We start from the raw sequence: 115,343 nt of genomic DNA on the forward strand, positions 1-115,343 counted from the left end.
GTGCGCCCCATGGGAGCCGGTCTCGAACTCCACGGCCTGCGCAAGGACGGCACCGAGTTCCCCGTCGAGATCAGCCTCAGCCCCCTGGAGACCACCGACGGCCTCCTCGTCTCCGCCGCCGTCCGCGACGTCAGCGACCGCAAGGCAGCCGAGGACCGGTTCCGGGGATTGCTGGAGGCGGCGCCGGACGCCATGGTGATCGTGGACGACACCGGGACGATCAGACTCGTCAACGCCCAGACCGAAGCGCTCTTCGGCTACGGCCGCGAGGAACTCCTCGGCCGAACCGTGGACTTGCTCGTACCCGACCGCTTCCGAACCCACCACACCAAGCACCGCAGCGGCTACACCCACAACCGCCAGGTGCGCCCCATGGGAGCCGGTCTCGAACTCCACGGCCTGCGCAAGGACGGCACCGAGTTCCCCGTCGAGATCAGCCTCAGCCCCCTGGAGACCACCGACGGCCTCCTCGTCTCCGCCGCCGTCCGCGACGTCAGCGACCGCAAGGCAGCCGAGGAACGCATCAACGAGCTGGCCGCGCTCGTCGAGTCCTCCCAGGACGCGATCCTCGCCAAGACCCTCGACGGGCACATCACCTACTGGAACGCCGCCGCCCAGCGCCTCTACGGGTACACACGCGCCCAGGTCATGGGCCGCCATGTGTCCCTGCTGGCCCCGCCCGACCACGGCCACGAGATCGACCTCCTGATGGACCGGTTGCGCAACGGGGAGAGGGTCGAGCACTTCGAGACACTGCGGGTCACCCGTCACGGCGATCTCCTCGACGTCGACATCACCCTGTGGCCGACCCGATCCGCCGACGGCGAGGTCATCGGCGCCTGTGCCATCGTCCGCGACATCAGCGATCGCAAGCGGGCCGAAGCCGAGCTGACCGTCCTGTACGAACAACAGCGGCACATCGCCCTGACGCTGCAGCGCAGTCTGATGGGCACTCCGCCCGCCATCCCCGGTCTCACGACCGCCAGCCGCTACCGGCCCGCCACCCAGGGGGCCGGGGTGGGCGGCGACTGGTTCGACCTGGTCCCGCTGGGCGCCGGCCGCGTCGGCGTCCTGATCGGCGACGTGATGGGACGCGGGCTGGAAGCCGCCGCCGTCATGGGCCAGTTGCGTTCCGCCGCACACGCCCTGGCCAAGACCGGTATGCAGCCCCGCCAACTCATGCAGGCCCTCGACGCGGCCGTCGCCGACCTCGACGTCCCGGACCAACTGGTCACCTGCTGCTACCTGGTGATCGCGGCCGACGCGGGCGCGGTGACGATCTGCTCCGCCGGACATCTGCCCACCCTGGTGGCCACCCCGGGCGAGGGCGCCCGTGCGCTGCCCGCGCCCGTCAACGCGCCCCTCGGCGTGGGTGATGTCCTCTACCAGCAGTGCAGCGCGGTCATCCCGCCCGGCGCCACCCTCGTGCTCTACACCGACGGACTGATCGAAACCCCCGGCAGCGACATCGAGGACCAGCTCTCCCGGCTCACCAGCACGCTGAGCGACCTGTTCGCCTCCGCCCCCGACCTGGAGGTGGCCGCCGACCACGTCCTGACCACCTTGCTGCCCGACGCCGAGGGCCACAACGACGATGTCACCCTGCTGCTGACCCGGCTGCCCGACGCACCGCTCGCCGCCGTCTCCCTCGACCTCCCGGCCGTCCCCGACTCCGTCCCCGAGGGCCGAGCCTTCCTCAGCAAGGCCCTCACGTCGTGGGGCTGCGCCACAAAGGCCGACGACGCGCGGCTGTTGCTCTCAGAGGTCCTCACCAACGCCGTTCAGCACGCCCAGGGCCCCATCGGACTGCACCTGTGCCGGACCGACTTGGACCTGACGGTCGAAGTCGGCGACCACAGCCCGCAGTTGCCCCAACCCCGCTTCGCAGCCGAGGACGACGAATCCGGGCGCGGACTGGTCCTCGTCCGCGCGCTCGCCGACGACTGGGGCGTACGCCCCACCGACGACGGCAAGACCACCTGGTTCACCCTCCACCTGTGAGTGGTCCCGCCGTCATCGTGCTACCTGGTGACCTCGTGCCGCCCGGCGTCGCCTCGTCCGGCGCTCACTGGCCCGAGGCGGCGGTGCCGGTGCCCGAGCCGCTGGACGGGCCCTGACCGCTCAGGACGAGTTCCTTCGCCCTGCGGAACTCCTCGTCCGTGATGTCGCCACGGGCGCGGATCTCGGACAGCTTGGCGAGTTCGTCGACGCTGCTGGTTCCGGTGCCGCCGCCCGCCGCCTGCCGGATGTAGGAGTCGAAGGCCTCCTGCTGCGCGCGGGCCTGATTCACCTCTCGGCGACCCATGTTCTTGCCGCGGGCGATCACGTAGACGAGGACACCCAGGAACGGCAGGAGGATGACGAACAGGAGCCAGCCTGCCTTGGCCCAACCACCCAGTTCGTCGTCACGGAAGATGTCGATGATGATCCGGAAGAGCAGGATGAACCACATGATCCACAGGAAGAACCAGAGCATGCTCCAGAAGACGCTCAGCAGCGGGTAGTCGTACGCGAGGTACATCTGTGTGCTCATGTCGCTCCTCCATCCCGGGCGTTCGCCCGGCGGTCGTCCCTCCCGATTCAGCATGCGCACGGCAAGGTCGTCCGGCCTCACCCGGGACGGGTGAACGTCCCCGCGGAGTCTCAGGGCGACGGGGCGGAGCCGTACGGGTCCGCGGCGCGTGCGCGGCGCAGCGCGGCCCGCCAGGCGAAGGCGAGGACGAGTTCGATCAGGCCGAGCAGGACGAGCCACAGGCCGAGCAGCCGGGTCAGGGCGCGGGCGGACTCGGTCGGCAGGGCGAGCACCACGACTCCCGCGACGATGCCGAGCGCCGCGGCGCAGAAGACGACGCCACGGTGCGGGAGTGCCTTCATGGCGATGGCCGTGTAGGCGGTCAGCATGCCGGACGCGAGCCAGACGACGCCGACGATCAGCGAGAGCGCGGCGATGGTCTGCAGCGGGTTCCTCAGGCACAGCACCCCGGCCAGGACGAACAGTATCGAGAGCAAGAGCCCGGGAATCCGCTCGCCGTGCTCCTCGCGGCCGAAGACCGCCACGAAGCGGAACCCCCCGGTCACGACCAGATAGAGACCGATGAGTACCGCCAGGATGTGCAGGGTCTCGTCCGGCCACACCAGCACCAGGATGCCCGGCACCAGCGTCGTGATCGCCGAACCCAGGATCCAGGTCCATGAGCGGCCGAGGCCCGCCAGCAGTTCCTCGGCGTCGTCGGGTGGCGGGGCGGCCGCCGCTTCGGGCCTGGGCCCGGGCTCGGTACGTGGTGCCGGACCACGCGATTCGGTCATGGCTCCTCCTCACGCGGTCGAGTCCTGACGCGGTCGAGCGGGTCGTCGCCGGACCGCCGACGGGACGGTGTGCGGGGACTTCACCGGGTCAGCGTCCCGCGCGCCGCCCGCTGCCGGTTCACCCCCGGCGGGTGATCGTCCCTGCCCTCGGGGACGGCGTACGCCCCGGTCACTCCGGCAGTCGGCGCATCTCTATGACGTGCAGTCCCAGCGACTGGCAGCGGGCCAGCAGCCCGTACAGGTGCGCCTCGTCGACGACGGGGCCGAACAGGACGGTCTGCCCGGACATCACCACGTGGTCCATCTCCGGAAACGCCTTGGTCAGCGTCTCCGTCATGTGTCCCTCGACACGGATCTCGTAGCGCATGGGCTCAGAACGACCTTTCAATGCGTCAGGACGAGCTTGAACGAGATGATCAGCAGGCCGAGCAGCAGATTGATCGAGGCGGTGACGGCCGTGAGGCGCCAGGAGGCACCCGCGCGGCGTGCCGCTGCCGCCGACCAGCCCACCTGCCCGGCCACGGCGACGGCGAGCGCCAGCCAGAAGGTGCCTTGGAGGCCGAGGCCCAGGAGCGGGCTGACGGCCACGGCCACGGTCGGCGGGACGGCGGCCTTCACGATCGGCCACTCCGCACGGCACACCTCGACGACGGTCCTCCAGTCCAGGGCCTGCCGGGCCAGACGCGCCCCGAACAGCTGGGCGTGCACGTGCGCGATCCAGAACGCCAAGCCGGTGCCCAAGAGCAGCACCGCCAGCTCCACGTGGGGGAACGAGCCCAGCGTGCCGGTGCCGATCACCACTGATGCGGCGAGCATGGACCCGTACACACCACCGGTGTAGTCGGCTTGCGCCTGGTGGTCGGCGTCGGCCGCTGAGGTTACGGCGGGTTCGGTCCGTGACATCAAGGCCTTCTCTCCGATTCGGCGCACCGGAACGAGGGACATCGGCCACATCGCCGGATTCGCGATGCTCCGGGCGTCCCACCCGGTCGGGAGGTACGTGGTGCCGCCACTCCCATCGCATCCGAACGGCTCGTCCCGCGCCTCACCCGTGACGGGCGAGGGTGGTCACCGGTACGGGTTCACAGCAGCCGCAGCTCGCGCGCCCGGCGCACCGCTTCGTTGCGCCGGTTCACCGCCAGTTTTCGGTAGACGCTCTTGAGGTGGGTCTTGACCGTGTTCACCGACACGCAGAGGTCGGCCGCGATCTCTTCCGTCGACATCGTCTGGGCCAGTCGCCGCAGAACGTCGCGTTCGCGTTCGCTCAGCTCCTGCACGACGAGCGGTGCGGGCGTTTCGAGCCGCGGCGCGTCGCCGGTCGTCAACCAGCCCGCGGCCAGTGGCTGCAGTGGCGCCGTGCCCAGGAGGCGTCGGATCCACGGTCCAGCCTCCAGGAAAGGCCGCCGCAGCCGCTCGCGCCGGGCCTCCAGGAGCGCCTGGCCCACGAGCTTGCGCGCGGCGGCCGAGTCACCCGCCTCGAGTGCGGCCTGCGCCCGGGTCAGCGTGGCCCGCACGGTCACCGCCGGACCGGCCGGACCCTCGGCGCGCAGGCGGTCGAGCAGGTCGAGCGCGGCGGCGGGGCGGCCCGCCGCCAGCTGGGCCCGCGCGGCCTCCACCACACAGGCCGGCTGGTCGTCCGGCACCTGTTGCAGTACCTCGGCGGCCGCGTCCGGTCGGCCCTCGGCCAGGTGGGCGGCGGAGGCGACCAGAGCGGCGTGAGCCCGTGCCCAGGGTGATGCCACATCCGTGGAGACCGCCGGGTCCGCCGCCGCCAGGGCGGCTCGGGTCTTGCCTCGGGCCAGCAGCAGACGTGCCGTCACGAGGGACCGGCCCGTGGCGGACACCGGGTCCCGTGTCGCCAGGCGTGAGCCGACCGCCTCGTCGAGGAGGGCTTGGGCGTGATCCAGTTCGTTCCGGTCGACGGCCACGGCGGCCAGAACCATCCGCCCGATGTCCGAGCCGGACGACCCGCACAGCCCGAAGCGCTCCGAGTCGGTCGTCGCCGCGAGTGCCTTGCGCTCCGCCCTGCCGAGCCAGCCGTTCAGGTAGTCGATCAGCGCCAGGTGCCCCAAGGACTCCTCTCGCGGAAGTGCCGTCGAGGCCCCGCCGGGACAGCCCGCCGCCGCGGACAGCACGGTGCGGGCGTCCTCGAAGCGCCCGGCCCACAGACGCGTCGAGCCCAGATGGGTCAGCAGCAGAGCGATGAGTTCGGGATGCTGCCCCAAGAGGTGGGCGGGAACCGCCCGCCGCAGTTCCTCGGCCGCCTCCGCGGCCCTCTCCGCCTGGAGCGGGGCCCCGGCCAGACGGGCCCCCAGAGCCTCCAGCAGCGCGCAGCTCAGCCGTGCCGCCGCCGGGCGGGGCACGTCGGTGGCCGCGTCGGGCACGTCCGCGGCCAGGCCCGCCTCGGCCTGGTGCAGGCGGGCCAGACCGCGGTCGAGGTCGCACTGGGACAGGTCCCGGGCCGCTCGGACGACGTCCGTCGCGGGGCTCGTGGCCTCGGGTCCCATCCGGGAGAACAGCTCGGCCAGCTCGTCACGGCGCAGACCGGTGAAGAGCTGTCCGATCGCCAGGCCGTCGACGAAGGCGCCGGCGGTGAAGTCCCAGTCGCCCGCGGCGGCGCCGTGGGCGATCGTCTCGGGGAGGAATCCGGAACGCAGCAGCCACCGGGCGGCCCGCTGGTGGAGTTCGGGCTCCAGTCCAGGACAGCGCTCCCGCAGGTGCGCCCGGAGGATCTCCCGGAACAGCGGGTGGAGCCGGTACCACGAGTGTCCGAGATCCTCGACGAACGCGTTCTCGCGGTGCAGCTCGGCCAGAATGGGCTCGGCGTCGGTGCGCCGCGTCAGCGCGTTGGCCAGATCGGGGCAGAGGCGCTCCAGGATGCTGACCCGCAGCAGGAGGTCCTGGGTCTCGGCGGTTCGCCGCTTGAGCACCTCGGCCAGGAGGTAGTCGGCGACCGTACTCCGCCCTGCCTCGAATTCCTTCAGGTATCTCTCCGGATCCGGGCTCTCCCGCGCGGCCAGGGCGCACAGCCGCAGGCCGGCCGCCCATCCGCCGGTGCGGTCCACGAGCGCCCCCACCGCGTGCGCGGGCAGGCGCAGGCCGTGCCGCTCCAGGAGTACGGCCGCCTCCTCGGGTGTGAAGGCCAGTTCCGCGTTCCGGATCTCCGTCAGCTCACCGGCTGCCCGGTATCGGTGCACCGGCAGCAGCGGCTCGGTGCGGGTGACGAGGACGAGGCGCATTCCCGGTCCGGCATGGTGCAGGACGAATTCCAGCTGCTCCGCGATCTCCGGCGCGGTCACGCGGTCGTATTCGTCGAGCACGACGATCGCGGGCCGGTCGCGTCCGCTCAGCTCGGCGGCGAGCCGTGCCAGCAGTGTGCGGTCCACCCTGCTCGCGTCCGCGGGACAGCGAATGTTGCCAGGGACCGGCACGCCCGAGGACCGCAGGGCCTGGAGCACGTACGCCCAGAACATCCCGGGCTGCTGATCCGCCGTGTCGGCGGTGAACCAGGCGACCGGCTGCGCCAGCCCAGTGACCCACTCGGCGACCAGCAGGGTCTTCCCCGCCCCGGCCGCTCCGTTGACGACCGTCAGCGGAGTCAGCAGCGCCTGGTCCAGGTGTTCGACCAGCCGCTCCCGCCGCAGGAAGGTGACGGGCCTCGCCGGAGGGACGAACCGCGTGCGCAGAAACGGGTCTCCCATGGGATCGACCCATGCGACGGTCGACCCCTGGCCGCTCTCCTCGATCCCAGCCATGGTGCTCGCCATTATCCCGTCAGATCACGGGCGGCGCTCTTCTCACTCCTGTCGCGGCCTTCTCACTCGAGCAGTGGCCCGAGCGCACAGCCCTCACGAATGAACTCACCCACCCGTACGGCCTGGGCCCCGTACGGCCCGGGCGGCGTACGGCCTGGGCGGCGTACGGCCTGGGCGGCGCGACCGCACTCGGGGCCGCCGGCCGCGTCTTCCAGACGACCGCGGTCACGGCTGGGCCACCCCGGTCCCCTTCTCCCCCTCAACCGTTGCCCAGCCACCGGAACTCGCCCCTGTCGACATCACGTTGACACCGCCGGTTGCCCGGCGTTGACTGACAGCACGGTGCGGAGCGCGGCCCCGCCCAGGGCGACGAAACCGACGCGGCCGGTACGACGTACAGGAAAGTGGCACTCGATGATGTACGACCAGTCACGCGCCCAGCAGCCCCCGGACAAACAGCCCGGTTCGGTCGGGCGTCGTACGCCTGGCCCCGAGCCGCTGATCCCGTCGGACGAACGGGACAAGCTCGCCCAGCACCTCCAACACGCCCTCAACACCTTCGCCGACAGCCCACGTGAGGCGTTGGAAGAGGCCGAGACCGCATTCGACGAGGTCACCGCCCAGCTCATGAGCACCCTCGCGGAACGGCGGCGCGTGCTGCACGAGACCTGGCAGGACCAGGACCCCGGGACACAGCCGGAAGAACTCCGGCACGCGATGAGGCAGTACCGGGAGATCACACAGCGGATGCTGCGCATGTAGACACGCACATTGAATCCTCCCCCTCGTAAACGAGGGGGATTCCTAGCTCACGCTGCCTGCCGCCCCGGCGGGGTGTCAGGTCTTCCACGATCAGCACTAGCCGGGTTGAGACCAGCCCGGACGAGCATCACGCGGGCGGAGTTCTTGTCCCTGGGGGATGAGATTCCGCACGCGGTACAGGTGTAGGTGCGTTCCGACAGTGGCAGTGCGTGCTTGGCTCTCGCTCCGCAGTGCGCGCAGTCCATGGTGGTGTGCGCGGGGCGCACGAGCCGGAGGTCCCGATCGTGCTTACGCGCCATGTTGATCAGCTCCGCCTTGGTGGCGGAGATCGCCGCGTCGGCCGCCTTGCGGGCCATGGTGGACTTGGCAAGAAACTTCGGGCGGAAGTCTTCGACGGCGATGGTGTCATGATCGCGGACGACCTGCTTGGCCCATTTTCGGCCGGTGTCCTGGCGCTGCCGGGCGACCTTCTTGTACAGCTTCGCCGTCAGCTTCTTCGCTGTCCGGTAGCCCTTGGACGCGGCCTGCCCGGCCTTGGGCTTACGCCGGGCCATCATCCGCTGATACCCGGTGAGTTTCGCGGCGGCCTTCCGCCCGTGCTCGACGTGAGGAAGGTCGTGGGTGTCGCTGGTGGTGGTCGCGGTCTGCTTCACCCCCCAGTCGATACCCAGCACGTTGCCGGTCTCCGGCAGCGGCTGGACTTCGGTTGCCACGACGAACGAGGCGTACCAGTGGCCGAGGCTGTCGCGGTGGACACGCACGGACGACGGGTCGGCAGGAAGGTCTCGCGACCACACCACCGTCACGCCGATGCCGCCCGCGAGGTGCAGGCGCCCGTGCTTGAGCCGGAAACCGTTGCGGTTGTAGTTCAGGCTCGGGTCGGCCAGGGACTTCTTCTTGTACTTCGGCATCCCCGCCCGCTGCCGCATCGGCAGCCGGTCCTTGATGTCCTTCAACGCCTTGGCGCGGGACTTGCCGAAGTCCCGGATGATCTGCTGCTGCGGAACACTGCTGCCCTCACGCAGCCACGCATTGTGGGTGCGGGCCTCGGTCAGCATCTTGTCCAGCCGCGCCGGACCGCACTTCTCCTCGTCCCGGTGGGCCTTCTTGGACCGGGCGCAGCATTCGTTCCAGATCCACCGGCACCGGTCCCACTCGCCCAGCAGCGCCGTGAGCGCTGTGGATGACACCCGAAGCCGGTAGGTGTACCGGGCGTGCCCGGCCTCCCCGACTTCCAGTGGTGTCGTCATGGTGCCAGCGTAGCGACCATGGACGACGGGGTACGCACAACTGCCAGGATCCCCACTGCACTTCATGCCCGCTGGGCTGCCCACGCCAAGCGCGAGCGGCGGTCACTCAATGCTGATCTCATCTACCTCCTGGAGGGCGTCCTCGGCACTCCCGCAGGGGTAGCCGAATCGCCCGTCGGCGATTCGGCTACCCCTGCCCCGCTACGCGGGAAGCCGGATTCCTCCCCGGCGTAAAGGCCGGGGCATCCTCCGGTTATCCGGTGACACGGTTGGGGTGCGTGCCGGTGCGCGGTCGCGCGGGAGCGTGCGGTCGGGGACGAACGCGCCACCGTCGGCGGCGGCCCGCCCACGTCGGTGCGCAACGCGTTCACGGGCATCGTCACGGCGCTGACGGTCGACGACGTCGTGGCGCAGGTGAAGATCCAGGCAGGGGCCGGTGAAGTCGACGAGCGTGCACGTGGATCGCTCGTAGCCGAAGGCGTAAGGCACAGCAGAGCAGCCCGGAGATCGAGGCGGTCGTAGAGGCGCCCGCGGCGCGGTCGAGACGGCCGCCTTCCGCCGCTACCGCCTTCCTCAGTACGCCTACATCCCGCGCACGGAGGTCCACTTCATGGAGACCGCCGACGCCGTCGGTCCCCTCGGCGCCAACTCGACCCTGCGGGGGTGGCCGGCCCATGAGCCTGCGGACCGGGCCCCTACGATCAGCCCAGTGCGGCGAGAACCTCGGCGCAGATGGCCAAGGCCGTCTCCGCCGGGGTGCGGGCGCCGATGTCGAGTCCGATCGGGCCGTGAATGCGGCGCAGTTGCTCCTCGGTGAGCCCCGCCTCTGTGAGGGCTTCGGCGCGGCGGGCCTGGGTACGGCGTGAACCTAGTGCGCCGACGTAGGGGATGCCGGCCGTCAACGCGGTGTGCAGGACGGGGATGTCGACGTCGGGCTCGTGACTGAGCACGATCAGGCAGGCCGCGGCCGGACGGTCGGCCAGTAGGCTGCGGGCATCCCCGGCGGCGTACGCGACCGTGGCCTGCCAGCCCAGCACCTGCGCCTGGGTGGTGAGGAGTTCGGCGAGTTCGCCGCCGCCGACGATGACCAGGTGAGGGACGGCCGGGCAGGCCTCGATGAGGACGAGTCCGGCAGCGGCGCGGCGGGTCTCGCGTCCGGCACGGTGGCGGGCGAGCAGTTGCCTCGCCTGCTCGGCGGCCTGTACGACGGCCGTCGGATCATCACCCTGCAGTCCCGGAGTGACGACGTCGCTGACAGCCTGGGTCCGCTCCTCGTCGATCCGGGTGATCAGCGCGGCGTCGGCGCCCTCGCTCAGCAGGTCCCACCAGCGGGCGGGGACGGTGTGCAGCGGCTGGAGCAGGATCTCGGCCTGGCCGCCGCAGGTCAGCCGTGCCTCTTTGACCTCGTCGTCGTGTACGGCCACCTCGCACACGCGCGCGGTGTGCCCGGGCGGGAGGGCCGCGGCCTCTGCGGCCAGGTGGTCGTCGAACGCACCGCGGTACAAGGTGCCCTGACGGTTCCCGTCCTCGTCGATGAGAAGCGCGTCGGCGGGGTGCCGGGGCCCGAAGCCCTGCTCGGTGATCGGCCGAGCCAATACGGCCGGGCGCCCCTGAGCCGCCCATCGCCGTGCCGTGTCCGCCAGCTCACGCATGATCGCGGCCCTCCTCGTTCCTGGCTGTCGGCACCGGTGACCCATCGGGTCGCCGGGAGACCACCTGGTCAGCGCGGCACTGTCATCGCCATTCTAGGGAGCCCTGCCCCGGACACCCAGGCTGCACAGTGAACTGGCCGGCCGGAGGCCGGAGACCAGGAGTGGTTCGGGATCGTCACCACGACGGTCCTGGACCTGGCACCCACCACAAGAGTGAGCTCCTCACCGCCGAGCACGGCTTCCCTCTGCGTCTCGTCGTCCCACACCTCTACGGCTACAAGAGCCCCAAGTGGCTGCGTGGTGATCGCCGCCGGCCGACTCCTGCTCCACCCTCATCAAGGCCTTCGCTGTCGTGGGTGCTGGCGGCGGAGACGCCGACGACGAGGGGCAGCCCGTTCGCGTCGACGGGAACATCAGGAGGCGGTATGGCGAGCTCGCGCTGTTCCAGCAGTCCGACATCCGACGGCATCCGACCTCACGGGAAGTGACGACCCGGCAGTCCACCACTCCCACGGAACGGTGATAACCCAGGCAGCAGGGACTCCATCAATTCAGAGCAGCTTCAGTGCGGTGCGGCGCTTCCTTGTCAAGTAATCGTTTGAGTTGTTTGGATTCCGGTGGCCTTTGGCCCGGTCAGCGGCCGACGGCGGCGTCTCCGCGGAACGCCCCGGCCACCACGGGGACCAACTGCCGCTCGATCTGCTCGGCGGACATGGCGGCCAACTCGGCGCCGATGGGTGCCAGCGCGAGCCAGTTCAGCAGACCGGCTGCGCAGCGCGTACGGAAGATCAGTTCCTGCTCGTCGACTTCGGGAAGGTTCGCCGTCAGCACTCGGAGGGCTTCCCGACGACTCTGGTCGAACTTGCCGTTCAGCCGCTCCCACCCCTGGGGCGGATCGATGCCGACGCGCGCCACCGTCCGCATCACGGCCAGATCTTGCCCACCGGCCGCCAGTGCGCGCACCATCGGCCGCGCGAAGGCTGCCGCCAACTCCTGGAGTGTCGAAGTGGAGCCAAGGGGATCGAGCGCTTGGATCTGCGCGTCCAGATACCGTTCCAACGCGTGCTCTATCGCCGAGTCGCACAGCGCCTTGAGCGACCCGAAGTGGTAACTCACCGCGGCGACGTTGGCTCCGGCGCGATCTGTGATCTCGCGGAGTGTCACGCCCTCCTGGCCTCGTTGCGCGAGCAACTCCAGGGCGGCCGTCTGCAGGCCGTCCCGCGTGCGCTGACCAGCCTCTCGGCGCAGGTCCGTCTTTTTCGCCCCTATCACAGCATGAACTCAAGCAGCTGCTTGAGTTCATTGTCAAACAGCCGCCTCGCGGATCGAGGCGGCACTCGAGCGGATCCGGTCCCGACGTGAGCGCGACGCCAAGCACAGCGACACCGGCGCCAAGGCGCACGAGAAGGCGAAGGCCGCCCACGTACGCGCCGAGTGCGCGGTGATCGACCACCTCACCTCGAAGCAGCGGTTGAGGACCTCGAAGAACGGACGACCGGCTGCCGACCGCGCCAAGATCAAGGCGGAGGAACGGTTGGCCGGCAAGCGCCTGCCGACCGCCCCCGAGTAGATCGCGGTCGGCCGCAAGGCACTCCTGGAAGCCGAGCGTGGATTTCGCGATCTGGCCAACGGTGCTGGAACTGCGGTTGGACTCCCACCGCCTCGAACACCGCATCCGCGCCCACGCGCTGCCGCGCCGACCGGCCCTGCTCCGATCCGCGACGCCGGACAGATCCCCGGCCGCGCGACCACACAATTCAAACAAGTGCTTGACAGCCTGCACCGCCGTCCATAATCTCAAGCGAGCGTTTGATTTACTAAGAACGCGAAAGACCGTTGCGACGGATCTCGGATCTTGAGAAACAAACCTGGAGGAACACGACATGAAGCTGCTCAGCCGGAAGTCGATCACCGCCACGGCCGCGATAGCGATCCTGGGTGGGCTTTCCATCGCCGCTGCGCCGACACAGGCCGCAAGCCCCGCCCACAGCAGTGCGGCGGTCCACAGCAGTACGGCGGCCCACGCGGACCTGACTCCTGGCGACCTGGCGAAGCTGCCGCTCACGAACCGGCACCTGACCAGGCACGAGAGGGCCAACCTCGCAGTCGTCCTGCGCGACTACCACGTGGCCGAAGGCAACAGCCTGGACGTCGACACGTTCGTCAACAGCTTCGCCAAGGACGGCGTCTTCAACGACATGGTCCCCGGCCAGGCTTACCGGGGCAAGGCGCTCGGTGACGTTCTGCCCTACATGGCCAACCTCTTCCCCGACGTTCACCGTGAACTCAAGCGCATCACCGTGAACGGCGACGTGATCAGCATCGAACTGTCGATCCAGGGCACGTTCGAGGGACCGCTGCAGTCACCGGCGGGCACCGTCAAGCCGAACGGCGCGAAGATCGACGTGCCGACTGCCGACTTCTGGTACCTGCACAACGGCAAGGTCGAGAAGTTCAACTGCTTCGTCGGGTACTCGACCATGTACTCCCAGATGGGCGTGGACTTCGACTGGGCCTCGGCGGTCAACAAGCACTGAGTCGTTCCCCGGCGGGTGATGGTCGGCGCTACCGGCCGCGCATCACCCGCCGGGGCTTGGTTGTTGGCACTCCGGCGCACGCCGGGCTGTCCGGGCCGATGGTGGCTACACCGGCAGTCGTCGAGTACTGCTTGGCCGCGCCTGTCCTGGCGCCTGTGATCATCAATCGCAACGACGACGTCAAGGGGTTCGTGGTAGTGCCCAAGGGGTGGATCGTCCGCGACCTTCCGGGAAGTGACAACCCAACAGGCCAGCACTCCGACTGGACCGCCGCTCCTATCCAGGAGGTCGTTCTGCGTTGTCGGACTATGGCTGCCGGAATGCGATCTCGGGGTGAGAGGTTGTGGCGCCGCGCAGCACCAACCGGCTGCTGATCGACCTGGGGGCCGAGCTGTTCGCGAGCTGTCTCTATCTGCGTCAAGGAGTGGCTGGGGGATGCCGCGAAGGTGAAGGTCGAAGAAGGCTGCCCCGCGGTCGAGGATGGCGGTGACAGCACACTCGGCGGCAAACCGCGCCGCCAGAGCGGAGGGCAGGTCGCAGCCCCTCGCCACTGGAGGTTCGCGCTGCTGAATGACGACGATCTCCCACCGCCAGACGACGGATGGCGTCCCCGGTCTGCACCGGGTAGCGGCCCCACCTGCCTGGAGGTCGTGTGACGATCTCGTCGCCGGCGGTGCACGTATCGTCGGGTCGTCTTCGATCAGCAGCAGGCGCACCACAGCAGGCACGCTGTCCGAGTAGGCGGGCGGGCCGACCGCGTTAACCGTCCCTTGGGGGCCCCGGTTGTGTCGTTAAGGAGGTGCTCTCCACTTCGGACGGGACAGTCATCGCCGAGTGCGACGGCGCGGTGGTGCGGCTGGTGTCGTGGGTCCCCGCCCAGGGTTTCGGCGTCGAACGCGCCGACGCGGGCCCCGACGAACACGCCGAAGTGAGGTTCGAGGGCACCGGAGGCAAGGCCGCCCTGCCTACCGGCCGACGGCGCACAGCGCGTGGTCGATCAGGGTGCCGGTGGCCCGGTTGAGCGTAGGCAGGTCCGGCATCCCGGAGGTGGTGGTGACGGAGATGGTGACCGCGCGCCGCCCGTCCGAGCTGACTGCGGGGCGGGTGTAGGTGCCGAACCCGTCGCCCTCATGCATGTAGTAGTCGCCGCCGCAGGACAGCGGGATCTCGCGCAGGCCCAGGCCGTAGGTACCCTCGGGCAGCTCCGTGACATCGTCCGGGTCGTCGGTGCGGTGCACGGTCTGCCGCATCTCCCGCCACTGCTCGGCCGGCAGCAGGCGGCCGTCGGCCAGCGAACGGAAGAAGGTGTTGAGGTCCGCGGTGGTACTCACCACTCCAGAGTCGGCGGTGTGCAGGTAGCTGTTCGTGGCGACATCGAGCCTGGTGCCGTCCGTGCCGGTCAGATAGGTGCGCACGTACGGCGTGGGCAGGAACGGGTCGAGACCGGGCACCGAGGTCTGGCGCAGGCCCAATCCTGCGATGATGCGGTGCTCGACCAACTCCCTCCAACCGGTGCCGCTTGCCTTCTCGGCGATCATCCCGGCCAGCAGGTAGTTGGTGTTGGAGTATGCCCAGCGGGTGCGACCGGCCTGCGGCACGAACAGCGGCTCGTGGGCCACGGCCGTCACCACCAGGTCGTGAGTGGAGGTGTCGTTGTAACGGTTCTCGTCGAAGTGCTCGCGGAGCTTGAGCTGGATGTCCGGGTCGTCCATGTAGTCGAACAGCCCGCTGGTCTGGCGGAGCAAGTCGCGCACGGTGATCCGGGAGCCGTCGTTGCCGTTGCCGGAGACCACGCCGGGCAGCCAGTGCTCGACGGTGTCGTCCAGTGAAAGCTGCTTCTCGGCGGCGAGTTGCAGCACCACGGTGGCGACGAACGCCTTGGTGGTGGAGGCCGTCCGGAAGTGCGAGCCCCACGGCACGGGGGCACGGGAACCGGCCGACACAGTACCGAGGCGGGCCTGTACCCGTCCTCCGGGCAGGCCGTCGACCCTGGCCAGCACGTTCACGTCCCCGCCGCCCGCCTTGCGTACGGCGGCCACGTCGTGGCGGAGCTCGGCCTGGGTGTATTCGGCGCGTGCGGCGCGGTGCCCGGAGGTCGCGGAGGCCGCCTCCGGCAGCAGGACGGTGGCGATCAGCGCGGCTGCCGCGAGGGCGGCTGCTGGCGCCTTCTTCTTGCCGGCCTTGGTTGTTGTGCGCTTCGTACCGGCCTCAAGAGCACGCATGGTTCGAACCTCCGGTTCGGGCTGGTGGACCACCGCCTGCTGACGCCAACCAGCCAACCGGATCCCGAACCCGTGCCCCATGGCCCTACCACCTCCACCATGGGTGGTGCCCGGCCCCGCCCATGGTGGGGAAAACCCGAAGCCGGGCCCTCGACCCCGTTGTCACATGCGTGGGTCCGGCGGTGTCTTCATGACGAACGGCCCAACAAACACACGTACAAGGAGGACACCATGACGCTGCGCGTCCCGAAGGCCGAGCTCCCCGTGGAACTCCGCGAAATCATGATCAAGCAGCTCGGTACCGTGCCCGAGCCCGTCGAAGTGCTGTGGAACAACCCCGAACTCGCCGAGGCCAACCAGGAGTTCTCGGCCAAGGTGGCCACGTGGGACGCGGCCGACGCGAGCCTCAAGACGTTCGCGCACATGGCCGTCGCGGCACAGGTCGGCTGCAGCTGGTGCCTCGACGTCAACTACTTCCACGCGCTGAACCAGAACCTGGACCTGACCAAGGCGAGCCAGGTGCCGCGCTGGCGGCAGTCGGAGGTGTTCACGCCGCTGGAGCGGGACGTGATGGAGTACGCCGAGGCCATGACGAACACACCGACGACCGTCACCGACGAGTTGTCCGCGCGGCTGCTCGACGAGCTCGGCCCGGCCGCGATGGTCGAACTCACCGTGTTCATCGGATTCGCCAACTTTGCCACCAGGTGCAACACGGCGCACGGGATCACGTCGCAGGGCTACTCCGATGCCTGCGAGATTCCGTTGGCCGCGCGTCCGCAGAACTTCGGCGTAGCGTCGACGGCATGACCGAGGACCCGTTCGTCGTCCATCGCAGCCTGCTGTTCACGGTCGCCTACGAGATGCTCGGCTCGTCGGCCGACGCCGAGGACGTGCTGCAGGAGTCCTGGCTCCGGTGGGCCGACGTCGACCGCACACAGGTGCGTGACCCGCGGGCCTACCTCGTACGAACCGTCACCCGGCAGGCGCTCAACCGTCTGCGGACCTTGTCGCGCAGCCGCGAGGAGTACGTCGGCGAGTGGCTGCCGGAGCCACTGCTGACCAGCCCCGACGTCGCCGAGGACATCGAGCTCGCGGAGAGCGTCTCGATCGCGATGCTGACCGTGCTCGAAACGCTCGGGCCGACGGAACGCGCGGTGTTCGTGCTCCGCGAGGTCTTCGAGGTGCCGTACGGCGAGATCGCCGAGGCCGTCGGGAAGTCCGCGGCAGCGGTGCGGCAGATCGCGCGGCGGGCACGCGAACACGTGGCGGCCCGGCGGCCGCGGGTGCCGGTGAGCCGGTCGGAGCAGCAGGCCGTGGTGGAGCGGTTCCTGGCCGCGCTGCGCACCGGCCAGTTGCAGGAACTGCTGGACGTCATGGCACCGGACGTGGTTCTGATCGCCGACGGCGGCGGGCTTGCGGGCGCCGCTCCGGCTCCGGTCCACGGGGCCGCGCTGGTGGCGAGCATGCTCGCCGTCCCGGACCGGATGGTGTCGGCCGTGTGGCTCAACGGCGCGCCTGCGGGCCGGATCGAGATCGACGGCCGAGTGGCCGCGGTGAGCCTCGTGGTGGAAGACGGGAAAGTCACCCGGATCCACGCGATCGCGAACCCGCGGAAACTGACACGGCTCGATGAACCGGCCGAACTCGCCAGGTAGGCCCTCCCGCCGCTGCCTCTGGCGACGTGTGTGTTCCGGACGGACCGAACCGTCCGGAACACACACGCCCGCGCAGTGGTCAGACGTCGAGCCACGTCGACGTGCGTCGACGCACGTCCGTCGTGCTTGGTATGAGGTGGGTATGAGCTCGGTGTGACCGCGGGCGAGTCCGGCGCGTGCGCGACCGGGGCCGGTCGTGCGCGGCATAGAGTGCCTCGGCAGATCTGGCATGCCGTGGAGGTAGAACGCGATGGGGAATCCACCACAGCTCACCGTGGGGCGACTCCTCACCTCATGGCAACTGGACGTGCCCGCGCTGCTGGTGGTCGTCATCCTGGGCGCGTTGTACGGCTGGGGTGTGCTGCGTCTGAAGCGCCGGGGCGAGCACTGGCCCCTGCCGCGCGTCGGTGCCTTCGCGCTGCTCGGCCTGGGCACTCTCGTCGTCGCCACGATGTCCGCGCTGGCCGTGTACGACCACGTGCTGTTCTGGCCGGCCGCCGTCCAGAACGTCCTGCTCGACCTGATCGCACCGCTCGGGCTGGCCCTGGGCGATCCGCTGCGGCTGGCCCTCCGTTCCCTGCCCGAGCGTGCCGCCGGGCGTGTGCAGCGGACGCTGGCCGGACGGCTGGTACGCCTGCTCACCTTCCCGCTGGTCAGCACGGCTCTGGTGCTCGCGACGGAGCTGACGGTGTACTTCACGCCGTACTTCGAGACCGCCCTGCGCGACGACTGGCTGCACGAGGTGATGTATCTGCACCTGCTGCTCGCCGGCAGCCTGTTCGTCATGCCGATGCTCACCCGCGAGGCGGCGCTGCCGGGGTGGTGTACCCATCCGGTCCGGGCGGCGCTGGTGTTCCTCGACGGGATCATCGACGCCGTACCGGGCATCGTCGTGATGACCCACGGCACGCTCATCGCCGGTGCCTGGTATCTGCGTCACGCGCCGTCCTGGGCGCCGGATGTGCTCCATGACCAGCAGCTGGGCGGTGGCGCGATGATCAGCATCGCCGAGTTGGTGGCACTGCCCTTCCTCCTCGCGATCCTGGTGCAGTGGGCCCGTACCGAACGCGCCGAGACCGTCGTACTGGACCGCCGCCTGGAGGCGGAGTTGGTTCCGGCGACGCCCGCGCCGGGAGCGGCACAGTCATCGGAACTCGTACGTCCCTGGTGGGAGACCGAGAACAGCGAAGTCGCCCAGCGCATCAGGCACCAACGGCCGGGACGTTGACACACGCAGGCTGGTCGTCTCCCAGGAGCGCCGTGCGGCAGGATGGGGCCATGAGCGTAGTCAAGATCAACGTACTGACCGTCCCGGCCGAGCAGCGGGAGACGCTGGAGAAGCGCTTCGCCTCGCGTGCCCATGCCGTGGAGAACTCCGACGGATTCGAATGGTTCGAGCTCCTCCGCCCCGTCGAAGGCACCGACAGCTACCTCGTCTACACGCGGTGGCGTGACGAGGAGTCCTTCCAGGCCTGGATGGAGGGCCCCATGAAGGCGGCCCACCAGGGCGGTGACGCGGCGAGCGGGGAGCGCCCCAAGCCGGCGGCCAGCGGGTCCACGCTGTGGTCCTTCGAGGTCGTGCAGCAGGCGGCGCCCACCAGCGCATAACTGGTACGCCGGGCAGGCCGTCGGCGGGCCGGTCGTGGCCGGGCAGGCCGTGGCCTGGCGTCGCCCCCACCGTGCGGCGAGTTCGGGGTTACGGGGCGAGAAGTTCACGGCGTGGGCACGCGGCGGCATCCGGCCGGTGCGTGTCCGCGGGGGGGGGCCGTACATGGCCGCCGGTGCCGCTGTCGCCCCGCAGGCCCGTGCCCCGCGGTGAGGAGCCCCTCTGCCGTCCGCCCCTTGCGGCGGCCGCTCCGCGGGTCAGATGCCGCCGACTCCGTCGGTGTGGGTTCGTTCGTAGTGGCGGGCGACCCGTGCGCGGTTGCCGCAGATGTTGCTGGTACACCACTTGCGCCGCTTGTTCTCGGCGAGGAAGAGCATCGAGCAGGTCGGGTTGGAGCAACGGCGCAGGAGCCCGAGCCGCTCGTTGTCGGCGAGGAGCCCGATGGCCTCCGCGGCGATGGCGGCCAACGCGGCGTTCCCACCGTGTTCGGTGTGCCAGCGTTCCTCGCCCCTGATGCCGTCGGCCGTCACGACCAGACGAGGACTCACGGGAGCCGCTGCCGCGGCGGCGTTGATGTCGTCCAGCGACGTGGGCCGCGCCGAGCGGCCCTCCAGGTGACTGTCCAGGACGTCGCGAACCGCCGCACGCAGCCGACGCACGGCCGCGGCGTCGGGCACAGGCCCGGGCGGCAGGCTTCCGGACTGCAGTGCCCACCAGGCCGCCGAGGCCTCCGGGGTCCCGATGAGGTCCATGGCCGGTTCGGTCACCGTCATCAACGTGTCGGCCAGGTCCAGTGCGACGAGCGGTTCACCACCCATGGGGAACCCCGCCGCCTGAAGCCCATCTATACCCACTCGAATGCCCACAACTCCATGTTACCCATTAGCCGTGTCGATGGATAGCGAGAGTCGACCGGAAGGGATCAAGGTTTGACTCGAGCCAGCACGCCCACTTACGGAAGCTACCTAATGGTTCTAGGCTCACTTGATTCATTAATCTCAGAAGGGAACCTGCCATGGGACGACCATGGCAGCAAGGGCCGCTCTCCTCCACAGCACTCGGAAGGTTCCTCAACCCTGAGCCGGGAGGTTCGGCGGGGAATGGATCGCGGACAGCGAGGACGTCGTACTGCTGCACGAGCCGGGGCGCTACCCCGTCGCCCATCCGGTGGTGCTCTACGAGTCCGGTTTCGCACCGCGGTGGTACGTACCGCCTACTACGCTCCCCGAGCTTCGCCCCACGGTGAAGGTCACCCCCTCACCGTGAGGCGTGATGTGCCGACGGGACGGACAGGCTCATTCCTCGCGTTCGTACTCCGCCCGGGCACGTTCGGCGTCGAGATCTTCCTGTGCGGCACGGTAGATGTCACCGGCCAGCTTGCGGGCGGCCTGAGGATCGGAAGTCGAGGAGACCGTCCGGATCCGGTCAGCCCATTTGTCCATGTCTTGCGGGGTTTCAGGATTCTTACTCACACTACTTTTGTACCTTTTTATAGGCTTCTTCGCCTCCCGCGCCGGAGGAAAACATGCGCATGACCCGCGAAGCCGGGTTCCGATCGGCCGGATCACTGAGCAGCCTGCCGAGGCGACCGACTTCGCCGTGCGGCGGCGCACCGGGAGGACGAGACGGCGACTCTGCCATCAGTCGACGTGGGACGGCCGAAGGACGTGCGCCGGCGCGACAGGACGGCACACAGGAGAGCGCGTAAGCATCCCGTCGATGGCCCCCGGAGGTGCGACGCCTCAATATCGACGGTGACGGGGGACGACGAGGTGTGCGTCGGCGACCGGTGCCGCATCGGCGAAGCCGAGTTCGAGGTCATCCAGCCACGCGTGACCTGTTACCGCGTCGGCATGCGCCTGAACGAACCGCGCATGGCCTGCGTGCCGCCTTGACCATCGAGGCGCTCAGCCCGGGTGGCAGCAGTCCTTCCAGGAGATGAGCCACCGACTCGACCAGCCGCCCGCCCCCGCGCCCGGCTGGAAGGGCTTCAAGCAGCTGCGCCTGACCCAGGTCGTACCCGAGACCCCCACGGTGTCCTCGTTCCTCCTGCGACCCACCGACTCGCAGGCGCTGCCCCGGCCGCGCCCGGCCAGTATCCGACCGTGCGGATCCCCGAAGAGGGCAGGCCCGGCCTGGAGCGTTCGTATTCACCGTCCTCCGCCCCCGGTGCCGCCGAGTACCGGATCAGCGTCAAACGCGAACACCGCGGCAAGGTCAGCATCTACTACACCGCCCCGGATCTCGAGATCGCCGGGGAGTCGGGTATCACGCACGGGCGCGGACTGTTCGCCTACGCCGAGAACCTGACGCCCGAGAACGAAGCCCCCCTCCGTGGGGCCCTGACCCTCGAACTGACCCGCTGGCATTACCTGAACGGGGTCGCGGATCCGAGCCTCGTCAGCCCGAACGGAGCCCGCGCCTTCCCACGCGACCTGCCCGGCGCCTGCGCGACTTCCTCGCCCGCGTCACCTCCTGAGGCGCACGGCTCGCGTGTCCCCGCCGTCGGTAACGGCCCTTCGCCGTACGGCACGTTGCGGAGCTCGGCGCACGGAACGCGGAGCCGGAGGCCACCGGGGCGAAGTGGCCGCGGGGCACCGCCCTCGTGGGGCGGCGATTGGGGCTGCTTCACCCCGGTGTGGGCGAGCGGTATCGGGACGAAAACGGGCGGTGTGGCGTCGGGGCTGGCAGGGGGACGACGGTCCCGTCTTCGAGTCGTGTGTTGCGGTTGGGCCACTTCGGCAACCCCCTTCACAGGGGCCACACATGCCGTGCGAGGATGCGGCTCCCGGTATCGAGTACCGGCGTAGAGGGGAACATCATTGAGATCAAGGAAACTGAGCCGTAAGCGGCGACGGGCGACCATAGTCACGGCAGCGGCCGCCTCGGTCGTCGCCGGCGCCGCGCTACTGCCCAACTGGAGCGCGGGCGCGTCGACTGTCGCCGATCCCGCCGTGGATCCGTCGACCAAAGCCACCTTCCAACGGCTGGCGGACGCGGTCTTCACCGACCGTACGGACGCCCTGGTGGACGGCGGCAAGACCAGTCGGAACACGTCACTGTCGTCGCGGTTCTCCGGCGATGTGCGGGTGTCCTCCACGCTGTCGCGCGAGGAGAAGTCCGCACTGTCGCAGCTGCGGGGCCGCAAGTCGCGTCTGGAGTCGCTCGGCGAGAAGTACAGCTCGGCCAACACGAGCGTCTCGCTGGACCGTACGCGACTGAAGGGCCGTCACGCCACGGTCAACGTCACCGAGACGACGACGTTGACCTACGAGAAGGTCAAGGGCAACGAGCCGAAGACCACCGGCTTCCAGGCGCACCACGAGCTGACGTTCAAGGCCGACCGCAAAGGCGACTGGCAGCTGACCGGCATCCGTGACACCGACGACGGCGTCGCGGTCAACCAGGTCGCCGCCACCACGTTCGTCGCCGCGCCGAAGACGGCCGCCGACGACGCCCCGCCCTCGGCGACCCGCTCCGTCACCACGTTGCCCGCGCCGGCCAAGCCGAAGAACTTCTCGGCCTCCGGCTACGACTACAAGGCCATGGCGGCGTACGCGGCCAAGTACTGGAACAACTACAACTCGGCCTACCCGAACTTCAACGGGCAGGGTGCCGGCGGCGACTGCACCAACTTCGTCAGCCAGTCCCTGAAAGCAGGCGGCTGGAAGCACGTCCCCGGCTACACGGACGACTTCCACAAGTGGTTCGGCAACTCCGACATCCAGTCGGACTCGTTCGTCGGCGTCAACGAGTTCTCGTGGTTCGCCCTGTCCTCCAAGCGGGTCACCAGCCTCGCCAACGTCTACCAGTTGGACGTGGGTGACGTCCTGCAGATGGACTTCAACAAGGACGGGTCCAAGGACCACAGCATGATCGTCACCTACCGCAGCCCGCAGGGCGTGCCGTACGTGACGTACCACTCCACCAACACCTACAACAGGTCGGTGGCGAGCATCATCGCGTCGTACCCGAACGCGGCGTACTACGCCTACCGCACCTGAGCGGTCCCCGTCCGGGGCGGGAGCCGGTCCGAGTGTCCGGCTCCCGCCCCGTCCGGGTCTCCCTTGTGACGGTGACTTTCGGCTGCTCCCGATCACTCACGGGAACAGTGCGATCCCGACGAGGATCAGCAGGATGATGCCGGCGACGAGCGCAACGGTCGCCCACGTCCCACGCCGCTTCAGCGGCGTCGAGGGCGCTCCTCCACGGGGCCGGTCCTCCGGCAGTGCGGCGTCGGCCGGGCGCCCGCTCCTGTAGAACTCTTCGTCGGTCGGATAGACGTTGCGCGGATCATCGAGAGCGCGCGGATCGATCTCGTGTGGACTGGTCATGAGCACTCCTTGCGCGGCGCTCATCAGGACCGGGGTTCCCGGCGGACGCCAGGGCCTGCGCCAGGGGCGATGGCTCCCATTTCCCAGGCGCGCGGCCCTTCAGGAAGACGCCGCACGGGCAATCCGCCCTGCTCACCGCGCACCATCTGATCGTATACCCGAGCAGCGCCGTCCATGAGGTCCAGCGGGGGCATGCGGTCCGGGCCGCGCACCTCACAGGTCGAGGACCGCCCGGAGTGCGTTGTCGATGAGCGCCTGCTGCTCGGGCCCGATGTTGCCGAGCGGGGTGGCGGTCTCGAAACGCGACGCGGAGAGCTGGAGCAGGTTGACGGCGACGACCGAGGCGTCGACCGGGGTGGTCAGGCGCACGCTCATCGCCGTATCAGGGTGCACGGCCGGGGCGTGCAGCACCAGGGCGACCACGGCGCCGTACGCATCGGCCAGTCCGTCAAGGCTGACGACGAGGACCGTGCGGTTTCCCTTGCCGGTGTCGACGTCCCAGACGTCGCCCTTCTGGATCGTCACAGGGCGTCGCCCTCGCCGCCCAGATCGAGGGGCTCGATCCGGGCGAGCCGACGGGCGGCGTCCAGCGTCATCTGCCGACGCACGGCTCGGAGGATGTAGTCGTTCAGGGAGGGGGCGCCGGCTGCGGCGTCGCGCAGCGCCTTGTCCATGGCGTCGGGGATCCGCAGGGTGATGGCAGTCATGACACCAAATGTAGTGGCATCGCTGCCGTCGTGCGACGACGAATCGGGACAGCGGGCTTTTCGATACGGCGGGACTTCCCGGGCACGGTGGGACACCGCCGGGCCAGGAGGAGCGACTTGCGTCATCCCGGTGACGCGGCGCCGACCGCTTCGGCTCACGGAGCGCCGTCGACCACTTCTATGGCGTTGCCATCGGGATCTTGGAGGACGGCGACGCGGACTCCGGGACCCACATCCACGGGACCGTGCCGCACGCGTCCGCCGCGGGCCACGCCGCGTTCGATGATCCCGTCGAGATCATCGACGTACATGGTCAGATAGCGCACGCCGGTCAAGTGAGAGAAGGGCTCGGCCGGTTCGGCGGAGGCGGGCCGCCGCGAAGGAACCATCACCTTGATCTGCGTGCCGGGTGCCTCGAGCCGGTGCACGACTCCAGAGCCCGACCTGACCGCCGGGAGCCGCTCCAGTTCGAACACGGCGGCGAAGAACTCCACCAAGGCTTCGTCGGCGCTGACCAGCCCGACTTCGACCCGCTGCAAGGTCACGGCACCCCCGGGTAGCTGCCCACATCGATCGTTCTGCACCTGGCCCTACAGATGCGAGAATGCTATTCTACTATACGAGAGTGACATTACCGTCGCGAGTGCGGTGACGTCGCCTCGTCACCGAGAACGGCCCCGGCCATGTCTTGGCCGTGTCGGTCCACCGAAAGCGGGCGAGAGGGATGGAAAGGCTGGGGATCGAGCTTCTCAGCGTCTTCGGAATGCCTCCGGTCATGTTCGTGTCCCTGGCCGCGGACCTGGGTTGCCGATACATCTCGACCGCCCTGACATCGAATCCGTACAACCCGTCGATCTATCCGCCCTTCTCCCTTCGGGATGATCCAACGCTGCGGCGCGAGATGATCGCCGCGATGCGTGATCGCGACGTGTCGATCTCGCTCGGGGAAGGCATGGTGGTCCGCGAGGGAGCCGACATCCAGGACAGAGTCGGCGATCTCGAGATCATGGCGGAGCTCGGTGTCCGGCGGATCAACACGGTCTCTCTCGATCCGGACCTCGCCCGCAGCATCGACCAGTTCGGCATCCTCGCCGAGACCGCCGCTTCACTCGGGATGGAGACGACGGTGGAAGCCAGTCCGGGCCTGACGGTCCCGGATCTGCCCAGTGCACTCGACGTCATTCGTCAGGTCGGGCGGCCGGACTTCCGCCTCCTGGTCGACACGATGCACATCGTGCGGTCCGGTTCCGGGCCGGACGACCTCGCGCGGCTTGATCCTGGTGTCATCGGCTACATCCAGCTGAGCGACGCCCCGTTGGTGCCCTCCATCCCCCACTACATGGAAGAGGCGATGTTCGAGCGGATGGTGCCGGGGACGGGCGGACTGCCCTTGCTCGACCTGCTGGAGGTACTGCCGCGCGACCTTGTCATCGGCCTCGAGATACCGCTCCGCGCGGAGGCGATGGCGGGCGTCGGCCCGCACGAGCGGGTCGGTCGGTGCGTCGATGCCGCCCGCGGTCTCCTGGCTCGACTGGCCGACCCGCCCCCTCAGGCCTGAACCCGCCGCGTGCGAGGATCAGGTCCTGGCTAGAACGGGCGAGCGTAGGGGTGGTTGCTCACGCGGTCGTAGATCCTGCGCAGCCACGGCCGGCGGACGGCGGGCAGTCGTGCCAGCGTGTGGAGGAACGCTCTCGCGTCAGGCCGGAACGCCCCCCATGGATGCATCGGCAGCGGGTCGTCGCGGAAGACACCCGCGGGCATTCCGCCTGTCGCGGGGACGGGCAACCGGTCGTGCTGGAAGGCCAGATGCATCCACACGTCGGCAGCCAACGGCACGGTGTCCCCCGTGGCTGACGGCTGCCACGACGTCCCCGTCTGCGGGTGTCGCGGTACCAGGGCTATGTCGGAGGCGGCGCAGTCGGGATCAGACAGCCCTGGGCCGGCCAGGACCACGTTCCTCACCGGCGGTCCCGGCGGGAGCAGCGCGTCGAGCGCGCGGCCGAACGTGTCGGCGAGGAGGCCGTGCGGGACGGCCACGGGCCTACCCGCCGAGGCCGCCAACAGGTGGGCCAGCGCAGCCCCGACCGCCGCCTCCCACCGTGGGCTCCACACGCCGGGCGGCTCGATCGGCGGCGCGTCCTGCCGCTCGTCGACCAACGTCTCCCAGTCGACCGTCCGGTGCACGGGGCCTTCAGCGGGAAGGCGACGCACTGCCTGCGGGTCGAACCACACCGCCTGCCAAAGGGAGCAGTCGTCGATGCGGGTTGCCACGGCCTGCCCGCATTGCGCGCAGGCCAGGTTGGGACCGTCCCTCCCGTCCAGCCCCAGGCAATAGCCGTCGCAACGCTCGGGGATCAGGACGGTGCCGCGGGTGTCACCCGGTGCGACGACGATCGCTCCCGGCGCACCGAAGGACAGTGCGGGAACCGGCGCGAACACGCCCCGGGCTTCCGTTTCGTCCACCCCGATCTCACTCCACCGCCGCCATGGCGGCCCGGAGGGTTCCGGGTCCACTGCGTATGTGCCCGATTCCATGAGCGCGGGCAGCAGTTCGTGCCCGTACTTGTGGTGGGCGTGGACGGGAAGCGCCACCTGCGACAAGCGGGCGGTCAGCGCGGCGCCGCACGACACACACACGAACACGGCCATACGTCCTCCCCCGCCCCTCACCCCGGATTGTCCCGGCTCGGCGATCGAGAGCCAACACCCTTTTGTCCACCGCCGCGATCACCAGTAGCGATTCACTTCGGTTCACCGCGATTCACCGTCGGAGTCGCACCCCTCTCAGGGATTCCCAGTGCAGTACGGTCGGCCCCCGACACTCTCGGGGGCTGGCTCATTTGGGGAGGTGCCGCATGGACGGCGGACCAGCGACGATCGGCCTGACGTCGATGAATGTCTGCTGCGGGTTCTCGTCGACGTTGCCTCCACCGAAGGAACGTGCGGTCGAGTTCTGCCGGAGAATCGAGGAATCGGGCGTCGACGTGGTCAGCTTCCAGGAGGTCTGGACGGCCGCGCTGTTCAGAACCATCCGCACGCACCTGCCCTCGTATCCCTTCGTCGCCCGCGCCACCGGAGTGGCCGGTCAGCCGGCCGGGGGCCTGGCCTCCTTTTCGCGACTGCCGTTGCGGTCGATGTCGTACGAGTCGTTCCGTGGTTCCCGGCCTGAGGAATCCGGCCCGCTGTTCCGCGGATCCAGGGCCCTGTGGGGGCGTCTGCAGGGCGTACTGACCTTCGAGTTGGCGGGACGCCGCACGCTGGTGGGCAACGTGCACCTGACCGCGAACAAGGACGGCGACTGGTCGGTGGACAACCGCCATCATCACTTCCAGCGGCGGCAGTTGGCCATGTTCCGCCAGGCCCTTCAGAGGGCTCGCCGGGACGACACGGAACTGGTGATCGCCGGCGGTGATCTCAACATCCCGGACAGCAGCCCCCTTTACCCACTGGTGGTGGACCGGGGAGCCTGGCGGGACCCGTTCCGCGCGGTCGGTCGCCCCACGTTCCACACCGAGCTGCTGCCACCGGGCGCCTCGGCGCACCGCGTCGACTATCTACTGGTCGCGGGCGATGCCGAGCGGTACCCGGTGACCGAACCCCGCCTGCTGTTCACGGACCCGGTACAACTCGGCGGCCGGAAGAGGTCGTTCCTCTCCGACCATGTGGCACTGACCGCACGCATCGCCCTCCCGACCGCATCGTCGGTGTCTTGATGCCGCGTACGGGGATCTGTGCGGTCGTGTTGCGGCCCCGAACGTGGCCAGCGGCGTTCCGCCCGGGCTGACGGCGGATCGGACGAGCCGCCCACGGCCCAGGCCGAGTTGAGAGCGGTCAGAGTGAGCGTTCCGTACGCGGTGGGGGCGCCGAGCGTCGTGGCTAGGGGCCGCGTGGACCCGCATTCTCCGCCTGCTACCGGTCGAACGCGTCGCGGGCGTCGGGGACGAAGGTCGTGTCGTGCATCGCAGCGCGCAGCTCAACCGGGGTGAGCCAGGCGTGCCAGGCAATTTCCGAGGCATCCGGTACAACCGGCTAGTTGAGGACCGCCTCGTGCAGGCCCATCCGGTACGGACTGATGACACCCCGGCACAGGTACTTGAAGAGGAACCGCGTCGGGGTGTGGACCCCGAGTTCTTCGGCGAGTTCGCGACAGGCGGCTGCCGGGTAGGTCTCGCCCACGCCCACGGCACCCCCGACCAGCCAGTTGTACTGGCCGGGGAAGCGGGAAACTTGACATCCTCCCCTCCGTGAAGGGAGGGGATTCATGGCTCAGGCTGCCTCCGGGAGCAGCGCCCCCAGAGGTCTTGCGCCCTCAACACCAGCCGGGATGAGACCAGCCCGGACCAGCATCACGCGCGCGGAGTTCTTGTCCCTGGGGGACACGGCTGCGCACGCGGTGCAGGTGTAGGTAGGTTCTGAAAGAGGAAGTGCGTGCTTGGTTCTCGCTCCGCACGATGCGCAGTCCATGGTGGTGTGCGCGGGGTGCACGAGGCGGATGTCCCGCCCGTGCTTGCGGCCCATCTCGATCAGGGCCTGCTTGGTGGCGCCGATCGCGGCGTCAGCCGCCTTGCGGGCACCTTTCCTTGCCCTGCTCCGCAGGGGCCCGATTCCTCCCCGGCCTGAAGGCCGGGGAGGAATCGGAGGTACCAGGTGATCGGGCCGCCGGTGGACGAGGATCCGACCGTCAGGGTCGCGGCAGACGGTGGTGGCAACCCGGTGCAGCCAGCTTCGACGGATGGCCGCGCCGCGATCCACCACGCCCACTGTGCGGTCCTGCTCGTCCACTCGCTCCACCATCTCCCCCACGGCGGACACGCTGCCACAGAACCGCTGGGCTGACGACATGCTCAGCGCAACGGCCGACTTGGCGTGGTGGATCAAGCCCCGAGATCACCTCCTCAGACGCCGATCGCCCCGTCAATACGTTCACGGAGGAGGTCGGCGTGTCCGTTGTGGCGGGCGTATTCCTCGATCATGTGGATGAGCACCCAGCGCAGCGACACCGTCCCACGCCATGCGTCCTTGCCCGCGATGTCGAGGTGGGGCGCGTCCCCGGTGAAGGCGTCGGCGAACGCGACCTCGGCGCGCCATGCCTGCCACGCTTCGGTCACAAGGTCGGGATCGGGAACCGCGCCGTCGAAGTCGCCGTCTGGTTCCACCGCCGACGAGAAGCGTGGTGGCGCGTCCTGACCGGCCAGCACCTGACGGAACCATCGGCGCTCCACGTCGGCGAGATGGCGTACGAGTCCGAGCAGCGAGAGCGTGGAGGGCTCCACGGAACGACGGGCCAACTCCCCTTCCAGGCCCGCGCACTTCAGCTCCAGCGTTGCCCGCTGGGCACTGAGGAGTCCGATGAGCATGGCTCGCTCCTCGCCGGTCGAGGGAGCACCGAGCCGGGGATCGTCGTCGTCTCCGACGAACATGGCGGCCCGCCTCCGCGGATTGGTCGTACTCATGCTGTCTCTCCTTCGGGGTTCGTCGCTGGGAGGGAGCACGCGTTACTCCGTGCGAGTGGTGCATCCCCCGACAGCGTCGTAGCGTCGATAGAGGAGCCGACCGCCGCAAGAAGGGGCGGATCAGGCGCCGGGCCTGCTGGTCGAAAGAGATTGCGACTGGGAGCGAACATGCCAAGACGCACAGTGAGGACAGCGGTGACGTTCTGTGCCGCTGTGTCGCTCGCAGCAATCATGGGAACAGCTTCCTCCACCCCTGCTCCGTCACCGCCGTCCACGCCCACGCCCACCGTGCAGCGCCAGGCGGGACAGCCCGTGATGGTCGACTGCTTCTGGCGCGCGCAGGTGCGCCCCACCGATTTCATTCTCGCGTGCGGTGACGGCAACAGCCGCCTCACCTCGCTCCGCTGGTCTCAGTGGCACCGGGACTCCGCGGTGGCCGAGGGCTTCAACGTCGTGAACGACTGCAAGCCGTACTGCGCCGCGGGCAAGTTCCACTCGTACCCGGTGATCGTGCGGCTCAACGCCCCACAGCCTTGGAAGAAGCACCCTGAGCTGTCGCAGTACACGCAGCTGAGCCTCGTCTACACCAAGGGGAAGCCGGACGGATTCGGGCAATGGGTCGACCTTCCCCTGTGGAACTGACCTCCGAGATCGAGGCGTTCCGGCTCAGTGGGCGGCGTCAGTCGCGGCCGGCTTCCCGCGCCACGCGCTCCAGTCGGCTTCGATGGCTGTCGCACGACGACCGATCGCCCGACGGCATGGCGTCGTTCCCTTCCCACATCCCGGCAGCCCCGTCGATGGACTCCCGGAGAATGTCGGCGTGGCCCGCGTGCCGGTGGGTGTCGGCGATCACGCGCACCAGGACCTGGTGCAGCGTCACCTCTCTTCGGTCCTCGGGCCACCACGCCACACGACCGATCGCGTCAAGCGCGAAGGTCTCGATGGTGGTGTCCGAGTGCTTCCACGTCTGGCGGTAGAGTCCGACGATCTGTTCGCGGGACTCATCGGCGTCGGCCCACATGTCCGCGTTGGGTTCGGCGTCGGCCGTGAACCAGAGCGGCGGCTCTTCGAAGAACGGCCGCCCGAAGGTGTCGCCGAAGTACCCCAGTTCCACTCCGGTGACGTGTTTGACCAGTCCCAGCAGATTCGTTCCGGTCGGCGTCAGCGGACGGCGGACGTCATACCCCGACAGCCCGTCGAGCTTCCACAGCAGGGCGTCGCGTGCGGCTTGCAGGGAGCGGAGAAGATCCGCCTTCGCATTCGACTCGATCATGTCCAACAGTCTCGCAGCCACCACTGACAGTCCCACGGGCCCGGAACCCGGTGACGGGACCGTCGTCATGGCAATGACGGCGGTCCCGTCGGTGGAGCGTGGGGGTGGCGTCAGCGCACCGGCAGGGTCGCCGTGTGCTCGACGCGTACGGCGTCCAGGGCCCGGGGGTTGAGGCCGAGCAGTCGCAGGATCGTCGGGGCGATCTGCGTGGTCTCCACCGGGCCGCTGACGCGCACGCCGTGCGGGGCGACGGCGCCAGAGACGACGAGCGGGACGTCGAGGTCGTCGGCGTGGGCGCCGCCGTGCTCGGCTATCTTGCTCTTGCCGCCCGTGTAGACGACGCCGTATTGGGCGATGCCGAACAGGTCCGGCACGCGCGAGTCGCCCGGCTCGACGTGGAAGTACCGGGCGGCCGCCGCACCGGCGTACAGGGTCTTCAGGCCGCTCGCGGTGAAGGGCTTGGCCTTGCCGCCGATGTCGTTACCGGTGCCGGACTGGGCGAGCAGGTACGCCTTGGCGAAGGCGGTGGCGGCCTGCGAGCGGTCGTTGAGCCAGATGAGCATGGCGTCGTCGTCCACGGAGTGGGCGACCAGGTCACCGGCGCCCGGGTGGGCCTTCTTCCACGTGGCGTTGAGGCCGTCGAGCAGAGGGCCGTCGTCGATACGGGTCAGGGCCTTGAGGTCGGTCGGTGACTGGCCGTGCTTGGAGGAGAGGATGACGGTCGTGCTGCCGTCCAGGTGCTGCTTGCGCAGTTCGGTGAGGAACGCTCCGACCTCCTGGTCCACGAAGGCGAGGTTCTTGGCCAGCAGCGGACCGGGGACGCCCTTCGCCGCGTAGCCGCCCGTCAGCCCCTCGGAGGCGGGCAGCTTCTGGGCGGTCGAGACGGACTGGAAGTTCATTCCGAAGACCGCCGGGGTGCCGGTCTTTTGGGTGCGGCCGTGGTCGTATCCGTCGATCTCGTTGAGGACGGCCTTCACCTTGTATCCGTCGTACTGCTCCGTCGCCGCGTTGTCCTTCGTCCAGTCCGTGCCTGCCGGGTAGCCGATCGCCTGGCTGTTGATCTCGGGGGCGAAAAGGTCTTGGACGCCGTTGCCGGAGGGGCCGTTGAGGATCTCGTACGCGACGTGCTTGTCGGACCAGGCGGTCCGCAGTCCGGCCTTTCTGACCACGTTGAAGACCGTGTTCACCTTCAGATACGAGTGCGGGTACACGGGCTTGCAGGTCTTGGGGTCGACCGGCAGCTTCGACGGGTCGATGAGGCCGCGGGCGGCACCGGTCATCTTGAGGATGCTGCCGGGCAAGCCGGTGAGCCCCTGGCCGGCGTCGATGGAGTCCTTGTCGCGGTCGAGGTCCTCGGTGAAGTCGACCTCGGCGCCGGGCTCGGCGCCCGCGCAGTGGGTCGTTCCGGCCGGGAGGAGTGCGGAGCTGTAGCCGTCGTCGTAGTAGATGCCCGTGGTGCCCGGGTTCCCGCCGGTGAGCTGGCCGACCAGGCCGGGGAACGAGTCGGAGGGGTCGGTGGTCCTCGCGTGGGTGTACTCGACCCCACCGGTGGCGAGCCGCTCGAGCGCGGACCTCGGGTGACGCGCGACGTACCAGGCCAGGTCGGACTGGTGCAGGCCGTCGATCGACAGCAGCAGGACGTGACGCGCGACGTGCGCGGGCGAGTGCGCGGAGGTGGATGTGGCAGCGGTGGGTGTGGCGGCGGTCGCGGTGGCGGTGAGGCCGCCGACGGCTGCGAGCGCGGCGGCAGCCGCGGTGACGGGACGGGCGGGACGTCGGAACACGGGTCGTTCTCCTCTGGCTGTGCGGAGCATGTGAAACCTGCGAACCATGCACCGCCATAGGAGACGCGCAACATGTACGGAGGAGGACCCGCGTGTCCCGTAATGCCCAAGAAACGCAACTGCGCACGCAAAGGCTGCCTGGCACCCGAGTTCCCGTGGGATCCCGCGAGTTCCGCTCAGGCGCCGGCGTCGGCTCCCAGGGCGCGCTCCACCCCTCGTCGGCAGAAGCACCTTGACCTGACGGCGGACAACGACAATCTCGCGTTGATCAGTATGACGCCGACATCACACGACCACGGTCGGCCACCCCACGGTCCGTTGGAGCCCTGCACATCCTTCAGGCGCCCGCGCCGGTCGCGATGTCCAGCGCCGCGATGTAGCCGAAGGTCATCGCAGGGCCGATCGTCGAACCCGCGCCCGCGTAGCTGTGGCCCATGACGGCCGCGCTGGCGTTTCCGGCGGCGTACAGGCCCGGGATGACGGATCCGTCCGGCCGCAGTACCCGCGCCCGGGCGTCCGTGCGCAGGCCGCCCTTCGTGCCCAGATCACCTGGAACGATCTTGAAGGCGTAGAAGGGGGCGAGCCACAGGGGCGCCAGGCAGGAGTTGGGGAGGATCGCGGGGTCGGTGTAGTAGTGGTCGTAGGCGCTGTCGCCGCGGTGGAAGTCGGTGTCGTTGCCGTGCAGGGCAAGGCTGTTGAAGCGGTTGACGCTGGTGCGGAGCGCGGCGGCGGGCATGCCGATCTGCCCGGCGAGGGCGTCGAGGGTCCACGCCTTGTGGGCGGCGCCGGACGTGTACCACGTATCGGGGAACGTGAAGGTAGGCAGCACGTCCTTGAAGAGGTAGCGGTTACGGTAGTTCTGGTCGACGATCAGCCACGCCGGGATGTCGGGCGCGCCGCTGTCTCGGTCGTACATGATGTGCACGACATCGCTGTAGGGGGCAGCTTCGTTGACGAAGCGCGCACCCGCGGCGTTGACGAGGAGCCCGCCGGGCAGGGTGCGTTCGGCGAGGCAGAAGTACGGCTGGTCGGGCAGCGGGATCGCCGGGCCCCACCACGCGTCGTCCATCAGGTCGAGCGCCGCGCCGGCCCGCTGACCCGCCTGGATGCCGTCGCCGGTGTTCTCCTTGGCGCCGACGGTCCACTCGGTGCCGATGGGCTGTCGCTGGTACTGGTCGCGCATGGCCGCGTTGTGCTCGAAGCCGCCGGATCCGACGATCACCCCGTGCCGGGCTCTGATGAGGCCCGCGGTGCCGTTCCTGGTGACCACGGCTCCCGTGGCGGTTCCGTTCTCCAGGTACAGGTCGGAGAGCGGGGTGTTCAGCCACACCGGAACCTGGGCCGCGAGCAGTCCGGCACGCAGACCGGCCGCCAGCGACTGACCCATGGTGAGGGGCTTCTGGCCGAGCAGGGCCGCCTGGGTGCCGCGGGCCAGGCAGGTGGCGGCGACGGCGGCACCCTTCACGCTGACCGCGGCGAGCGTGAGCCACTTGTAGTCGGAGCTGAAGACGACCATGCCGGTCGGTACGGTCATGTACGACGGGTTCAGATGGGCGAGTTCGGCACAGAGGATGTTGCCGTCGAGCTGGTCGGGTTCGATGGAGCGGCCGCCGGGCAGTCCGCCGGGGAGCTCGGGGTAGTAGTCGCTGTACCCCTCCATCCAGCGGAAGCGGAGCGGGCTGTTCGCCATGACGAAGGAGATCATGGCGGGGCCGCTGCCGAGGAAGGCCTGCTGGCGTGCGGCGGAGACGTCGGGGCCGACCACCGCCGCGAGGTAGGTGGCGGCCTTCGCCGGGGTGTCCGGCACCCCCGCGGCGAGGATCACCTGGTTGTTCGGGATCCAGACGCCCGCGCCGGAACGCGCCGCCGATCCTCCGAACGTGGGCGCCTTCTCGACGACGACGCAGCTCAGCCCCTGTTTCGCAGCCGTCAGAGCGGCGGTCATCCCCGCCGCTCCGGAGCCGATCACCACCACGTCGTACGTGCCGAGCAGAGGCAGGTCGGCCGCGTCCGCGGCACCTGGCAGACCGGCCGCGAGCGCGAGCCCGGCTCCCGTCGCCGCGCCGAGCACCCGGCGACGCGACGGGCCGGGTGCGGAGGTGGAAGCGGTGGAGTGAGCAGAGGAGGCTTCGGTATGTCTCACTGGGTCCGCGTTCGTGGACATGGCAGGGCGCTCCAGCCGGGCGAAGGAATGGGCGAGCGTGCTGTGCCCCGGGAAGCGACGGGTCTTCTGCGTCCCGGTTCTGATGCGGAGTCAGGAATGTCGCGCGGTGGTCTTGTGAAGTCAAGGGCTACGCCGGGCGGTCGGCGGCCTTTCGTCGGTCACGGCGCGTGGGCGAGCGCGACCCCTTGTCCGCCGTCCGGTCATGCGTGTGGGGGCGGCACATGAGATGCCGCCCCCACACAAGTACGTTCTTCGACGGATGGCTCAGCGGATCGACTACGGGCTCTCGTCAGAACTCGTCCGGGCTCTCGTCAGAACTCGTCAGAAATCGACGAGCTTTCCGCCTTCGACCCGACACTGCCATTCGTGCTCGTACACCTCTCCCGTGTAGAACCCGCTTCCGCCCACCTCGTTGACATCCGTCAACGTGGTCCCATTGATGGTGAGAATCAGCTTCGCCCTCCACGCCCAGCCGCCCGAGTTAATCACCTGCAGGCGGAAGTTGTACGAACCGTCAGGCATTTCCCGCTGGAAGCGCCGAACCTCACCCAGCCTGGTCTGAACAATCAGACGGCCGTTCAGGAACAGATACGCGTCATCGTCGCAAGGTCCGATGTCGACGAGGAGATCCGCTGCCGCAGTCACCTTGTTCACCCCCTATTTCAAGGAAGCCCCACTCCCATACGCCGGAAGTGGAATCTCCCCATTCCGTTCTGGCGTGGCCGTTTCGCTGCAGTCTCTCCTAGTCGAATAGGGACCGGAATACGAAAATAGGCGTATCACGGAAGGTGTAATCGATGCGCGCGCTCACGGGGGGGATCTGAAGCTCCTCCGGAGGAATTCAAGCAACCGACCGGCTGTCCGCCACGTTGTGGGGTGACCCGCCATACTGAGGGGCGGCGGGGAAGGAGAGGACAGATGGATCCGTGATCCCACAGCACGCAGTAGACAACCAGAACGGCGACCAGGACCACGACCCCTACAGCGCATACGACCAGTACGGGAAATACGACGTCCTGGTGATCGGCGGCAGCGGCGTGGACACCATCGTCCGCGTCGACTCCCTGCCGGTCCCGCTCGCCGACTCCGTCCATGTCGGCCCGATCGAGGAGTGGCCCGGTCACACCGGAGGTAACGTCGCCCTCGGCGCACGGGCGCTGGGTCTCAAGGTCGGATTGCTCGACTGCATCGGTGACGACTGGATCGGCGCACAGGTGCGCGAGCGGATGGCCAAGGGCGGTGTCGAGTTCCTCCCGCTGATCTCCCCCGCCGGAACGCGGCGCGCGGTCAACCTGGTGGACGCGTCCGGCCGTCGGATGTCCTTCTACGACGGCCGCGACCCGGCGGATCTGCGGATGCCCCGGGACTTCTACCTACCGAGACTGCGGCGCGCCCGCCACGTCCACCTCTCCATCATGAATTTCGTGCGCTTCCTCTACGACGACATCGAGGACCTCGGCGTCCCCGTCTCCACCGATCTGCACGACTGGGACGGTCTCGCGGACCACCATCGGGAGTTCGCCCTCCGCTCCGATCTCGTCTTCTTCAGCGCGGCGGGCGTGGGCGACGAAGCCCCCGCGCTGATGCGGGAGATCCTCCGCGCCGGGCGGGCACACACCGTGGTCGCCATGGCGGGCGTGAACGGCTCCTACGTCCTCACCAGAGGCGGCTGCCCCGATCCACAACACATTCCGACGGTCGTCCCGTCCGCTCCTGTGGTGGACTCCAACGGCGCGGGCGACGCGTACGTGTGCGGCTTCCTGTACGGCAGGCTGGCCGGCCGGGACGTGCGGGAGTGCGCCCGGCTCGGGGCGATCGCGGGTGCCCACGCCTGTACGGCACCGGGCTCGACCGCCCTCATCTCCCGGGAGACGCTCCTGAACCGCGCATGACCTCAAGCCGTCCCTGCTCGATGGGTCGCGGACCAGTGGTGGGCGGTCGTCCAGGTGATCCGGTGCAAGCACCGTCGCGACGGGGAGCGCTCGGTGGCCCGCCTCCCGGGCGGATCGCAGCTGCTGTCGGGGCTGCTGCGGGCCTTGCCATCGACGCGGAGCCGTCCTGACCGGTCCCTGATACGACCGTAACCGCATCGGTAGACGAACTGCTGCCTGAATCCGACACAGTCGTGGTCGGTCTGGGCTAGATTCGTGAATCCTCGGCACCGGAGCCTCTCGGTGGGGTCATGCCGGGGAGAATTCTGGAGCGGCGATGCACGCGATCGAAAATCCTTCACCGGCTGCGACAGTGATGCAGGGTGGGCTCGCCGACAGTCTCTTCGAAACGGCTCGCCGCGAGCCGGACCTGCCACAGGTCGCACGCCGTCTCGACGACGGTTCCGGCATCTGGACGACGGTGGCCGCGGCCGAGCTGTGGGACGAAGTGGTCGATCTGGCCCGGGGGTTGGTCGTGTCCGGCCTCCGCCCGGGGAACCGGGTGGCCGTCATGGCACGTACACGCTACGAGTGGACCGTCCTCAGCTACGCGCTGTGGGCTGTCGGCGCCGAGGTCGTGCCGATCTACCCGACCTCGTCGCACGAGCAGGTCGCGTGGATCCTCCAGGACGCGGGCTGTGTCGCCGTGGTCGTCGAGGACGAGCAGGGGATCATGACGGTCGGCTCGGCATGCGCGTCGCTCCCGTCGCTGCGCCACGTCTGGCAGTTGGACACCGGAGCCCTGGCACAGCTGGTCGAACGGGGCCGGGCGATCCCGACGACGACGGTGGACTCGCTGCGCCGCATCGTGCTGCCCGACTCGACCGCGGTCATCGCTTACACCTCCGGGACGACGGGGCACCCCAAGGGCTGTGCCCTCACCCACCGTAACCTTGCCAGCCCCTGCGACACCCTCCTCGCGGGCTGGAGACACACGGCTGCTCCCCCTGGTGAGCAGCCCGCCGTCCTCGCCTTCCTGCCCTTCTCGCACGTGTACGGCCTCATGGTCCAAGGGCTCTGTCTGCGGGGCGGCATCCTGCTGGGACACGAGCCCGACCTCGGTGAGGAGGCGCTCTCCGCGGCGCTTCTCTCCTTCCGCCCGACTTATCTCTACGCCGTTCCGTTCGTCTTCGAGAAGATCTACAAGAACTTCCTGCGTACGGCCCAACGGACGGGCCGCGGAGCCCTTTTCGAGCGTGCCGTCCAGACGGCGAAGGACTTCGCCGCGGCCACCGAACGCCAACGACTGGGCACGGGCTCCGGCCCCGGCTTCGACCTGCGCCTGCAGCACGCCCTCTACGAGAAGACCGTCTACCGGAAGCTGCGGGCCTCCCTGGGGGGACGAGTGTGCGGCGCGGTGTCGGGCGGCTCCCCCCTCAACCGTGAACTCGCCCTCTTCTACGCGGGCATCGGGATCGTCATCCACGACGGGTACGGGCTCACCGAGACGAGCGGCGGCATCACGGCCCAGCCCGTGGGGCGCGAGAAGTTCGGAACGGTCGGCCGCGCCCTGCCCGGTACGGACATCCGGGTGGCCGAGGACGGGGAGATCCTGGTGTGGGGGCCCTCGGTGTTCCAGGGCTACGTCAACGATCCCCCGTCCACGTACGCCGCGTTCCAGGACGGCTGGCTGGCGACGGGCGACCTCGGGCACCTCGACGCCGAGGGGTATCTGGCCATCACCGGCCGCAAGAAGGACGTCATCATCACGAGCGGCGGCAAGAGCGTGGCTCCCGCGGCCCTCGAAGAGCGGTTGCGCGTCCACCCGTTGATCCATCAGGCGGTTGTCGTGGGCGACAACCGGCCGTGTGTGGGTGCCCTCATCACCCTTGATCCCGACTTCCTCGCGCACTGGCGCGGGGCCTGGTCCAAGGGGGGCGCGTCGGCACGGGACGCACGGGAGGAGAACGAGCTGCGGGAGGAGGTCAGACGCGCCGTGGCCGCGGCCAACAGCACCGTGTCCCGCTCGGAGTCCATCCGGGTGTTCCGTGTTCTCCCCGAACCCTTCGATCAGACCAACGGCCTGCTGACCCCGTCGATGAAGCTGCGCCGGGACGCCATCTCACGGCGTTTCGCCGCCGAGATCGACGCGATGTACCAGACCTCGTCGAGGGTCCCGCGGGAGTACACGCCGAGCGAGCCCTCGATCTGGGACGATTCCGACAACGTGTTCCGGTGAGGAACTCCGCATTGGCCACTTCCCGCGATCGGGAAGTGGCCAATTTCCGTCGACCTCGTCCACGACGTCATCGGCGCCCAGGTCATCAGCCTGATCCGCCGGACAGGCGCTAGTGAAGAACTTCGCCTCGGACGCCGGCACGGAGCCGTACGCGACCTGCACCGTCGACGCCCCGGCACTCCCCGCCGACGGCACCTGGAGGCTCCGCGTCATGGACGACACCCCCGGCATCTTCACCGTCGACCCCAACTGCCTGGACGGCTGGAACCCGACTTTCCGACCCTCGTGACCTCTCTGCGCCTCTTCCACTTCCTCCGCGGCGCGGGACATAGGTGCGTCCCGCGAGCGACCGCAGGGGCGTGACACGAATTCTGGCCCCCGGCATCCTGGTGGTGTTCATGTGACCACAGTGCTCCCAGGACGCCGGGGCAACCAGATCCCTCCTGAACGGGGGAACGCGGATCCTGGTACCGCCACCACCACCCTGCGCAGGTCAGCGGAGCTCGTCCGCGTCGACCGGAGGGTCGGTGGCGGGCAGCCTCAGGGTGAAGACCGAACCGGCGCCGAGTTCACTCGCCACCGCGACGGTACCCCCGTGGACGGCCACGAGCTGGCGGACGATGGAGAGGCCGAGCCCACTGCCGCCGGTGCGCCGACTGCGGGACTTCTCGGCCCGCCAGAACCGGTCGAAGACGCTGGGCAGATCCTCCGCGGCGATACCACTGCCGGTGTCGGCCACCTCGATGACGACCTGGTCCTCCTCCTCCCGGGCGGAGAGGGTGATCGTGCCGCCGTCCGGTGTGTGCCGGATCGCGTTGGACACCAGATTGCCGAGTGCCTGTCGCATCCGGACCGGATCCGCGTCGATCCACGCAGTCCCGCTCCCCGTCGGCGCGGACGTCCCGTCCGTCCCCGTCCGCAGCCCGATGCCCGCGGCCTCCGCTCCCACCCGGTGCGCCGCCGCGACCTGTGCGAGCAGCTCGTCGGCGCGGACGGCCTCGCGGTGCAGCGCGAGGGTGCCCGCGTCGGCCGCCGCGAGGTCCTGGAGGTCGTCGATGACCCGCTGGAGCAGTACCGCCTCCTCGTGCAGGGAAGCGAGCAGTTCCGGGTCGGGGTCGACGATGCCGTCGCGGGTCACCTCCAGCCAGCCGCGGATGTTGGTGAGCGGGGTGCGCAGTTCATGCGCGATGTCGCTGACCATCGCCCTGCGCTGGGCCTCCATCCGTTCCCGGCGCTCGGTCAGCTCGTTGAAGGCGAGCGCCAGGATGCCCGTCTCGTCGCGGGTGGTGACGGGCACCCGTACATGTTGTTCCAACGGCTGCTGGGCGGCCTGCGTGAGCGCGCGCAGCGGGCGTACGAGGCGGGTGGCGACCAGCGCGGTCACGGCCACGGTGAGAGCCAGGACGAGACCGGTGACTCCGATGATCTTGGCCTGGTTGGCGTTCGACATGTCGAAGTGCGGGAGGGCGCTGTCCCCCGTGCCCAGGAACAGCTCGGCGACGGGCGCGACATCGGGGTCGAGCTGCTCACGACGCGCTTCGGCGACGCACTCGTTCCCCCTCGCCCCGATCGCCGTGGGATGCCCGCCCACGCCCTTCCTCCCCAGGGCGAACAGCGGCTGCGGGGCCTGGCTGGAGAACTCCAGCGAGAGGAACCCCTGCGCGGGCACAGCGACGTTCTCGCGCCGCAGGCACGCCTCAACGAGGGTCGTCAGCCTGACCAACGCCGTCTCCTCGGTGTGTGTCAGGGTGTTGAGCTGTCCGTCCGCGCACACGTCGGGCACGGTCGAGTTCGGGAGGATCCCGTTCTCGTCCGACAGGACGGGCCTACCGCTCGGCGTCCAGGTGATCGTGGTGTCGACGCCGTTGCGCGCGGCGCAATTCTGCCGCAGAGTCGCCAGCTTGCCCAGCCGTGCCCGCTCCAGGGGCGTCAGCCGGTAGGGCCCCACCGCGCGCGGGTCGACGCCGCTGAGCTGGGCCCCTGGTTCCGAGTAGGTGTCGGTGTGCAGGGGGTCGACGGTGGCGGCGGCCCCGGGCGGCAGGGCGGTACGGGACTTGGCGGAGTCGGCGATCGGCGTACGGTCCGCCGTCGTCAGCGCGATCCTTCGCCCCGTGGCGGCCGACAGCCGGCGCACGGTGTCCTGGACGCCCGCCCAGCTCGGGTGGGTGGCGGCGTATCCGCTGAGCTGCCGGAGGATGTCCGTGTCGTCGGCGAGGACCTGCCCCTGCTCCTCCTGGATGGCGCGGGTCGTCGTCTGCACCGCCAGCCACGCCGTCGCCGCCACCGAGCAGAGGGCGATGAGGACCGAGGTGATCATCAGCCGTACGAGCAGCCTCTTGCGCAGCGGTATGCCGGAGCTCACCCGCGCCCACCGCTGAGCTTGTAGCCGACGCCGAACACGGTCAGCAGCCGCACCGGCCGGCGAGGGTCGGGCTCGATCTTCTTGCGCAGGTTCATGATGTGCACGTCGATGGCCCGTTCGGTGGAGGCCCGGTCGATACCGCGGGTGCACTGGAGCAACTGCCGCCGGGAGAAGACCCGTTCGGGTTCCGCGGTCATGGCGCGCAGGATCTCGTACTCGCCGGGGGTGCACTCCACGCGCGCGCCGTCGCAGTGCACTTCGTGCCGGACCGGGTCGACGGTGATTCCGGCGGCCCGTACGGCCCGGTCCTGCTCATCGGCCGGGCGCCCGCTGCGCCGCAGGACCGTGCGGATACGGGCCATCAGCTCGCGCGGGCTGTACGGCTTGGTCATGTAGTCGTCGGCGCCGAGTTCGAGGCCGAGCAGGACGTCTTCCTCGGCGGAGCGGGCGGTGAGCATGAGGACGGGGATGTCGTCGTCCCGGCGCAGTACCCGGCATACGCCGAAGCCGTCGACCACGGGCAGCATCAGGTCGAGGACGACGAGGTCGGGCTTGCGCCTCCGCACCTCGTCGAGCGCGGCCCCGCCGTCGTGGACCACGGTCGCGGTGTGTCCCTCCTGAAGCAGTGAGCGGCGTATCAGCTCCGCCTGTTTCTCGTCGTCCCCCGCGACCAGCACATGTGCGCACACCTGGCCGATAGTAAGCGCCTGCGCTCGGGAAAAGGCGAGGCGAGAGGGTCTTCCCACACCCTGACAACTTCCTGATGTCCGCCTGCGAAACTCACGCACGCCACCTGACGCGACGGTGGTCGAAGGTGTGCACGGATCTTGACGCTCTCCGATCCGGGGCCGTAGCTTCCCGGAGGATTTAAACGATTCAAAACGTGGGCCCCGAAGGGGTCCTGTTTGCGCTGCCCTCCGAGAGAGTGGACGAGATCCATGAGCAACGTCACCCCGGCCCGCCGCTCGGGACTTCCCCGCCGCGCTCTCCTCGGGGCCGCCGTCGCCACGGCCGCGGCCGGTGCGTTCGACTGGAGCCTGCCCGCGGTGGCGAGGGCCTCGACCGCCGTCGGTCCGCCCTTCGCGACGCCCGGGCGCGCCGTGCGGCCGAAGTTCCGCTGGTGGTGGCCCGACGGTCTCGTGCGGCCCGATGAGATCAGACGCGAGATCGACCAGATCGCCGACGCCGGTTTCGGCGGGGCCGAGATAGCCGCGGTCCATCACAGCGTCACGGACTCCTCGGTCCTGGACACCGCACGGCACGGCTGGGGCAGCGCCACGTGGGTGGCGGGAGTGGAGGCGGCACTCGGCCAGGCGGCCCGGCGCGCCCTCACCGTCGATCTGACCATCGGCCCCAGCTGGCCGGCGGCGGTCCCCGGCATCACGCCGGACAGCGAGGCTGCGGTCAAGGAACTCGCCTACGGAACAGCCACGTTGACGGCGGGATCCGCCTACTCCGGTCCGGTGCCGCCCCCGGTCTACGCCGCCGCCTCGGGCGTGACCCGGCAGCAGTTGCTCCTGGTCCAGGCCGCCCGGGTGAACACCGCGAACTCCACCCGCAAGGAGACGGGGCTCGACCTGGACTCGGTCCGGGACCTCACCGGCGCCGTCACCGACGGCGCGCTCACCTGGACCGCACCCGACGACGGCAGTTGGGTGATCGTGTCCTACTGGGTTCGCGGTTCCGGACAGACTCCGGAGGGCGGCCCGCACACCGCCCCGGCCGCGTACGTGGTCGACCACTTCAGCGCGGCCGGCACACGCGCGGTGACCGACTTCTGGGAGGCCCACCTCCTCTCCCCCACCGTCCGGCGCCTGCTCAGGGTCTCGGGCGGGGCACTCTTCGAGGACTCCATCGAGCTGGAGACCGACGGCCTCCAGTGGACACCCGGCCTCCCGGACGCGTTCCTCGCCCACACCGGCCGCTCCCTGCTGCCGCTGCTGCCCGCCGTGGTCCTCAACCACGGCAGCCAGGTCTTCGCGTTCGAAGCCGCCGTCACCCGGCAGATCCGGCACGACTTCTGGGAAACGGTGTCCGTCCTCTTCAACCGGCACCATGTGACGGCCCTACGGACCTGGGCTCATTCCCTCGGCCTCGAACTGCGTTCCCAGCCCTACGGTCTGCAGACCGACGCGATCGCCTCGGCCGCGCTCCTGGACATCCCCGAGGGCGAGTCCCTCGGCTTCAAGAACCTCGACGACTACCGCTGTCTGGCGGGCGGCCGAGACATGGCGGGGCGCACCGTGCTGTCCTGCGAGGCGGGCGCCTACGCCGGCGGCGCGTACAACACCACCTGGCAGAAGTTCCTGCGCACCATGGGCGGCGCCTACGCGGCAGGGGTCAACCAGACGGTCGTCCACGGCTTCTCCTACGCCGAGCTGCCGGGCGTGAACTGGCCCGGATACGCCGCCTTCACCCCGTACAAGGGGACGGTCGGCTATGGAGAGTCCTGGGGCCCGCGGCATCCGACCTGGCGGCACGTCGCGGACGTGTCGGGGTACCTGGGCCGGGTTCACCAGGTGCTGCAGAGCGGCCGCCCGCGCGTCGACGTCGCGGTGTTCCGGCAGACCGGGTACACCGCCACCGGCATCGGTGCCTCCTGGTTCACCGCGACGGGCGTCCCCCTGGGCTGGACCCACCAGTTCCTCAGCGGGCCGCTGCTCGACCTGCCCGCCGCAATCGTGCGCCACGGACACCTCGCACCCGAAGGCCCTGCGTACAAGGCCCTGTTCGTCGAGGGCGACTTCTTCTACGGCTCCACGGTCACCCTGGCGCCGTCCGACGCCCGCGCCCTGCTGCGCCTCGCCCGCGCCGGACTGCCCGTCGTGCTGCTCGGCGCCTGGGACACCGTCGTGCCACCCGGCGTCCCGGACAGCGGCGAGAGCGACGAACTGCGTTCCGTGGTCGCCGAGTTGCTGGCCCAGCCGCTGGTCCGCCAGGTCACCGACAAGTCGGCCGTCCCCACCGCTCTCGCCGACCTCGGGGTGGCACCCGACGTCCGGTACGCGACCTCCTCCACCCTGCTCAACGCCCACCGCGTGGCCGACGGCGTCGACTACTACTACCTCTGCAACGGCAAGCACGCCGAGACCGTCAAACCGCCGGTGGCCGCGATCGACCACGAGGTCACCCTGCACCGCACGACCGCGGGCGCCGTGCCCTACCTCCTCGACCCGTGGACCGGGAAGTCCGAGCGCCTCGCCCGCTACACCGAGGACGGCGACACCGTCACCGCCCGCGTCACCCTCCACCCCGCCGAGACCCTGATCCTGGCCCTCGGCCGCCCCGGGCTCTTCGGCGACCGCGCCGGCCGCCGTCCGCACGCGGTCAGCAGCGAGGCGGACGAGGTGCGCCTCACCGACGCCGGACTCACCGTCCGGGCGACCACGGCAGGCACGTACAGCACCGTCCTGTCCTCCGGCCGCACCGTGCGGACGACACTCAAGGCCGTCCCCGCGCCGATGGATCTCGCATCCTGGCAGCTGCACGTCCAGGACTGGCGGCCCGGCGACACGCCCTACCGCACCACCGTCGTCGAGCAGGACCTCACCCTCGACGCGCTGCTGCCCTGGTCGCAGATCACCGAGCTCGCGGACGTCTCCGGAATCGGCCGCTACCGCACCACGGTCACCCTCGACGACGGGTGGACCGGCGGCCACGGTGCCCGCCTGGAACTGGGCACCGTGACGGACACCTGCCGGGTCACCGTGAACGGCCACCGCCTCGACCCCGTGGACCAGATCCATCCGGTCGTGGACCTGGGCGACATGCTCGGGCCCGGGGTCAATGTCATCGAGGTCGAGGTCGCCACCCCGCTCTCCAACCGGCTGCGGGTCAGCGACCCCGCGGTCTACGGCGGTACGGCGCGGCAGGCGTACGGGCTGCTCGGGCCGGTGCGGCTGGTGCCGTACGGCGAGGCACGGATCGACTGACCGGGCCGTGTGCCGGTCAGTCCCAGTCAGCCGAGGGTCGGCCGACCGGGCCGCCGGTGTGCGCGGACCGGACGTAACCCTCGGGTGGCGGGGGAAGTGCGGCCACGCACTGCGCCGAACACGCGTTGACCAGCAGGGGCAGCACGTCCGTGGCCACCCGCAGGGAGATCCAGACCGGGTGGAGCCCGCCGAGCTCGACGGCTCGGTCGCAGACGCTGCATGAGGAGATGGCTGTCGTGCCCCAGCGGCGTGGGTCCAGGTCGCCGGTATCGAGTCCGGCGACCGAACTCTCGGCAGGCTGAAGCCGCGGAAAGGGGGGCCGCAGCTTGTAGTTGCCGAACAGGGTGCGCGTACTCACCGTGCTCCTGGTGAGCCTCGTGCATCTGGTGATCTCGTACGGGAACCAGTGCAGTCGGTAGGAGGTGTACGGGGTGAACTCCTCCAGGCTGGTCATCGCCCCGATCTCGGGCGGGATGCGGACGAGGTTGCTGCTGTAGAGCATGAGGTGCTTGACCGCCGTCAGCTTGGCGATGGTCGGCGGCAGAGTGACGATCTGCCGCCGTTCCTGGGGGGTGAGCTCGACGAGCGGACGGAACTCCTCCCGGCCGTCGGCGGCCGCCTCGTCGATGAGCGCGAGCAGATGCCGCCAGCCGGGGGCCGAGGTGTCCTGCCGTTCGGCGTGGAAGCCGACGCGAGCGCGCGGCTGGGAGCGGATTTGGTCGAAGCAGCGGCAGATGTCCTGATAGGACTCACGTCCAACGGGGTTCGGATTCGGCTCCGGGCTCGATGTATCGCTCCGACGGTTCACGAAGACCTCCCGCTCCGCCTCTTTCGTGATGGCGCCAACATACGGGCGCTTCCCTGGACTTACCCAGCGAATTTGACGGTCGGCAGCTCAAATCCCCAGCTGAGCTCGGGCTTTGCCTTCTGCCCGGGTGGCGGCGGCAGCTGTTACCGTCGCCGCTCTACACAGGCCCCGTCTACTCCGTCGACGACCTCGCCGACCGGCTCTGCCCATGGTGCATCGCGGACGGAACGACTGCCGGCCGCTACGAGGCCACCTTTACGGGAGGCGCTGTCGGCGGCGACGTACCGATCGAGGTCTTCGTGGCGGTGGCCGGCCGTACGCCGGGTTTTCCCGGATGGCAGGAACCTCAGTGGTATTCCACTGCGGTGACGGCGCGGCGTTCAGCTCAGCCCCTTTCAGGGTGTGGCGCAGTCGCCCCAGCCGAAGGTGGCAACGTAAGCCCGTCGAACCGCTTCTCCGCCGCGTCCGCCCCCGATGTGAATGACGGTCAGGACAAGGACGAACCAGGCGGTGAAACAGGATGAGAGTCCCCCGTCGAAGATCGCGCCGTTCCGCGTCCCGGCAGACTACGGGCTCCGACGCTAGGCCCAGTTCGCCCAGCCGAAGGTGAAGAGATAGGCCCGGCGCCCCGCGTCCAGACCTCGCGGGCCCCGAAGGAGCAGGACCACCAGCACGACGAGGAACAGGGCGGCAAAAGCGCCAGCCACGAGCACCCCGGCGACGGGTCCCGCAAGCGACTCCACGATCACACTCGCGACGACGACCAGCCCCAACCCGAAGTGCGCGGCGGGCAGGTCAGCCCTGACCGTCTCCCGTAACGCTTTGCGCGAGGCCCGCATGTCGGAGTCGTAGCGCTCCCGGGCCGCCTCCGGATCCGCGGCGGGACCCTCGGGCCATCGGTCCACCATCGTCCCCCTGTTCGAGCCGACGGGCATGTGTCGGGACGCCGCGGGAGCTTGCCGAATACGAGCGAGTGACTCGGGCCGTTTCGCGGTCTTCCAGCAGCGCACACGATCCACGTGCTCGTCTCCTGGGGCAAGGACGCCACGCCCTTCCGGGCGGACTGGGCCTCATCGCCGTACGCCTGGCCCTGGAGCGCGAGGAGCGTCTGACCGGCGACGAACACGTGGTTCTGAGGACGAAATTGGTCGTCCGGCAATCCGTGCGTTCGCTATCTTGACCGGTGCGGCGACCGCCGTCGGGCAATCCTGTGTTTCTGCGAAGGGTGGCGGATGGCCGTGGTCGCCGGCTGGGAGTGGGACGACACGTTGTTCTCGGGGACCGCCCCCTACTACCAACGGGGAAGGCTCCCGTACGCACCCGGTCTCGCGGATGTGCTCGCCGAGGTTCTGCAACTCGACGGTCGCGGGCGCCTGATCGACGTGGAATGCGGACCGGGCACCCTGGCACTGAGTCTGGCGCACCTGTTCGGTGAGATCGTCGGTGTGGACCCGGACAGTGGGATGCTCTCCGAAGCGCGACGGGGAGCCGCCGAGGCGGGGGTGAGCGGAAAGTCGCGGTGGGTGCGGGTCCGGGCCGAGGACCTGCCCGCAGACCTTGGGACGTTCACCGTGGCGACGTTCGCCCAGTCCTTCCACTGGATGGATCGGGATCTGGTGGCGGCGACCATCAGGGACATGCTCGTGCCCGGCGGGGCGTTCGTGCACATCTCGGATCTGAAGACGGAGCGTGGATCCGTCGACGGTCTTCCGTATCCGGCGGTGCCCTGTGCGGCGATGGACGAGTTGGTCAGGCACTACCTCGGACCGGTACGACGCGCCGGGCGCGGGGTGCTACCGCAGGGCACGCCCGGCGGCGAGGCGGCGGTGCTCACGCGCGCGGGATTCTCCGGTCCTCGGCGTCATGTCGTTCCCGGCGGGCAGGCGCTTGAGCGCACGTGCGACGACGTCGTCGCGGGGGTGTTCTCGATGTCGTTCTCGGCTCCGCACCTGTTCGGCGCGCGCCGCACCGCCTTCGAGTCGGACGTGCGTCTCCTACTGCGGGAGGTGTCCCCTTCGGGCCGATTCTCCGAACGCCTTCCGAGCACCGAGGTCTTCGTCTGGGGAAAGAACCGGTGATGGTGCGGGTGGGAAGCCGCAAGGCGTGCCGATCCCACTCGGCCCGTTCAGCCGGCGTCAGCAGGTGGCGTGCCCCGACAACGAAACGTGGCTGTCGGCCCGCAGCGGGATGCGGGCCCGGGCGTACCGTGATCCACTGAAAGAGCAGACATGACGACGTCCGTGCGCGGGCGGGGACGAAACAGCCGATCCGCAGGGCTCGGAAGGGGCGTCCACATGAAGGTTGTCGTGGATCTCACCCGGTGCCAGGGATACGCACAGTGCGCTTTCGCCGCGCCGGATGTGTTTGTCATGCAAGGGGACGAGGCGCTGCTGTACGACACCGATCCGGACGACGCGCAGCGGGAGAAGATCGTGCGGGCCGCGGCGGCCTGCCCGGTCCAGGCCATCTTCCTCGACCGAGACGACACCCGTGACGACACCCGGATCCGGGAGCCCACGCCCGAGATGCACATGGCCGCCCCCGGCCCTGGGGAGGCGTTCAAGCGTACGGGGCGCATCGTCATCGTCGGGGCGTCCCTGGCCGGCCTGCGGGCTGCTCGGACGCTGCGCCAGGAGGGCTTCACCGGCTCGCTGACCGTGATCGGGGACGAGCCTCACGCACCCTATGACCGGCCGCCGTTGTCCAAGCAGGTCCTCATGGGCCAGGTTCCCGCGCGGCGGACCGGACTACCCCGCCGCGACGAACTCGACGCGCACTGGCGGTTCGGAGTCGCGGCCACGGGGCTCGACCTGAGCGGCAAGCAGGTGCTGCTGGCCGATGGCGCGAAGGTGGGATTCGACCGGTTGCTCATCGCCACCGGGGTACGGGCGCGCCCGTGGCCGAACGAGGCGGAGGCCGCGCTCGACGGACTGTTCGCGCTGCACACGCCGGAAGACGCGGAGGGGTTGCGGCAACGGCTGGCGGCCGGGCCCGCCGGGTGCTGGTCATCGGCGCCGGGTTCACCGGCTGTGAAGTCGCCTCCGCCTGCCGCGAGTTGGATCTGCAGGTGACCGTGCTCGATCGCGGCCCGGCCCCGCTGGCCGGGGCGCTGGGCGCGGTGATCGGCGGGGTCGCGGCGCAGATGCAGCGCGACAACGGCGTCGACCTGCGGTGCGGCGTCAGAGTCGACTCACTGGAAGGCGATGGGAGTGGGAGGCTGCGGCGCGCCCGTCTGTCCGACGGCAGCACCCTGGATGTCGAAGTGGCGGTGGCCGCTCTCGGCAGCATCCGCAACGTGGGGTGGTTGGAAGGCTCGGGGCTTGCGGCAGGGGCCTGGGGCGTGGCGTGCGATACGGGGTGCCGCGCTGTCGACGTCAACGGCCTCGTGACCGACGATGTGTTCGTCGCAGGCGACGTGGCCCGCTGCCCGCACCCGGTCTACGACTACCAGTACCTCGCCCTGGAGCACTGGGGCAACGCCGTCGCCCAGGCGGGGATCGCCGCGCACAACATGATCAGCACCCAGAGCGAGCGCTGGCCGCACCTGGCGCTGCCGGAGTTCTGGTCCACCCAGTTCGGCACCGAGATCAAGTCCGTCGGTGTCCCGACCCACGCCGACCACGTCGTCATCGCCCAGGGATCGGTGGCCGAGCGCCGCTTCGTCGCCGTCTACGGCTACCGCGGGCGAATCACCGCGGCGGTCGCCTTCGACCAGGCCAAGTGGCTGGACTTCTATGCAGGTTTGATCGACCGGGCGGCGCCGTTCCCGCCGTCCTTCCGCACCGTCGACCAGTCCACCGACGGGCGCCCGGTCGCGGCCGAGGTCCCGGAACGGCCCACCCCGCAGGCCACGGTCGTGGTGACCGGTCACGGACCCAGTGAACGGCGGGCCACGTTGGTCCGCAGAACGTATCTGTGACCCCTGCCCAGGCCACCGCCCGTCCCTGATCCCCGAGTTGCGGGAGATGCTCTCCATGACCCGGACCAGCACCTGGCAGCAGATCCTCGATCCCTCCCACCGCGCCGACCCGTACCCGCTCTACACCGAGCTGCGCAAGACGCCCGTGGTGCGGGCGAAGGACGGGACCTACGTCGTGAGCGCCTACCGGGAGATCGTGTCTCTGCTCCACGACCCACGGCTCAGCTCGGATGCGCGCAACCTCCCCGAGGTCGGCGCCGATGTCGCGGCGCAGTACGAAGAGGGCCTTCCCGGGCTGCCGCCGAACTTCATCCGGACCGACCCGCCCGAGCACGACCGCCTTCGGCGCCTGCTGACGCGGAACTTCGGCCCACCCCACCGCCCGGGACGTATCGACGGCATGATGTCCGACCTGCTCGGGATCGTGACGAGACTGATCGACGACTTCACCGGCGAGGACGGGTCCGGCACGGTCCGGGTCGACATCGTCGACGACTTCGCCTATCCCTTCCCGGTCACGGTGATCTGCGAGCTGCTGGGAGTACCCCGCGAGGACGAACCGCGATTCCAGGTGATGTCCGGCGCGGTCATCGAAACCGCCGATCCGACCACCGGCGGGATCGTGGAGCGGCAGCGCCGACGCGCGAAGGCCGTCGCCGACCTCGGCCAGTACTTCGCCCAGCTCCTCGACGCCCGCCACGGCCGACGGGGCGACGACCTGCTCTCCGGACTGCTCAGCGGTGACAGCGACGAGGCGCCGATGTCACGCGAAGAGATACTGAGCAACGCGGCCCTGCTGCTCGTCGCCGGCCATGAGACGACCGTCAACCTCGTCACCAACGGCATGCTCACCCTCCTGCGCCACCCCGAGGTGCTCGAGCGGCTTCGTCGCGGTGACGAACCCGATCTGGCCGCCCGGGTGGTCGAGGAACTCCTGCGCTACGAGCCACCGGTGCAGTTTCTGTCCAGCGGCCGGAACACCCTCGACGACATCGAGATCGCAGGTACCACCATCCCCAAGGGATCACCGGTCGCCCTCGTGCTCGCCTCCGGCAGCCGCGACCCCGGCTTCGTCACGGACCCCGACCGCTTCGATCCCGATCGCGAGCACAACGAGCACCTCGGCTTCGGCGGCGGCATCCACTACTGCTTCGGTGCCCCGTTGGCCCGTCCCGAGACACAGATCGCTCTCACCCAGCTGGCACACCGGCTGAAGAACCCCCGACTCGTCGCCGACCCACCGCCCTACCGCGCGAGCCCCAGCCTGCGCGGCCCCCGCCACCTCCTGGTCGAGATCGACGGCGTCAACCCCGCGTGAGGATCTCCGCGATTCCCCGACGCGGCTCGGTCGATCCCCCAGAATCGCTCTTGTTTCCCATGGCGAAGGGACGGCAAGTATGGCGAACCGCGCGCTCCTCGTGATGGACGTCCAACGGGACATCGTGGGCATCGCCGACGACGGCTCTGGATATCTGCCGCGCCTGCGTTGGGCGATCGACGGTGCCCGCGCGGCGGGCATCCCCGTGATCTACGTGGTCATCGCGTTACGGCCGGACCATCCGGAGGTCAGCCCCCGCAACAGGGTGCTCACCGCCGCCGTGCGGGCCGGCCTGTTCACCGAGGGTGACCCCGGCACCGAGATCCACCACGACGTCGCGCCCGAGGTCCACCCTGTGCCGCGCCATCGACCTGGACTTCGACCTCACCGTCCTGGCGGATGCCTGCCTCGACACCGACCCCGAGATGCACCGGATCCTCACTGAGAAGCTGTTCCCGCAATGGGCGGATGTCGTCACCGTAGAGGACTGGCTCAAAGCCCTCACACCGCGATAGCGAGAGGCTGAAGCGGCCACGGAATTCCTGCCGCTCAGTGTCGCTCGGCTCTCGACTCTCGGCTCTCGGCTCCCGGCACGGGAACCTCACGCATCTGGAACCTCACGCGTCCCCGGCCGGCGGAGCCGTGCTCCCCCGCACCACCAGCTTCGTGGGGACGAGCGTGGTGCCGTGTTCGGGTCCGCCGTGGCGCATCCGCCGTAGGACACCTTCGACGCACAGGCGTCCCACCTCGGCGAAGTCCTGGTGGACCGTGGTCAGCGGCGGCAGGAAGGAGCCGGCCTCGGGGATGTCGTCGAAGCCGATGACGCTGACGTCGTCGGGGATCTTCCGGCCGCGTTCGTGCAGGGCCCGCAGGAGGCCCAGTGCCATCTGGTCGTTGGCGGCGAACACCGCCGTACAGTCGCGCTCGTCGGCGAGCCGCAGGCCCGCGCGGTAGCCGGACTCCGCCGACCAGTCGCCGCGTACGAGGGGCGGCGGGACGCGGCCCGCCTCGGTCAGGGCGGCGTGCCAGGCATCGGTGCGGCGCTGTGCCGCGAAGGACTCCTCGGGGCCGGCCAGGTGCCAGACCGTGCTGTGGCCGAGGTCCAGCAGGTGGCGCACGGCGGCCCGGGCTCCCCCGGCCTGGTCGGTGTCGACCACCGCGTAGCGGTCGCCCGCGTCCGAGTCGGCGACGACGACCTGCACGTGCGGGGGCAGGGAGATGGTCGCCGCGTCGAGCAGGTGCACCTCCATGATGGCGATGACGGCGTCGACGGCGAGTTCCCCGAGCCGCGAGAAGGCGCCGCGCACCTCGTCCTGGGTGGGCACGGCGACCGGCAGCAGCGTGACGGCGTAGCCCTCCTGCGCCGCGGAGGTGGCGATCGCCTCCAGGGTGCGCATGTTGCCCGTGGTGGAGAGGTTGAAGGTGATGACGCCGATGGTGCGGAACTCACCGCGCTTGAGGGCCCGGGCGGCGCTGTTGGGCCGGTAGCCCAGTTCCTTCATCGCCGCCAGCACCTGTTCACGGGTCTCCTCGTTCACACCCGCGTAACCATTGGACACGCGGGAAACCGTCTGCGAGGAGACCCCGGCCAGGCGTGCGACATCCGCCATGGACGCGGTCTGCGTGCGACGCACCGCCCGTTTTCCCTTGCGCCCGCGGGACCGTTCCATCCCCGTCGAGGCGCTGTCCGCAGTGTCCACCCGTCTCCTTTGTTACCCGGGTCGCCGTTTCGTCAGACGACCCTTGACCACCGACATTGGCGCAGTGTAGACATGCCGCCATCAGATGTTTACGTAAACATAACAGCCCTCGACGCCAAGGGGGACGGCATGTTTACGTAAACATCGCGACGGCGTGAGACGCCGGTTCCGAGATGGACGAGCGAGGAACGACATGACGACGCTTCAACCCCCTGCGGGCGTGGCACGGCGCCCGGACCGGCCTCCGAAAAGGGACCGCCGCTCCTGGACAGGATGGGGGTTCATCGGCCCCTTCGCGGTGGTCTTCGCCTTCGTCTTCCTGGCTCCGATCGCCTATTCGATCTACCTCAGCCTGTTCCGCGACAAGCTCATCGGGGGCACGTCCTTCGTCGGCCTGGACAACTACAAGCAGGCTCTCCAGGACGACCAGTTCTGGTCCTCCTTGGAGCGGGTCTCGCTCTTCCTGCTGATCCAGGTGCCGATCATGCTGGGGATCGCCCTGCTCGTCGCACTCGCGCTGGACAGTGGCCGTCTGTACGGCAGGAACTTCTTCCGGATCTCGATCTTCCTGCCGTACGCGGTGCCCGCCGTGGTCGCCACCCTGATGTGGGGCTTCATGTACGGCACCCGGTTCGGTCTGGTGGGTGACATCAACAGCGCCTTCGACGTCACCCTGCCCGACCCGCTCTCCGCGGACCTGGTCCTGGCGTCGATCGGCAACATCGTCACCTGGGAGTTCGTGGGCTACAACATGCTGATCTTCTACTCCGCGCTGCGGGTCATCCCGAACTCGCTGTACGAGGCCGCGGAGATCGACGGCGCCGGGCAGATCCGCATCATCTCGGCCATCAAGCTCCCCGCCATCCGCGGCGCCCTGGTCATCGCGACGATCTTCTCGATCATCGGCAGCTTCCAGCTCTTCAACGAGCCGAGCATCCTGCGGCCGCTGGCGCGCAACGCCATCACAACGGACTACACCCCGAACTACTACACGTACTCACTGTCCTTCAACGGACAGCAGCACAACTACTCCGCGGCGGTCGCCATCATCATGGGGCTGATCACCATGGTCATCGCCTATGTCGTGCAGCTCCGCGGCATGCGCAAGGGAGCGTGACCCGATGAGCAGCACGAGCAGCCCCGTCACCACCGCCTCCCAGCCCCCGTCCGCCCAGTCCGGTGAGTCCGGCGGTTCCAAGAACACGCCCCGACTGCGCACGCGGCGCAAGCACACTCCCGGACGCCCCAAGCGCAGCGTCCTGCTGACCGTGCTCACCGGCCTGATCATGCTCTACACCGTGGTGCCCCTGGTGTGGCTGGTCATCAGCGCCACCAAGACCCAGGACGGGCTCGCCAACTCGTCCGGCCTGTGGTTCAGTCACGACTTCGCCCTCTGGGACAACATCAGCAAGACGTTCACGTACCACGACGGCATCTTCGTCCGCTGGCTGCTGAACACCCTGCTGTACGTCGTGCTCGGCGCCGGCGGCGCGACCCTCCTGGCGATCCTGGGCGGCTACGCGCTGGCGAAGTTCTCCTTCCCCGGGAAGCGCGCCGTCTTCGCCGTGGTCATCGGTGCCGTCGCCGTCCCGGGCACCGCCCTGGCGGTGCCCACCTTCCTGATGTTCAGCAAGATGGGGCTGACGGACACACCGTGGGCGGTGATCATCCCTTCACTCGTCTCGCCCTTCGGCCTGTACCTGATGTGGGTCTTCGCCACCGAGGCCATCCCCACCGAACTGATGGAGGCCGCCCGCATCGACGGAGCGGGCGAGATCCGCACCTTCTTCCAGGTCGCCATGCCGCTGCTCGCTCCTGGCACCGTGACCGTCCTGCTGTTCACCACGGTCGCGACCTGGAACAACTACTTCCTGCCGCTGATCATGCTCAAGGACCCCAACTGGTACCCCCTGACCCTGGGCCTGGACTCCTGGAACTCCCAGGCCCAGACGATCGGTGGCGACGTGATCTTCAACCTGGTGATCACCGGATCGCTGCTCACCATCGTGCCGCTGATCGCCGCGTTCCTGCTGCTGCAGAAGTACTGGCAGTCCGGACTCGCCGCCGGAAGCGTCAAGGAATAGCCCGCCCTCAGGCCCCCACCCCCCGCAGCCTCACCTCTTTCACCCTCACCCTGTCCCACCCATGAAGAAGTCCCACCCACGAAGAAGTGGAAGCACCTCCATGCGCAGAACCACCGGCCGCCTGCTGCGCGGCTTCGCTCTCCTCTCCGTCCTCGCCCTGGGGGCCACCGCCTGCGGCGGCTCCGACGACGACAGCTCGGGCCAGAAGGCGGTCTCCGCCGCGGACATCCAGGCGGCCCTCAAGAAGGGCGGCACGGTCAACGTCTGGGCCTGGGAGCCCACGCTGAAGACGGTCGCCGCCGACTTCCAGAAGAAGTACCCCAAGGTCAAGATCAACCTCGTCAGCGAGCGGTCCGGCGACAAGCACTACACCGCCCTGTCGAACGCCATCTCGGCCGGGAAGGGCGTCCCCGACGTCGCGCAGGTCGAGTACTTCGCGCTGAGCCAGTACTCCCTCACCAAGGGCCTCAGCGACCTGGCCCCCTACGGCGCCGACAAGCTCGCCGCCAAGTACACCCCGGGTCCGTGGAACGCCGTGAGCGAGGGTGACAAGGTCTACGGCCTGCCGATGGACTCCGGCCCCATGGCGATGTTCTACAACAAGAAGGTCTTCGACAAGTACAAGATCGCGGTCCCGACCACCTGGGACGAGTACGTCGACGCGGCCCGCAAGCTGCACAAGGCCGACCCCAAGGTCTACATCGCCAACGACGCCGGCGACGCGGGCTTCACCACCAGCATGCTGTGGCAGGCCGGTTCGCGTCCCTACAAGGTCGACGGCACCAAGGTGACGGTCAACTTCGAGGACGCGGGCGCCAAGAAGTACACCGACACCTGGCAGAAGCTCATCGACGAGAAGCTCGTCTCGCCCATCAACGGCTGGACCGACGACTGGTACAAGGGCCTGGGCGACGGCACCATCGCCACCCTGACCACCGGCGCCTGGATGCCCGCCAACTTCGTCTCCGGCGTTCCGAACGCCTCCGGTGACTGGCGAGCGGCCCCGATGCCGCAGTGGGCCAAGGGCGAGAAGGCGAGCGCGGAGAACGGCGGCAGCTCGCTCGCCCTGCCCGCGCTGGGCAAGAACAAGGAACTCGCCTACGCGTTCGTCGAGTACGCCAACTCCGGTGACGGCGTGCAGACCCGCATCAAGCAGGGCGCCTTCCCGGCGACCAAGGCCGAACTCCAGTCCACCGAGTTCCAGAACACCAAGTTCGACTACTTCGGCGGCCAGGAAGCCAACAAGATCTTCGCCGAGTCCGCCGCCAACGTCGCCAGCGACTGGTCGTACCTGCCCTTCCAGCAGTACGCCAACTCGATCTTCAACGACACCGTCGGCAAGGCCTACATCTCCGGCACCAAGCTGGCCGCCGGTCTGAAGAGCTGGCAGGACGCCTCCATCAAGTACGGCAACGAGCAGGGCTTCACCGTCTCGAAGTAACCGGCATACCCCTCGGGAGCCGCCGCTGAGCAGCAGGCGCTCAGCGGCGGCCGCCCGGAAGCAACCACGTACCTCGCGCCACCCGTGCAGTAACCGGAAGGACCACCATGATCTCCACCCTCCTGTCCCAGTTGCGGCACGGGCCGGACGGTGATCCCACCCCCCGCCTCGCCTACGGCGCCGACTACAACCCGGAGCAGTGGCCACGCGAGGTGTGGGAGGAGGACATCCGGCTCATGCGGGAGGCGGGCGTCAACATCGTCTCCGTGGCGATCTTCTCCTGGGCCCGCATCCAGCCCGCCGAGAACGAGTGGGACTTCGGCTGGCTCGACGAGATCATGGACCTGCTGCACGCGGGAGGCATCGGGGTCGACCTGGCCACCGCCACCGCCTCCCCGCCGCCCTGGCTCAGCACGGCGCACCCGGAGATCCTTCCGGTCACCGCCTCCGGCGAGACGCTGTGGCCCGGGGCGCGCCAGCACTGGCGTCCCACCTCCCCCGTCTTCCGCGAGCACGCGCTGCGCCTGGTGCGCAAGATGGCCGAGCGGTACGCGAACCACCCCGCGCTGGTCGCCTGGCACGTCTCCAACGAGCTGGGCTGCCACAACGTCTACGACTACTCCGACGACGCCGCCCGCGCCTTCCGCGACTGGCTGCGCGCCCGCTACACGACGCTCGACGCCCTCAACCACGCCTGGGGCACGGCGTTCTGGTCCCAGCGCTACAGCGACTGGGAGCAGATCCTGCCGCCCCGGCTGGCCGCCTCCCACCCGAACCCCACCCAGCAGCTGGACTTCAAGCGTTTCTCCTCCGACGTGCTGAAGGACCATCTGCGCGCGGAGCGGGACGTCCTGCGCGAGCTCACGCCCGGTGTTCCGGTCACCACCAACTTCATGGTGATGGGCAACACCAAGGGAATGAACTACGCGGACTGGGCCGCCGAGATCGACTTCGTCTCCAACGACCACTACGTGGTGCCCGGCCCGCAGGACCGCGACGAGCTGTCCTTCTCCGCCAACCTCGTCAGCGGCATCGCCGGCGGCCGTCCGTGGTTCCTCATGGAGCACTCCACCAGCGCCGTCAACTGGCAGCCGATCAACGTGGCCAAGCGGCCGGGCGACCTCGCCCGTGACTCGCTGGTGCACGTCGCCCACGGCGCCGACGCGGTGTGCTTCTTCCAGTGGCGCCAGTCGGCGGCAGGCGCAGAGAAGTACCACTCGGCGATGGTCCCGCACGCCGGAGCCGACAGTGAGCTCTTCCGCGCGGTGGCCGACCTCGGACAGACCCTCAAGACCCTCGCTCCGGTCGCCGGGACCGAGCGTGAGCCGGCCCGGGTCGGCATCGTCTTCGACTGGGACTCGTGGTGGGCGAGCGAGCAGGACTCCCACCCCACCGCCCAGCTCAGCTACCGGCAGGAGGCGCTGGACTGGTACTCCGCGCTCCTCGCCCTCGGCATCAGGGCCGACGTCGTCACCACACAGACCGAACTCGAGCGCTACCAGGTCCTGATCACGCCGGTGCTGCACGTCATGCCGGCCCCGCTCGCCAAGGAGCTCACCCGGTACGCCGAGAACGGCGGCCACCTGATCACCACGTACTTCTCCGGTGTCGTCGACGAGAACGACCACATCTGGCTCGGCGGCTACCCGGGCGCCCTGCGCGAGCTGCTCGGCATCCGCATCGAGGAGTTCGGCCCGCTGCTCGACGGCGAGACGGCCGACGTCGACCTGGACGGCGTGGACGGCGCCGCCACGGGCACCTTGTGGACCGACCGGATCAGCGTCACCGACCCGGCGGTGGAGGTGCTGGCGCATTACCGCGGCGGCACGTACGCCGACCGCCCCGCCGTCACCCGGCGCCCGACGGGCCAGGGCTCGGCCGCGTACGTCTCCACCCGGCTCGGCACGGACGGTCTCACCGCGCTGCTGCCGAAGCTGCTCGCCCCGGCCGGTGTGCACAGTGAACTGCCGGACGGCGCGCGGGGAAGCGTCGAGCTGATCGTGCGCCGGAGCGCGGACAGCCGCTATCTGTTCCTGGTCAACCGGACCGACGAGACGGTGCCGCTGACCGGAGTCTCCGGAGACCTGCTGGTCGGCCGGACGGACGACGACACCGTCGTCCTCGCCCCCCGGGACGTCGCCGTACTGCGGCAGCCCGCCCTTTGACAGCCCTCGAACAGCGAGCACGGCCCCCGTTCGAGGGTTAGCCGGCGTGCCCCCGGGCGGGGGCACGCCGGTCCATCGCAGCGACCACACACGAGTTGGGAGCACACGTTGGCACGCCGTACCCGCACAAGACGGCTTCTGGGAACCATCGCAGGCACCGCACTGGCCACCGGGGCAGCCCTGGTCACCGCCCCGCCGACGAGCGCGGAGACCGCGCCGACGGCCGCCGCGTCCGTGACCGTCCGGCCGGATCCCTCGTACAAGGAGCAGAGCTTCGAGGGCTGGGGCACCAGCCTGGTCTGGTTCGCCAACGCCACCGGCGACTACCCGGCGCCGATCCGCGAGAAGCTCGCCAAGCTCCTGTTCGGCGACGACGGCCTCAATCTGAACATCGCCCGCTACAACATCGGCGGTGGCAACGCCCCCGACGTCAAGAACTACCTGCGGGCCGGCGGAGCGGTCGAGGGCTGGTGGAAGGCCCCGGACGGCACCACCCATACGGACACCGACTGGTGGAGCGCCGACGACGCGGCCGACTGGAACCCGAACGCCGACGCCACCCAGCGCTGGTGGGTGGACCGGATCAAGAAGGACATCACCCACTGGGAGACGTTCAGCAACTCGCCGCCCTGGTTCATGACCAACAGCGGCTATGTCTCCGGCGGCTTCAACTCCTCCGCCGACCAGCTCAAGGCCGACTCCGTCGACGACTTCGCCGCCTATCTGGCGGGCGCGACCAAGCGGCTGGAGAAGGCACACGGCATCAAGGTCGACACCCTCGACCCGTTCAACGAGCCGAACACGAACTACTGGGGCACGCGCCTGGGCGCGGACGGGCAGCCGGTCGGCGGCCGCCAGGAGGGGGCGCACATCGGCCCCGAGCTCCAGCAGCAGGTGATCCGCGCGCTGGCCCCCGCCCTCGAGAAGGCGAAGACCGGCACGAAGATCTCCGCGATGGACGAGACCAACCCCAGCATCTTCACACAGAACTGGAACACCTACCCGCAGGACGTCCGGGACCTCGTCGGCCAGTTGAACGTCCACACCTACGGCACCGGCGGCCGTAGCAGCGTGCGCGACCTGGCCAAGGCGGCGGACAAACCGCTGTGGATGAGCGAGGTCGAGGGCGACTGGGGCGACGGCCAGAGCTTCACGGACATGCGGCCGGGCCTGGGCCTGGCCCAGCAGATGGTCGACGACCTGCGCGAACTCGAGCCCAAGGCCTGGGTGTTCTGGCAGCCGGTCGAGGACTACGACAACATGAAGCCGGGCGGTGAGTCCGCCAAGGGCGGCAACTGGGGCAGCATCCAGCTCCCGTTCAGCTGCACCTCCGCGGACACCCTCGCGACCTGCCCGATCCACACGAACACGAAGTTCGACACCGCTCGGAACTTCACCCACTACATCAAGCCGGGCGACCGGCTGATCATGACCGACGACACGTTCAGCGCGGCCGCGGTCTCCAAGAGCGGCAACGGGGCGACCGTCGTCCACGTCAACAGCACCACCAGCGCGCGTACGGTCACCATCGACCTGTCCAAGTTCGGCCACATCGCGCGGGGCGCGACGGTGACTCCCGTGGTGACCAGCGCCGACGGCAAGCTGGCACGCCAGACCCCCGTCCCGGTCACCGACCGCCGAGCCACCTTCACCGTGCCCGCCCAGTCCGTGACCTCCTTCGTCGTCAAGGGCGTGTCGGGCGTGGCCAAGGACGCCGCTCTGCTGAAGAAGGGCCACACCTACTCCCTGACCGGCGTCCAGAGCGGCAAGGCGCTCACCGTCTCGGACGACGGCGGCAAGCTCGTCATCAAGACGGCGAGCACGGACCCGGCCACGGTCACCGGCCAGCGATGGCAGCTGCGCCAGATCAGCGGCCAGACCGGCAACCGGCAACGGTACGTGTTCACCAACCCGGTGGAGGGCAAGCGGCTGGCCGTGCGCGACGGCGCCCCCGTCCTGGAGGCGGACACCGGACCGCGTGACACGGCCACACAGTGGATCATGTCGACGACCGGTGACGGCACCTGGACCCTCGTCAACGCCGCCACCGGAAGGCTCCTGGAGGTGGGCGGCCAAGCCACCGCCGACGGATCCGCCGTCACGATCTGGACGCCGAACTCCGGCTCGAACCAACGGTGGACGGTATCCGACGTGACCGCCGGGGCCGGCTCCTAGCCCTACGGCACCATCCCTCTCCGCACCCGCCCGTGACGGCCCGCGCGGGTGCGGAGAGGATGCCTCGGCCGCGTCAAACACCGTGGGTGTCAGGTGAGTTCGAGCAGTCCCCTGCGCACGGCCTCCGAGACGGCCGCCGCCCGGTTGTCGACCCTGAGTTTGCGATAGACGCGCACGAGGTGGGTCTTGACCGTGGCCTCGCTGAGGTACAGCGCTTCGGCGATGGCCCGGTTGCTGCGCCCCTCGGCGAGCAGCCGGACGACCTCGATCTCGCGATGGCTCAAGTCCTGCTCCGGGTTGACCACTTGGCCGACGAGTTCGCCGACGATCTCCGCGGCGAGTCCCATGGAGCCCGCGGCCGCGGTGCGGACCGCCTGGAACAGTTCCTCCGGCGGCCCCGCCTTGAGTACGTAGCCGCGCGCACCCGCCTCCAACGCGCGGACGACATCGGCCCGTCCGGCGTAGCTGGTCAGCATCACCACCGCCACACCGGGCGCCCGGGCGCCGAGCCGACGGGCCGCCTCGACGCCGTCGATCCCCTGACCCGGTCCGGCGAACCGCAGATCCATCAGCACGACGTCCGGGGTCAACCGGGCCCCCAGACGGACCGCTTCCTCGCCGCTGCCCGCCTCTGCGATCACGTCGAGGTCGGGTTCACCTTCCAGCAGGGCCCGCAGCCCGGCGCGTACGACGGTGTGGTCGTCGGCGATCAGCAGGCGCAGCGGTGCGGCGGTCATCGGGCGGTCGCCGGTGTGAACGACGGTTCGACCGGCCGCGGTCGGGACCCCGCGGGCACCGAGGCCCGGATCCTGGTACCCCGGCCGGGTGCGCTGCTGACGTCGAGGTCGCCCCCGCACTCACGCAGGCGCGCCCGAGCGGCCGGGAGGCCGAATCCGCGGTCCGTCCGGACGGCGCCCGGCGGGCGCTCGCTCGCGAACGTGTCTGCCGGGTCGAACCCGATTCCGTCGTCGCTCACTTCGAGTTCGACACGATCGGAGTGCCGGTGGAAGGTGACCAGCACGTTCACCGCGTGGGCGTGTTCGCGTACGTTCGCCAGGGCGTTCTGGGCGATGCGGAACAGAGTGGTGGCGGCCTGGTCGTCGAGGGCGGGCCGATGCGTTCCGAGCGAGCGGAACCGTACCCGGGCCGCGGCACCTTCCTGACGCGAACGGGCGCACAGCAGCCGCAGCGCGCCTTCGAGGCCGGCCTCGGCGACGGTGGACGGGGTCAGGTCCCGGATCATCCGGCGGGTCTCGGCGAGGTTGCTGCCCAGTCCGTCGGCCACGGCACGGACCCGGGTCCGTGTCACCTCCGGCCGCGCGTCCCAGTCGCGCTCGGCCGCCTGGAGCAGCATCAGGCTGCCGGCGAGTTCCTGGGCCAGGGTGTCGTGCAGATCGCGGGCGATGCGGGTGCGTTCCGCCAGTACGCCCGCCTGGCGTTGCTGGCGCGCGAGCGTGTCGCGGGTGTCCCGCAGTTCCTCGACGAGGCGCTGGCGGATCGCGGCGTCCCGCTGCTGGCCGCGGTAGAGGGCGACGGTTCCCCAGACGGCCGCCACCGGAACGAGGACAACCTCCGGGTCGAACCGGCCCGTGGACTGGACGAGTGCGTCGACGAGCACGAAGGTGATCACGGCGACCGTGACCATCGCGGAGCGGCGGCCGAGCGCGCGCAGGGCCGCGCAGGCCAGCGGGACGGCACACCAGACGTAGGCCGTCGTCAGTGGTGACGGCGCGAGGAAGACGAGGGCGGTCCACAGCAGGAGCAGCAGGGGGATCCAGAGGTGACGGCCGAGCGGGCCGAGCCGGTCCGAGTAGGCGAGCCCGCCCGCGTACGTCACGGCCAGCAGCCCGCTGACGGTCACGATGTACCAGCACAGGGGGACCTCGAGCTGGGCGAGGCGGACGAGTCCGGCGCCGACGACGAGGAAGAAGGCGAGGTGCGAAACGTGTTCCAGGGTGGGCCGGTTGCCGCGGGCGGTCGGTGGAACGCGGTCGGGCACGGCAGATCCTCTTGGGGCGGACTGATCCAGTCGGACAGGGCGTCCGAGTCTATCCGTCGTCTGTAGGGCCCATGTGAAGAGCGGGACCGCCGGTCTCCGTACGGCCCTGTGTACGAAGACCAGCGACCCCACCAGCGGTTACGCCCCCGGGTGCAGGCCGAGTCGGCCCGGCGTGGGGTCGCCCTCCACCTCGCCGAAGTACAGGGCGAAGGTCTGCTTCCAGCGCTCGACGGCCGCGCGGTCGGCCATGAAGCGGGGGAAGCCGTCGATGTGGGCGTCGGGGTACTCCCAGATCGGCTTCAGACCGGCCGCGGGCGTGACGTCGGTCCGTACCGACCAGCCGTTGAAGGACGCCTGCTGCTGGGGGGTGGACAGCTGCCAGTTGAGGTACAGCTTGGCGGCCGTCGTGTTCCTTGCCTGCTTGAGGATGGCGGCGCGCTGGCCCCAGGCCATGAAGGGGTGTCCGTCGGTGACGACCCACTTCGTGGGAGCCGTCGCCGGAACGGCCAGTGAGCCCCCGCCGCCGATGCCGATGGCCTTCTGCCCTGCTCTGACCGCGTCCCCCGGGGAGTTGCTGCCCCGGGCGAAGCGCACGTCCTGCCGGGCCAGCGCGGCCACCCAGTCCCAGCCGTACTTCCGCGCGTACAGGCTGTAGAGATAGAGGACCGCGTCGTCGTCGTGCGGGTACGACGAGGCGATCTTCCCCCTCCACTTCGGGTCGATCAGGTCGAGCGGGGACTTCGGGGCGTCCGCGCCGGCCGCCGCGACGTCGTACAGGAAGCTGAAGCCGATCGCGCCGATGGCGACCCAGGCGCCGTGCGGGTCCTTGAAGCCGTCGTACACCTGGGAGAACCCGGCCGGCTTGTACGGCAGCAGGCGGCCCTGCTCCTTCCAGCGGGTGAAGTCCTGGAGCGTCTGCAGTTGTACGACGTCGGGGACCAGGGTGTCGGTGGCGAACTGGTTGTCGACGCGGACGTCGTGGTACTTGCTGTAGTCCACGATGAGCTTCAGGTCGATGTCCGGGAAGCGCCTTAGGAAGGCGGCCTTGGTGCCGTCCTGCTGTGTCGGGGTGTCTCCGCCGGCGTAGATGACGAGCTTGCCGCCGTCCGCCAGGGCGGCCCGGTACAACTCGTCGAGCGTCCTGGTCTCCTCGGCCCCGCCGGTCCGGCGGGACCCGGTGGACGAGGCAGCGGCGGCGGGGCCGGCCGCGGCGCCGAACGCTCCGAGGCCAAGGGCCGCGGCACCGGCTCCGGTGGCAAGTACACGTCGTCTGCTGAGGAAACTGGACACTCTGTGGGCCTCTCTGAGGGGGTGAGGACCTCGGCGGGTTGAACGCGGCGCCATGGTCAGTGGCGATTCTGGCTCCGTGACGTGAGGCCGCGCGTCATCCGTACGCGGCAAAGGACGCGCGGGCGGTGGAACCCGCGTTCAACCGATCGGTTGAACGACGCCGACGGCCGGGCGGCGCCGCACCCAGCCGAACAGCGCCACCGAACCCACCGCCGCGAACGCGCACCAGGTCGACACGAACTCCAGCTCCCACAGAACCCAGCAGATCAGCGCGCCGGTGCCCATCAGCACCCCGAGCAGCAGAAGCCCACGGTCACCGGAGAGCAGGAGGGAGCCGACGGTGGCCAGGAGATAGCCGGCGACGAGCAGTTCGGGATGGTTCAGATGCACGAAGTAGCCGAGGGTGTGGCCGCGGACCTCCGCTCGCACGGGACGGGTCACGAGGGCGTACGCGAGTGCGGCGGCGGTTGCGAGGCCGATCGCCAGGGGGACCGTCAGCCTGCGCCGGGCGTGCGGGGGCGCCGCGCACATCACACCGGCCGGGACCCACACCGCGAGCAGAGGCAGCGCGATGACGGCCCAGGCGACGGTCGCCGGGCCCGTACCCCCGCCGGAGTCCCACACCACGGACTCCACGATCTGATGCGCCCCGAGGACCAACGGCAGCGCGGCCAGCGGCAGATCACGGACCCGCCGCACCCGCGCCACACAGGCCACCCCGACCGCGCCGATCCCGACACCGGCGGCCAGGTCGGCCGTCGCACTCCAACACATCGCGCCACCCGGGGGTCGGCCGTCATGTGATCACACTCTTACGTGGACCACGGTAGTGCCGCCGCGCGGACTCATGCGGGCAACCCACGGGTGCGGGGGCCGAGCGCGACCGGCGGCACCGAAGTGCGTGCTGTCGAAGAGGTGGTCGAGGCGGGCTGTCAGGGGTGGCCCGTAGCTTCGTGCCATGGACCGCTGCCCATCGCAGGCTGCCACTCTCGACGCGGCTCGGCTCTGACGTAAATCAGGTCGCGGAGTGGGGAGTTGATCACTACGGTGTGACGCCGGACGAGTTCGGACTCACAGTATGACGAGTGTCAGGGAGTTGCCATGCCTCCGCAGATGAAACTCAAGGCGATCACGCTCGACTGCGCCGATCCAGAGACACTGGCCGCGTTCTATCAGCAAGCCACCGGGTTTGAGCTTCACCCCGAATCCGACGGTGACTTCGCCGGCCTCACCCGCGAGGACGGGCTTGCGATCGGTTTTCAACGCGTCGACGACTATCAGGCTCCGCGTTGGCCGGACCAGGCCACGCCCCAGCAGAGCCACCTCGACTTCGCGGTCGATGACCTCGACGAGGCGGAGGCTCTGCTGTTGCGGTTGGGCGCGACCAAGCCGGAGTACCAACCGGGTGGCGACAGATGGCGGGTCTTCGCTGATCCGGCCGGGCATCCCTTCTGCGTGATCAGGGGCTGACTTCAGGAGCGCCGTCGAGCGAGGGCCTGTGTCAGGGGCCGACGTAGGTCGCGAGGTGCTCGCCGGTGAGGGTGGAGCGGGACGCGACGAGGTCGGCGGGGGTGCCCTCGAAGACGAGTCGGCCGCCGTCGTGGCCGGCGCCGGGGCCGAGGTCGATGATCCAGTCGGCGTGCGCCATGACCGCCTGGTGGTGTTCGACGACGATGACCGACTTGCCGGCGTCGACGAGCCGGTCGAGCAGGCCGAGCAGCTGCTCGACGTCGGCGAGGTGGAGGCCGGCGGTGGGCTCGTCGAGGACGTAGACGCCGCCCTTCTCCGCCATGTGAGTGGCCAGCTTGAGGCGCTGGCGCTCACCGCCGGAGAGGGTGGTGAGGGGCTGGCCGAGGGTCAGGTAGCCGAGGCCGACGTCGGCGAGCCGGGTCAGGATCCTGTGCGCGGCCGGCGTCGCAGCCTCGCCGGCGCCGAAGAACTCCTCGGCCTCGGTCACCGACATCGCGAGCACCTCGCTGATGTCGCGGCCGCCGAGGTGGTAGTCGAGCACCGATGCCTGGAACCGCTTCCCCTCGCACTCCTCACAGGTGGTGGCGACGCCTGCCATCATCGCCAGGTCGGTGTAGATGACGCCGGCGCCGTTGCAGGTGGGGCAGGCGCCCTCGGAGTTGGCGCTGAACAGGGCCGGCTTCACACCGTTGACCTTGGCGAACGCCTTGCGGATCGGGTCGAGCAGTCCGGTGTACGTCGCCGGGTTGCTGCGCCTGGAGCCGCGGATCGCGGCCTGGTCGACCGACACCACGCCCTCGCCCGCCGGGATCGAGCCGTGCACGAGCGAGCTTTTCCCGGATCCGGCGACGCCGGTGACGACGGCAAGCACCCCGAGCGGGATGTCGACGTCGACGCCCTGCAGGTTGTGCGTCCTCGCACCGCGGATCTCCAGCGTGCCCGTGGGCTTGCGCACCGTCTCCTTGACGGCGGCCCGGTCGTCGAAATGGCGGCCGGTGATGGTGCCACCGGTCCGCAGCCCCTCGACGGTGCCCTCGAAGCAGACGGTGCCGCCCCCCGTACCGGCGCCGGGTCCGAGGTCGACGACATGGTCGGCGATCGCGATCGTCTCCGGCTTGTGCTCCACGACGAGCACCGTGTTGCCCTTGTCCCGCAGCCGCAGCAGCAGGTCGTTCATCCGCTGGATGTCATGCGGGTGCAGGCCGATGGTGGGCTCGTCGAAGACGTAGGTGACGTCGGTGAGCGAGGAGCCGAGGTGGCGGATCATCTTGACGCGCTGCGCCTCGCCGCCGGACAGCGTGCCCGCCGGCCGGTCGAGCGAGAGGTAGCCGAGCCCGATCTCCACGAACGAGTCGAGGGTCTGCTGCAGCGCGGTGAGCAGCGGCGCCACCGACGGCTCGTCGAGACCGCGCACCCACTCGGCCAGGTCGCTGATCTGCATCGCGCAGGCGTCGGCGATGCTGATCCGCTTGATCTTCGACGACCGGGCCCCATCGTTGAGCCGGGTGCCGTCGCACTCGGGGCAGATGGTGAAAGTGACCGCCCGGTCCACGAACTCCCGGATGTGCGGCTGCATGCCCTCCCGGTCCTTGGCGAGCATCGACCTCTGGATCCGCGGGATCAGCCCCTCGTAGGTCATGTTGATGCCCGCGATCTTCATCCGGGTCGGCTCGCGGTGGAGAAAGTCGTGCAGTTCCTTCTTGGTGAACTTGCGGATCGGCTTGTCCGGGTCGAAGAAGCCCGACTCGCTGTACAGCCGTGAGTTCCAGCCGCCCCCCGTGTAGCCGGGGACGGTGATCGCGCCCTCGGAAAGCGACTTGGACTCGTCGTAGAGCTGGGTGAGGTCGAGGTCGGAGACCGAGCCACGGCCCTCGCAGCGCGGGCACATGCCGCCGGTGATGCTGAAGCTGCGGCGCTCCTTCACGGTCTGTCCGCCGCGCTCCATGGTGACCGCGCCGGCTCCGCTGATCGAGGCGACGTTGAAGGAGAACGCCTTGGGCGAGCCGATGTGCGGCTTGCCGAGCCTGCTGAAGAGGATGCGCAGCATCGCGTTGGCGTCGGTGGCGGTGCCGACCGTGGAGCGGGGGTCGGCGCCCAGCCGCTGCTGGTCGACGGTGATCACGGTGGTCAGTCCGTCGAGGACGTCGACCTCGGGCCGCGCCAGCGTCGGCATGAAGCCCTGCACGAAGGCGCTGTACGTCTCGTTGATCAGTCGCTGCGACTCAGCGGCGATCGTGTCGAACACCAGCGAGCTCTTGCCCGAGCCGGACACGCCCGTGAACACCGTCAGCCGGCGCTTCGGGATCTCGATGCTGACGTCCTTGAGATTGTTCTCGCGCGCGCCGTGCACGCGGATCAGATCGTGGCTGTCGGCAACGTGCGGCGCAGGCGACTGCGTGTCCGTCCTCGGGGCCATGCTCATCGTGTCTCCATCTGTCGAGTGGGGCCGCTTTCGCGGACTCCGTCGGCGTCGCCTGGCTGGATCCGACCAGCCCCGAGGGTAACGTCAGGTCTTCCTGTGTCGGGGCGTGGATCGCGATGTCCGTGGCCGTCACGGTAGCCGCGGCTCACCGGCCGGCGCTTCTCGAATCCTGACCGGTCTGGTCACCTGCCTCGACGCGCACGACGGCATTCACGCCGGAACCCCGCTGCCGTCCCGCCGCTGGATCGTCGTCGCTGCCCGGTGGAGTTCGGTGAGCACCGTGCGTACAGCTTTTCGTGCGGCGCGTTCGGGGCGGTGGAGCACGTCGATGTGGCGCCGGGTGTGCACGCCGCTGAGAGGTCTGAGGACGAGTGCGGGGTGTGGGCGCGTGGTCCAGCGGGGCATGAGGGCCAGGCCCCCTCCGGCGGCTACGACCTCGGCGACGACCGAGAACTCGTTGATGCGGTGGACGATGTCGAGCCGTCGGTTCGCGGCGCTCGCGATGGCGTCGATGGTGGCCATGAGCGGGAACCCGTCGTGAACGGTGATCCAGGGTTGGTCCGCGACGTCGCGCGGGGTCAGACGTCGTTTGGCCGTCAGGGGATGGCCGGCCGGCAGGGCGACGTCCAGCGGTTCACGCAGCAGCGTGTCGGCGGTGACCGTGGTCGGCCAGGGCGGCGCTTGGTCGAGACGGTGGGCGAGTACGAGGTCGTAGTCCCGGGTCAGTCCGGGGAAGTGGTCCTGCGCGACGTCCTCGTCGGCGAGCGAGAGCCGCGGGCGTCCAGGTCCTGCCCGGCCGAGCAGCAGGAGCGGGAAGAACGCGGAGGCCGCGCTGTGGAAGGCCGCCACCGACACGTCCGCGTCCGGCTGGTCGACGAACTCGTCGATCGCGTGCCGTGCCGCGGCCATCGCGGTCTCCACCTCGATCGCGGCACGGGCCAGGGCTTGCCCGGCATCGGTGAGCACCAGCCGTCGGCCGTCACGTTCGGTGAGAGGGACCGGGATCGAGCGTTGCAGCAGTCGCAACTGCTGGGAGACGGCCGACGGCGTCATCAAGAGCGCCTCGGCGGTGGCGGTGACGCTCCCCGACTCGCCGAGCTCCCGCAAGATCTGCAACTGCCGCTCATTCACCTGGTCAGTGTAGTGATGCTTCAGGTTCGCTGAAGAACATCGTCCTTGGCTTCAGGGTGGAAGCAGTGCAGCGTAGGGGCGTGTTCCACACTCGCCGCACTGACGCAGTGCTTCTCCTTGTCGCCATCGTCTGGGGCTCCAGCTACCTGGCCGCGAAGACGGCCACCCACGCCCTGCCGGTCCTGGTGGTGCTGTTCGCGCGATACGCGATCTCCGCGATCGCCTGTCTCGCCCTCGTCGCCGCCCGCCGCCGGAAGGAGCGCTGCACGCGGGACGAAGTACGTGTCGGGACTGTGCTGGGCATCACTCAGGCCGCTGTCCTGCTTCTGGAGACGTACGGTGTCGCGCACACCAGCGCGGCCAACGCCGGACTGATCATCAGCCTCACCATCGTGCTCACCCCGCTGCTGGACCGCACGACGGACAACGGACGGCTGCCTCCGCGCTTCTTCGCCGCCACCGGTGTGTGTCTGGTGGCCGTCGCCCTGCTCATGTCCGGCAGCGGCTTCCACACTCCCGGGATCGGCGACCTGCTGATGCTCGCCGCCGCGGTGGTGCGCGCGGCGCATGTCGCGCTCGTGGGGCGGTTGACGAAGGGCCGCGTCGTGCGGCCGTTGCAGCTCACGGCCGTCCAGACGGGTGTCGGCTCGGCGCTGTTCGTCGTGCCCGCCGCGAGCGCCCTGCCGACGCTGACTCGGGTCGATGCCGCGGTCTGGGGCCAACTCGTGTATCTCGCCCTGTTCTGCAGCGTGTTCGCCTTCCTCGCCCAGACCTGGGCGGTGCAGAAGAGCTCTGCCAGCCGGGCCAGTCTGCTGCTGGGCACCGAACCGGTCTGGGCGGTCGTGGTCGGCGTCTGCCTCGGCGGCGAAGGGTTCACGGTCCTCGCCGCCCTGGGCGCTGCGCTGATGGTCACCGGGACGTACTGGGGCCAGCACATCGAACGTACTCACCGCACCACCCACATCGAGGAGTCCCCTTGCCGGACAACGGCACCTACGAGCGTCTGATCAGCCTGCTCGACAGCACCGCGACCGCGTACGAACTCATCGACCACGAACCGGAAGGCACCACCGAGACGGTCAGCGCACTGCGCGGACACCCGGTGTCCGAGGCCGCGAAGTGCCTCGTCCTGATGGTCAAGATCGACCGTCGGGTCACTCGCCACGTGCTCGCGGTCGTCCCCGGGGACCGGCGTGTGGACCTCGCCGCCATCCGCACGCTGTTCGCGGCCCGCTACGTCGGATTCTGCGACGCGGCCACGGCGGAGCGGCTGGCCCAGGCCGTCCCCGGCACCGTTCTGCCCTTCAGCTTCGACCCCGCACTCGAACTCGTCGCCGATCCGGACGTCGTCGCGCGGCCGTGCCTCTACTTCAACGCCGCCCGCCTTGATCGTTCACTGGCCATGTCCGGGGCGGACTACGCCAGGCTCGCCGAGCCGCGTGTCGCACGCATTGCCGGTCCGCGCTCGGACTGAACAAGAAGGCCCCGCCTCCGGAATGTCGGAGGCGGGACGGCGTGGAGCGGTGGCCGACGCGCCGCCGGGTCGCAGCGCTGATGATCGGGGGTTCGGCTGACGTACGGTTACGGCGAGTGGTCTGCGGTCGAAGTCGTAGGGGTGGGAAATGGCCGAGTTCCAGGGCGAGTTGGTGCGTGCGTTGGCCGACACTCTGAGGGAGCATTCGGCTCGGCGGGGAGGCAGGACCGCCTACGTGGACGGCCGCCGCGCCATCACCTACCGGGAGTTGGAGGAGCGCACCGGTCGGCTGGCGGGGCATCTGGCGCGGCTGGGGGTGCGGCGCGGGGAGCGGGTCGCGATCCATCTGGGCAATCGGGTGGAGCTCGTGGAGAGCTGTCTCGGGGTGCTGCGGGCCGGGGCCATCGGCGTGCTGCTGAACCCCGGTGCGTCGGACGAAGAGCTGGGGTACTTCCTCGACGACAGCGGCGCGGTCCTGGTGATCACCGAGGAGTCGCTCGCCCCCCGGGTCGCCCGACTGGCCGCTGAGCGAGCCGAGTTACGGATGGCCGTCGTCGGCCAGGGCGACCTGCCCGGCGACGAGCTCCGCTTCGGGGATCTGCACGCCGACGCGCTCGCCTTCGAGGACCTGGCCGGGACGGATCCTGGTGAGGCGCCCCGGGACGACCTCGGTCTCGACGATCCGGCGTGGATTCTCTACACCTCGGGCACCACCGGGGAGAGCAAGGGTGTGGTCTCCACCCAGCGTGCCGCCCTGTGGTCGGTGACGGCGGCCTACGTGCCGGCGCACGGGCTGCGGGAGGAGGACCGACTGCTGTGGCCCCTGCCCATGTTCCACGCCTTCGCGCACTCGCTGTGCCTGATGGGAGTGATCGCGGTCGGTGCGAGCGCACGCCTCCTCGCCCCGGGTGCGAGCGTCGCCCAGGCGCTGGCCGCCGAGCCGTTCACCCTTCTGGCCGGGGTGCCCGCCACCTATCGCCTCCTGCTGGAGTCGCTGCGGGAGACCGCGGCCCCGGTGTCCTCGTCACTGCGCCTGTGCGTCACCGGGGGCGCACCCTGTCCCCCTGAGCTGAAGGCGGAGGTCGGCCGTGTCCTGGCCGCTCCCCTGCTCGACGGCTACGGCTCCACGGAGACCTGCGGGAAGATCGCGGTCCAGCGGCTCGACGGACCCCGTGACGACGCCTCGAGCGGGCCTCCGCTGCCGGGGCTCTCGGTGCGGCTGACCGATCCGTCCACCGGTGCCGAGGTCGCCGACGGCGCCGACGGGGAGATCTGGGTCCGCGGCCCTGGACTGATGACGGGCTATCACAACCGTCCGGACGCCACCGCGAAGGCGTTCTCCGACGGTTGGTACCGCACCGGGGACCTGGGCCGGCTCGGCGCGAACGGCCATCTCCATGTCACCGGCCGGGTCAAGGAACTCATCATCCGGGGCGGGGAGAACATCAACCCGTCCGAGGTCGAAAGGGTACTGCTGGCCCGTCCCGACATCGCCGACGCCGCGGTCGTCGGCCGGCGGCACGACGTGCTGGGCGAGGTGCCGGTCGCCTTCGTCGTCCCGGGACCTGACGGGTTCGACACGGCGCGGGCGCTCGCCGACTGCCGGGAGCGGCTGTCCGGGTTCAAGGTGCCGGACGAGATCTACCCGACCCACGCCATCCCCCGTACGCCCTCCGGCAAGATCGTCCGGTCGGCGCTCGCAGAGCAGTTGACGGAGCGGCTCACCGCCGAACGTGCGGCCGCGTCCAGGGCGCTGCGTGAGCGGCTGACGGCCGCGTCCGACGCCGTACTGGACCTGGTACTCGACGAGACCGCCCGCACGCTCGACGTCCCCGCGCGGTCCCTCGATCCCGAACTGCCCTTCACGGCACAGGGACTCACCTCGCTCGGCGGCGTGCTGTTGCGCGACCGGCTGGGCACGGCGACCGGTCTCGATCTGCCGGCGACGCTGGTGTTCGACCATCCCACGCCGGCCGCCGCGGCGGTCCTGGTGCGCGACGCGCTGCACGGCGACCGCCGGCCCGCCGCCGCGCGCACGTCCGGCAGCGGGCCCCGCGTCGAGCCCAAGGAACCCATCGCCGTCGTGGCCATGGCGTGCCGCTATCCGGGGGGCGTGGAGTCCCCGGAGGATCTGTGGCGGCTCGTCGCGGACGGCACCGACGCGACCTCGGACTTCCCCACCGACCGTGGCTGGAACACGGCCGACCTGTACGATCCCGACCCCGACCGGCCCGGCACCTCCCTCACCCGCAGGGGCGGCTTCCTGCACCGGGCGGCCGACTTCGACGCGGCCTTCTTCAACATGTCGCCGCGCGAGGCGCTGGCCACCGACCCGCAGCAACGTCTGCTGCTGGAGACCGGCTGGGAACTGCTGGAAAGGGCGGGCCTCGACCCGTCGGGTCTGCGCGGCAGCGACACCGGTGTCTTCGTCGGCGTGATGCACGCCGACTACGGGCGCCGCCTCCTGCAGCGCGGCGGACACGAACTGGAGGCCCATCTCGCCCTCGGTTCGGCGGGCAGCGTCGCCTCCGGCCGGATCGCCTACACGCTGGGGCTGCGCGGTCCCGCCGTGACGGTGGACACCGCGTGTTCGTCGTCGCTGGTGGCGATGCACTCGGCCGTGCGGTCCCTGCGCGACGGCGAATGCTCGCTGGCCGTCGCGGGCGGGGTCACGGTCATGGCCTCGCCCGGCCCCTTCATCGCGTTCAGCAGGCTGCGCGGGCTGGCACCGGACGGGCGCTGCAAACCCTTCTCCGCGGCGGCCGACGGCACCGCCTGGGGCGAGGGCGTGGGCCTGGTCCTGCTGGAACGGCTGTCCGACGCGCGGCGCAACGGTCATCCGGTCCTGGCCGTGCTGCGCGGCTCGGCCGTCAACTCCGACGGCGCGTCCAACGGGCTGACCGCCCCCAACGGGCCCGCGCAGCAGCGGGTGATCCACGCGGCCCTCGCCGACGCGGGACTGTCCCCGGCGGACGTCGACACGGCGGAGGCGCACGGCACGGGCACAGCGCTCGGCGATCCGATCGAGGCGCAGGCGCTCCTGGCCACGTACGGGCAGGGCCGGGCCGCCCAACGGCCGCTGTGGCTGGGCTCGTTGAAGTCCAATCTCGGGCACACCCAGGCGGCGGCCGGGGTGGGCGGTGTCATCAAGACCGTACTGGCGATGCACCACGAACGGCTCCCGCGCACGCTGCACGCCGACGAGCCCTCGCCTCGGGTGGACTGGTCGTCGGGCGCCGTACGGCTGCTGACCCGGGACGAGGAGTGGCGGCCCGTGCCCGGGCGGCCCCGACGGGCGGCGGTGTCGGCGTTCGGCATCGGCGGGACCAACGCGCACGTGATCCTGGAGGAGGCCGAGGCGGGCACGGTCGCCGCGGCACCGTCACGGCGCGGCGCGGCGACGCCGCCTCTGCTCCTGTCCGCCGCTAGCCCGGCCGCGCTGCGTGCGCAGGCCGCGCGGACCGCGGCCGTACTGCGGGAGCGACCCGAACTCGCCCTGGTCGACGTGGCGTTCACCCATGCCACCGGCCGGGCCGTACTCCCCCACCGTGCCGCCGTCGCCGCCGACGACCGCGCGGGGACGCTGAGCTCCCTGGACGCCCTGGCGGCGACCGCCACGTCGCGCCCGGCGGGCTCCGCCGGTCGATCGGCCCTGCTGTTCACCGGCCAGGGAGCACAACGCCCTGGCATGGGGCGTGAGTTGTGCGAGGCCTTCCCGGTCTTCGCCGACCGCTTCAGCGCCTTGTGCGACCGTTTCGACGCGCACTTGGAACGCCCGTTGCGCTCGGTGCTCTGGGACACCGCCGAGAGCGCGCTGCTGGATCGTACGGACTTCGCCCAGGCGGCCCTGTTCACCTTCGAGGTGTCCGCCTTCCGACTGCTGGAGTCCTGGGGCGTACGGCCGGACTTCCTGGCAGGTCACTCGATCGGCGAGGCCGCGGCGGCGCACGCCGCGGGCATCCTGTCGGAGCGGGACGCCGTCGAACTGGTCGCGGCCCGGGGTCGGTTGATGCGGGAGCTGCCTGAGGGCGGCGCCATGGTGGCGCTCGACGCCACCGAGGTGGAGGTGACCCGCGAGCTGACCGACGGGACCGCGATCGCGGCCGTGAACGGCCCCCGCGCGGTCGTGGTCTCCGGCGTGGAGGAACCCGTCCTCGCGCTCGCCCGGCGCTTCGCCACGCTCGGGCGCCGAACGGTCCGGCTGCGGGTCAGCCATGCCTTCCACTCCCCGTTGATGGACCCGATGCTCGCCGAATTCGGCCGTGTCGTCGGCGGATTGACGTACGGTCAGGCCCGCATTCCAGTGCTGTCGGGACTGGCAGGACGCCCGGCCGCCGGAGACGAGTTGCGGTCGGCCGAGTACTGGGTACGGCACGCCCGCGAGGCCGTGCGGTTCGGGGACGCCCTGCGCTGGCTGGCGTACGACGGGCGGGTGACCGCGTTCGCCGAGATCGGGCCGGACGCGCACCTCACGGCCCAGGCCACGACGGCTCTGGCCGAGAGCGGCAAGGACCCGCTGTTCACGGCCGCCGCCCGGCGGGGCGCCCCGGAGCCGCGGACGCTGTTCGACGCGCTCGGTCGACTCCATGTCCACGGTGTGCCGGTGGACTGGCGCCGGGTGTACGCGGACAGCGGTGCCCGGCGGGTCGACCTGCCGACCTATCCCTTCCAGCGGCGGCGCTACTGGCTGTCCGAGCCCGCCACCGACGCGGCAGCCGGTTCGGGCCATCCGCTGCTCACCCAGACGGTCACCGTGCCGGGCACGGAGCGTGTGCTGTGCGGTGGCCGGCTGTCCGGCGCGGCCCAGCCGTGGCTGCGCGACCATGTCGTGGGCGGCCACGCCCTGGTGCCCGGGGCCGCGTTCGCCGACCTGGTGCTCCATGCCGGTGACGCGTGCGGTGTCGCCGTACTGGAGGATCTCGCCCTTCTCACCCCGCTGTTCCTCCCCGCCGCCGACGACGAGGGGATCCAGGTCCAGGTGGCCCTGGGAGAGCCGGACGGCGCCGGGCGGCGCACGGCGGACGTGTACGCGCGGCCGGAGGAGTCCGGTGCGCTCGGCGCCTGGACACACCATGCGACCGGTCGGCTCGGACCGGCGGCTGCTGGTGTCCTGGAGCGCCCGGTCCCGCTCGGCGCGTGGCCGCCGCCGGATGCCACGCCCGTGGATCTCACCGACGCCTACGAACGGCTGGCCGCCACCGGTCTCGCGTACGGGCCGGCGTTCCGGGGCGTCACGGCCCTGTGGCGGCGAGGCGAGGAGTTGTTCGCCGAGGTCGGCCCGGTGACGCTTCCGGAGGCCCGGCGTCACGCCCTCCACCCCGCGCTGCTGGACGCCGCCCTGCATGCGGGACTGCTTGCCGAGCCGCCCTCCGGACCGGCCCGGCTTCCGTTCGCCTGGCAGGGCCTGACGCTGCACGCGACCGGGGCCACGGCGCTGCGCGTACGCATCAGGAACACCGGTCCGGACACGGTCGGCCTCGATCTCGCCACGCCCGCGGGTGCGCCCGTGGCCCGGCTGGAGTCGATGACGACGCGACCGGTACCGAAGACGGGTGTCGCCCCGGTCGGAGAGCTGTACAGGCTGCGGTGGACCGGCGTTCCGGCCGTCGGCGAAGGACCAGCCGTCGCGGTGGAGGAACCCGACGACCTGGGGCTGGCCGCGTTCCTGCCGCAGCGGTACACGGCGTCCGGGTCCGCGGACGCTCCGGAGGTGGTCGTGGTGTCCTTGTCCGCCCCCGCCGACGAGGGGACCGACCTCGCCGCCGCGGCCCACGCGCTGACCGTGCGGGCGCTGGTTTCGCTGCGTGCGCGACTCGCCGGTTCCGGGCGGCTGGCCGTGGTCACGCGTGGCGCCGCCGCTGCGACACCGGACCTGCCCGCCGCGACGGTCTGGGGGTTGCTGCGGGCCGCGCAGGCCGAGTACCCCGGTCGTCTCACGCTCGTGGATGTGGACGGCCGGCCCGAGTCGCTACGGCTGCTGCCTGCCGCTCTCGGTGCGGGCGAGCCCCAACTGGCCATCCAGGACGGCTTGCTGAGTGTCCCTCGGCTCGCGGCCATTCCCGGGGTGGCGGCGGACGGCTCCCTCGGCCGGGGCACCGTCCTGATCACCGGCGGCACCGGCTCCCTGGGCGCGCTGCTGGCCCGGCATCTGGTCGATCGGCACGGCGTACGGCATCTCGTGCTCGTCAGCCGCCGGGGAGAGCGGACGCCGGGGGCGCAGGCGCTGCGCTCCGAGCTCGAAGGAGCGGGGGCGCGGGTCGACCTGGTGGCCTGCGACATCACCGAGCGAGATCAACTGACCTCCCTCATCAAGGAGGTCGGGCCCGACCTCACCACGGTGGTGCACGCGGCCGGGGTCCTGGACGACGGCGTGCTGGAAGCGATGGCCCCCGAGCGGCTGACGACCGTACTGCGGCCGAAGGCCGACGCGGCCTGGCAGCTGCACGAGCTGACGAAGGATCTGCCGCTGTCGCAGTTCGTCCTGTTCTCCTCGGCCGCCGGGCTGCTGGGCAATCCCGGCCAGGCCAACTACGCGGCGGCGAACTCCTTCCTGGACGCACTCGCCCGTCACCGCACCGCCCTCGGCCTCCCCGCGCTGTCCCTGGCCTGGGGTCCTTGGGCCGACGACGACGGGATGGCGGCGCGCGCGGGCCGGGTGCGCGGCGGCGTGGTGCGCGCGGTCTCCCCGGAACAGGCGCTGGCACTGTTCGACGCCGCACTCGGCGGCCGGGAGCCGGTCCTCGCACCGCTGCCGCTGGACCGCTCGCCGGGAGCGCTGCCCGCCGGGACACCGATTCCGCCGCCGCTGCGCGGCCTGCTGCGCCCTGCCCGGCCGACGGCCTCGCCCGCGGCGGTGGACGGAGTGGTGAGCGGGCTGGAGGAGGGGGTGGTGGAGTCGGAGGGAGTCGCCGGGGCCTGGCGGGAGCGCCTCGCCTCACTGCCGTCGTCCGAGCGGGCGCCCGCCCTGGTGGAACTGGTCCGCGCCGAGGTCGCCACGGTGCTCGGTCATACGCAGGTCGAGGCCGTCGACCGGGACTTCCCGGAACTGGGTCTCGACTCGCTGATGAGCGTCCTACTGCGCAACCGGCTGAGCCTGCTCGCCGGGATCCCACTGGCGGCCACCGTCGCGTACGACTGGCCGAGCGCTGAGCGGCTCGCGGAGCACGTGTACGCCGAGCTGAGCGGCGCCCTGGTCGACGATGCCGCTGCCGCCGGGCCGCCGCAGGGCGATCGGCGTCATGAACCGACCCGCCCCGCCGTCCCGACGGTCGAGCGCCGACGCGGAACCGGCAGGTCGCTGCCGACCCTCTATCGGCAGGTCTGCGAGACGGGCGACGTCGTCTCCGCGATGCACCTCCTCGTGAGCGCTTCCCTCGCCGCACCCACCTTCGGCCACGACGAGGGGGCCCGGCACGCGATGGCGCCGCTGCGACTGGCCTCGGGGGCGGACGGTCCGGCACTCGTCTGCGTTCCCGGCTTCGCCACCAACCTCGGCCGGCCCTGGTACGCGGGGCTCGCCGGCCCCTTCGACGGCGAGCGGGACGTCTTCGAACTGCGCCACCCCGGCGTCGACACCGGAGTCGCCGTGGCGCGGGACCTGGAGACGCTGGCCGAACTGCACGCCACGACCGTCCGGCGGCACCTCGGCGATCGCCCCTACGTCGTCGTGGGCCACTCCATGGGCGGCTCGGCCGCCCACGCGCTCACCGCCCGGCTGGCAGCCGACGGCGCGCCCCCGGTCGGACTCGTGCTGGTGGACTCCTACCACGTCACCCCCGATCTCGAAGCCGAGCCCTGGCTGCTGGCGATGCCCGCCCGGATCCCCGCGGCCGTCGGCGAGCGGTTCGACAGCGCGGTGGACGATCTGACCTTGCTGGCGCTGGGCGCGTACACCCGTATGTTCCGCGGCTGGGACCCTCGACCCACCCCGGTTCCCACCCTGTTGGTGCGCGCCTGCGAGCCACTGCCGGACATGCCGGAACGGTGGCGGTCGTCCTGGCCGCTCCCCCACGACACGGTGGACGTCCCCGGCAGCCATCTCGGTGTGCTGGAGGAGAACGCCCCGACGACGGCCCGGGCCGTGCGTGAGTGGATCGACGCGCTCGCTCCGGGCCGAGGAAGGACCGCATGAGCGCCGTGACGGGATTCGTCGCCCGCCGCGGTGTGCCCGAACGGGCACGTGACCTTGCCTCTGGTCCTCCTGAAGTCCGGCGGACGAAACGCTAGCGTCCCCTGGTGAGTATCAGGACCCCCGAGTCGCCACCCGAGCCCGGGGCTGCGCGCACCCGGCGCAGACGCCGCCCCGGACCGTTCACGCTGCTGGTCCTGCCGGGGCTGACCGCCGTGGTGGGGTTCGCTGTGTTCATGACCGCGACGGGCCGGTTGACCACTCTTCTGTCGCCGGACCCGAGTACGAACAGCGCGGTGGTCGCGGACGGCGCGGTCGCCGAGCACGTCGAGGATGCCTACGTCCCGTGGCTGCGTGCGGCGGCCAAGACATGCACGGTCCTGCAGCCGTCCGTCCTCGCGGCCCAGATCGAACAACGTTCCAGCTGGGACACCGACTTCGCCACGCTCTCGGGTGAGACGGGGATCGCCGGGTTCACCGACGCGCAGTGGCGGACCTGGGGCAAGGACGAGGACGGCAACAAACGGTCCTCGCCCCGCGACCCGGTGGACGCCATCGTGGCGCTCGCCCGCGAGGACTGCGCTCTCGCTGAGAAGGTCACCCGTCTCAAGAACCATGGAACGGTCACCGGACAGCTCCTCGACCTCACCCTCGCCGCCTACACGGTGGGCACGGACGCGGTGACCCGGGAGGGGCACGTCCCCACGAAGGCACGAACCTACGTCACCGAGGTCAAGGCACTGTTCCCGCGCTACAAGACGTACGACCGGGTGGAGAGCGGGAGTTCCGGCAGCGGGACGGCGAGCGCGGTGCTGGCTCCGCCGCTCACCTCTCTCGTGGTCACCTCACCGTTCGGCACGCGCCAGCACCCGCTCACCGGTGTGACCAAGCTGCACACCGGCGTCGACTTCGCGGCGCCCCAGGGGGCCCCGATATCCGCCGCACGGCAGGGACAGGTCGTGTTCGCGGCGATGACCAAGGCCTACGGCAACCGCATCGTGATCGATCACGGCACCATCGGCGGGAAACGGGTGGAGACGACGTACAACCATCTGTCGGCCCTTCAGGTCACCTCGGGCCAGAGCGTCGACGCCGGAACGGTCATCGGATTCGTCGGCTCGACCGGTCTGTCGACCGGCCCACACCTCCACTTCGAGGTACTCGTCGACGGCACGTACACCGACCCGATGCCATGGCTCGCCGCCGGCTCATGACGGCGCCCTGAGCCGGTCGTCGCCTGCGCGGGCACACCCGCGCAGGAAGCGGCTGACACGTCACAAGGTGGCTTTGCGCTCCTGCTCCGTCAGGGGCGGGCCTTCCAGGGGCGGTGTCTTTCGGCCGAGGTAGACCAGCGCGAGCATGTCGGGCATGAGCAGTCGGGCGGGCGGCTTTTCCATGCTCATCACGTCCAGGAGGATGCGCAGGGCGTGGGGGTTGCGCGAGCCGGCGTCGACGGCCTTGTCGACGAAGGCGGCGAGGGTCCGTTCGAGCCGGGTGGGCGGCTGGTCGCTGGCGTCCGGATAGAACACGTCCTGCCCCACGGCCAGACTCCAGGCGTTCTCGACCGGCCGCGCCGCGGCCTTCTGGACGCGCCGGGCGGTACCGGGTGCGCCGAGGTCCTGCTGCCGCAGGACGTGGCGCAGGGCGATCACGCTCTGCGCGGCGGCGCTCAGTCCATGGCCGTAGACGGGGTTGTAGCCGGCGACGGCGTCGCCGAGCACGGCGAAGCCGTCGGGCCAGCGGGCGGCTCTCTCGTAGTACCGCCGCTTGTTGGCGGTACTACGCGTGGTGATGACGTCGGTCTCGGGTTCGGCGTTCTCGAGCAGTTCACCGATGACGGGGTGCGGCAGGCTCAGGGCGAAGGGCATGAACTCGTCGTTGTCGCTGCTGGGTTGCCCGCCGCGGGATCCGGCGAGCGTCACGAGCCATCGGCCGCCCTCTATGGGGACGATGATGCCGCCGCGGCCGGGGATTCGGCGGGGATCGGCCTGGACGTTGACGATGGGAAAGCCGTCCGCGGCGCTGCCGGGTGCGCGGTAGATCCTGCTGGCGTAGCCGATACCGGCGTCGACCGTGCGTTCCTGGACCGGAGGAAGTCCGAGTTCCCGCAGCCAGACGGGGGCGCGGCTGGCGCGTCCACTCGCGTCGATCACCAGGTCGGCCGAGAGGGATGTTTCGGACTGATCCGTGCGTACACGTACGCCGGTCACCCGGTCCCCGTCGCCCAGCAGGGCGAGCAATTCGGTCTGCTGGAGGAGGGTGATGCGGTCGTCCCGCAGAACCCTGGTGCGGATCACCGCGTCGAGGAGGTCACGGCTGCACAGGAGGCTGGTGTGGCGGGCGTGGGTGAATCTGCGGAACCACTGCCCCGAGGGGGCCTTGGACACCAGGTCGGTCATGATGCGCGGTGTGTGGGCGCCCTGGTCGACGAGTTGGTCGACGATGCCGGGCAGGAGGTCATCGAGGGCTTTCACGCCGCCGGACCAGAGCACGTGGGCATGGCGGGCCTGCGGCAGTCCCTTGCGGGGGTGTGGGCCGTCGGGCAGCACATCGCGTTCGATGATCCGCACGTCTGCGAAGTCGGCGAGCACGGCCGCGGCGAGCATGCCCGTCATACCCCCTCCGATGACCACCGCGGTACGGCGGGAGGCAGTTCTGGCAGACGACGACATAGGGTGCACTCTTTTCTGTTGCGGGGAGCGGGAGTCTCAGTCACGGCCGGCGGCCGTACGGGCGGCGGCCTGCCGTCGGGCTTGGGCGACGATCGGGGACGAGGACAGCGCGCGCGACAGCAGAACCATCCGTCGCGGTGTGGAAATGGACTCCAGGGTTCCCGCTCTCGCCGGTACCTCCGCGCGGCCGTCGTGGAGGACCTGGACACGGGCCGCGGCCAGCATGGCCGCCTCGGCCACCACCGTGGCCTGGTGCGGTGATCGGACTCCGGAGGTGCCATCGGCGGCGGCTGACGCCACTGCCTCGGCGTACGCGGTCGTGCGCACCTGGTCATCGAGATAGGGCGAGCAGGCCAGGACGCCGTCCCAGATGGCGATCTCCTGGCGTGCCAGGCGCACGACCGGCGGATCCCACCAGCGGATGATCCCCTCGGTCGGCGCGCGCAACGTCTGCAGCTCCGCCCAGAGGGGCTTCAGGAGTCGGTAGCGCTTCCACGCGCGCAGATTGTCGACCGCCGGCGGCCCGACCCGGGGGACCGCGAAGCCGGCGGCGGTGGTGACGCCGGCGAGCATGACGAGCGGTGGGGACACATCGGTGGAGAGGAAATCCCAGTCCACGCCGTTCCAGCGGGCGGCCATGGCCGTGTACTTGGCGATCTGGTAGCCCGCGTCGAACGCCAGGCCGACGATGAGCAGGATCAGACCGACGCGGGTCACGCCGCGCACCTCTCGCAACCAGCTCACGCTCATGACGGCGAGAGCGACGGTGGCGGCCGTGTGCGCGACCATGTACAGCACGATCATTTCCCGCATGCAGGGCGTGTTGGCGTAGTACGTGTCCAGGTCCTGGGTCCGTTCCACGGGGACCTCGGCCAGGCCGAACAGGACCCAGATTCCCGCGACGACCAGTGCGTAGACACCCAGTACGAGCCGGGCGGCGCGCTGTTGCGTCTCAGGCGGGCCGCCCTTCCACCGGATCATGAGAACGAGGTAGCTCGCGCTGAGCGCCGTCATGCCGGCGTACACCAGCGGGGCGCTGAAGTTCGCGACGCCGGTCGCGTCATTGACGTACCGGATCGTGGGCGGGGCGGACAGAACGCACACGGCGGAGCCGACCAGCAGGATCGCGTTGCTCGGCGCGACCAGGGAATCCCGCCACAGGCCCGTGCCCGCCGACAGCTTCAGTCCCGCGGCGACCAGGAGAAGAACGCCGGGTATGTAGAAGACGATGCCGCTGTCCACTGGGCCTGCCTGCCTTCCGGGGATGTACGTGGGACCGGTCGATCGGACGCGAAACGTGCGCCGTGGCCCGCCGGGGCGTGTCCGGTGGTGGGACGGGCCGGCGCTGGGGCACGCCGTGCGGGCTCATGACGGGGTTCTTTCGTCGGCGGGGGCCGCGGCGGCCACCGCGGCCGCGCGAGCCGCCGCGACAACGGGGGACGTACGCAACGCATGCGCCACGCCCATCAAGGTGGCGCGTGCCATGAGGCCCGCGGAGTGGTCGAGTACGGCGGTTTCGGCGGGTGCGCCGTCGGGGTGGACCCGAACGGCGGCGGCGATCATCGCGGCGAGGCCGATGCGGGAGGCGTCCTCGTCGCCGTGTCCCGCGGACCGAGCCGCTGACTGGGCCCGGGCCCGGATCCGGTCGTCGAGATGCGGGCGAAGGAGGTTCAGCCCGTCCTGTATGCCGGCCTCACGCCGGGTGAGCCGCACGGCGTACGACGAATACCAGGGGATCGGAGCGGCGAGCGGACTCCCGGGGGAGGCGCCGCTGAGTTCGTGCCACAGCGGGCCGAGTCGCCGCCAGGTCACCACGGTGTGCCAGAGCAGGCCCAGCCGCGGCCCGAACAGCGGCACCGTGAAGCCGACGGTGGCGACGGTGGCGGCCAGGCTCGCCATGCCGGGCGCGAGGCTGGTGCTCAGCACGTCCCAGTCCGCGTCGGCCCACCGCGCCGCCACCGCGGTCAGCTTCAGGGTGCTGAAGGACAGGTTCAGCAGCCATCCGGCCACGAGGAGCCACAGCCCGGCCCGCAGCCATCCGCGCACCTCCAGCGCCCAGCGCCAGCACAGCGCCGTGGTGGCCACCGCCGCGGTGATGTGACCGAGCAGGTACAGCGCGATCATCTGCCCGATCCAGGGCGTGGTGGCGTAGTAGGTGTCGAGGTCCGTACGGCGCTCGACGGGGGCGTCCCCGGCCACGAAGAGGACGATGATCAAGGTGATCAGCACGCTGTAGCCGATCTGCCAGCGTCGGGCGAGGCGGCGCACATGGTCGGCCGGCCCGCCACGCCAGTGAAGGATCAGCAGCAGGCAGGCGGCGCTGTAGGCGCTGACGATGACGTAGTCCAGCGGGGCGGCCAGGTTCGGGATGCCGCTCGCTCTGTTCACGGCGGCGACGGTGGGCGGGGCGGCGAAGAGGAATCCGGCGCCGCCGAGGAAGATCACCCAGCAGACCGAGCGGACCAGAGGGTCGCGCCAGGTTCGGACCAGATCCGGCAGTTTCACTCCGAGGCCGGCCCACAGGGCCAGCGCGGGTATGTAGTAGCGCGAGGCGTTCACGGCTCAGACCTGGGACCGGCGGTGTCCCAGTGAGGCGCCGATCCGGCCGGCGATCTGGGACCGGTCCGTGGCGAGGCTGTCAGGTTCCCCTTCCAGCCAGATCCGCAGATGCGTCACCGCCCGCAGGGCGAAGGTCTCGGCCTCCTGCTCCGACCGTTCGTGGAACTCGGTGCGCGCGGCCACGGCCCGCACCGTCCGCTGCACATCGGCCCGGTCGCTCAGCACGCGTGCGGCGACGGGGACCCCGGCGGCGTGGTGGCCGCAGTCGCCCTTGATCATGTGCCAGATCTCGTGGCAGAGGATGGCCAGTTGGTGGACGGGCGCTGCCCGCTTGTCGACGAGGACGATGTCGTGGTCCGGCATGTCGAGCCACAGTCCCGTGGCGGTGCGGTGCGGGAACTCCTCTTTGAGGAGGACGACCTCGCGGCCCCTGATCTCGGCGACCACGGCGATGAGCGCGTCGAACAGCGCGTCAGGAGCGGCGGGTACGGGCAGGCTCACTCCGTCGGCCAACCGGCCGATCAGGTTCCGCATCTCCTTGGCTCTGCCTGTGCGCACCGCTCTCCCCCGCGAACTCCAGCATGGGGCACCGTCGCACGACGCCCGCCGATCCCACCCTGCCTGCACCCACCCGGCCGAAGGTACGCCCAACTCGGCCTGTCAATATGCCAAACAAGGTGCCTTGTCGGCCACGCCAGGCTCTGCGGTCTGCAGCAAGCTGAGGGGGATCAAATACCGATCAAACGGGATACACGCGCATCCGGGCCTGGCGCATCCGATACGTTCGGGACGCGCTCGGGCCCGCGCACAGGACGCCTGCCGGTGGCCGCGCCCGGCGGACGGTGCGGCGTGGGCTTCCCGCCCCGGGCGGCGACGCGCCTGCGTACGACCGGGTGCCCCCATGATCAGTGCCCTTCGGTGTGCGAACTGTCCGATTCCGTACCCCGTACCCGCTGAGCGTTTCTTCGCTGCAGGATGGTGTCGATCCAGTCAGTCACCAACTGAAGCTCATCTTCGGCCAATTGCGGGGCACGCGCGGCCAACTCCCGTAGTCCGTGGGTACTGCGCAGCCGAGCCATCGGATCGGCCGCCTCTCCCTCCAGGCCGTGCAGGACGGACTGGAGGGCATTGTCGAGCGAGGCCTGCGGTTCGGCGGAGAGCCAGCCGTTGGGCTGGCCGAAGAAGAACGTCTCGATGCCGGCCTGGGTGGATGCCAACGGGCCGCCGGAGCGGGCCGGGCGCCGCTCCCCCGTCTGTTGCGAGGGCACCTGCTCCGAGGGCACCTGCTGCGAGAGCGCCCGCCGCGAAGGCGTCTGCGGCGAAGGCGTCTTCCGGCGGCTGTTGACGAGGTTCGACAGGGATGCCCGGGAGGCCCCGTAGGAGGCGGCGATCTCGTCGTATGAGTGCCGGGTCCCGTCGGGGCGCAGGCGTGTCTCGCGCAGGTGGACGATGCGGCGGACGATCCGGTCGGTGATGTCCTCGGCGGGTGGCTCCTCGCCGTCCAGGAGCATCCGGACGACGTCTCGTGGGACGCCGCTTTCGTTCGAGAGCTGTTCCACGTCGAGCACGTCGTCGCGGCTCTGCCCGTCCCCGATGAGGGAGCCGATACGGCTGAGGGTCTCGGCGAGCGCTCGGCGCGTTTCTCTCACCGGCAGGTCTCCTGGTGTCGGACGGGGGGAACTGCACGTTGACTTCCGAGACTTTAGCCGCTGCCGGGCCCGGCCAACCAGAGCGGAAGATACTCCAATAGCCGTACTCGGCTAGAACAGTTGACATGACTGGCTGGGGATTGCAGGATCACGACACGACGTGCGGACCGGTCGTCACGCCGCGGGGATGGGGGAGCCCGCGTGCGCTCGGACGCGGGTCCCACGGCGTGTTCCGGGCTGCGGCGGTACACCATCACGGGGTGTGCGGTCGCAGCTCGGGCCGATTCCCGGGCGTTGCCCGGATGGCAAGCGCTCTCTAGACTCCCGTGCGATGGACGCGGAAACCGCTCTCGATGACGCCTACTTCGACTACTGCCCCTGGGACTTCGTGGGCCGCGCCTCCGCCGGACAGCGAGCCGCGCAGGACGCGCATCAGCGACGACTGGCGGAATCAGGCGCGCGCCTCGGGCAGCGTTGTTACGTCTCTCCGGCCGCCGGGGTCTTCACCGACACACTGCGCCTGGGCACCGACTCCTACATCGCCGGGCACGCCTACGTCACCGGTGAGGTGACCGCGGGCGACGACTGCACGGTCAACCCGTATGCCACGGTCCGGGGCCGAATCACCCTCGGCGACGGGGTCCGGATCGGCGCGCACAGTTCGCTGCTCGGCTTCAACCACGGCTTCGCCCCCGACCGGCCGGTGCACCGGCAGCCCCTCACCCACAAGGGCATCACCGTCGGCGACGACGTGTGGATCGGCTCGCACGTGGTCGTAGTGGACGGAGTGACGATCGGCGACCACTGTGTCGTGGGCGCGGGCGCGGTCGTCACCAAGGATCTGGCGCCGTGGACGGTCGCGGCGGGCAACCCGGCCCGTCCCCTGCGCGACCGCCGCGCCCAGGGCGGACCACGACGGGATCGAGCGGTCTCGGGCGACCTGCCGGGCGGACTCTCGGACGATCTGTCAGGCGACGGCCCGGGTGACCCGTCAGGCGACTTGGGGGACGCCGTCGCCCGGTTCGCCGACCGGGCCCGGGCGCAGGCCGCCGATCTCGTCGCCCGGTGCTGGAACCCCGACACCGGCCGCTACGCCGACCGGCCGGGCACTCCCGCGACCGTTCGAGCACACTGCGACGCCGTCGAGATCGCCGATCTGCTGCTGGGCTCGCCTCCGGAGCAGTTGGCCACCGACGAACACGCCGCGCGGCTGCGCGCCCTTCAGGATCCGGGCAGCGGGCTGGTGCCCGAGTTCGCTCCGGGCGGCGGTCCGGGGGTGCTTCCCGCCCCGGCGGCCGACGGCTGGATCGATGACGGCACCGCCCAGTACCACGTGCTGGCCGTGGGCTATGCCCTGGACCTGCTGGGCTCCCGACTCAGCCAACCCGTACACGTGGTGCGCCGCATGACGGCGGGTCAGCTGCTCGCGCGGCTGGAGTCGCTGCCGTGGCGGACGCGGACCTGGTCCGCCGGCGCGTGGGTGGACTGCTGGGCGACCGGCGCCCATCGCAATCTGGAGCTCGGCGTCGAGGACGGGCAGCCGGGCGCGCTGGAGGCGCTGTTCGGCTGGCTCACCACACGGGTGGACCCGTGGACGGGCATGTGGGGCACCGCCGGGTCGCCCGCCGCGGGCCGGTTGCAGCTGGTCAACGGCTACTACCGGCTCACCCGGGGCTCCTACGCCCAGTTCGGGCTCGATGTGCCGTACGCGGAGCGGGTCGTGGACACCGTACTGGCCCATGGCCGCGATCAGCGCTGGTTCGCGGCCGGCCGGGAGAACGCCTGCAACGTGCTGGACGTGGCCCATCCCCTGTGGCTCGCGGGGCGGCGCAGCGGGCATCGGACGGCCGAGGTGCGGGCGTGGGCCGAGGAACAGCTGACACGGGCGCTGGGGCGGTGGCGGGACGGCGCCGGATTCGGTTTCGGTCCCGCCGGCGAGGGCCGTGGGGGTCCGGGCCGCGAGCCGGGGCTTCAGGGCACCGAGATGTGGCTCGCGATCGTATGGCTGCTCGCGGATCTGGTGGGCGTGGCGGACCGGCTCGCGTACCGGCCGCGCGGCGTCCATCGCCCGGAGCCGGCCCGGTCGCCGGGGTTCGCGACGCCGGGGTAGCTCACGCGAAACGCCGCGTCCTCCGGGAGCGGGCGCGTACGGTTGGGCCGCGCGATGCGCCACCCCCTGGCATGCTGCACCCATGCCGACGCCCATACAGCCGCCCTCGTCCGCCGAAGCCTCCGCCACCTCGGTCAACGGCCTGCGCATACAGGCACGTTCGGTGAGGCAGCGCATACACGGCGCCGGGAACGTCCTGCACGACGTGTCCCTCGACGTCGCGCCCGGGCGGCTCACCGTGATCGCCGGGAGCAGCGGGGCGGGCAAGACGATCCTGTTGCAGACGCTCGCCGGGCTGCGCGCGCCGACGGAGGGGACGGTCCTGCACGACGGGACGCAACCCGGCTCGCCGGGACCCGAGTTCGGGTTCGTGCCGCAGGAGGACATCATCCACCGCGAGCTGCCGCTGCGCCGGACGCTGGTGTACGCGGCGGGTCTGCGCATGCCGCCGGGCACGACGCCCGAGTCCGTCGGGGCGGGCGTGGACCGGGTCCTGGAGGCTCTCGGTCTCTCCTCCCGGGCGGCGACGCCCGTGCGCGCGCTGAGCGGCGGCGAGCGCAAACGGGCCAGTATCGCCGCCGAGTTGCTCACCCGCCCCCGCGTGCTCTTCCTCGACGAGCCCACCTCGGGGCTCGACCCGGTGACCGGTGCCGCCCTGCTGCGGACCCTGCGCGCGCTGGCCGAGGACGGCACCACCGTCGTCCTCACCACTCACACGCTCGCCGATCTGCTCCGCGGCGACCAGGTGGTGTTCCTCTCCCCCGACGGCGAGGTCGCGTACGCCGGTGAACCGAGCGCGCTGTGCGGGGCGTTCGGGGTGGGCACGGTCGAGGAGGTGTACGAGGCGGTGGCCCAGGGCGTACGCGTCGAGCGCGCCACGCCGCCGGACGACGTACACCAAGCGGACACACCGTCATCTGCGGTTCCCGTCCGGCGTGTCGGTGCCCTGCGCCAATGGGCACTGCTCACCCGTCGCGGTACCGCACTCCTCCTGCACAACCGGCTCTCCGTCGCCGTCCTCGCCGGTTCGCCGGTGATGATCGTGGCGATGTTCGCGGTGCTGTTCCGGGCGGGCGCTTTCGATCGCGCGGCGCCCGAGCCCGGATCGACCGCGATGATCATGTTCTGGATCGCGTTCGGCGCGTTCTTCTTCGGCCTGACGTACGGACTGCTGCAGATCTGCACGGAGCTGCCCGTACTGCGCCGGGAATGGCTGGCCGGGCTGCGGATCGGTCCCTACGTCGCGTCGAAGCTGACCACCATGCTGCCGGTGCTCGCCGTCGCCGACGTACTGCTGCTGGTGGTGCTGCGGGCGCTGGACCGGCTGCCCGCGGCCGGATGGGGCACGTACGGTTCGCTGTTCGTGTCGAGCGTGCTGGCCTCGGCGGCGGCCCTCACGCTGGGGCTGCTGGCCTCGGCCGCGGTGACGGAACCGGGCCAGGCGACGCTGATGCTGCCGCTGCTGTGCTTCCCGCAGGTCCTGTTCTCGGGGGCGTTCGTGCCGGTGCCGCGGATGACCGGCGCAGGGGAGGCGATCAGCTGGGCGATGACCAACCGGTGGGCGTTCGAGGCACTGGGCAGCGGGGTCGGCCTGGAGTCGCTGTGGCGCACGGGCGCGTCGCCCCTGGGACCACCGCTGCTGGACTCGTACGGGGACTCGTTCGGTCATCCGGCGAGCCGCGGCTGGTTGATCCTCGCGGGGTTCGCGGTGCTGTTCCTCGCGGTGACGTGGGCGGTCCTGGTGCGCAAGTGCCGGGAGGGCGCGGCACGGAGCCGGGCGGGTCGCTGAGCGGCTGTCACCCCCCGCCAGACCCTCGGGGCTGTCATCCCCGGCCAGCCCCTCAGCACCCCACCCGAGCCGCCAGACCCGTCACCCCCGGCACCCGGTCGCGGTAGGTCCGGGTCACGAACGTCAGGAACGTCTCGATGTCCCTGGGCTGCGACGACACGCCCAGGGAGATGCGGACGGCACCCGCCGAAGGCAGCCGCAGCAGGTCCAAGTACTCCTCCATCGAACCGAGTTGTCTGCCCGCGGCCGAGCGCAGCCGGCGCAGCGGCAGTGCGAACGCCGCCTCGCCGGCACCCGGGTTGCAGAAGCAGCCGGTCCGCAGCGAGATGCCGCGCGCGGCACTGTCACGGGTGACGACGCGTTCGTCGACGATCCGGCCGTCCGCACCCAACAGGTTGAGCGCGACCGTGCCGCCACGATCCGCCCCGGCGTCCGGGGGACCGTACACGCGGGCCATCGGGGCACCGTCGCTGTGGCGCAACGCGCGCAGGCCGGTGAGCAGTTGGCCGGTGAGGGCGGTGACGTGGGCGTGCACCCGGTCCATGCCGAGGCGGTCGATCCACTCCAGCCCGGCGGTGACGTCCGGGACGGACAGGAAGTTCACCGTGCCGTCCTCGAAGGCCGCCTCGTCGTCGGCGAGGACGTGCCACTGCGCCTGTGCGCTGACCGCGTAGATCGTGCCGCCCGAGAACCAGGGCCGGCGCAGCTTGGCGAGGGCCTCCCGGCGGGCTATCAGACTGCCGATGCCGGTGGGGTGGCCGAAGACCTTGTACCAGCTGACCACGGTGAAGTCCGGGTGGAACCGGCCGAGGTCGAGCGGGTTCGTCGGCACGAAGGCGGCCGCGTCCAGCAGGACGTCGTAGCCCTGCTCCTGCGCCCGCGCGATCCACTCCAGCGGATGCTGGACTCCGGTGAAGTTGCTCTGGGCCGGGTAGGCCAGCAGCCCGCGCGGCCCCACGCCACCACGCCGCCCCAGGCGGCCCAGGTGACGCCCGGGACCGCGTCCGCGCGCGGTGAGCGCGTCCCACAGCCGTTCCTCGTCGATCCGCAGGCCGGGCCCGCTCACGGGGACGTACGCCGCCGCGGCTCCTCTGGCCCGCGCGTACTCGCGCAGACCGTTGACCGAGTTGTGGTTGTCCAGCGACATCACCAGCCGGCTGCCGCGCGCGAACGGATACGCCTCGCCGACCAGGCGCAGCGCACCCGTGGCGTTGGGCGTGAAGATCACGGCGTACTCGGCGGGGTCCGCGCCGAAGTGCCGGAGCACCGCGCGGCGGGCCTCCGCGAGCAGCACTCCCGAGGCGCGGGAGGCCGGGCTCTCGGAGTGCGGGTTGCCGAATAACCCGCCGGTGATCCGTTCGGCACTCCCCGTGACGAGCGAGCGCGGCGGAAGCCCGGCGCCCGTGTGGTCGAGATAGGTGTGGCCGCCCTCGTCGAGGTAGCCGAAGTCGCGCGCCCGCAGCCCGGCGAAGCCGTCCGCGCCCCCTTCGCCGGCGGCCGTGCCTCCGGAAGGCGTGTCGGTCGCCTGTATGTGGCCGCTGCTCGGTGCTTTGTCCATGAGTTCCCTCCGCCCGGCCGACCCTTCCCCACGCCTCGGACCGACCCTCCATGAAGCTTCACCCAAGGTATCCGTACGGACGGGCCTCTCCCCTGTGCCACGGCATCGAACAGTGATTGGGTGGGCGCGGCCATATCGTTCGAACCGCAGGAGAACCCCGCAGTCATGAGCAACGCTTACACGTTCGAGTACAAGGTCGTCACCTTCCGGGAGTCGCTCATCGGCGACGCGCTGGACAGCGACAAGCTGGAGAAAGTTCTGAACAAGCACGCCGGGGACGGCTGGGCGCTCAAGGCGATCACGTCCGCCGATGTCAAGGGCCGCATAGGCCCCGGCGCGGTGGAGGGGCTGCTCCTGACCTTCGAGCGCCCCCGAGCATAAATCCGTTTATGCCCGTTTATTTCCTTGTATGGTGCGTGGGAGGCCGAGGCGCGGGATGCTGGAGCTGATGAGACAGCGGATCCGCGGGTACTCCTGAGCCGTCGGAGGCCTTCCGGTGCGGAAGGCCTCCCCGGGCTGGGCGGGTGTCGGTCGCGTGCCGTACGCCACCGACATCCCGGAGTACTCGCCTCCAGCCGCTGCCGGCCAGTGAGGTCAGGACGGTACAGCGATGAAGAGCGACGGAACACTCGACCGTGCGGTTGTCTCCAGCCACTCGGTGTTCGGAGCGCCCTGCTGGGTCAGCCTGGCCACACGGGATCTGCGGGCCGCGCAGGATTTCTACCACGCCGTGCTGGGCTGGGAGTGGCACACGGGCAGGCTGGGCAGGGAGTACCGATTCGCCCGGGTCAACGGGGTGCCGGTCGCCGGCGTCTCGGCGATGTCCGGCATCGGAGCGAGGATGGCCACGTGGACGCCGTATTTCGCGGTGGCGAATGCGGACGAGACGGTGTCCCGTAGTCAGGAGCGCGGGGGTACGACCGCGGTGGGGCCGCTGTCGTTCCCGCCGGGCCGGGCGGCCCTGCTGGCCGACCGGGACGGAGCGGTGTTCGGCATCTGGGAGGGCGAGCTGGTGGCCGGCTGGGAGGAGTGGCGCCGGGCGGCACCGGTTTTCGTACGGCTGCACACCCGCGATGCCTTCGACGCCGCGATCTTCTACGCGGAGGTCCTGGAGTGGGCGTCCTCGGCCCCCGGGTCCTGCGAGGTGCGCTACGAGGACAACGAGGTCGTCCTGCGCAGCCGGGGCGACGTGGTGGCCCGGATCCACTCCGGCGCGGTCGAGGCGGCGCCCGACCCGACGATCCGGCCGCACTGGCAGATCCACTTCACCGTCGACGACGTCGAGGCCGCCGCCCGCGCCGCACGCGCCCACGGCGGCACGGCCCACCAGCAGGGCCTCGGCTCGACCGAGGCCATCCTGACCGACCCCGACGGAGCGCACTTCACCGTCACCTGCAAGGGCGCCGCGTAGCTCACCGGGCCCCGGTCGCCAGCGCGTCCCCCAGCGCCGTGCGCTCGTAGAGGACGTACTGCCCCTGCCGGTGCGACACCAGCAGTCCGGCCTCGCGCAGCACCGAGAGGTGGGACGAGACGGACGAGAGGGCCAGACCGTGGCTGTTCGCCAGGGTCGTGGTCGAGGCGGGACCGTCGAGGCCGACGAGGACGGCGGCGCGGTGGGGTCCGAGCAGCCGGGCCAGCGCGGCGGGCGCCTCGGCCGGGGCGGCCCCGGTCGGCGGGCCGCCCGTGCCCCGGGCCGGATAGATCACCGTCGGCTGCCAGGGCCGGGCGAAGCCGCTCACCACGTCCGGCCGTACGAAGACACTGGGCATCAGCAGCACACCCCGCCCGTCGGGCCCCTGCGCCTCCTTCAGGTCGGCGTACATGCGCAGGGTGAGGGTGTCGTCCGCCCACCCGATCTCCGGGTGCAGGTCGCTGAAGAGTGCCTCGAGGCCGCCGTCCGCCAACTGCCGTGAGCGGTAGGCGATATCGGACTCCAGGAGAGCCTGGTGGCGGGGCCAGTCCGGGGCGAGCAGCGCGTGCCAGGCCCGCTCGGTGAGGTCGGCGAGGCGTCGCACGGTGCCCGCCGGGTCCTCCAACGCCGCCCGCCCGTACGGCGATGCGGTGGCGCCGGGTGTGCAGGCGAGCGAACGCGCCAGCTCCGTACGGGCCATGGCGGGGTCGGTGGCGCGCATCAGGGCCAGCTCCTCCTCGAAGGAGGCGTTCGGCGTCCGCGGCGGCGGTCCGAGGAAGTCCGGGGTGTAACCGCCCTTGCGGGGGATGAACAGCCACAGCTCCGCCAGGTCCAGGCCCGCCACGACGTCGCGCACGCGCCGCAGCCAGTCCCGGTGGAAGGCGTGCCGGTCCGGGCGCCGCAGCATGCGCAACGCCTCGTGCGTCTGGCAGAGCGGTGACACCGCGAACCGGCAGCGCGTCAGATCTTCCGTGCCGAGGTGCAGGGTCAGCGGCAAAACAGTCTCCGACGGGTCTTCGGCCGAGCTCACGGGGTCGGGATGGGCGATTCGGCTCCAGCCGAAAGAGTAGTGGGCCGCGCGGCGACCCCGCAGGCTGGCCCGTGGCCGCATCCGGCCGCCCGCCCCCCTTCAGCACCCCCTCGACCTCAACGAACTGCCTCGACAACCCCTCTCAACAACCTCTCGCAGAAAGGCTCGTGGATGGCGAGCGTTCGTCTCACCACCTGGCGCAGGGCCGCCGTCGTCGCCGCGCTCATGCTGGCCGCGTTCACCTTCAACACCACGGAGAATCTGCCCGTCGGACTGCTCCCGCTCATCGCGGACGACCTGCGTGTGTCGCTCTCCTCCGTCGGGCTGCTGGTCACCGGGTACGGCCTGACCGTGGCCGTCGTCTCGCTGCCCGTCGCGCACCTGACCCGGTCGATCCCTCGCCGCCATCTGCTGTCGGGCCTGCTGGGGCTGCTCGTGGCGGCCAGCTGGATGTCGGCGCTGAGCGGTCTCTCGTACGGCTTCCTGCTCGCGGCACGGATCGCGACCGCGCTGGCCCAGGCGCTGTTCTGGGCGGTGATGGGTCCGGTCGCCGTGGGGTTGTTCCCGCCCGAGCGGCGCGGGCGGGTGATCGGGCTGCTGTCCGTCGGGGGCTCGCTCGCCACGGTGCTCGGGGTTCCGGCCGGGACCTGGCTGGGCGGGCACAGCGGCTGGCGGGCGCCCTTCGTGGTGCTCGGCGCGCTCGGCCTCGTCGCGCTCGTCGCCGTCGCCGTCCTGCTGCCGACCTCACGCCCGGACGAGGGACACGCGGCGTACGGGGCGACTCCCGACGTCCGCCGGTTCGCCGTGGTGCTGGCGGCCACCGCGCTGTCGGTCACCGGCGCCTTCGCGGGATTCACGTACGTCGTCGCCTTCCTCGGCGAGGAGAGCGGTTTCTCCAGGGATTCGGTGAGCGCCGTGCTGCTGGCGTTCGGGGTGGCGGGCATCGCGGGCGTGTCGGCGGCCGGCCCGCTCCTCGACCGGTTCCCGCGCGCAACCCTGACGGTCCCGGTGGCGACTCAGGCGGTGGCGCTGCTCGGCCTGTACCTGGGCGGCGGGCGCAGCCAGGTGGCGGCCGTCGCCCTGCTGATGCTCCTGGGCGCGTCGGTGGGCCCCGTCTTCATGGCCACGCAGAGTCAGGTCCTCCACGTCGCGCCCGGGCGCACGGAACTCGCCCTGGCGGCGAACTCGGCCGCCTTCAACGCGGGCGTCGCGGCGGGCGCGCTGACCGGCGGCGCCGTGCTCCACGCCGCCGGGGTGCGCGGGACGTTCCTGGTCGGCGCAGTGCTCACGCTCGGCGCCCTGGCCGCGCTGACCTGGCCCGCGACCGGCTCGTCGCGGGCGAGGGCCTGTCCGGCGGATCAGGTCGTAGGAAAGTAGCGGCACCGCACAAGCACAGGTGAGCGCGGCCTGGTGCGTCCACCCAGTGATCGACCAGTACGTCGCCGAACGTCAGGCATGTCCGGCCGCAGCCGACAGCGACTTCCAGAGGTGGAGGCCGACGAAGCGTACATCGACGAGGACAAGGAACGGATTGGCATCATCCATCGGTCAGTTGCTGGATGGCCTTGAGCGCCTGGCCCGTTCCGTTCTCGGTCACCAGGTGTTGCGCCGCTCTCGCGGCGGCTCGACTGTGTGCCTGCTGCTTCACTACTTGGTCGAGTGAGTCGGCAAGCCGTTCGGCGGTGAGGGACCGGAAGGGGATCGGGTCGGTGGCGGCGCCGAGGGCGGCAAGTCGCCCCGCCCAAAAGGGCTGGTCCGCGGTCACCGGTACGGTGACCGCAAGCACTCCAGCGCGCAACGCGGCGGCCTCGCCCATGAGCTGGCGCCAATCGTCCTTGGTGTGGGCAGTCGCGCGCGCCATCGCCTCGCGCTGTCCCTCCGAGTGCGCCCACTTCAGCTCTGCCTCAGTGGCATAGCTCAGGTCGAAGGTGATCTCACCGAAGACCTCGAAACGTTCCTGAGGAGTCAGGGACACCCCGGCCTTTTGGACCTCCATTGCCCGCTCCGCCATCTCGGCGAGCCGCCGCAGTCTGGCGATCTCCTCACTCAACTGCCGCTGCCGGGCCCGAAGGCGCTCCAGGGGCTTCACCTGCGGATCCTTGAAGATCGCGGCGATCTCATCGAGGGAGAAGCCGAGTTCACGGTAGAAGAGGATCTGCTGGAGACGGACCAGGCCGCGTCCCAGGCGACGGCTTGAGCGATCCGGATTCCCCCAGGGCGCCCGCCTCCTGCCGGATCCGGAGGTGCACGCCGAGCTCACGGCCGGTCTCAAGGGCGATCACCAGGTCGGCGAACGCCTGCGCGGACAGGGAGTTGAAGATCCGGGACTCGTCGCAGATCACCGCCAGGTGGGGTCGGCCGGTCATCCGGCCGCGCGCCGGGAACTCCCGCTGCACGAGATCACTGGACGACGACGAAGACGAGCCCGAAGGAGATCGAGCGGCAGCTTCGTGAGGCCCGCGCGGATCCCAGCCGGACGGGGGCGCGAGCAAAGGTCCAGCGGCCGATCGGCGAACTGCACTGCGCAGGGCGGCGCAGGCGCGTGACGTCGCCGACATGCAGGGCCCGGCGCACGATCTGGCGGTGGTGACGCTCGCGCGCTCGACGCGGCGATCACACCGTGGTGGCGGTGACGACCTAGACCTGTGCCGGGGCCAGGTCTGGTCAGTCACGGCTCCATCACGGAATCCGTCACCCTGAGCATGCGAAAGCCATGATCACCCCGACTTCGCGATCGTGAACTCTGCATAACCATGATGAGTCGGCAACCGACGACACGACAACGCCGCTGGGAGAACCCCTGCGCGAAGAGCTTGGGCGAGGGCGTGCCGGACCCCGTGTCTCCGGCATGGTCCGCCGGACAGGCCCCAGGCCGGACGATCAGGGCAGTGGTTCGGCGGTGGGCACCATCGGCGACTGGTAGCCGCCGCTGGCCAGCATCCGCACTTCCCCGGCTGTGCTGATCTCGGCGCGGAGGATGCCGGTGGGGTCGGAGTACACCGGGTTCCCGCCCGGCCCAAGGGTGTCGGTCCGTTCGACGACCACCTCGTCGGTGATGACGCCGACGCCTGATTCCTGATGGGTGAAGATCAACCGGTAGCGGTCCGGAGTGTGCATGACGACCTCCCGTACCCGAGACAAGCCAGAGTTACATAAGCGGGCAAATCGACCCTCCTCCATGATGCGGCCAGATCAGCCCGACAGCAGCACTCGCCGAGCGGCCCGTGCCACGGGGCCCGAACGGGCCCCTGTCACACCACGCGCCGCCCCTCGCCTCGGGGCGCCCGGCAGTGTAGACATAGGCACATGGTCCGGCTCATGGGTCGATCCCGGGCTCGGTCGACCCCTCGCCCAGGCGGTCCGCGTGCGTGGCGCAGACCCGCGTGGGGACCGCGGTCCGCGCTGGGCGGGCGCAGCGTCGCGGGCCAGGTGTTCGTGCTGCAAGTGGTGATCGTGCTGCTGCTGATCGTCTCCGCGGTGGTGGCGCTGGTGCTGCAGGTACGGCACGACAGCACGCAGGAGGCCCGCAATCGTTCGCTGGCCGTCGCCGAGACGTTCGCCCACGCGCCCGGCACCCGTGAGGCGCTCAGCAGCCCCGACCCCACGCTCGTGCTGCAGCCGCAGGCCGAGGCCGCCCGCAAGCAGTCCCACGTGGACTTCATCGTCGTGATGAACACCGACGGGATCCGCTACACCCACCCCAAACCGGACCGGATCGGCAAGAAGTTCGTCGGGAACACCGCCCCCGTGCTGGCCGGCCATCCCATCACCGAGGAGATCAACGGGACCATCGGGCCGCTGGTGCAGGCCACGGTTCCCATCAAGGCGCCCGACGGCAAGGTCGTGGGCATGGTGTCGGCCGGTATCACGACCGCCAACGTGGGCGGTGTCGCGGACCGGCAGCTGCCCCTCCTGCTGGGCGCCGCGGCCGCCGCGCTCGCCCTGGCCACCGGGGGTACGGCGCTCGTGAGCCGGCGCCTGCTGCGCCAGACACACGGCCTGGGCCCGTACGAGATGACCCGGATGTACGAGCACCACGACGCGGTGCTGCACGCCGTCCGGGAGGGGGTGATCATCGCCGGCGGCGAGGGACGGCTGCTGCTCGCCAACGACGAGGCACAGCGCCTGCTCGACCTGCCCGCCGACGCCGAGGGGCGGCATGTCCTGGAACTGGGCCTCGAGGCGGACACCGCCGAGCTGCTCGCCTCGGGACGGGTCGCCACGGACGAGGTGCATCTGGTCGGGGACCGGCTGCTGGCCATCAACCAGCGGCCCACGGACCTCCAGGGCGGCCCGCCCGGCAGTGTCGCCACCCTGCGTGACTCGACCGAACTGCGCGCGCTGTCCGGCCGGGCCGAGGTGGCGCGCGAGCGCCTCAAGCTCCTGTACGACATCGGGGTCGGCGTCGGCACCAGTCTGGACGTGACCCGCACCGCCGAGACGCTGGCCGAGGTGGCCGTTCCACGGTTCGCGGACTTCGTGACCGTGGACCTGGCGGACGCCGTTCTGAACGGGGAGGAGCCGGACGGGGTCACCGAGCTGCGCCGTACCGCGTGCAGCGGCATCCGCAAGGACGCCCCGCTCTACCCGGTGGGCGAGAAGATCCGCTTCGTCGCCTCCACTCCCCAGGCCCGGAGCCTGCGCACGGGCGAGGCCGTCGTCGAGCCCGACCTCGAAGGGGCCCCCGGCTGGCTCGCCCAGGACCTGGAACGCACGACGCAGGTGGTGGAGTACGGCATCCACTCGCTGATCACCGTGCCGCTGCGGGTGGGCCCCCTGGTGATGGGCGTCGTCAACTTCTGGCGCTCCCGCAAGCCCGAGCCCTTCGACGAGGAGGAGCTGGTCCTCGCCGAGGAACTGGTCGCCCGTGCCGCCGTCTCCATCGACAACGCGCGCCGCTACACGCGCGAGCACACCATGGCCGTGACGCTGCAGCGCAGTCTGCTGCCGCGCAATCTGCCCGAGCAGAGCGCCCTGGACGTCGCCTACCGCTATCTTCCGGCGCAGGCGGGAGTGGGCGGGGACTGGTTCGACGTGCTGCCGCTGTCCGGCGCCCGGGTCGCCGTCGTCGTGGGGGATGTCGTCGGCCACGGGCTGCACGCGGCGGCCACGATGGGGCGCCTGCGGACCGCCGTCCACAACTTCTCCGCCCTGGACCTGCCGCCCGACGAGATCATCGGGCTCCTCGACGAGCTGGTCGGCCGCATCGACCAGGACGAGGCGTCGGCGGACAGCAGCGCCGCGATCACCGGCGCGACCTGCCTGTACGCCGTCTACGACCCGGCCTCCCGGCTCTGCACGGTCGCCCGGGCCGGCCATCCGCCCCCGGCGCTGGTCCGTCCCGACGGCAGCGTGGAGTTCCCCGATGTGCCCGCCGGGCCCCCGCTGGGGCTCGGGGGTCTGCCGTTCGAGACGGCCGAACTCAAGCTGGACGAGGGCAGCCGTCTGGTGCTCTACACGGACGGACTCGTCGAGGACCGGGAACGGGACATCGACGAGGGACTCGAGCTGCTGCGCGCCGCCCTCACGGGGGTAGACCGGTCACCGGACGACACCTGTCGGGCGGTCCTGGACGCCCTGCTCCCGGACCGCCCGAGCGACGACATCGCCCTGATCGTCGCGGGCACCCGCGCGCTCGGCGCCGAGCACATCGCCGAATGGCAGGTGCCGTCCGAACCGGCGGCGGTCGGGGAGGTACGCGCCTCGGTCACCCGGCAGCTGGCGGAGTGGGCCCTCGACGACATGGCGTTCACCACCGAGCTGATCCTCAGCGAACTGGTCACGAACGCCATCCGCTACGGCAGTGGCACCATCCAGGTCCGCGTGCTGCGTGACCGCAGCCTGATCTGCGAGGTCTCGGACAACAGCAGCACCTCACCCCGCCTGCGGTACGCGGCCACCACGGACGAGGGCGGACGCGGCCTGTTCCTCGTCGCCCAGCTCGCCGAACGCTGGGGCACCCGCTACACCCCGGCCGGGAAGGTCATCTGGGCCGAACAACCGCTGCCCTGAGCGGCTCGCCCACGGGCGCACGGTCTCGATCCGGTCCCCCGGCGCGACGAAATCCGTGGTTGCCGGTCCAATGGAGGTGACGGGATACACCGGTACGACATGTGCCGTCGCTTCCATGGGGCCCTGCGGCGGTGCGATGGAGGTCCGCGATGCCCACTGCTCTCCGGCTGCTGCCCGCCCTCTCCCCCGACCACAGGGCACGGCTGATGTCCCTGGCCCGGGAGGTCTCCTTCCCGGCGGACGGAAAGATCTTCGAGGCAGGGGGAACCGCGGACCGTTTCTGGGTGGTCCGCTCCGGAACGGTCTCCCTGCACCAGCGGGTCGTCGGGGAGCGACGTATCTCCGTGGCGACGCTGGGGCCCGGCGATCTGCTCGGCTGGTCGTGGCTGTTCCCGCCGCACCACTGGGACTTCGGCGCCGAGGCGTTCAGTCCCGTACGCGCGTACGAGTTCGATGCCGCGGAGGTGCGCACGCTGTGCGACCAGGATCCGGCCCTGGAGCTGTCGCTCACCCGGACCATCGCCGCGATCCTCGCGCACCGGCTGGAGACGACCCGGGCGGCCCTGATCGAGCACTACGCGCGCCACGGCGGTGGCGGCGTGCGCTGAGGTGAGCGGTGGGGGCCGGGCTGCGATAGGAATCTCACGTGAACCAGACTCCTGACCGCGACGAGACGTCCTTCGAGCTCCTGCCCGGTGCCCCCGACTCCCCCGTCATCCTGCACGTCCCGCACTCCTCTCGGTACATTCCGGCGCCGGTGCGCGTCGGCATCGCGCTCGACGACGCCGCGCTGGAGCGGGAGTTGGACCACATCACGGACGCGCACACCGCGGAGCTGGCCGCGGCCGCGGCGCGGGCGGCCGAGGCCACACCATGGCGGTTCGTGAACCGGCTGTCCCGGCTGGTGGTCGATCCCGAGCGCTTTCCCGACGAACGGGAGGAGATGCTGTCCGTCGGAATGGGCGCGGTCTACACACGGACGACCCGGCGCACACCATTGCGGCCCGCCGACGTCGACCCGCGGCCACTGATCGAGCGCTACTTCCACCCGTACGCGGCGGCCATGACCGCGGCGGTGGCCGACCGGCTCGCCGTCACCGGGCGGGCGGTGATCGTCGACGTCCACTCGTATCCGACGGCCCGGCTGCCGTACGAGCTGCACGGCGACGGTCCGCGACCGCAGGTCTGTCTGGGAACCGACTCCTTCCACACGCCGCCCGAGCTGGTCGCCCTCGCGGAGAAGGCGTTCGCGGGCCTGAGTGGTGTCGGGATCGACAGCCCGTTCTCCGGCGCGTACGTCCCGCTGCGCTTCTACGAGAGGGAGCCGCGGGTCACCGCCCTGATGGTGGAGATCCGCCGGGACACGTACATGACCGAACCGGGAGGCCCCACCGGCCCCGGGTTCCCACGACTCACCTCGGCGCTGACGGCTCTCGTCGACGCCATGGTCAGCGAGTGAAGCGATAACAGGTCTGGCTGAAACTCCTGCCCCTGCCGAACCCGAAGACGGTGTGGGGCGCCACCTCGAAGACCAGGGCGAGGCCCGCGTCCCCGGCTTCCTCCGTCGGCGGCGGCGCCGCAGCCGCCGTGGCGGAGTCGAAGGCCCCGCTCCGCACCTCGAAACGCCACTCCGGGCCGTACTTCGCCTCCCACGCCGCCGCCAGCTCGGCCAGCCGCTTCTCGTCGGTGATCCGGACCGCGTCGCCCTCGACCACCAGGTCGGGGCCCTCGCCGTAGGCGTTGGTGCCGGTGGTGAGAACGACGTGCGGGTTGGCGGCGAGGTTCAGCCCCTTGCGCTCCCGCGCGCCGGTGGCGAAGTGGAGCGCCCCGTTCAGCCACACCGACATCAGTGGGGTCACGTGGGGCCGGCCGTCCGGACGTACCGTCGACAGCCAGAAGATCTCAGCCTTCGCCAGCCGGGAGGCGGCCTCGGCCCAGGGAGTGGCGGTGGCCCCGGGGGAGCTGTAGCGCGCGTCCAGATCGGTGTGCGGTTCCTGCGTCTGTGCCCGTGTCGGCATGGCGGAGTCCTCTCGCTCCTCGGTCCTCACCCATGGTTCCCGTGAAGCGCTGACTCCGCGCGCGGACCCCTCTAGGGTCGGGATGAGCAATCGCTCAGCAACGAGCCTGGGGAGGGCGGGGGATCATGCCGGTCGTCGACGCGTGGATGCAGCACCCCACACTGCGCCACTCCAACCACGAGATGTTCGAGTCGCTGCGCCGCTGGACCGGCATGGGGCTGCTGGAGGAGCCGCTTCCGGTGAAGGTCACGGTGGCGGCGCTCGCGGCTGCCGACGTGGAGATCGGGCTGTCCGCGGCCTGGTACGGGCCGCAGGGGCCCCTCATCGGCAACGACGAGGTCGCCGAGTTCGTCGCCCGGTCCGAAGGGCGGTTGCGCGGGGTCGCGGGCGTGGACCTGACCCGGCCCGTCGCGGCCGTGCGGGAGCTGCGGCGGGCCGTCCAGGAGCTGGGCTTCGTGGCCCTCAGGATCGTGCCGTGGCTGTGGCAGCTGCCGCCCACCGACCGGCTCTACTACCCGCTGTACACCGCCTGCGTCGAGCTCGGCATCCCGTTCTGCACCCAGGTCGGCCACACCGGTCCGCTGCGCCCTTCCGAGACGGGCCGGCCGATCCCGTACATCGACCAGGTGGCGCTGGACTTCCCCGAACTGACCATCGTCTGCGGGCACATCGGCTACCCGTGGACCACGGAGATGATCTCGGTGGCCGACAAACACGCCAACGTCCACATCGACACCAGCGCCTACACCGCCCGCCGCTACCCGACCGAGCTGGTCGACTATCTGCGCGGCCGGGGACGGCGCAAGGTCCTCTTCGGCTCCAACTACCCCATGATCACGCCGAGTCAGGCCCTGGAACACCTTTCCGACCTGCGCCTCGACGCGGAGACGACCGAGTTGTTCCTGTCGGGCAACGCCCGCCGCGTCTTCCGCCTCGGGGATCATTCGTAGATGCTGGGGCCAGGTACACGTTCGACCCCGAGGTGAGGGCAGCCCGTCGATGGCTTTGCAGATCAGCGCCACCAACCCGGAGCACCCCGCGCTCCTGCTCGAACTGCCCTGGCAACTGCCCCTGGAAGAGTGGCCGGAGCACTACCTGGTCCCGCTCCCCCGCGGCATCTCGCGGCACGTGGTGCGCTACGCGCGCGCCGGGAGTGAGGTCGTGGCCGTCAAGGAGCTGGCCGAGCGGCCCGCCCTGCGCGAGTACGAACTGCTGCGCAGCCTGGACCGGCTCGCCATCCCCGCCGTGGACCCGCTCGCCGTGGTCACCGGGCGCACCGACGGCGAGGGCGGCCCGCTGGAGCCCGTCCTCATCACCCGGCACCTGGGCGGCTCGATGCCGTACCGGTCGATGTTCGAGACGACCATGCGGCCTGCCACGATGCACCGCCTGATGGACGCGCTGGCGGTGCTGCTGGTGCGGCTGCATCTGGCGGGGTTCGCGTGGGGCGACTGCTCGCTGTCGAACACGCTGTTCCGGCGCGACGCCGGAGCGTACGCGGCCTATCTCGTGGACGCCGAGACCGGGGAGCTGCACCCGCGACTGAGCAATGGGCAACGGGAGTACGACCTCGATCTCGCCCGCGTCAACATCAGTGGTGAGCTGCTGGACCTGGAGGCGGCGGGGGCCCTGCACCCCTCCGTCGACCCGATCGAGTTCGGCATGGAGATCTGCGCGCGATACCAGAGCCTGTGGGACGAGCTGACCCGCACGTCCGTCTACCCGGCGGGCAAGCACCACTACATCGACCGCCGGATCCGCCGCCTGAACGACCTCGGTTTCGACGTCGCCGAGATGCAGATCGCGCACTCCTCGAACGGGGACACGGTGACCTTCGTGCCCAAGGTCGTCGACGCGGGCCACCACCAGCGCCAGCTGCTGCGGCTGACCGGGCTCGACGCCGAGGAGAACCAGGCGCGCCGGCTCCTGAACGACCTGGAGAGCTGGATGGCCACCCAGGAGGACTACACGCCCGGCGACCCCCTGACCGCCCGCCCGGAGGTCCTCGCCCACCGCTGGGTGCGCGACGTGTTCCGGCCGACCGTCCGGGCGGTGCCGCTGGACCTGCGCGGCTCCATGGACCCGGCCGAGATCTACCACGAGCTCCTCGAACACCGCTGGTACCTGTCCGAGCAGGCCCAGCACGACATCGGCCTGGACATCGCGGTGGAGGACTACGTCACCAACATCCTCCCCAAGATGCGGGAGTCCCTGCTGCCACCGGCGGAGGCCCCCACAGAGCCCGCGTGAAGCGGTTCCAGAGCGAAGGCGGCCATTCGTACATACGATTGAGAACGACACTGTCCTGCTCGGGGTGGGAGACGTATGGCACAGGCCGCCGCTACAGCGCGGACCGTCATTCTGACCGTGGATGACGATCCCGGGGTGTCGCGCGCCGTGGCGCGCGACCTCAGGCGCCGCTACGGCGAGTCGCACCGGATCGTGCGCGCGGAGTCCGGGGATGCCGCGCTGGACGCGCTCAAGGAGCTGAAGCTGCGGGGCGACCAGGTGGCGGTGATCCTCGCCGACTACCGGATGCCGCAGATGAACGGCATCGAGTTCCTGGAACAGGCGCTCGACGTGTACCCCGGCGCACGCAGGGTGCTGCTGACCGCGTACGCGGACACGAACGCGGCGATCGACGCGATCAACGTGATCGATCTGGACCACTATCTGCTCAAGCCGTGGGATCCGCCGGAGGAGAAGCTCTACCCGGTCCTCGACGATCTCCTGGACGCCTGGCGGACCAGCGACTACCGGCCTGTGCCGACCTGCAAGGTGGTCGGGCACCGGTGGTCGGCGCGCTCCTCGGACGTACGGGAGTTCCTGGCCCGCAACCAGGTGCCGTACCGCTGGTACTCGTCCGACACGCCGGAAGGGCAGCGGCTGCTGTCCGCGGCCGGTCAGGACGGGGAGCGGCTGCCGCTGGTGATCACGCCGGACGGTACGCCGCTGATCGAGCCCGCCGACCCGGATCTCGCGGCGCGGGTGGGGCTGGCCACGACGCCGACGTCGGAGTTCTACGACCTCGTCGTCATCGGCGGCGGTCCGGCCGGACTCGGAGCCGCCGTGTACGGCGCGTCCGAGGGGCTGCGGACCGTGCTCGTGGAGCGGTCGGCGACCGGTGGGCAGGCCGGACAGAGCTCCCGCATAGAGAACTACCTCGGCTTCCCGGACGGGGTGTCCGGGGGCCAGCTCACCGACCGGGCGCGCCGGCAGGCGGCGAAGTTCGGCGCCGAGATCCTCACCGCGCGCGAGGTGACCGGCCTCGAGGTCACCGGAGCGTCCCGCACCATCCGCTTCTCGGACGGCTCGGCGATCTCCGCGCACGCGGTGATCCTGGCGACCGGTGTCTCGTACCGGCAGTTGCAGGCGCCCGGCCTGGCCGACCTCACCGGATGCGGCGTCTTCTACGGTTCGGCGCTGACCGAGGCGGCCGCCTGCCAGGGCCATGACGTGTACATCGTGGGCGGGGCGAACTCGGCCGGTCAGGCCGCCATGTACCTGTCGCGCGGCGCGAAGTCGGTCACCCTCCTCGTACGGGGAACGTCGTTGTCCGCCTCGATGTCCCACTATCTGATCCAGCAGATCGAAGAGGCGCCCAACATCACGGTGCGCACCTGCACGGTCGTCGACGCGGCGCACGGCACGGACCATCTGGAGCAGCTCACCCTGCGGGACGTGACGAGCGGGCACACCGAACTCGTCGACGCGCAGTGGATGTTCGTATTCATCGGCGCGGCCCCGCTCACCGACTGGCTGGAGGGAACGGTGCTGCGGGACGGGCGCGGATTCATCCCGGCGGGTCCCGACATGACCATCGACGGGCAGCCGCCCAAGGGCTGGGAGCTGGACCGGCCGCCGTACCACCTGGAGACCAATATTCCCGGCGTGTTCGTGGCCGGGGACGCGCGTGCCGAGTCCGCGAAGCGGGTCGCTTCCGCGGTCGGAGAGGGAGCCATGGCCGTCATGCTCGTCCACCGTTATCTGGAGCAGTCATGAGCGGGCGGCCGATGCCGTGCGACATGGGGGAACTGAGCACGCTGTTCCTGTTCGAGAAGCTGGACGCGGACCAGCTGGGCCGGCTGTGCCGGGAAGGCCGGGTGGAGGAGTTCGACCCGGGTCCCGTCTACATCGAGGGCGATCCGGCCACCTGCTTCTTCGTGCTCCTCGAAGGGACCCTCGTGATGTCGCGCCGGGTCGGGGGCGACGACGTGGAGACCACCCGCAGCTCCCAGCGCGGGGTGTACGCGGGAGCCACCCAGGCCTATGTGAGCAAGCCGGATCAGGCGCGCTACAAGGGCTCCCTCCGCGTCACCGTGCCCTCCCGGTTCTTCATCCTGCCCGCCGAGACCTTCTCCTCGATCATGCGGGACTGGTTCCCCATGGCCGTGCACCTGCTGGAAGGGCTGTTCTACGGCACCCAGAACATCCAGCGGGCCATCGGGCAGCGCGAGCGACTGCTGGCGCTCGGTTCGCTGTCGGCCGGGCTGACGCACGAGCTCAACAATCCGGCCGCGGCGGCGGTCCGGGCCACCTCCGCGCTGCGGGAGCGGGTCGCGAAGATGCGGCAGAAGCTCGGCGCGATCGCCGCGGGCCCCTACAAGCGCCACACTCTGGAAATCCTGGTCGAGATCCAGGAGCGCACCGCCGAGCGGGTCGCCAAGGCCACGCCGCTGAGCCCGCTGGAAGCCTCCGACCGGGAGGACGCGCTCGCCGACTGGCTGGACGACCACGGCATCGCGGGCGGCTGGCAGCTCGCGCCGACGTTCGTGCAGGCGGGGCTCGACACGGACTGGCTGGACCAGGTCGCGGCGGCCGTGGACGAGGAGACGCTCCAGGGCGCGGTCCACTGGCTGAACTACACCGTGGAGACCGAGCTCCTCATGAACGAGATCGAGGACTCCACGACCCGTATCACGCACCTCGTGGACGCGGCCAAGCAGTACTCGCAGCTCGACCGCGCGCCGTATCAGGTCGTCGACGTCCACGAACTCCTGGACAGCACGCTGATGATGCTCTCCGGGAAGATCGGCTCCGGCGTCAAGGTCGTCAAGGAGTTCGACCGTACGCTGCCGAAGATCCCCGCGTATCCGGGCGAGTTGAACCAGGTATGGACGAACCTCATCGACAACGCCGTCTCGGCGATGGACAGCGAGGGGACCCTGACCGTGCGCACCGCGCTCGACCACGACGACCTGCTCGTCGAGTTCCGCGACACCGGTCCTGGGGTACCGCCCGAGATCCGCGACCGCATCTTCGACCCGTTCTTCACCACCAAGCCGGTCGGTGAGGGGACGGGACTCGGTCTGGACATCTCGTTCCGGATTGTTGTCAACAAGCACCACGGGAGTCTTCACGTGCAGTCCGTCCCGGGCGACACCCGTTTCCAGGTACGCCTTCCCCTGACCGCCGCGGACACCGAAACACCCGAGGAGTCTTCATGAGCCTGCCCGCCGGAATCGACCCGAGCGTCCCGCCGAGCGGTCCGGGGTGCGGGGACTGCGACGCCGCCGGCGGCTGGTGGTTCCACCTGCGCCGCTGTGCGCAGTGCGGCCACATCGGCTGCTGCGACGACTCGCCCGCCAAGCACGCCACGGCGCACGCGAAGAGCACCGGGCATCCCATCATCCGCAGTTTCGAACCCGGCGAGGCCTGGTTCTGGAACTTCGACACGTCCGAGCTGTACGAGACCGGCCCGGACCTCGCTCCCCCGCTGAGCCACCCCGAGGACCAGCCGACACCGGGTCCCGCGGGGCGGGTGCCGGCGAACTGGACGAGCGCGCTGGGCTGACCTGGCGGCCCGTACCTTCAGCTCCGTGCCTTCAGCGGACGTCAGCGCACTGAGTGGCCGTACATCTCTCCCAGGGGCTCGGCGAGGAGTTCGACGCGGGCGCCGTCGGGGTCGCGGAAGTAGAGCGACGTGCCGCTCTCCTCCTCGTAGTCGACCCCGGCGGCGTCGAGCCGTTCGCGCAGCCGCTGCCAGGTGGTGGGGTCGACGGAGACGGCCAGGTGGTGCAGTCCACCGAGCACCTCGGCGTAGGGGCCGAGGTCGAGGCCGGGGAAGTCGAAGAAGGCCAGCAGGTTGCCGTTGCCGACGTCGAAGAAGAAGTGGGTGGAACCCTTGTAGTCGCGGTTCTCGATCACCTCGGTGAGCGGGAACTCCAGGATGCCCTGATAGAAGCGGACGGTCCGCTCGACGTCGGCGGAGAGCAGCGCCACGTGGTGCACTCCGCGTGCGGAACTCGCCGGCCGGTCCGAGGCCAGATGCGTGTCGCGGATGCGCGTGCGCTCCGCCTCGATCGCCGCGAGGTCCAGGGGCTCCAGTGCACTCATGGGAAACTCCGTTCGCCATTCAACCACTTTGCCCTCACTCTAGACCTCGCGACCGCACGTGGGCCACTGGTCGGGGACGGCCACGGTGCCTTCGGCCGGTCACCCCCGGGGTGCCGAAGCCGAACCGACGTCACTGGTCACCCGGTCGCCCCTACCGCGTCCTCGCGCCTCGGCTGTCGTGCTGGATCTTGCGTGGGAGATGGGCCACGCGATGCGGAGCCGTCTAGAAGTCGGCATACTCCTGCTGCCCCAGTGCCTTCGCGTGGCGTTCCTCGATCGTGCGCATGATGGAGACGGCGGCCTCCATCTGGAGCAGCCCGCGCTCGGTGGGGCAGATCAGTTTGGCGCGACGGTCCCCGGGGTCCGGGTTTGCGTTCGACGTAACCCAGGCGTTCAAGGTCGTCGACGAGGGAGCCGATGACCTGCTTGTGCTGTCCGGAGACGCGGGCGAGTTCGCTGTGCGAGCGCAGCAAGTTCTTGGCATCGATCACGGTGTGCGCGGCGCTGCCCGCGATCTCCGCGACGGCCGCCGGCCATGCCGCATATGTCGCCGTGGACGCCTCCGGCACCTTCAGCCAGGCCGAGCGGAAGGCCGGACTGCTGCGCAGTCGGCAGGCGGGCATCGTCGTCAGCGACTACGCCACCCTCGTGGTCGAGGCCCTGGCCGACAACGCCGCCCCCGAGTCGGGCGCCGTCTACGCCGCCCTCGACATGCCGTTCGCCGTCCTGGTCGGCCAGATCTCCGCGGCCTGCCAGGCCTAGGGCCTGTCCGGCGGACCATGCCCGGGCCGCGGGGTCCGAACCGGTTGCGCCGCGCGGTGACGTGCTGGTCTCCGGTCTCTCGACGCCGGTCGTAGGGGGCTCGGGCGCCAGGCGACTTCGTGGGCGCCTGCTGACGGACGCTCTCAGTCCGAGCGGTGGCCGGTGGAACGGATTCCGACCGGCAACGTGCTGTCCTGCGCGGCCGGCCGCAGCGAGGTGAGGCGCGCCATCTCCTCCTCCGAGAGGCGCAGCGTGCCGGCCGCCATGTTCTGCGCGAGGTGGTCCGGATCGCCGGTGCCCGGGATCGCCAGCACGTGTGGCCCCTGCTGCAAGGTCCAGGCCAGCCGGACCTGCGCGACGGACACACCGTGCGCGCGGGCGACGGCGCACACCGCCTCGCTGTCCCGGGCGGCCGGACCCGCCTCGCGCCCGGAACCGGCGATCGCGAAGAACGCGACGAAGGCGAGGCCGAGTTCACCGCAGAGCCGCAGAAGAACCCGGTCCTCGCTCAACTCACCGATCCCGTAAGGGTTCTGCACGCAGACGACCGGGGCGATGGCACGGGCCTCGGCCAGCTGCTCGGACGTGACGTTGGAGATACCGAGGTGGCGGATGAGCCGGCATCGCGCAGTTCGGCCAACGCGCCGAAGTGCTCGCCGATCGAGCCCGCCCGCCGACTCGGCGGCACACGCAGGTTCACCGCGTCCAGGTGATCGCGGCCGAGTTGGCGCAGGTTCTCCTCGACCTGGCCGCGCAACTGGTCCGGTGTGGCCCACCACCACCCGCCCGAGGGATCACGGCCCGGCCAGACCTTGGTGGTGATGACCAGATCCTTCGGGTACGGCGCCAGCGCCCGGTTGATCAGCTCGTTCGCGGAGCGCGTCGCCGAGAAGTAGAACGCCGCGGTGTCGATGTGGTTCACGCCGAGCTCGACCGCCCGCCGGAGCACGCCGATCGCCCGTTCGCGGTCGCGCGGCACGCCGCCGTCGAAGGGCGCGGTCCCGGTCAGACGCATCGCGCCGAACCCGACGCGGTTGACGGTCAGGTCACCGAGTCGCCAAGTACCCGTGGCTGACGCGGTGTTCGTCCGTGGACTCATGACATGGATCTCCTCTTGCGGGATGGGCACAAAGAACCGATGGGCGGCGCGGCGCGCTCAGGTCTCTCGGCGGGTGAGCACCTTCGAAGCGGGTCCGCCGGTGCCGGGGCGGGCTGGACCCGGGCATGAAAAAAGCCTCCCCGGCGGATCGGAGTCCGCGCCGAGAAGGCTCATGCGATGGCCAGCATCTTAGCAGTGCGGACAGGGCACCCTCCAGCAGGTCATCGGGTCCCTCCAAAATCTCCCAGGCGGTCGGCGACGACCGGTCAGGACGCCGCGTTCATCACGTCGAGCGCACTCTGCTGGCGGGCGGCGTCCGTGGAGTCGATCGGCCCGGCCCAGTGCAATCCGTACGCGTCGAGGGCGTTGCGGTCGTTGGCGTAGGCGGAGTCGGCCTGCCGCGCGAGGTACGAGGTGTAGGGGCGGTCGGACAACTGGGCGTTGAAGGCGCTCAGACCGCGGACGTAGGCACCCTTGAAGGTCGGCCCGTCGGCCCCGCAGCCGTTCGTCTCACACGGCTCGCGCAGGATTCCGCCGGAGTTCAGCGATGCCGAGGTGGTCGAGGCGTCACCGATCTGGCGGCCGGTGGTCAGCAGGGCCGAGTCCCCCGTCGTGCGGTACAGCTCGGCCAGCCCGCCGAGGAGTACGCCCTGGTTGTACGACCATGCCGTGGACCCGTTGTTGCGACAGGTCGACAGGTCGATGCCGTCGTTGACCAGGTGCGAACTGTTGACCATGCCGGTGCCCTTGAACCACGACCACTCCGCGTTCGCCCGGCCGAGATAGACCGAGTCGGCGCCGATGCGGTTGTGCAGGGCGGCGTTCAGCTCCAGGTAGAGGGAGTTGGCGATGGCGTTCTTGTACGTCTTCGCCGTGCTCCACCACACCCCGCCGCCGCACGTCGAGTCCCAGTACTGCGCCATGTAGTCGGCGTCGGCGCGGGCGGTGTTGAGATAGCGACTGTCGCCGGTCAAGTCGTACGCGGCGACCCAGGCAAGCCCCCACCAGCCCGTGTCGTCGAGGTAGTCGTTGCGGAACTGGCCGCCCTGGGCCCCCAGTTGCCGGTCGTAGGTGTTCGCGATGGCGTACTTATAGCTGGGCATTCCGGTGACGCGGATGTTGTTGATGATCGCGGTCAGGGCGTTGGCGGAGTTCCACCAGCCGGTGGTGTCGAACAGGCCGGTGGAGTTGCTGTACGACTGCATCAGCGCGGTGGCCGCCGCCGTGGGGCGGCTGTACGCGTTCCAGGTGGTACGGGCCCATGCCGTGCAGGCGATCTCGGCCCGGTCCCCCGCCTTGCCGCAGGCCCGCAGCGCACCGACGCCGTTGTTGTTCCAGTCGTCGACGTTGTACAGCAGGGTGCGCCAACCCCCCTGTCCTGAGGGGATGGTGGTGTCGCCGAGCTTGCTGCCCGAGCTCCAGGTGCGGCCGCCGTCGAAGGAGCGGTCGAGCCAGACCTCGTCGGTCGGACTGCCGTTGGTGATCGAGGCCCAGCCCATCGCGTCGGTGTCGTCGAAGTGCAGGGCGAGGGTGCGGGAGTAGATGGTGGCGGTGACCGGCTGGCGATCCCCCGGGGAGAGGGCCGGGTCGCGGCCGTCGCAGTACTTGTTGCAGATCGTCGCCTCGGGGGCGGCGATCGCGACGCCGCCGGTGACCGTGATCAGGAGGGTCAGCGTCGCGACCAGACCGGTCCCGATTCTCCGCACACGTCTTGCCGTTGAGTTCATGTCAGCTCCGTGGACGTGGGGGGTGCGAGCCGTCAGCCCAGACGCCACTGCTGGTTGGCGCCGCCGTTGCAGGTCCACAGCTCAACCTGGGTGCCGTTGACGTTCCCGGCCGGCTTGTCGCCTCCGGTGACATCGAGGCAGAGCCCGGACTGGGTGCCGGTGATGGTGCCGTTTCCGTTGAGGCGCCACTGCTGGTTCGCGCCGCCATTGCAGGTCCAGAGCTGCACTTTCGTGCCGGAGGTGGTCTCGTTGTCGTAAGCGTCCAGGCACTGGGTGCCGTCGTAGAGCCGCAGTTCACCGGCGGCGGTGAGAGTAACGGCCTGGTTGGCGCCGCCGCCGCAGTCCCAGATCTCGATCTTGGTGCCGGGGGTGGTCTGGCCCTCGTATGCGTCGAGGCAGCGGTTGGAAGAGGCTCCGATCAGCGGGTGCGTCGTCCCGACGCTGGTTCCGCTGCCGACGGACACCCGGTACATGACGGAGCCGTGCCCCGGTACGTTGGCCGCTATGCTGCCGGTCGTGCTGCTGATCTGGTGGCTCCAGAGATTGTTGATCCGGTACGACGAAGCGGCCGGCAGGCCCACCGCGGACGCCGACGTCGTGATCGTGGCGGCGCTCGAGTTCTCGTTGAACAGGACGACCGACACATCACCGTTGGCGAGGGGTTTGGTCAGGACGTGCAGACCACCTGCCGAGGAGATCTCGGTACCCTGCTTGCCGAGGGAGTCCTGGTCCACGGCGATGACGTCCTTGTTGCCGTAGAGGGAGAGCGTGGCGGCGGAGGCCTTGCGCAGGTCGGTTCCGGCGATCAGCGGCGCGGCCATCTCGGCCCACAGGCTGAAGTGGGAGCGGTCCTCGGTGAACGACATGCCGTTGCCGACTTCGAGCATGTCCGGGTCGTTCCAGGCGCCGGGCTTGGCGTACGGGGCGAGTTGGACGTTGGCCTTGTAGATCGACACCACCGTGGAGAAGTTGACGTTGATGTCGTCGGTGGTACGCCAACTGTTGCCGACGCCCGCACCCCAGGTCCACACACTGGCGAGGCCCCAGTTGCAGAGGCTGTAGACGATCGGTCGGCCGGTGTTGGCCAAGGCGTCGCGCATGGCGGTGTAACGCTGCTGGTCGGGCACGTTCTGGTGGTTGCAGTTGTCGTACTTCAGATAGTCGACGCCCCAGGAGGCGAAGCTGTTGGCGTCCGTCTGCTCATGGCCGAGGCTGCCCGGGAATCCCTGGCAGGTGGCGGTGCCGGCGCTCTCGTAGATGCCGAGCTTGAGTCCCTTGGAGTGGACGTAGGCGGCGGTGCCGCTGATGCCGTCGGGGAACTTGACGGGGTCGGGTACCAGTTGACCGGCGGAGTTCCGTGCGGAGGTCATCCAGCAGTCGTCGATGTTGACGTACTGGTACCCCGCGTCCTTCAGACCGGAGGAGACGAGATAGTCGGCGGTCTGCTCGACCAGCGCCTCGCTGACATTGCAGCCGAAGGCGTTCCAGTCGTTCCAGCCCATCGGGGGCGTCCGGGCCAGGCCGTTGTCGAGAGCGTGGACGCGCGGGGCCGAGCCCAGCAGGAGCAGGGGCGGGGAGAGCACCAACAGCAGCAGCGCGAGCACCGCTCTCAGGGGTCTCCATGGCCTTGACGGGGCGGTCATGTCTGCGTCTCCTGTTTCGCCGTGGGGGGCCGGACGGATCCAGGCGTCCGGAGCTATGGAAACGTAACCATCGCGAAGATCTCACCACCCCGATCGGACGTCAATGGTCCGTACCACAAAGGATGTTGGGAAGAGACGGAGAACAACTGCCATGACTGCGCGGCCTGTTGACGGACTCTTGCCGCAGTAGCAACGCTTCCATTCGCCGAACGCCTGCGCGTCCCGTGCAGGCAGCGGCGCTCTGCATGGAGGCGTTTCGATGCGCATGAATCTCTCTCGCCGGGCGCTGGTCGGCGGCGGCGTTGCGGCCAAGGCCACGTTGACCGCGACGCCCGCCTCGGCCTAGTCGGCCGGCTCTGCGGGTGGGGCTCAACATCCGAACCGCGCACGGGCGTTGTCATGTGCCGTTGCCGCCTACGCCGCGCTGATGAGACACCTGGGCACTCAGGGCGGCTCCCGCCTGTCGTACAACCAGGGTGTGCCGGTCGGTGTCAACGTCTTCCTCCACAAGGCAACCCGCGACCGCACATATCTGCGCCGGGCCGAGCGGATCGCCGAGGCGGCCTACGCCTACTACGTCACGCAGGGACAGCTGTTCACCCAGCCGGTGTGCTTCAACTCGATCTTCTGCAAAAACCTGCTGATCCCGGAGCCGGTGTCCGGGGCAGCAAGTACCGCCAGGAGATGACTGATTACGCGGACGGAATCTGTTCCACGATGCGCGACCCCGGCACCGCCCTTGTGCACTTCAAGTCGTCCGGCGGCACACAGGCGTTCCAGCAGGCAGGGCCATCTCCTCCCCCGTGCAGCGAAGCCTGACCTCGGCCCCGGAGGAGAGTTCTGCGTCGAGGTCCTCGAAGGCCCGAGCCATCTACCTCCGCCAGTTCCGTCCTGGCGCAGCGTTACCGGAGGCAGCGTGCCGAACACGCCGCCAGCGCCGCGGCTTCGGACCAGGCCTGACCCGCCAGCTCTTCCAGCGCCAGGCGCAGCACGGTCCTCGTGCGCGCGGTCAGAATCTCCTCGGCTTCTTCCTCCTTCCCATCCCAGTCCTCGTTCCACGGGTCTGCCCCGCCGTAGCGTGCTCGCGAGCGCAGGCGCTCCCGCACGCGGTGGGCGACCTCTTCGGGGGCGTCGAGGGCGGTGTCGATGATCAGTAGGTCGTCGGAGAAGGGTTCGGCGGCCAGCAGGGTGGCGGCCTCCGCGAGGAGAGCGGCGCCGGGGGCGACGCAGGGGAAGATTACGGCGAACTGGTTGTCTGTGAGCCGGTCGATGATGCCGGCGGCCAGGCCGGCGACAATCCAGAGGTCGTCCCAGGGCGCGGCCAGGTCCAGTTCGTCGACCACCAGGACGCTGCCGGTCATGTCGACGAACTCCTCGAACTCCGGGCTGAACCGCCCCTCCTCGTCGAACAGCTGCTGCGCCACCAAGGCCAGGAAGGGCTGCTCGTCGGCCATCCGCTCGCGCAGGTTGTCGGCTTTCCAGTACAGGCCGCGTGTGGCCCGCAGGCTCCCGACTGCCTGGTCGCCTGCGATGACCTGGATCTGCCAGATCTGGACACCTTCGTCACCGGGATCGATGAGGCGGTTGAGGTGCCGGAACTCCAGCGACCGTGCGGCCGGATCCGCCTTTGCGCCAGTCGTGGCTGCCTGGTTGATCACCGGTTCCCTCTCGCGCCTACGGCGGTCCGCCAGGCCAGACCAGGAACCCACACCAGCCAGCACGACAGTGGTGAGGTGACGAACCGTTCGGAAACGAGCCATACGGTATCGAGGGCATCGGCCCCAGACCCAACCGCCCAGCGGCCGTGCCAGGCACCATGCCCTGCACGGTTCACGCATCCGGGCCGCAAGCGCGGCGCCTGGCAGTTGACGTGTTGGGCCTGGTGATCGCGGTGGTGGCGTTCGCCGCGTCCGTGCACGACAACGCCGTCGGGATCGCGCTGCTGGACAAGGTCGCCGCCGACACCGACACCGTGGAGAAGGCCTTGGTCGACCAGGGCTTCCAGAACGCGTGATCGACGCACCAGCCGTACGCGAGGCAGGAAGGTTCGCTGGCGATGAAGGCCCCGGTGGACCGTCGGGCGCACCCTAATGCGCCGCTGGTGTCCATCGGGGGTTTCTGCCGCTGAGGGCCAGTGCGCGGTCGAGCACGGATGCGTCTGCGTCTTGGGGTACTTCGTCACCCAGAAGGCCGAGACTGCGCATGCGGGGTGCCTCACGCGAGTATGTCGCGAACGTGGCTTCGGCCAAGGACGCGGGAACGGTGCGCCGTTGTCCGGTGGCTGCTGTCATGTCCCAGGCGTGGACGGTGAAGTCGGCGATCAGGATCCCGCCGAGCGCGGTCGCGGGCATGGGCGGTCCGCCGAGGCCGGCCTCGCCCTCCCACGCTGCCGGTTCGGACCAGGCCCTGGCCGCCGGTTCCGCCGCGCCGGCCAGGAGCAACGCCCACTCGGACTCCGGCCGCCCGGCGAGGAGGGGCACCGGGTTCGCGGTCAGCAGGCTCGGATCCGATGCCTTGCGGGTGCCCACGTCTCTCGTCATCAGCAGCATCATGGCGATGTGATTGACGAGGTCTCTC

At 70.2% G+C, this 115,343-nt stretch carries 94 protein-coding genes and 8 pseudogenes (1 of these 102 only partly in view); 49 read left to right on the plus strand and 53 right to left on the minus strand.

From position 1 onward, the window contains the following. Window positions 1-2,001: SpoIIE family protein phosphatase (locus ACZ7M3_RS36760; RefSeq protein WP_472069225.1), on the plus strand; the 2,001-nt coding region annotated here is incomplete at its 5' end. Window positions 2,002-2,065: 64 nt separating this feature from the next. On the opposite strand, the gene ACZ7M3_RS36765 is transcribed toward ACZ7M3_RS36760, so the two are convergent. From ACZ7M3_RS36765 to ACZ7M3_RS36785, 5 genes are all read right to left on the minus strand, one after another. Further along, window positions 2,066-2,533: an SHOCT domain-containing protein gene (locus tag ACZ7M3_RS36765; protein ID WP_472069227.1), complete on the minus strand. Its 468-nt coding sequence runs from the start codon at window positions 2,531-2,533 to the stop codon at window positions 2,066-2,068. 110 nt (window positions 2,534-2,643) lie between these two features. After that, on the minus strand, window positions 2,644-3,306 hold the full coding sequence (locus ACZ7M3_RS36770; protein WP_351311113.1) for an HdeD family acid-resistance protein: 663 nt from the start codon (window positions 3,304-3,306) through the stop codon (window positions 2,644-2,646). A gap of 169 nt (window positions 3,307-3,475) precedes the next feature. After that, window positions 3,476-3,673, minus strand: a complete 198-nt coding sequence (locus ACZ7M3_RS36775; protein ID WP_060897349.1) for a hypothetical protein — start codon at window positions 3,671-3,673, stop codon at window positions 3,476-3,478. A gap of 17 nt (window positions 3,674-3,690) precedes the next feature. After that, complete coding sequence (locus ACZ7M3_RS36780; RefSeq protein WP_472069229.1) at window positions 3,691-4,209, minus strand: hypothetical protein; 519 nt, start codon at window positions 4,207-4,209, stop codon at window positions 3,691-3,693. Window positions 4,210-4,388: 179 nt separating this feature from the next. Further along, window positions 4,389-7,061, minus strand: a complete 2,673-nt coding sequence (locus ACZ7M3_RS36785) for a winged helix-turn-helix domain-containing protein (protein ID WP_472069231.1) — start codon at window positions 7,059-7,061, stop codon at window positions 4,389-4,391. Window positions 7,062-7,475: 414 nt separating this feature from the next. On the opposite strand from ACZ7M3_RS36785, the gene ACZ7M3_RS36790 reads away from it, so the two are divergent. After that, window positions 7,476-7,823, plus strand: a complete 348-nt coding sequence (locus ACZ7M3_RS36790; protein WP_472069233.1) for a hypothetical protein — start codon at window positions 7,476-7,478, stop codon at window positions 7,821-7,823. Window positions 7,824-7,870: 47 nt separating this feature from the next. Here ACZ7M3_RS36790 and ACZ7M3_RS36795 read toward each other — a convergent pair whose 3' ends face one another. Together ACZ7M3_RS36795 and ACZ7M3_RS36800 are read right to left on the minus strand one after the other, a co-directional pair. Continuing rightward, window positions 7,871-9,073, minus strand: a complete 1,203-nt coding sequence (locus tag ACZ7M3_RS36795) for an RNA-guided endonuclease InsQ/TnpB family protein (protein ID WP_472069235.1) — start codon at window positions 9,071-9,073, stop codon at window positions 7,871-7,873. Window positions 9,074-9,774: 701 nt separating this feature from the next. Beyond that, window positions 9,775-10,725: an XdhC family protein gene (locus ACZ7M3_RS36800; protein WP_472069237.1), complete on the minus strand. Its 951-nt coding sequence runs from the start codon at window positions 10,723-10,725 to the stop codon at window positions 9,775-9,777. 200 nt (window positions 10,726-10,925) lie between these two features. Between ACZ7M3_RS36800 and ACZ7M3_RS36805 the strand changes: the two are divergent. Continuing rightward, a pseudogene (locus tag ACZ7M3_RS36805) lies at window positions 10,926-11,027 on the plus strand (molybdopterin-dependent oxidoreductase); the annotation flags it as partial. Here ACZ7M3_RS36805 and ACZ7M3_RS36810 read toward each other — a convergent pair. After that, window positions 11,024-11,128 (minus strand): annotated as a pseudogene (locus ACZ7M3_RS36810) (IS5/IS1182 family transposase); the annotation flags it as partial. The pseudogenes ACZ7M3_RS36805 and ACZ7M3_RS36810 sit on opposite strands and share 4 nt — an antisense overlap. A gap of 230 nt (window positions 11,129-11,358) precedes the next feature. After that, window positions 11,359-11,997, minus strand: coding sequence for a TetR/AcrR family transcriptional regulator (locus ACZ7M3_RS36815; protein ID WP_351311124.1), 639 nt, complete (start codon window positions 11,995-11,997; stop codon window positions 11,359-11,361). Window positions 11,998-12,166: 169 nt separating this feature from the next. Here ACZ7M3_RS36815 and ACZ7M3_RS36820 point away from each other — a divergent pair, with 169 nt between their 5' ends. Continuing rightward, window positions 12,167-12,295 carry a hypothetical protein gene (locus tag ACZ7M3_RS36820; protein WP_472069239.1) on the plus strand — a complete coding sequence of 43 codons (129 nt, stop codon included), beginning with the start codon at window positions 12,167-12,169 and terminating at the stop codon, window positions 12,293-12,295. 313 nt (window positions 12,296-12,608) lie between these two features. Then, window positions 12,609-13,262 carry a nuclear transport factor 2 family protein gene (locus tag ACZ7M3_RS36825; RefSeq protein ID WP_472069240.1) on the plus strand — a complete coding sequence of 218 codons (654 nt, stop codon included), beginning with the start codon at window positions 12,609-12,611 and terminating at the stop codon, window positions 13,260-13,262. A gap of 965 nt (window positions 13,263-14,227) precedes the next feature. On the opposite strand, the gene ACZ7M3_RS36830 is transcribed toward ACZ7M3_RS36825, so the two are convergent. Further along, window positions 14,228-15,484: a serine hydrolase domain-containing protein gene (locus ACZ7M3_RS36830; protein ID WP_472069242.1), complete on the minus strand. Its 1,257-nt coding sequence runs from the start codon at window positions 15,482-15,484 to the stop codon at window positions 14,228-14,230. Window positions 15,485-15,715: 231 nt separating this feature from the next. Here ACZ7M3_RS36830 and ACZ7M3_RS36835 point away from each other — a divergent pair, with 231 nt between their 5' ends. From ACZ7M3_RS36835 to ACZ7M3_RS36850, 4 genes are all read left to right on the plus strand, one after another. Continuing rightward, on the plus strand, window positions 15,716-16,294 hold the full coding sequence (locus tag ACZ7M3_RS36835) for a carboxymuconolactone decarboxylase family protein (RefSeq protein ID WP_472069244.1): 579 nt from the start codon (window positions 15,716-15,718) through the stop codon (window positions 16,292-16,294). Next, a complete protein-coding gene (gene sigJ / locus ACZ7M3_RS36840; protein ID WP_472069246.1) occupies window positions 16,291-17,142 on the plus strand; it encodes an RNA polymerase sigma factor SigJ in 852 nt (283 codons plus the stop codon). The genes ACZ7M3_RS36835 and sigJ overlap by 4 nt, the downstream gene beginning before the upstream one ends. Window positions 17,143-17,392: 250 nt before the next feature. After that, complete coding sequence (locus tag ACZ7M3_RS36845; RefSeq protein ID WP_472069248.1) at window positions 17,393-18,370, plus strand: cytochrome c oxidase assembly protein; 978 nt, start codon at window positions 17,393-17,395, stop codon at window positions 18,368-18,370. Window positions 18,371-18,420: 50 nt separating this feature from the next. After that, window positions 18,421-18,750 (plus strand): antibiotic biosynthesis monooxygenase family protein, encoded by a 330-nt coding sequence (locus ACZ7M3_RS36850; protein ID WP_067381387.1) that lies wholly within the window; start codon window positions 18,421-18,423, stop codon window positions 18,748-18,750. Window positions 18,751-19,005: 255 nt separating this feature from the next. On the opposite strand, the gene ACZ7M3_RS36855 is transcribed toward ACZ7M3_RS36850, so the two are convergent. Together ACZ7M3_RS36855 and ACZ7M3_RS36860 are read right to left on the minus strand one after the other, a co-directional pair. Continuing rightward, the gene (locus ACZ7M3_RS36855) at window positions 19,006-19,566 is read right to left on the minus strand and encodes a CGNR zinc finger domain-containing protein (protein ID WP_472069250.1); all 561 of its coding nucleotides are present in this window, start codon (window positions 19,564-19,566) and stop codon (window positions 19,006-19,008) included. A 477-nt stretch (window positions 19,567-20,043) separates the two neighbouring features. Beyond that, the gene (locus ACZ7M3_RS36860; protein WP_164657677.1) at window positions 20,044-20,190 is read right to left on the minus strand and encodes a hypothetical protein; all 147 of its coding nucleotides are present in this window, start codon (window positions 20,188-20,190) and stop codon (window positions 20,044-20,046) included. 312 nt (window positions 20,191-20,502) lie between these two features. Between ACZ7M3_RS36860 and ACZ7M3_RS36865 the strand changes: the two genes are divergently transcribed. Further along, window positions 20,503-20,643 (plus strand): MOSC domain-containing protein, encoded by a 141-nt coding sequence (locus ACZ7M3_RS36865; RefSeq protein ID WP_472069252.1) that lies wholly within the window; start codon window positions 20,503-20,505, stop codon window positions 20,641-20,643. A 927-nt stretch (window positions 20,644-21,570) separates the two neighbouring features. Beyond that, window positions 21,571-22,752 carry an amidase domain-containing protein gene (locus ACZ7M3_RS36870; protein WP_472069254.1) on the plus strand — a complete coding sequence of 394 codons (1,182 nt, stop codon included), beginning with the start codon at window positions 21,571-21,573 and terminating at the stop codon, window positions 22,750-22,752. Window positions 22,753-22,848: 96 nt separating this feature from the next. Here ACZ7M3_RS36870 and ACZ7M3_RS36875 read toward each other — a convergent pair whose 3' ends face one another. From ACZ7M3_RS36875 to ACZ7M3_RS36890, 4 genes are all read right to left on the minus strand, one after another. Then, window positions 22,849-23,082 (minus strand): hypothetical protein, encoded by a 234-nt coding sequence (locus ACZ7M3_RS36875; RefSeq protein ID WP_403697365.1) that lies wholly within the window; start codon window positions 23,080-23,082, stop codon window positions 22,849-22,851. A gap of 213 nt (window positions 23,083-23,295) precedes the next feature. Continuing rightward, window positions 23,296-23,607 carry a hypothetical protein gene (locus tag ACZ7M3_RS36880; protein ID WP_351311159.1) on the minus strand — a complete coding sequence of 104 codons (312 nt, stop codon included), beginning with the start codon at window positions 23,605-23,607 and terminating at the stop codon, window positions 23,296-23,298. Next, a complete protein-coding gene (locus ACZ7M3_RS36885) occupies window positions 23,604-23,789 on the minus strand; it encodes a hypothetical protein (protein ID WP_060896809.1) in 186 nt (61 codons plus the stop codon). The genes ACZ7M3_RS36880 and ACZ7M3_RS36885 overlap by 4 nt, the downstream gene beginning before the upstream one ends. Before the next feature lie 155 nt (window positions 23,790-23,944). Then, entirely contained in the window at window positions 23,945-24,334 is a 390-nt protein-coding gene (locus ACZ7M3_RS36890) for a VOC family protein (protein WP_472069256.1), read from the minus strand. A gap of 218 nt (window positions 24,335-24,552) precedes the next feature. Here ACZ7M3_RS36890 and ACZ7M3_RS36895 point away from each other — a divergent pair, with 218 nt between their 5' ends. Next, complete coding sequence (locus ACZ7M3_RS36895; protein ID WP_472069258.1) at window positions 24,553-25,347, plus strand: sugar phosphate isomerase/epimerase family protein; 795 nt, start codon at window positions 24,553-24,555, stop codon at window positions 25,345-25,347. 29 nt (window positions 25,348-25,376) lie between these two features. Here the strand turns inward: ACZ7M3_RS36895 and ACZ7M3_RS36900 are convergent, their stop codons facing one another. After that, a complete protein-coding gene (locus ACZ7M3_RS36900) occupies window positions 25,377-26,438 on the minus strand; it encodes a hypothetical protein (protein ID WP_472069260.1) in 1,062 nt (353 codons plus the stop codon). A gap of 206 nt (window positions 26,439-26,644) precedes the next feature. Here ACZ7M3_RS36900 and ACZ7M3_RS36905 point away from each other — a divergent pair, with 206 nt between their 5' ends. Further along, window positions 26,645-27,502 carry an endonuclease/exonuclease/phosphatase family protein gene (locus ACZ7M3_RS36905; RefSeq protein ID WP_472069262.1) on the plus strand — a complete coding sequence of 286 codons (858 nt, stop codon included), beginning with the start codon at window positions 26,645-26,647 and terminating at the stop codon, window positions 27,500-27,502. 316 nt (window positions 27,503-27,818) lie between these two features. Here the strand turns inward: ACZ7M3_RS36905 and ACZ7M3_RS36910 are convergent, their stop codons facing one another. The 3 genes and pseudogenes from ACZ7M3_RS36910 to ACZ7M3_RS36920 all read right to left on the minus strand — a co-directional run bounded on the left by ACZ7M3_RS36910 (window position 27,819) and on the right by ACZ7M3_RS36920 (window position 29,242). Then, window positions 27,819-28,052, minus strand: a complete 234-nt coding sequence (locus ACZ7M3_RS36910; protein ID WP_472069264.1) for an NUDIX domain-containing protein — start codon at window positions 28,050-28,052, stop codon at window positions 27,819-27,821. Window positions 28,053-28,055: 3 nt separating this feature from the next. Continuing rightward, a pseudogene (locus tag ACZ7M3_RS36915) lies at window positions 28,056-28,361 on the minus strand (zinc ribbon domain-containing protein); the annotation flags it as partial. A 323-nt stretch (window positions 28,362-28,684) separates the two neighbouring features. After that, window positions 28,685-29,242: a DinB family protein gene (locus tag ACZ7M3_RS36920; protein ID WP_472069266.1), complete on the minus strand. Its 558-nt coding sequence runs from the start codon at window positions 29,240-29,242 to the stop codon at window positions 28,685-28,687. Window positions 29,243-29,455: 213 nt separating this feature from the next. Between ACZ7M3_RS36920 and ACZ7M3_RS36925 the strand changes: the two genes are divergently transcribed. Further along, window positions 29,456-29,884 (plus strand): hypothetical protein, encoded by a 429-nt coding sequence (locus tag ACZ7M3_RS36925; RefSeq protein WP_388530044.1) that lies wholly within the window; start codon window positions 29,456-29,458, stop codon window positions 29,882-29,884. A gap of 37 nt (window positions 29,885-29,921) precedes the next feature. On the opposite strand, the gene ACZ7M3_RS36930 is transcribed toward ACZ7M3_RS36925, so the two are convergent. From ACZ7M3_RS36930 to ACZ7M3_RS36945, 4 genes are all read right to left on the minus strand, one after another. Next, window positions 29,922-30,515 (minus strand): DinB family protein, encoded by a 594-nt coding sequence (locus ACZ7M3_RS36930; protein ID WP_472069268.1) that lies wholly within the window; start codon window positions 30,513-30,515, stop codon window positions 29,922-29,924. Between the two features lie 110 nt (window positions 30,516-30,625). After that, complete coding sequence (locus ACZ7M3_RS36935) at window positions 30,626-32,299, minus strand: alkaline phosphatase family protein (protein ID WP_472069270.1); 1,674 nt, start codon at window positions 32,297-32,299, stop codon at window positions 30,626-30,628. A gap of 337 nt (window positions 32,300-32,636) precedes the next feature. Next, window positions 32,637-34,463, minus strand: a complete 1,827-nt coding sequence (gene kstD, locus ACZ7M3_RS36940; RefSeq protein WP_472069272.1) for a 3-oxosteroid 1-dehydrogenase — start codon at window positions 34,461-34,463, stop codon at window positions 32,637-32,639. A 321-nt stretch (window positions 34,464-34,784) separates the two neighbouring features. Further along, window positions 34,785-35,117: a hypothetical protein gene (locus tag ACZ7M3_RS36945; protein ID WP_472069274.1), complete on the minus strand. Its 333-nt coding sequence runs from the start codon at window positions 35,115-35,117 to the stop codon at window positions 34,785-34,787. Window positions 35,118-35,479: 362 nt separating this feature from the next. Here ACZ7M3_RS36945 and ACZ7M3_RS36950 point away from each other — a divergent pair, with 362 nt between their 5' ends. The 3 genes from ACZ7M3_RS36950 to ACZ7M3_RS36960 all read left to right on the plus strand — a co-directional run bounded on the left by ACZ7M3_RS36950 (window position 35,480) and on the right by ACZ7M3_RS36960 (window position 38,862). Beyond that, window positions 35,480-36,355, plus strand: a complete 876-nt coding sequence (locus tag ACZ7M3_RS36950; RefSeq protein WP_472069528.1) for a carbohydrate kinase family protein — start codon at window positions 35,480-35,482, stop codon at window positions 36,353-36,355. A 316-nt stretch (window positions 36,356-36,671) separates the two neighbouring features. After that, window positions 36,672-38,573 (plus strand): AMP-dependent synthetase/ligase, encoded by a 1,902-nt coding sequence (locus ACZ7M3_RS36955; protein ID WP_472069276.1) that lies wholly within the window; start codon window positions 36,672-36,674, stop codon window positions 38,571-38,573. Window positions 38,574-38,685: 112 nt separating this feature from the next. Continuing rightward, window positions 38,686-38,862 carry a hypothetical protein gene (locus ACZ7M3_RS36960; RefSeq protein ID WP_472069278.1) on the plus strand — a complete coding sequence of 59 codons (177 nt, stop codon included), beginning with the start codon at window positions 38,686-38,688 and terminating at the stop codon, window positions 38,860-38,862. A gap of 204 nt (window positions 38,863-39,066) precedes the next feature. On the opposite strand, the gene ACZ7M3_RS36965 is transcribed toward ACZ7M3_RS36960, so the two are convergent. Both ACZ7M3_RS36965 and ACZ7M3_RS36970 read right to left on the minus strand, forming a co-directional pair. Next, window positions 39,067-40,935 (minus strand): sensor histidine kinase, encoded by a 1,869-nt coding sequence (locus ACZ7M3_RS36965; RefSeq protein ID WP_472069280.1) that lies wholly within the window; start codon window positions 40,933-40,935, stop codon window positions 39,067-39,069. Continuing rightward, complete coding sequence (locus tag ACZ7M3_RS36970; RefSeq protein ID WP_472069282.1) at window positions 40,932-41,624, minus strand: response regulator; 693 nt, start codon at window positions 41,622-41,624, stop codon at window positions 40,932-40,934. The genes ACZ7M3_RS36965 and ACZ7M3_RS36970 overlap by 4 nt, the downstream gene beginning before the upstream one ends. 249 nt (window positions 41,625-41,873) lie before the next feature. Between ACZ7M3_RS36970 and ACZ7M3_RS36975 the strand changes: the two genes are divergently transcribed. Then, window positions 41,874-44,867, plus strand: coding sequence for a glycosyl hydrolase (locus ACZ7M3_RS36975; RefSeq protein WP_472069284.1), 2,994 nt, complete (start codon window positions 41,874-41,876; stop codon window positions 44,865-44,867). 16 nt (window positions 44,868-44,883) lie between these two features. Here the strand turns inward: ACZ7M3_RS36975 and ACZ7M3_RS36980 are convergent, their stop codons facing one another. After that, complete coding sequence (locus ACZ7M3_RS36980) at window positions 44,884-45,675, minus strand: leucine-rich repeat domain-containing protein (RefSeq protein WP_472069286.1); 792 nt, start codon at window positions 45,673-45,675, stop codon at window positions 44,884-44,886. A 215-nt stretch (window positions 45,676-45,890) separates the two neighbouring features. Between ACZ7M3_RS36980 and ACZ7M3_RS36985 the strand changes: the two genes are divergently transcribed. Then, window positions 45,891-46,199: a CbrC family protein gene (locus tag ACZ7M3_RS36985; RefSeq protein ID WP_472069530.1), complete on the plus strand. Its 309-nt coding sequence runs from the start codon at window positions 45,891-45,893 to the stop codon at window positions 46,197-46,199. A gap of 57 nt (window positions 46,200-46,256) precedes the next feature. On the opposite strand, the gene ACZ7M3_RS36990 is transcribed toward ACZ7M3_RS36985, so the two are convergent. Continuing rightward, on the minus strand, window positions 46,257-46,583 hold the full coding sequence (locus ACZ7M3_RS36990) for a hypothetical protein (RefSeq protein WP_472069288.1): 327 nt from the start codon (window positions 46,581-46,583) through the stop codon (window positions 46,257-46,259). Window positions 46,584-46,907: 324 nt separating this feature from the next. Between ACZ7M3_RS36990 and ACZ7M3_RS36995 the strand changes: the two genes are divergently transcribed. The 4 genes and pseudogenes from ACZ7M3_RS36995 to ACZ7M3_RS37010 all read left to right on the plus strand — a co-directional run bounded on the left by ACZ7M3_RS36995 (window position 46,908) and on the right by ACZ7M3_RS37010 (window position 51,427). Beyond that, on the plus strand, window positions 46,908-47,753 hold the full coding sequence (locus tag ACZ7M3_RS36995; protein ID WP_472069290.1) for a class I SAM-dependent methyltransferase: 846 nt from the start codon (window positions 46,908-46,910) through the stop codon (window positions 47,751-47,753). Window positions 47,754-47,969: 216 nt separating this feature from the next. Continuing rightward, window positions 47,970-49,594 (plus strand): annotated as a pseudogene (locus ACZ7M3_RS37000) (FAD-dependent oxidoreductase). Between the two features lie 55 nt (window positions 49,595-49,649). Next, complete coding sequence (locus ACZ7M3_RS37005) at window positions 49,650-50,912, plus strand: cytochrome P450 (protein ID WP_472069292.1); 1,263 nt, start codon at window positions 49,650-49,652, stop codon at window positions 50,910-50,912. 79 nt (window positions 50,913-50,991) lie between these two features. Continuing rightward, window positions 50,992-51,427, plus strand: a pseudogene (locus ACZ7M3_RS37010) (cysteine hydrolase family protein). A gap of 102 nt (window positions 51,428-51,529) precedes the next feature. Here ACZ7M3_RS37010 and ACZ7M3_RS37015 read toward each other — a convergent pair. Further along, window positions 51,530-52,582, minus strand: coding sequence for a LacI family DNA-binding transcriptional regulator (locus ACZ7M3_RS37015; protein WP_095850525.1), 1,053 nt, complete (start codon window positions 52,580-52,582; stop codon window positions 51,530-51,532). A 223-nt stretch (window positions 52,583-52,805) separates the two neighbouring features. Here ACZ7M3_RS37015 and ACZ7M3_RS37020 point away from each other — a divergent pair, with 223 nt between their 5' ends. The 5 genes from ACZ7M3_RS37020 to ACZ7M3_RS37040 all read left to right on the plus strand — a co-directional run bounded on the left by ACZ7M3_RS37020 (window position 52,806) and on the right by ACZ7M3_RS37040 (window position 60,477). Next, the gene (locus ACZ7M3_RS37020; RefSeq protein ID WP_067381317.1) at window positions 52,806-53,729 is read left to right on the plus strand and encodes a carbohydrate ABC transporter permease; all 924 of its coding nucleotides are present in this window, start codon (window positions 52,806-52,808) and stop codon (window positions 53,727-53,729) included. Between the two features lie 4 nt (window positions 53,730-53,733). Beyond that, window positions 53,734-54,696 (plus strand): carbohydrate ABC transporter permease, encoded by a 963-nt coding sequence (locus ACZ7M3_RS37025; RefSeq protein WP_472069294.1) that lies wholly within the window; start codon window positions 53,734-53,736, stop codon window positions 54,694-54,696. 100 nt (window positions 54,697-54,796) lie between these two features. After that, window positions 54,797-56,137: an ABC transporter substrate-binding protein gene (locus ACZ7M3_RS37030; protein ID WP_472069296.1), complete on the plus strand. Its 1,341-nt coding sequence runs from the start codon at window positions 54,797-54,799 to the stop codon at window positions 56,135-56,137. Between the two features lie 107 nt (window positions 56,138-56,244). Further along, window positions 56,245-58,302, plus strand: coding sequence for a beta-galactosidase (locus tag ACZ7M3_RS37035; RefSeq protein ID WP_472069298.1), 2,058 nt, complete (start codon window positions 56,245-56,247; stop codon window positions 58,300-58,302). A gap of 108 nt (window positions 58,303-58,410) precedes the next feature. Next, complete coding sequence (locus ACZ7M3_RS37040) at window positions 58,411-60,477, plus strand: RICIN domain-containing protein (RefSeq protein WP_472069300.1); 2,067 nt, start codon at window positions 58,411-58,413, stop codon at window positions 60,475-60,477. A gap of 89 nt (window positions 60,478-60,566) precedes the next feature. On the opposite strand, the gene ACZ7M3_RS37045 is transcribed toward ACZ7M3_RS37040, so the two are convergent. The 4 genes from ACZ7M3_RS37045 to ACZ7M3_RS37060 all read right to left on the minus strand — a co-directional run bounded on the left by ACZ7M3_RS37045 (window position 60,567) and on the right by ACZ7M3_RS37060 (window position 64,540). Further along, on the minus strand, window positions 60,567-61,214 hold the full coding sequence (locus tag ACZ7M3_RS37045; RefSeq protein WP_472069302.1) for a response regulator: 648 nt from the start codon (window positions 61,212-61,214) through the stop codon (window positions 60,567-60,569). Further along, window positions 61,211-62,476: a sensor histidine kinase gene (locus ACZ7M3_RS37050; protein WP_472069304.1), complete on the minus strand. Its 1,266-nt coding sequence runs from the start codon at window positions 62,474-62,476 to the stop codon at window positions 61,211-61,213. Before ACZ7M3_RS37050 ends, ACZ7M3_RS37045 begins: the two co-directional genes overlap by 4 nt. Before the next feature lie 138 nt (window positions 62,477-62,614). After that, window positions 62,615-63,766, minus strand: a complete 1,152-nt coding sequence (locus ACZ7M3_RS37055) for an ABC transporter substrate-binding protein (protein ID WP_472069306.1) — start codon at window positions 63,764-63,766, stop codon at window positions 62,615-62,617. Between the two features lie 138 nt (window positions 63,767-63,904). After that, the gene (locus ACZ7M3_RS37060; RefSeq protein WP_472069308.1) at window positions 63,905-64,540 is read right to left on the minus strand and encodes a DUF6629 family protein; all 636 of its coding nucleotides are present in this window, start codon (window positions 64,538-64,540) and stop codon (window positions 63,905-63,907) included. A gap of 327 nt (window positions 64,541-64,867) precedes the next feature. Between ACZ7M3_RS37060 and ACZ7M3_RS37065 the strand changes: the two genes are divergently transcribed. Continuing rightward, entirely contained in the window at window positions 64,868-65,236 is a 369-nt protein-coding gene (locus ACZ7M3_RS37065) for a VOC family protein (protein ID WP_472069310.1), read from the plus strand. 31 nt (window positions 65,237-65,267) lie between these two features. On the opposite strand, the gene ACZ7M3_RS37070 is transcribed toward ACZ7M3_RS37065, so the two are convergent. Beyond that, the gene (locus ACZ7M3_RS37070) at window positions 65,268-67,658 is read right to left on the minus strand and encodes an ATP-binding cassette domain-containing protein (RefSeq protein WP_472069312.1); all 2,391 of its coding nucleotides are present in this window, start codon (window positions 67,656-67,658) and stop codon (window positions 65,268-65,270) included. 210 nt (window positions 67,659-67,868) lie between these two features. Beyond that, window positions 67,869-68,789, minus strand: coding sequence for a LysR family transcriptional regulator (locus ACZ7M3_RS37075; protein WP_472069314.1), 921 nt, complete (start codon window positions 68,787-68,789; stop codon window positions 67,869-67,871). A gap of 80 nt (window positions 68,790-68,869) precedes the next feature. Here ACZ7M3_RS37075 and ACZ7M3_RS37080 point away from each other — a divergent pair, with 80 nt between their 5' ends. The 4 genes from ACZ7M3_RS37080 to ACZ7M3_RS37095 all read left to right on the plus strand — a co-directional run bounded on the left by ACZ7M3_RS37080 (window position 68,870) and on the right by ACZ7M3_RS37095 (window position 79,605). Then, window positions 68,870-69,796 (plus strand): DMT family transporter, encoded by a 927-nt coding sequence (locus tag ACZ7M3_RS37080; RefSeq protein WP_472069316.1) that lies wholly within the window; start codon window positions 68,870-68,872, stop codon window positions 69,794-69,796. After that, window positions 69,766-70,263 carry a YbaK/EbsC family protein gene (locus ACZ7M3_RS37085; protein ID WP_452976447.1) on the plus strand — a complete coding sequence of 166 codons (498 nt, stop codon included), beginning with the start codon at window positions 69,766-69,768 and terminating at the stop codon, window positions 70,261-70,263. Before ACZ7M3_RS37080 ends, ACZ7M3_RS37085 begins: the two co-directional genes overlap by 31 nt. A gap of 148 nt (window positions 70,264-70,411) precedes the next feature. Continuing rightward, complete coding sequence (locus ACZ7M3_RS37090; protein WP_472069318.1) at window positions 70,412-78,394, plus strand: SDR family NAD(P)-dependent oxidoreductase; 7,983 nt, start codon at window positions 70,412-70,414, stop codon at window positions 78,392-78,394. Window positions 78,395-78,504: 110 nt separating this feature from the next. Continuing rightward, window positions 78,505-79,605 (plus strand): M23 family metallopeptidase, encoded by a 1,101-nt coding sequence (locus ACZ7M3_RS37095; RefSeq protein ID WP_472069533.1) that lies wholly within the window; start codon window positions 78,505-78,507, stop codon window positions 79,603-79,605. A gap of 60 nt (window positions 79,606-79,665) precedes the next feature. Here ACZ7M3_RS37095 and ACZ7M3_RS37100 read toward each other — a convergent pair whose 3' ends face one another. The 5 genes from ACZ7M3_RS37100 to ACZ7M3_RS37120 all read right to left on the minus strand — a co-directional run bounded on the left by ACZ7M3_RS37100 (window position 79,666) and on the right by ACZ7M3_RS37120 (window position 85,271). After that, on the minus strand, window positions 79,666-81,063 hold the full coding sequence (locus tag ACZ7M3_RS37100; protein WP_472069320.1) for an FAD-dependent oxidoreductase: 1,398 nt from the start codon (window positions 81,061-81,063) through the stop codon (window positions 79,666-79,668). Window positions 81,064-81,099: 36 nt separating this feature from the next. Then, the gene (locus ACZ7M3_RS37105; protein ID WP_472069322.1) at window positions 81,100-82,305 is read right to left on the minus strand and encodes a DUF6545 domain-containing protein; all 1,206 of its coding nucleotides are present in this window, start codon (window positions 82,303-82,305) and stop codon (window positions 81,100-81,102) included. Window positions 82,306-82,428: 123 nt separating this feature from the next. Further along, window positions 82,429-83,622, minus strand: coding sequence for an MAB_1171c family putative transporter (locus tag ACZ7M3_RS37110; protein ID WP_472069324.1), 1,194 nt, complete (start codon window positions 83,620-83,622; stop codon window positions 82,429-82,431). 3 nt (window positions 83,623-83,625) lie between these two features. Beyond that, window positions 83,626-84,180 carry a toxin-antitoxin system, toxin component gene (locus ACZ7M3_RS37115; protein WP_329329454.1) on the minus strand — a complete coding sequence of 185 codons (555 nt, stop codon included), beginning with the start codon at window positions 84,178-84,180 and terminating at the stop codon, window positions 83,626-83,628. 347 nt (window positions 84,181-84,527) lie between these two features. Next, a complete protein-coding gene (locus ACZ7M3_RS37120; protein WP_472069326.1) occupies window positions 84,528-85,271 on the minus strand; it encodes a hypothetical protein in 744 nt (247 codons plus the stop codon). 331 nt (window positions 85,272-85,602) lie between these two features. Between ACZ7M3_RS37120 and ACZ7M3_RS37125 the strand changes: the two genes are divergently transcribed. Beyond that, window positions 85,603-87,381, plus strand: a complete 1,779-nt coding sequence (locus ACZ7M3_RS37125) for an acyltransferase (RefSeq protein ID WP_472069328.1) — start codon at window positions 85,603-85,605, stop codon at window positions 87,379-87,381. 82 nt (window positions 87,382-87,463) lie between these two features. After that, window positions 87,464-89,170 carry an ATP-binding cassette domain-containing protein gene (locus ACZ7M3_RS37130; RefSeq protein WP_472069330.1) on the plus strand — a complete coding sequence of 569 codons (1,707 nt, stop codon included), beginning with the start codon at window positions 87,464-87,466 and terminating at the stop codon, window positions 89,168-89,170. Between the two features lie 52 nt (window positions 89,171-89,222). Here the strand turns inward: ACZ7M3_RS37130 and ACZ7M3_RS37135 are convergent, their stop codons facing one another. Further along, entirely contained in the window at window positions 89,223-90,728 is a 1,506-nt protein-coding gene (locus tag ACZ7M3_RS37135) for an aminotransferase class V-fold PLP-dependent enzyme (protein WP_472069332.1), read from the minus strand. 165 nt (window positions 90,729-90,893) lie between these two features. Here ACZ7M3_RS37135 and ACZ7M3_RS37140 point away from each other — a divergent pair, with 165 nt between their 5' ends. Both ACZ7M3_RS37140 and ACZ7M3_RS37145 read left to right on the plus strand, forming a co-directional pair. Continuing rightward, on the plus strand, window positions 90,894-91,109 hold the full coding sequence (locus ACZ7M3_RS37140; RefSeq protein ID WP_355306981.1) for a DUF4177 domain-containing protein: 216 nt from the start codon (window positions 90,894-90,896) through the stop codon (window positions 91,107-91,109). A 229-nt stretch (window positions 91,110-91,338) separates the two neighbouring features. Next, entirely contained in the window at window positions 91,339-92,139 is an 801-nt protein-coding gene (locus tag ACZ7M3_RS37145) for a VOC family protein (RefSeq protein ID WP_472069334.1), read from the plus strand. 1 nt (window position 92,140) lies between these two features. Here the strand turns inward: ACZ7M3_RS37145 and ACZ7M3_RS37150 are convergent, their stop codons facing one another. After that, entirely contained in the window at window positions 92,141-93,136 is a 996-nt protein-coding gene (locus ACZ7M3_RS37150) for a DUF5937 family protein (protein ID WP_472069535.1), read from the minus strand. 204 nt (window positions 93,137-93,340) lie between these two features. On the opposite strand from ACZ7M3_RS37150, the gene ACZ7M3_RS37155 reads away from it, so the two are divergent. Beyond that, a complete protein-coding gene (locus ACZ7M3_RS37155; protein WP_472069336.1) occupies window positions 93,341-94,546 on the plus strand; it encodes an MFS transporter in 1,206 nt (401 codons plus the stop codon). A 400-nt stretch (window positions 94,547-94,946) separates the two neighbouring features. Here the strand turns inward: ACZ7M3_RS37155 and ACZ7M3_RS37160 are convergent. The 3 genes and pseudogenes from ACZ7M3_RS37160 to ACZ7M3_RS37170 form a co-directional block, all read right to left on the minus strand. Next, a pseudogene (locus ACZ7M3_RS37160) lies at window positions 94,947-95,342 on the minus strand (MerR family DNA-binding protein); the annotation flags it as partial. Then, window positions 95,308-95,565 (minus strand): hypothetical protein, encoded by a 258-nt coding sequence (locus ACZ7M3_RS37165; RefSeq protein ID WP_472069539.1) that lies wholly within the window; start codon window positions 95,563-95,565, stop codon window positions 95,308-95,310. The pseudogene ACZ7M3_RS37160 and the gene ACZ7M3_RS37165, both read right to left, overlap by 35 nt. 484 nt (window positions 95,566-96,049) lie before the next feature. Beyond that, on the minus strand, window positions 96,050-96,286 hold the full coding sequence (locus ACZ7M3_RS37170) for a DUF6296 family protein (RefSeq protein WP_168499467.1): 237 nt from the start codon (window positions 96,284-96,286) through the stop codon (window positions 96,050-96,052). Window positions 96,287-96,475: 189 nt separating this feature from the next. Between ACZ7M3_RS37170 and ACZ7M3_RS37175 the strand changes: the two genes are divergently transcribed. The 3 genes from ACZ7M3_RS37175 (at window position 96,476) to ACZ7M3_RS37185 (ending at window position 100,640) form a co-directional block, all read left to right on the plus strand. Next, the gene (locus ACZ7M3_RS37175; protein WP_472069338.1) at window positions 96,476-99,181 is read left to right on the plus strand and encodes a SpoIIE family protein phosphatase; all 2,706 of its coding nucleotides are present in this window, start codon (window positions 96,476-96,478) and stop codon (window positions 99,179-99,181) included. Window positions 99,182-99,330: 149 nt separating this feature from the next. After that, window positions 99,331-99,789 (plus strand): cyclic nucleotide-binding domain-containing protein, encoded by a 459-nt coding sequence (locus tag ACZ7M3_RS37180; RefSeq protein ID WP_067381241.1) that lies wholly within the window; start codon window positions 99,331-99,333, stop codon window positions 99,787-99,789. Between the two features lie 38 nt (window positions 99,790-99,827). Beyond that, on the plus strand, window positions 99,828-100,640 hold the full coding sequence (locus ACZ7M3_RS37185) for an N-formylglutamate amidohydrolase (protein ID WP_472069340.1): 813 nt from the start codon (window positions 99,828-99,830) through the stop codon (window positions 100,638-100,640). Here the strand turns inward: ACZ7M3_RS37185 and ACZ7M3_RS37190 are convergent. Then, window positions 100,630-101,199: a pyridoxamine 5'-phosphate oxidase family protein gene (locus ACZ7M3_RS37190; RefSeq protein ID WP_472069342.1), complete on the minus strand. Its 570-nt coding sequence runs from the start codon at window positions 101,197-101,199 to the stop codon at window positions 100,630-100,632. The two genes, ACZ7M3_RS37185 and ACZ7M3_RS37190, sit on opposite strands and share 11 nt — an antisense overlap. A gap of 125 nt (window positions 101,200-101,324) precedes the next feature. Between ACZ7M3_RS37190 and ACZ7M3_RS37195 the strand changes: the two genes are divergently transcribed. The 5 genes from ACZ7M3_RS37195 to ACZ7M3_RS37215 all read left to right on the plus strand — a co-directional run bounded on the left by ACZ7M3_RS37195 (window position 101,325) and on the right by ACZ7M3_RS37215 (window position 106,993). Further along, window positions 101,325-102,149, plus strand: a complete 825-nt coding sequence (locus ACZ7M3_RS37195) for an amidohydrolase family protein (protein ID WP_472069344.1) — start codon at window positions 101,325-101,327, stop codon at window positions 102,147-102,149. Between the two features lie 49 nt (window positions 102,150-102,198). Further along, on the plus strand, window positions 102,199-103,449 hold the full coding sequence (locus ACZ7M3_RS37200) for a DUF4032 domain-containing protein (protein ID WP_472069346.1): 1,251 nt from the start codon (window positions 102,199-102,201) through the stop codon (window positions 103,447-103,449). 75 nt (window positions 103,450-103,524) lie between these two features. Continuing rightward, window positions 103,525-105,201 carry an NAD(P)/FAD-dependent oxidoreductase gene (locus ACZ7M3_RS37205; protein ID WP_328759413.1) on the plus strand — a complete coding sequence of 559 codons (1,677 nt, stop codon included), beginning with the start codon at window positions 103,525-103,527 and terminating at the stop codon, window positions 105,199-105,201. Continuing rightward, the gene (locus tag ACZ7M3_RS37210) at window positions 105,198-106,646 is read left to right on the plus strand and encodes an ATP-binding protein (protein WP_472069348.1); all 1,449 of its coding nucleotides are present in this window, start codon (window positions 105,198-105,200) and stop codon (window positions 106,644-106,646) included. Before ACZ7M3_RS37205 ends, ACZ7M3_RS37210 begins: the two co-directional genes overlap by 4 nt. Then, window positions 106,643-106,993, plus strand: coding sequence for a UBP-type zinc finger domain-containing protein (locus ACZ7M3_RS37215; RefSeq protein WP_351315971.1), 351 nt, complete (start codon window positions 106,643-106,645; stop codon window positions 106,991-106,993). Before ACZ7M3_RS37210 ends, ACZ7M3_RS37215 begins: the two co-directional genes overlap by 4 nt. 41 nt (window positions 106,994-107,034) lie before the next feature. Here the strand turns inward: ACZ7M3_RS37215 and ACZ7M3_RS37220 are convergent, their stop codons facing one another. Further along, a complete protein-coding gene (locus ACZ7M3_RS37220; RefSeq protein ID WP_472069350.1) occupies window positions 107,035-107,535 on the minus strand; it encodes a VOC family protein in 501 nt (166 codons plus the stop codon). Window positions 107,536-107,758: 223 nt separating this feature from the next. Next, entirely contained in the window at window positions 107,759-107,932 is a 174-nt protein-coding gene (locus ACZ7M3_RS37225) for a hypothetical protein (protein WP_472069352.1), read from the minus strand. Window positions 107,933-108,012: 80 nt separating this feature from the next. On the opposite strand from ACZ7M3_RS37225, the gene ACZ7M3_RS37230 reads away from it, so the two are divergent. After that, window positions 108,013-108,297: a hypothetical protein gene (locus tag ACZ7M3_RS37230; RefSeq protein WP_472069354.1), complete on the plus strand. Its 285-nt coding sequence runs from the start codon at window positions 108,013-108,015 to the stop codon at window positions 108,295-108,297. Window positions 108,298-108,440: 143 nt separating this feature from the next. Here ACZ7M3_RS37230 and ACZ7M3_RS37235 read toward each other — a convergent pair. The 3 genes and pseudogenes from ACZ7M3_RS37235 to ACZ7M3_RS37245 form a co-directional block, all read right to left on the minus strand. Then, window positions 108,441-109,396, minus strand: a pseudogene (locus ACZ7M3_RS37235) (aldo/keto reductase). Window positions 109,397-109,662: 266 nt separating this feature from the next. Next, the gene (locus ACZ7M3_RS37240; RefSeq protein WP_472069356.1) at window positions 109,663-111,123 is read right to left on the minus strand and encodes a glycoside hydrolase family 76 protein; all 1,461 of its coding nucleotides are present in this window, start codon (window positions 111,121-111,123) and stop codon (window positions 109,663-109,665) included. A gap of 32 nt (window positions 111,124-111,155) precedes the next feature. Beyond that, complete coding sequence (locus ACZ7M3_RS37245) at window positions 111,156-112,766, minus strand: glycoside hydrolase family 27 protein (protein WP_472069358.1); 1,611 nt, start codon at window positions 112,764-112,766, stop codon at window positions 111,156-111,158. 427 nt (window positions 112,767-113,193) lie between these two features. On the opposite strand from ACZ7M3_RS37245, the gene ACZ7M3_RS37250 reads away from it, so the two are divergent. Continuing rightward, entirely contained in the window at window positions 113,194-113,454 is a 261-nt protein-coding gene (locus ACZ7M3_RS37250; RefSeq protein WP_472069360.1) for a glycoside hydrolase family 76 protein, read from the plus strand. Window positions 113,455-113,668: 214 nt separating this feature from the next. Here ACZ7M3_RS37250 and ACZ7M3_RS37255 read toward each other — a convergent pair whose 3' ends face one another. Next, on the minus strand, window positions 113,669-114,424 hold the full coding sequence (locus tag ACZ7M3_RS37255; RefSeq protein WP_472069362.1) for a hypothetical protein: 756 nt from the start codon (window positions 114,422-114,424) through the stop codon (window positions 113,669-113,671). A 180-nt stretch (window positions 114,425-114,604) separates the two neighbouring features. Here ACZ7M3_RS37255 and ACZ7M3_RS37260 point away from each other — a divergent pair. Continuing rightward, window positions 114,605-114,774: pseudogene (locus tag ACZ7M3_RS37260) on the plus strand (transposase); the annotation flags it as partial. Window positions 114,775-114,853: 79 nt separating this feature from the next. Here the strand turns inward: ACZ7M3_RS37260 and ACZ7M3_RS37265 are convergent. Continuing rightward, window positions 114,854-115,343, minus strand: the 3' portion of a protein-coding gene (locus ACZ7M3_RS37265; protein ID WP_472069364.1) for a TIGR03086 family metal-binding protein. The gene runs 119 nt beyond the window's last position; the window shows 490 of its 609 coding nt (coding positions 120-609); its start codon lies beyond the right edge, outside the window; it ends in the stop codon at window positions 114,854-114,856.

It is taken from the genome of Streptomyces sp. NPDC111656 (assembly GCF_055656965.1).

Coding starts and splice junctions, on each gene's coding strand:
- ACZ7M3_RS36765 (WP_472069227.1), bottom strand. CDS start 2,533: ATGAGCACACAGATGTACCTCGCGTACGACTACCCGCTGCTGAGCGTC.
- ACZ7M3_RS36770 (WP_351311113.1), bottom strand. CDS start 3,306: ATGACCGAATCGCGTGGTCCGGCACCACGTACCGAGCCCGGGCCCAGG.
- ACZ7M3_RS36775 (WP_060897349.1), bottom strand. CDS start 3,673: ATGCGCTACGAGATCCGTGTCGAGGGACACATGACGGAGACGCTGACC.
- ACZ7M3_RS36780 (WP_472069229.1), bottom strand. CDS start 4,209: ATGTCACGGACCGAACCCGCCGTAACCTCAGCGGCCGACGCCGACCAC.
- ACZ7M3_RS36785 (WP_472069231.1), bottom strand. CDS start 7,061: ATGGCTGGGATCGAGGAGAGCGGCCAGGGGTCGACCGTCGCATGGGTC.
- ACZ7M3_RS36790 (WP_472069233.1), top strand. CDS start 7,476: ATGATGTACGACCAGTCACGCGCCCAGCAGCCCCCGGACAAACAGCCC.
- ACZ7M3_RS36795 (WP_472069235.1), bottom strand. CDS start 9,073: ATGACGACACCACTGGAAGTCGGGGAGGCCGGGCACGCCCGGTACACC.
- ACZ7M3_RS36800 (WP_472069237.1), bottom strand. CDS start 10,725: ATGCGTGAGCTGGCGGACACGGCACGGCGATGGGCGGCTCAGGGGCGC.
- ACZ7M3_RS36825 (WP_472069240.1), top strand. CDS start 12,609: ATGAAGCTGCTCAGCCGGAAGTCGATCACCGCCACGGCCGCGATAGCG.
- ACZ7M3_RS36830 (WP_472069242.1), bottom strand. CDS start 15,484: ATGCGTGCTCTTGAGGCCGGTACGAAGCGCACAACAACCAAGGCCGGC.
- ACZ7M3_RS36835 (WP_472069244.1), top strand. CDS start 15,716: ATGACGCTGCGCGTCCCGAAGGCCGAGCTCCCCGTGGAACTCCGCGAA.
- sigJ (WP_472069246.1), top strand. CDS start 16,291: ATGACCGAGGACCCGTTCGTCGTCCATCGCAGCCTGCTGTTCACGGTC.
- ACZ7M3_RS36845 (WP_472069248.1), top strand. CDS start 17,393: ATGGGGAATCCACCACAGCTCACCGTGGGGCGACTCCTCACCTCATGG.
- ACZ7M3_RS36850 (WP_067381387.1), top strand. CDS start 18,421: ATGAGCGTAGTCAAGATCAACGTACTGACCGTCCCGGCCGAGCAGCGG.
- ACZ7M3_RS36855 (WP_472069250.1), bottom strand. CDS start 19,566: ATGGGTGGTGAACCGCTCGTCGCACTGGACCTGGCCGACACGTTGATG.
- ACZ7M3_RS36860 (WP_164657677.1), bottom strand. CDS start 20,190: ATGGACAAATGGGCTGACCGGATCCGGACGGTCTCCTCGACTTCCGAT.
- ACZ7M3_RS36875 (WP_403697365.1), bottom strand. CDS start 23,082: ATGACCAGTCCACACGAGATCGATCCGCGCGCTCTCGATGATCCGCGC.
- ACZ7M3_RS36885 (WP_060896809.1), bottom strand. CDS start 23,789: ATGACTGCCATCACCCTGCGGATCCCCGACGCCATGGACAAGGCGCTG.
- ACZ7M3_RS36895 (WP_472069258.1), top strand. CDS start 24,553: ATGCCTCCGGTCATGTTCGTGTCCCTGGCCGCGGACCTGGGTTGCCGA.
- ACZ7M3_RS36900 (WP_472069260.1), bottom strand. CDS start 26,438: ATGGCCGTGTTCGTGTGTGTGTCGTGCGGCGCCGCGCTGACCGCCCGC.
- ACZ7M3_RS36905 (WP_472069262.1), top strand. CDS start 26,645: ATGGACGGCGGACCAGCGACGATCGGCCTGACGTCGATGAATGTCTGC.
- ACZ7M3_RS36910 (WP_472069264.1), bottom strand. CDS start 28,052: ATGAATCCCCTCCCTTCACGGAGGGGAGGATGTCAAGTTTCCCGCTTC.
- ACZ7M3_RS36920 (WP_472069266.1), bottom strand. CDS start 29,242: ATGAGTACGACCAATCCGCGGAGGCGGGCCGCCATGTTCGTCGGAGAC.
- ACZ7M3_RS36930 (WP_472069268.1), bottom strand. CDS start 30,515: ATGATCGAGTCGAATGCGAAGGCGGATCTTCTCCGCTCCCTGCAAGCC.
- kstD (WP_472069272.1), bottom strand. CDS start 34,463: ATGTCCACGAACGCGGACCCAGTGAGACATACCGAAGCCTCCTCTGCT.
- ACZ7M3_RS36955 (WP_472069276.1), top strand. CDS start 36,672: ATGCACGCGATCGAAAATCCTTCACCGGCTGCGACAGTGATGCAGGGT.
- ACZ7M3_RS36975 (WP_472069284.1), top strand. CDS start 41,874: ATGAGCAACGTCACCCCGGCCCGCCGCTCGGGACTTCCCCGCCGCGCT.
- ACZ7M3_RS36990 (WP_472069288.1), bottom strand. CDS start 46,583: ATGGTGGACCGATGGCCCGAGGGTCCCGCCGCGGATCCGGAGGCGGCC.
- ACZ7M3_RS36995 (WP_472069290.1), top strand. CDS start 46,908: ATGGCCGTGGTCGCCGGCTGGGAGTGGGACGACACGTTGTTCTCGGGG.
- ACZ7M3_RS37005 (WP_472069292.1), top strand. CDS start 49,650: ATGACCCGGACCAGCACCTGGCAGCAGATCCTCGATCCCTCCCACCGC.
- ACZ7M3_RS37015 (WP_095850525.1), bottom strand. CDS start 52,582: ATGGAACGGTCCCGCGGGCGCAAGGGAAAACGGGCGGTGCGTCGCACG.
- ACZ7M3_RS37020 (WP_067381317.1), top strand. CDS start 52,806: ATGACGACGCTTCAACCCCCTGCGGGCGTGGCACGGCGCCCGGACCGG.
- ACZ7M3_RS37025 (WP_472069294.1), top strand. CDS start 53,734: ATGAGCAGCACGAGCAGCCCCGTCACCACCGCCTCCCAGCCCCCGTCC.
- ACZ7M3_RS37030 (WP_472069296.1), top strand. CDS start 54,797: ATGCGCAGAACCACCGGCCGCCTGCTGCGCGGCTTCGCTCTCCTCTCC.
- ACZ7M3_RS37035 (WP_472069298.1), top strand. CDS start 56,245: ATGATCTCCACCCTCCTGTCCCAGTTGCGGCACGGGCCGGACGGTGAT.
- ACZ7M3_RS37045 (WP_472069302.1), bottom strand. CDS start 61,214: ATGACCGCCGCACCGCTGCGCCTGCTGATCGCCGACGACCACACCGTC.
- ACZ7M3_RS37060 (WP_472069308.1), bottom strand. CDS start 64,540: ATGTGTTGGAGTGCGACGGCCGACCTGGCCGCCGGTGTCGGGATCGGC.
- ACZ7M3_RS37065 (WP_472069310.1), top strand. CDS start 64,868: ATGCCTCCGCAGATGAAACTCAAGGCGATCACGCTCGACTGCGCCGAT.
- ACZ7M3_RS37070 (WP_472069312.1), bottom strand. CDS start 67,658: ATGAGCATGGCCCCGAGGACGGACACGCAGTCGCCTGCGCCGCACGTT.
- ACZ7M3_RS37090 (WP_472069318.1), top strand. CDS start 70,412: ATGGCCGAGTTCCAGGGCGAGTTGGTGCGTGCGTTGGCCGACACTCTG.
- ACZ7M3_RS37100 (WP_472069320.1), bottom strand. CDS start 81,063: ATGTCGTCGTCTGCCAGAACTGCCTCCCGCCGTACCGCGGTGGTCATC.
- ACZ7M3_RS37125 (WP_472069328.1), top strand. CDS start 85,603: ATGGACGCGGAAACCGCTCTCGATGACGCCTACTTCGACTACTGCCCC.
- ACZ7M3_RS37130 (WP_472069330.1), top strand. CDS start 87,464: ATGCCGACGCCCATACAGCCGCCCTCGTCCGCCGAAGCCTCCGCCACC.
- ACZ7M3_RS37135 (WP_472069332.1), bottom strand. CDS start 90,728: ATGGACAAAGCACCGAGCAGCGGCCACATACAGGCGACCGACACGCCT.
- ACZ7M3_RS37140 (WP_355306981.1), top strand. CDS start 90,894: ATGAGCAACGCTTACACGTTCGAGTACAAGGTCGTCACCTTCCGGGAG.
- ACZ7M3_RS37145 (WP_472069334.1), top strand. CDS start 91,339: ATGAAGAGCGACGGAACACTCGACCGTGCGGTTGTCTCCAGCCACTCG.
- ACZ7M3_RS37155 (WP_472069336.1), top strand. CDS start 93,341: ATGGCGAGCGTTCGTCTCACCACCTGGCGCAGGGCCGCCGTCGTCGCC.
- ACZ7M3_RS37170 (WP_168499467.1), bottom strand. CDS start 96,286: ATGCACACTCCGGACCGCTACCGGTTGATCTTCACCCATCAGGAATCA.
- ACZ7M3_RS37175 (WP_472069338.1), top strand. CDS start 96,476: ATGGTCCGGCTCATGGGTCGATCCCGGGCTCGGTCGACCCCTCGCCCA.
- ACZ7M3_RS37180 (WP_067381241.1), top strand. CDS start 99,331: ATGCCCACTGCTCTCCGGCTGCTGCCCGCCCTCTCCCCCGACCACAGG.
- ACZ7M3_RS37190 (WP_472069342.1), bottom strand. CDS start 101,199: ATGCCGACACGGGCACAGACGCAGGAACCGCACACCGATCTGGACGCG.
- ACZ7M3_RS37195 (WP_472069344.1), top strand. CDS start 101,325: ATGCCGGTCGTCGACGCGTGGATGCAGCACCCCACACTGCGCCACTCC.
- ACZ7M3_RS37200 (WP_472069346.1), top strand. CDS start 102,199: ATGGCTTTGCAGATCAGCGCCACCAACCCGGAGCACCCCGCGCTCCTG.
- ACZ7M3_RS37205 (WP_328759413.1), top strand. CDS start 103,525: ATGGCACAGGCCGCCGCTACAGCGCGGACCGTCATTCTGACCGTGGAT.
- ACZ7M3_RS37210 (WP_472069348.1), top strand. CDS start 105,198: ATGAGCGGGCGGCCGATGCCGTGCGACATGGGGGAACTGAGCACGCTG.
- ACZ7M3_RS37215 (WP_351315971.1), top strand. CDS start 106,643: ATGAGCCTGCCCGCCGGAATCGACCCGAGCGTCCCGCCGAGCGGTCCG.
- ACZ7M3_RS37220 (WP_472069350.1), bottom strand. CDS start 107,535: ATGAGTGCACTGGAGCCCCTGGACCTCGCGGCGATCGAGGCGGAGCGC.
- ACZ7M3_RS37240 (WP_472069356.1), bottom strand. CDS start 111,123: ATGAACTCAACGGCAAGACGTGTGCGGAGAATCGGGACCGGTCTGGTC.
- ACZ7M3_RS37245 (WP_472069358.1), bottom strand. CDS start 112,766: ATGACCGCCCCGTCAAGGCCATGGAGACCCCTGAGAGCGGTGCTCGCG.
- ACZ7M3_RS37250 (WP_472069360.1), top strand. CDS start 113,194: ATGAGACACCTGGGCACTCAGGGCGGCTCCCGCCTGTCGTACAACCAG.